Source organism: Microbacterium sp. NPDC089695 (assembly GCF_044749085.1).
In the GTDB taxonomy this organism is placed as follows: domain Bacteria; phylum Actinomycetota; class Actinomycetes; order Actinomycetales; family Microbacteriaceae; genus Microbacterium.
On sequence record NZ_JBIVHG010000001.1, the window covers coordinates 555,274 to 667,451 of the forward strand.

The following is a 112,178-nucleotide window of genomic DNA, read 5'->3' on the forward strand; positions in this document are numbered from 1 at the left end:
CCACGGTAGGAATTCAATAGGTTGAATATGTTCCTAATGAACGCACCGATTTTCGGAGATCTCATGAGCGATCCGACCGCCCGCCTGCTGGCCCTCCTGGCACAGCTGCAGACCGCGCCCGGGCGCTCGGGCAGCGAGCTGTCCGCACGGCTCGGCGTCTCCGCTCGCACGATCCGCCACGACATCGAGCGCCTGCGCGCCCTCGGCTACCCCGTCGACGCCACACGGGGCTCGACGGGCGGATACCGCCTCGGCGCCGGAGGCAAGCTCCCCCCGCTGCTGCTCGACGACGAGGAGGCCGTCGCGGTCACGGTCGGACTCCGCGCCGCCGCCGGCATCGCAGGGATCGCGGACTCCGGTGCTCGCGCCCTCGCGAAGCTCGAGCAGGTCCTGCCGTCTCATCTGCGCCCGACAGTCGACGCCCTGCGGTCGAGCGTCGACCGCGCTCCCGAGAACAACGACACCGACGCCCCCGACCCCGAGGTCGATGCGGCTGCGCTGCAGGCGATCGCGACGGCGATCCGCAACGAGGAGTGGCTGCGATTCGAGTACGACGGCGACCCGCGCCTCGTCGAGCCGTATCGGCTCCTGACCTGGCATCGGCGCTGGTACCTCGTCGGCCGCGATCCGCAGGGCGGCGACTGGTCGACGTACCGGGTGGACTGGATGACGCTGCGCATGCCGACCAGACGGCGGTTCGCTCCGCAACCGCTCCCGGGAGGCGACTACACGGCGTTCGCGATGCGCACGATCGCCGTGAGCGGATGGGTCGTGCACGCTCGACTGCGCATCGACGCCCCTGCGGAGGCGGTTCTCGACCGCATCCATGCCGCGGTCGGCGTCGTCGAGCCGGTCGACGAGACCCACTGCATCCTCGTGACAGGAGCCGACAGCCTCGACACCGTCGCCGCGTACATCGGGATGCTGATGATGGACTTCACCGTCGAATCGCCGCCCGAGCTGATCCCTCGACTGCAGACGCTGTCGGAACGCTATGCGCGGGCGGTCGCCGGCTCGGGGTGAACCCGAAGGCCGCGGGGTGACCCCGCTCAGGCCCCCTTGAGGCGCTCGGCGAGGTACGCGTGGAGCTGGTCGATGCGGACGCGCTCCTGTGCCATGGTGTCGCGGTCGCGCACGGTCACGGCGTTGTCGTCGAGCGAGTCGAAGTCGACCGTGACGCAGAAGGGCGTGCCGATCTCATCCTGCCGACGGTAGCGGCGGCCGATCGCGCCGGCGTCGTCGAAGTCGACGGCCCACGAGCTGCGCAGCGTGTCGGCCACCTCGCGTGCGAGCGGCGAGAGGCGCTCGTTGCGCGACAGCGGGAGCACGGCGGCCTTGACCGGCGCGAGGCGCGGATCGAGCTTCAGCACGGTGCGGACGTCGGTGCCGCCCTTCGCGTTCGGCACCTCCTCCTCGCGGTAGGCGTCGACGAGGAACGCCATCATCGCGCGGGTCAGGCCGAACGAGGGCTCGATCACGTACGGCGTGTACCGCTCGCCCGAGGCCTGGTCGAAGTACGTCATGCTCTGCCCCGAGGCCTCGCTGTGGCTCGACAGATCGTAATCGGTGCGGTTGGCGACGCCCATGAGCTCGCCCCACTCCTTGCCCTGGAACCCGAAGCGGTACTCGACGTCGATCGTGCCGGCCGAGTAGTGCGCGCGATCCTCCTCGGGCACGTCGAACTGGCGCATGTTCTCCGGGTCGATGCCCAGATCGATGAACCAGCTCCAGCAGGCCTCGACCCAGTGCGCGAACCACTCCGGCGCGTCGGCCGGCGGCGTGAAGAACTCGATCTCCATCTGCTCGAACTCGCGGGTGCGGAAGATGAAGTTGCCGGGGGTGATCTCGTTGCGGAACGCCTTGCCGACCTGGCCGATGCCGAACGGCGGCTTCTTGCGGCTCGCGGTGAGCACGTTCGAGAAGTTCACGAAGATGCCCTGCGCGGTCTCCGGACGCAGGAAGTGCAGGCCGGATTCGTCGTCGACGACACCGAGGTAGGTCTTCACGAGGCCCGAGAACGACTTCGGCTCGGTGTACTGCCCCTTCGTGCCGCAGTTCGGGCACGGGACGTCGGCCAGACCGTTCTCGGCCTTGCGGCCCTTGCGCGCCTCGAAGTCCTCGATGAGGTTGTCGGCGCGGAAGCGCTTGTGGCAGCTCAGGCACTCGACGAGCGGGTCGGTGAACGTCGCGACGTGACCCGAGGCCTCCCACACGCGCTTGGGCAGGATGATGCTCGAGTCGAGGCCGACCATGTCGCCGCGACCGCGCACGAACGTCTGCCACCACTGGCGGCGGATGTTCTCCTTGAGCTCGGTGCCGAGGGGTCCGTAGTCCCAGGCCGACCGGGAGCCGCCGTAGATCTCACCCGCCTGGAAGACGAACCCGCGGTGGCGGGCAAGGGCGATGACCTTGTCGAGACGAGACTGTTCGGCCACGGTGGCTCCAATGGTCGGGATGCGGCGGGATGCAGAGAGGCCCGAGAAAACGGGCACGACAATTCTATCCGCGCGCGATTATGCGCGCGTGAACAGGTAGCCGCGCCCGACGTCGAAACCGGCGATCCGCAGTCCGCTGCCGAGCAGACCCTCCATCTGCGCACGGAGGCGCGTGCGCCACTCGTGCGCCGCCGCCGGGTCCGTCTCGCGCAGCGCCTCGATGTCGGAGGGGATCTCGAGCGTCTCGACCACGAGATCGGATGCCGGGGGCTTCGCGATGTCGGCGAGCGCCCACTCGACGTCGAGCCGGTCGCTCTCGTCACCGGCATCCCCTCCGCCGAAGATGCCGTAGCGGTTGACGGAGTACCCGGTCACCCGGGCGCCGAGCACCGACAGGAAGAAATGCGCGTTGCGCGCGACGAGCGGGTCGTACGTCCAGGTGATGCGGCCGACGTCGCGCGAGAACGCCCACTGGCGCTGGTGCTCCTTGAGCTCGCGTCCCCAGCCGCGCCCCCGGTACTCCGGAAGCAGTGCGGTGATGTGGGAGTGCATCGCCCGCTGGGCCGGAGCGCCGAAGAACGCGATCGAGGCTCCGACCATGCGCTCTTCCCCGCCTTCGCCGTCGAACAGGCCGACGACGTAGTTGCCGGACTGCTGCAGCGCGCGCAGAGTGCCGGCGTCGATCACGCGTTCGGGGCCGCGGATCGAGTCCAGCACGCCCTGCGCGTCGATGATGAGTTCAACGGTGTCGAGATCACGGATGGTTCGCACGCCCCCCAGTCTGCCCCTTCTCGAGCCCGAAGGCGGAATCCGATCGTCGGGAGATCAGGACGAACGGCGCGCCGAGCAGGCGTACCGTGGAGGGATGGCAACCAGCGATACCGCCGAAAAAACCGCGGACACCCGTTTCTTCGGCCAGCCGTGGGCCCTCGTCCACGTGTTCGGCGTCGAGATGTGGGAGCGCTTCAGCTTCTACGGCATGCAGGGCATCCTGCTGATCTACCTCTACTTCTCCGTCACGGAAGGCGGGTTGGGTCTGCCTCAGGCCGTCGCCGGCGGCATCGTCGGAGCCTACGGCGGCTCCGTGTACCTCTCGACCATCCTCGGCGCATGGATCGCCGACCGGATGCTGGGGTCGGAGCGCGTGCTGTTCCTCAGCGCGATCGTGATCGTCGCCGGCCACGTCGCGCTCGCCCTGCTGCCGGGGTTCCTCGGCGTCGGCGTGGGCCTCGTGCTCGTGGCCCTGGGCTCGGGAGGCCTCAAGGCCAACGCGACCTCGGTGGTCGGCACCCTGTACAGCGCCGACGACACCCGCCGCGACGCCGGGTTCTCGCTGTTCTACCTCGGCATCAACCTCGGCGCCTTCCTCGGCCCCATCCTCACCGGCATCCTGCAGTCGACCCTCGGCTTCCACTTCGGATTCGGACTCGCCGCGATCGGCATGACGCTCGGTCTCGTGCAGTACGCGTTCGGCCGCCGAGGGCTGCCCGACGAGGCGCGGCGCGTGCCCAACCCGCTCCCCGCGAAGCGCTACCCGCTCGTCGCGGTCGTCACGGTGGCCGCGATCATCGTGATCGTCGCCCTGGTGCTGCTCGGCGTGATCAAGCCCGACAACCTCTCGACCATCGTGATCATCGGCACGGTCGTCGCCGCGATCGCCTACTTCGCGGTCATCCTCTCCAGCCGCCGGATCGACGCGACCGAGCGCTCGCGCGTGTGGGGCTTCCTGCCTCTGTTCGTCACGAGCGTCGCGTTCTGGTCGCTGTACCAGCAGCAGTTCACGGTGCTCACCGTGTACTCGGACGAGCGGCTCGACCGCAACATCTTCGGTTTCGAGATGCCGGTGTCGTGGGTGCAGTCGATCAACCCGGTGTTCATCATCATCCTGTCGGGCGTCTTCGCGGCGGTCTGGACTCGCCTCGGCGCCCGCCAGCCGTCGACGCCCGTGAAGTTCGCCCTCGGCGCGATGATCATGGGATCCGCGTTCCTGCTGTTCCTGATCTTCGCGAACGGCGCCGCGAACTCGACGCCGCTGCTCGCGATCGTCGGCATCCTGCTCGTGTTCACGATCGCCGAGCTGCTCATCTCCCCGGTGGGGCTCTCGGTCACGACCAAGCTCGCGCCGACGGTGTTCCACACGCAGATGGTCGCGCTGTTCTTCCTCTCGATCGCGCTCGGCACGGCGATCTCCGGATGGCTCGTGCGGTTCTACGACCCCAAGAACGAGGTGCCGTACTTCTCGATCCTCGGCGGCATCGCGATCCTCGTCGGCGCGGGGCTGCTGCTGTCGGTCAAGCCCGTGCTGCGGCTCATGAAGGGCGTGAGCTGACTCACACCGCCCGCAGCACCTCGCGGTCGAGGTCGGCGACGGCGGTGAGACCCGCGAGGCCCAGCGTGATGTCGAGTTCGGCGAGGACGTTGCGCACGACCTCGCGGACTCCGACCTCGCCCGCGACCCCGAGGCCGTAGGCGCAAGGGCGCCCCAGCGCCACGGCCGTGGCACCGAGAGCGAGGGCGATCGCGACGTCGGCTCCCCCGCGCACCCCGGAGTCGAACACGATCGGCACGCGACCGGAGACGCGCTGCGCGATGTCGGGCAGCACGTCGAGCGTAGGCACCGAGCGGTCGATCTGACGCCCGCCGTGATTCGAGACCCAGATGCCGTCGGCACCGGCGTCCAGCGCACGCTGCGCGTCATCAGGGTGCACGATGCCCTTCAGGATGATCGGCAGGCTCGTCCACTCCCGGGCCTTCGCGAGGTCGTCCCAGGTGAGGGCGGGCGTCGAGAACACGTCGAGGAACGTCTCGACCGCCGCGCGCGGCAGCGGGGAGCGGATGCTGTCGCCCAACCCCGCGCCGGTGAGAGCGGCGCCCTTGCGGGCGATCGTCACGGCGGCGGCCACGGCCTTCGGGGTCACCTTCACGCGGGGCGCAGCGCCGCTCGCCGGACGCGCCGCCCGCTCGCGCACGAGGCGCCGGAACACCGGATCGCTCGTGTACTGCGCGATCCCCATGCCGCGCGTGAACGGGAGGTACGCGAGGTCGAGGTCGCGCGTGCGCCAGCCGAGCAGGTGCGTGTCGAGCGTGACGACGATCGCCTCGCAACCCGACGCCTCCGCGCGGGCGAGCAGCGACGCGTTGAGCTCGTCGGACGACGACCAGTACAGCTGGAACAAGCGCGAGCAGTCGGGGGCGGCGTCGCGCACCCGCTCCATCGGGAACGAGGCCTGGTTCGACAGCGTGTACGGCACGCCGAGGGACGCCGCCGCCCTGGCCACGGCGAGATCCGCATCGTGGTGGGCCATCTCCATCACCCCGAGCGGGGCGAGCAGCAGCGGCGTGGGGCGACGACGCCCGAGGAGATCGATCGAGAGGTCGCGCTCGGAGACGTCGCGCAGGGGCCGGGGCCACACCTGCCATCGGTCGAAGGCCGCGCGGTTCGCGTGCATCGTGGTCTCGGCGCCGGCGCCGCCCGCGATGTACGCGAAGGCCTCGGCGCTCAACGTCCGGCGAGCCGCGGCTTCGAGGGCGGCCCGGTCGACCGGCACCGCGGGCGTGGTGCCGCTGATGCCCGCACGGTAGATGTCGGACTGGGTGCGCCGGGAGATGCCACGACCCGATGCGGGATCGTCCGGAGCGACGCTGCTCGTGACCATGACGCCATGCTAGCCACCGCGGTCGGCGACCGCTGCGGCCGCGACCCTCGCGTTCCCTCGCGCCGATATCTTGGAACGATGGGAGAGAACGACGATCGCGCACGCAGACGGCTCTCCCGACGAATCCCCCGCTGGGCGACCGTGGCCGTGCTCGCCTTCGCCGGGCTCTGCGCCTCCTTCATGTTCACGCTCGTGGTGCCGCTGCAGGCGGAGCTGCCGCGACTGCTGAACTCCTCTCGCGAGGACACGACCTGGGTCGTCACGATCACGCTCCTGGTCGCCGCGGTCGCGACTCCCATCTCCGGACGCCTCGGCGACATGTACGGCAAGCGCCGCGTCGTGATCGCGCTGCTCGCGCTGCTCGTGCTCGGATCGCTCATCGCCGCCGTGTCGGGCTCGATCGTCGGCGTCATCATCGGCCGGGCTCTGCAGGGCGCCGTCACCGGCGTCGTCCCGCTCGGCATCGCGATCATGCGCGACGTGCTGCCGCCGGAGCGCCTCGGTACCGCCGTCGCCCTGATGAGCGCGACCATGGGCGTCGGCGGAGCCGTGGGGATGCCGGTCGCGGCGCTGCTCGCCGAGAACGCCGACTGGCACTGGCTGTTCTGGCTCGCGGCCGCGCTGGGTGTGATCGGGCTCGCGCTCGTGATCGTCGCCGTGCCGGAGGACGTGCTGCGCACGCCCGGACGCCTCGACGTGCTCGGCGCGATCGGACTGGCGATCGGCCTCACCGGCATCCTGCTGTTCGTCTCCCGTGGCGCGCAATGGGGCTGGACGTCGCCGCTCACGCTCGCCTGCATCGGCGGCGGTATCGCGGTGCTGCTGCTCTGGGGCTGGTACCAGTTGCGGGCGTCCGACCCCCTGCTCGATCTGCGCGTCGCCGCTCGGCCCGCTGTGCTGTTCACGAACATCGCCGCGATCGGCATGGGTTTCGCGCTGTTCGCGTCGAACGTGACCTTCCCCCAGCTGCTGGAGATGCCGGTGGCGACCGGCTCGGGGTTCGGACTCGACATGGTCTCGGCCGCGCTCGTCGTGATGCCCGCCGGCCTGGTCATGATGGTGATCTCGCCGCTGTCCGGCTGGCTCGAACGCACGGTCGGACCGCGCCCGCTGTTCACCGTCGGCGCTTCGGCGATCGTGGTCGCCTACCTGTTCGTGCTGCTGTGGTCGAGCGAGGTATGGCACATCCTCGTCGGCAACATCCTCATCGGCGTCGGCATCGGGTTCTCGTTCGCCGCGATGCCGATGATCATCATGCGCTCGGTGCCCGCGAACGAGACCGGCGCCTCGAACGGCCTCAACGCCCTGTTCCGGTCGGTCGGCACCTCGAGCGCCTCGGCCGTCATGGGCGGGGTGCTGGCCGCCATGAGCGTCGAGGTCGACGGCGTCGCGATCCCGACCCGCACGGCGTTCGACGTGTGCTTCTGGCTCGCGATCATCGCAGGTGCCGTCGCCGTCGTGCTGTCGCTGTTCATACCGCGCCAGCGCGGGAGCGAGCGGCGGCCGTCGCTGCCGAGCTGAGCGGGGCGCTCGCCGTCCGCGAGCTCAGAGCACGCGGGGGTCGGGGTCACCGGAACGCGGCGGACGCAGACGCGACGGCACCGGCCACGGCAGCACGAAGCGGTCGGTCGGCGGACGGTTCACATCGCCGAAGTCGTCGATCTTGACGACGATACGACCGGGCGAGCCGTCGACGTCGGGCGTGACCTCGAGGATCCGCACACGCAGCGGGCTGTCTGCCTCGCCCTCGAGCATCCACGGCTCGGCGAGCCACCCGATGCCGTGATCCTCCAGCGCAGTCTCGGCGTCCAGCCAGTCGATCGGCGCCGACACGGGGCGTCCGAGCACGTCGACGGGAACCCAGTCGTCTCCGACGGGATGGATCCAGCCGAGGAGCTCACCGTCGTCGCGGCGGTGGGGCGTCCAGTCGTTTCGGGGCATGACTAGTGCGTGTATTCCATGAGCTCGACGCCCAGGACCCTGAACGCGTCGTGGGCGCGCAGGCGGTGGGTGATCGAGAGGTCGTCGAAGCACACGATCAGGGAGTAGCCGACGCCTGCGCGAGGGCCGGCGAGCACTCCGGCCTCGGCACGCACGCCCCGGTCGCGACCTGTCTTGTTGATGAAGAGCAGCCCGTGCGCATCGTGGTCGTGTGCGAAAGGATCGAGGCCGGTCGACGCCGCGACGAGGCTCAGATCCTGATTGAGGCTCAGCCACTCCGAGACCTGGGCGCTGACGGGAGCGTCGACCACCTGTGAATTCACGAGGGCCGAGAACAGGCCGGCAAACTCGCGCGCCGACCCGACGGCGACCTGCGGGGCGTCGTCAGGACCGCGTTCGTCACGGAACCGGTCGAGCACGGCTGTGCGGCGCAGACCCAGGTCCTCGATGCGCCGCCGCACGCGATCGTGCCCGACCCGCTTCAGCAGGGCGTTCACCGCGATCGGGTCGCCCGCGGTCGCCGCGAGCACCGCGAGATCCTCGAGCGGAAGCGCCGGTGCGTGGAGATGCCGCCAGACCCCCGAGGTCGAGACCGCGTCGACCGTGCTGCGCTCGACGATCTCGAGCGGGTCGAGCGCGCCGGACTCGAACGCCGCCGCGACCTCGATCAGCAGCGGGACGACGCCGAGACCCGCGACCGGCATCGTGACGTGATCGTCGCCCGACAGCACGTGCACATGGCTGTCGAGATCGACGACGTGCACCGAGACCTGTGCGCCGGCATCCGCGAGCTGCTCGAGCGCCCGCAACGTCGAGGTGAACGATCGTCGCCCGGCGGCGGCTCGGCGCGGCAAGCGGCGACTGGCTCGCTGAGAACGGCGCAGCGAGGCCAGAGAAGGTCCATCGACAGGCTCGGGAGCGCCCACGCGTGATCCTTAAGGGGGTGTGGATTGGCGGGTAGTCACGGGGTTCGACCCCCGCGGCACGGATATCGTAACCCCCGGTGATGGGGATGCCGCACAGACTCCGATGATTGGTCATCAGAACGTCACGCGGGGGAAACGGGAGCGCCCGCCACGTGGTGAGGAGCGCTCCCGCGGTCAGCGGGTCGGAGCGCTCACCAGATGGTGACCCGCGCGTCGCGGGGCAGCCACAGCGCGTCGGACTCGGTCACGCCGAAGGCCTCGTAGAACGCATCGATGTTGCGCACGATCTGGTTGCAACGGAACTCGGTCGGCGAGTGCGGATCGATCGTGAGGAGTCGCAGCGTCTCGGCCTCGCGGCTCTTCTGCTGCCACACCTGGGCCCACGAGAGCAGCAGACGCTGCACGCCGGTGTACCCGTCGATCACAGGATCGTCGGCGCCGTCGAGCGAGAGCTCATAGGCCTTGAGCGCGATGCCCAGTCCGCCGAGGTCTCCGATGTTCTCGCCGATCGTGAGCGCGCCGTTGACGTGATGCTCGGCGTCCAGGCCCTCGGGCACCAACGCGTCGTACTGCGCGATGAGAGCAGCGGTGCGCTCCTCGAACGCCGAGCGGTCGGCATCCGTCCACCAGTCGTCGAGCTTGCCGTCGCCGCCGTACCGGCTGCCCTGGTCGTCGAAGCCGTGGCCGATCTCATGGCCGATCACAGCACCGATGCCGCCGTAGTTCGCGGCCGCGTCGCGTGCCGCGTCGAAGAACGGGTACTGCAGGATCGCCGCAGGGAACACGATCTCGTTCATGAGCGGGTTGTAGTACGCGTTGACCATCTGCGGCGGCATGTACCACTCCGTGCGGTCGATCGGCTTGCCGACCTTGTCGACGTTGCGGTCGTGCTCGAAGACTGCCGCCCGGCGCACGTTGCCGAACAGGTCGGAGCGATCGATCTCGAGCGTCGAGTAGTCGCGCCACACCTCCGGATGCCCGATCTTCGGCGTGAACGCGTCGAGCTTCGCGAGGGCGCGCTCGCGCGTCTCCGCCGTCATCCATTCGAGCGTCGTGATGCTCCGGCGATAGGCCTCGATGAGGTTCGCGACGAGCTCGTCCATAGCCGCCTCGGCCGTGGGCGGGTAATGCCGCTCGACGTAGACCTTGCCGATCGCCTCACCCAGCGCCCCTTCGGTCACCGAGACGCCGCGCTTCCAGCGCTCGCGGATCGTGGGCACGCCGGTGAGCTCGGTGCCGTAGAAAGAGAAGTTCTCCTGCACGATGTCGTCGGTGAGGTACGGCGCGGCGGCGTGCACGACCTGCGCACGCAGCCAGGCCTTCCAGTCGTCGAGGCGATCGGCCGTCAGAAGCGTGCCGAGACCTTCGAGGAAGCTCGGCTGGTACACCACGGCCTCCGCGAACGCCTCCGCGTTGCTCGGCGCCACCGCCTCGCGCCACGGCGTCAGGTCGACGCCGCCCAGCGCCTGGATCTCGTCCCAGCTCTTCAGGTTGTACGTCGCGACGGCGTCGCGGCTGCGCACGTTGTCCCAGTGATGCGCCGCAAGCTCGGTCTCGAGGGCGATCGAGCGCGCCGCCTGGTCGGCGGCATCCGGGATGCCTGCGAGCGTGAGCAGACGCTCCAGATGACCGCGGTACGCCGACCGCGTGCCCTCGAACGTGTCGAGGCGGTAGTAGCTCTCGTCGGGCAGCGACAACCCGGCCTGCACCAGGAACGGCACATAGCGCTCGGGATTGCCGGGGTCGGGCTCGATGTACAGCCCGATCAGGTGCGCGCGTCCGTCACGGTCGTACGCCCCGACCGTGCGGAGGAAGGCGGGGATGCCGTCGATCGCGTCGATCTCGGCCAGGGTCGCGGCGAGCGGAGTCGCTCCGGCCGCCGCGATGCGCTCGGTGTCCATGAAGCTCGCGAACAGGTCGCCGATCTTGCGGGCGAGGGTGCCGGGCTCGGCCTCCTGCGACTCCTCGATGATCGTGCGCACGTCGCTCTCGGCCTGCTCGGCGAGCATGTGGAACGACCCCCAGCGCGCCTTGTCGCCCGGGATCTCGGTGCGGTCGAGCCACGCGCCGTTGACGTGGCGGTACAGGTCGTCCTGCGGACGAATGTCGGAGCTGAACTCGGTGGTCGCGAGGCCGGAGGGAAGCAGGTCGGTCATGCGACCAGCCTATGCGGCGGTCCGACATTCGGGTCGGGAGTTCCGCGCGCGGCGATCACGGGCGGCGGACGGGGCGGTCGTCGACCGGGCGGATCCGGCGGCGAAGGATGCGAACGAGCTCAGGCTCGCCGGCCGAGCCCGAAGCGCCGACGACGCGGGGGCGACGCGTCCTCCGCCGGTGCGGCGGCACGGCGGGACTCGCGGCGCTCCCGCCAGGCGACGACCTCCGCCTCCACGTCGCGCGTGGCGGTCACCACCGGCGGGCCGCCCTGTAACTGGCGCCGCGCCTCGATCACCCTCCGGTTGAAGTCCTCGAGCGCCTCGCGCACGTCCCCCTCGCGGCCGAGGGCGTCGAGCCGGGCGCCGAGCCCCGCATCCTCCGCACGCAGCATGATCGCGGGCGGTCCGAGCCCGGTGATGTTCTCCGTCTCGATCTTGCGCCGGATCCACCAGTCGGGATCATGATGCGTGCCCAAGCCCTCCAGGGGCTTTCCCGCGCCCGGAAGGTCGTCGAACTCCCCGCGCCGGATCGCGACCTGGATCGCGGTCTCGATGTAGGCGGCCCGATCCACGGCCGCGGCGGCGCCGGGCGCCGCGCCGGCGTCCTCCGTCTCCTGCGCCTCGGCTCCGTCCGCATCGCGCGTGCGCTGCCGCGAGCGATACCGCGCGGCGACCTCCCGGGGATCTGTCATGACGCACCTCCGTGGCATCCTCGACCCTGCCCGTGCTCCCACCCTACGCCGCGGCCGCGAGGCGGGTGTCGGCACCAGCCCATAGGCTCGGAGGATGACCGAGCGCCCCCTCAACCGTGAGATCCTCCGTCTCGCGGTGCCCGCTCTCGGTGCGTTGATCGCGGAGCCGGCGTTCCTCATCGTCGATGCGGCCCTCATCGGCCACCTCGGCACGACCCCGCTCGCCGGGCTCGGCATCGCGGGCGCGGTGCTGCAGACCGTGGTCGGCCTCATGGTGTTCCTCGCCTACTCGACGACCCCGGCGGTGGCGCGTCATTTCGGTGCCGGACGCCCGGGCGACGCGGTGTCGGTCGGCGTCAACGGGATGTGGTTGGCGCTTGCGCTCGGCGCTGTGCTCGCGGCCGCCGGCGCGGCGTCCTCGCCCTGGCTGGTGTCGCTCTTCGGGGCGAGCGAGGCCGTGGCCGTCGAGGCGAACGCGTACCTCGTCGTCTCGATGTGGGGCCTGCCTGCGATGCTCATCGTGTTCGCGGCGACCGGTCTGCTCCGCGGGATGCAGGACACGGTGACGCCGTTGTGGATCGCCGGGCTCGGGTTCGGCGCGAACGCGCTGCTCAACGTGCTCTTCATCTACGGCTTCGGCTGGGGCATCGCGGGGTCGGCGGCGGGAACGGTCGTCGCGCAGTGGGGGATGGTCGGCGCGTACGTGCTCGTGGTGCGTCGGCTGGCCGCCCGCCATCGCGCCTCGCTCCGCGTGCAGCGGGAGGGCCTCGGCCGCACGGCGCGCTCGGGTGGCTGGCTGTTCCTGCGCACGGTCAGCCTGCGTGTCGCACTGCTCGCGACCGTGGCGGTGGCGACCGGCATCGGCACCTCGGAGCTCGCCGGCTGGCAGATCGTGTTCACGATCTTCTCCGCAGCCGCGTTCGCCCTCGACGCGCTCGCGATCGCGGCGCAGGCCCTGATCGGCAAGGAGCTGGGGGCGGGAGACGAACGGCAGGTGCATCGCGTGCTGCGGCGCACCGTGGCGTGGGGCGTGTGGTTCGGTGTGATCGTGGGCGCGATCATCGCCGCGCTGTCGGGCGTGCTCGGCATCGTCTTCACGGGCGACCCCGCGATCGCGGCGCTCGTACAACCCGCGCTGCTGATCCTCGCCGTCGCCCAGCCGATCGCCGGCGTCGTGTTCGTGCTCGACGGCGTGCTCATGGGAGCCGACGACGCCCGGTACCTCGCGATCGCGGGAGGGCTGAATCTCGTGCCGTTCCTGCCCGCGCTATGGATCATCGCGGCGAGCGGGGTCGACGCGGCGCCGGGGCTCGTGTGGCTCGCGGTGGCGTTCTTCGGCGTCTACCTGCTCGCGCGGCTCGCGACGCTCGGCTGGCGCGTCCGCTCAGGGCGCTGGGTCACCGCGGGCGCCTGACGCCGCGGCGGCTCGCGCGGCGGCTCCTCTCCACAACCGTCGTGCGCGACGACGTTCTCCCCGATCCCGGATGTTTCCCGGAATACAGCACCACAGACCCCTGGCGCACTCCGTCATGCTCGTCGGACACTGAAGGGATGCTGGGGATGAACGAACCACAGGTATGGACGCTGGTCGGCGTGTTCGCCGCGGGGATATGCGGAATGATCACGATCGTCCTGACGTCGTTCATGCACGTCATGAAGACCGAGTTCGCGAGCGTGCGCATGGAGATGCGGAGCGAGTTCGCGAGCGTGCGGACCGAGATCCGCGCCGTGCACGGACGCATCGATCACCTGGATCGTGACGTCAACGCGATCTACCGGCACCTGTTCGGCATCGACCGCGGCTGACGGCGCGGCGCCGGCGACGTCGACCTGCGTGAGTCCTCAGCGTGCGGTCATCCTCAGCCGGCATACCTCCGGCACCATTCGTACATGATCACGGCCGCCGCAGCGCTCGCGTTGATCGACCGCGTCGAGCCGTACTGGGTGATCTCGATGTGCCCCGACGCCGCGGCGAGCGCCTCCTCCGACAGCCCCGGCCCCTCCTGACCGAACAGCAGCACGCAGCGCTCCGGCAGGTCGGCACGGTCGACCGGCACGGCCCCGTCGACGTTGTCGACGGCGATCACGGCGATCCCCTCGCCCGCCGCCCACTGCGCGAAACCGGCGACGTCCTCGTGATGCACGACGTGCTGGTACCGATCCGTGACCATGGCGCCCCGCCTGTTCCACCGTCGACGACCGATGATGTGCACGGTGTCGGCGAGGAAGGCGTTGGCGCTGCGCACGATCGAGCCGATGTTCATGTCGTGCTGCCAGTTCTCGATCGCGACATGGAACGGATGCCGACGCTTGTCGAGGTCGGCGATGATCGCGTCCATGCGCCAGTAGCGGTAGCGATCGACCACGTTGCGAGTGTCGCCCCCGGCGAGGAGTGCGCGGTCGTAGTGGGCATCCGTCGGCCACGCAGCCTCGCCGCCGGGCCACGGGCCCACCCCGTGAGTCGGCTGCGCGGGTGTGCCGTCGTCCGGCTCGCCGGCGGTCTGCGGATCCATCCCGTCAGGCTATCCACCGAGCGCGGACGAGGGATTTAGGTACGCCGAAATATCCGCTACGATTTCGGCATGCCTAAAAATTCCGTGATCGAGGCGCCGGCGCCTCGGACGACCCCGCCCCGCAGCCTGTGGCTGCTCGGCCCTGCTCTCGTCGCGGGCGTCGCCTACCTCGATCCGGGCAACGTGGCCAGCAACATGACGGCGGGCGCGCAGTACGGCTACCTGCTGGTGTGGGTCGTCGTGGCCGGCAACGTCATGGCCTGGCTCATCCAGTACCTGTCCGCCAAGCTCGGCGTCGTCACCGGGCAGAGCCTCCCCGAGGTCCTCGGCCAGCGCCTGCGCCGCCCCTGGGCGCGCCGCGCGTACTGGCTGCAGGCCGAGCTCGTCGCGATGGCCACCGACATCGCCGAGGTCATCGGCGGGGCCGTGGCCCTGTACCTGCTGTTCGACATCCCGCTGCTGCTCGGCGGCCTCATCACCGGCGCCGTGTCGATCGGCATCCTCCTGGTGCAGAGCCGCCGCGGTCCACGACCGTTCGAGTTCGTGATCATCGGGCTCATGGCGATCATCACGATCGGCTTCGTCGCCGGGCTGTTCATCGCCCCACCCGACCCGGCCGGCATCGTCGGCGGCCTGGTGCCCCGCTTCCAGGACACCGGTTCGGTGCTCCTCGCCGCCTCGGTCCTCGGCGCCACGATCATGCCGCACGCGATCTACGCGCACTCCTCGCTCGCCCGCGACCGTTTCGGCGCCACCGCGCCCGACACGGACGACGAGACCGCCCGCACCGAGACCTCCCGCATCCGCAGACTGCTCTCCGCGACGCGTTGGGACGTCTCGATCGCGATGATCATCGCCGGGTCCGTGAACCTCGCGATCCTGCTGCTCGCCGCCGCCAACCTCGCCGGCGTCGACGGCACCGACTCGCTCGAGGGAGCACATGCCGCCCTCGCCGCAGGGCTCGGTCCGGTCGTCGCGACGTTCTTCGCGGTCGGCCTGCTCGCCTCGGGGCTCGCGTCGACCTCGGTCGGCGCCTACGCCGGAGCCGAGATCATGCACGGCCTGCTGCGCATCCGCATCCCCGTGCTCGCCCGCCGCCTGGTGACCCTGATCCCGGCGCTGCTCATCCTCGGTCTCGGCGTCGACCCCACACTGGCGCTCGTGCTCAGCCAGGTCGTGCTGTCGTTCGGCATCCCGTTCGCGCTCATCCCGCTCGTGGCGCTCACCGCGCAGCGCCGCACGCTCGGCGTGTGGGCGAACCGCACCTGGACCACCGCTGCCGGCGTCGTCGCCTCCGTGCTGCTGATCGCACTCAACGCCGCATTGCTGTGGCTCGTGTTCACGGGGGCCTGACGACGCGACGGGGAGCGCGCGCCGATTAGGCTCGGAGTCATGTCTGCCGATCCCGCGCGCCGCACCGTCCGCATCCTCACCTTGATCGGGGTCGCGGCCGGAGTGATCGGCGGACTGCTCGTCGCGTTCCCGACGGTCCTGCCGGTCGGCGGTCCGTGGGTACAGCTCGGACTCGGCCTCGCGACACTCGTGCTCGCGTTCCGCGCTCGCAAGATCGGCATCGCCGAGGTCGAGGGTTTCGACGGTCGCCTGTCGCTCTTCGCCGCACTGCTCGGCTTCCTCGTCGTGTTCTTCGCGGGGCAGGTCGCATTCGGCATCCTCGTCGACGTCGCGAACTGAGAAATCGGGAACAGAGACAACGGGAACGACGCCGGAGTCAGGCTCGCCTAAGCTGGAACCGTGGCATCCCCGGCAGCAGACGACTACCTCAAGACCGTCTACGCGCACACCGAGTGGCAGGATGCGCCGATCACCCCGTCGGTCCTGGCGGGCAAACTCGGCATCGCGCCGTCGTCGGTCACCGAGATGGTGAAGAAGCTCGCGGCCGCCGGACTCGTCTCGCACGTGCCCTACGGCGCCGTGCGCCTCACGGACGCCGGCACCGCACGCGCCCTCGCGATGGTGCGGCGTCATCGCCTCGTCGAGACCTGGCTCGTGCGCGAGTTCGGGTACGGGTGGGACGAGGTGCACGACGAAGCCGAGGTGCTCGAGCACACCATCAGCGATCGACTGCTCGAGGGCATCGACGAGCGCCTGGGCCGTCCGCGCTTCGACCCGCACGGCGATGCGATCCCCGATGCCGACGGCCGTGTGGAGCGCGAACCGTTCGTGCTCCTGGCCGACGCCCCCGCCGGGCACAGCGGCCGGGTCCTGCGGGTCGACGACCGCGACCCCGACCTGCTCCGCGCCCTCGACGCGCTGGGACTCGTGGTCGCCGTCGTGGTCACGGTCTCCGCCGAGGGCATGATCCTCGACGGCGAGCCCGCCGACCTCCCGGAGGGCGCCGCCGACGTGGTCTGGTTGTCGGCCTAGGGCCACGCGACCCCGTCACCTCCCGGCAACACGCGACCAGTACGCTGAGCACATGGGACACCGCGACGACATCGAGTGCTGGCTGACCGACATGGACGGCGTTCTCGTGCATGAGAACACCGCCATCCCCGGCGCGTCCGAGATGCTCGCGGGCTGGGAGCAGAACGAGATCCCCTACCTCGTGCTCACGAACAACTCGATCTTCACGGCACGCGACCTGTCGGCCCGACTGCGCGCGAGCGGCCTGATCGTGCCGGAGGAGCGGATCTGGACCTCCGCTCTCGCGACCGCCGACTTCCTCAAGCAGCAGCTGCCGGGCGGCTCCGCGTTCGTGATCGGCGAGGCCGGCATCCTCACGGCCCTGCACGAGGCGGGGTTCATCATGACCGAGACGAATCCCGACTTCGTCGTGGTCGGCGAGACGCGCAACTACTCCTTCGAGGCGATCACGAAGGCGATCCGGCACATCATCAACGGCTCGCGCTTCATCGTCACGAACCCCGATGCCACCGGCCCCTCTTCCGACGGCGTGCTGCCGGCCACCGGCGCGATCGCCGCCCTGATCACGAAGGCCACGGGCAAGGAGCCCTACGTGGTCGGCAAGCCGAACCCGATGATGTTCCGCTCGGCGCTGAACAAGATCGGCGCGCACTCCAAGAAGACCGGGATGATCGGCGACCGGATGGACACCGACATCGTCGCGGGCATCGAGGCCGGCCTGCACACCGTGCTCGTGATGACCGGCATCAGCGACCAGACCGAGATCGAGAAGTACCCGTTCCGCCCCGACGAGATCGTCGATTCGGTGGCAGACCTCCTCCCCACCGTGACGGAGTCGATCCCCACGCTCGACGAGGACTGACGGAGACACGGACGATGGGCGCCCTCGACGACGGCGAGAGGATCTCGGCAGCGGATGCCGTGGTCTGGCGTGCCTGGCTCGAGCAGAACCACGAGCGCTCGGCCGGTGTCTGGCTGCTCAGCGTGCGGGGTGGCGGCGCGACCGGCGTGGGCTATGACGACGCGGTGCGACAGGCGCTGTGCTTCGGCTGGATCGACGGCCCGGTGCGGACCTTCGACGACACCACGGTCGGGCAGTGGTTCTCGCCGCGTCGCCCTGGCAGCGGCTGGGCCGCGACCAACAAGGTGCGGATCGCCGAGCTCGAGGCCGCCGGGCTCCTGGCCCCGGCCGGCATCCGCGTGCTCGAGACCGCGAAGGCGAACGGGTCGTGGACCGTTCTCGACGGGCCGGAGGCCGGTATCGAGCCTCCCGAGCTCACCGCGGCGCTGGATGCCGTGCCGGCGGCACGCGAGCACTGGGACGCCTTCCCGAAGTCGGTGAAGAAGTTCGGCCTCACCCATATCGCCATGGCCAAGCGCCCCGAGACGACGACGGCTCGCATCGCGAAGATCGTGGCGGATGCCGCGGAGGGGAAGCGCCCGTGAACCAGTCAGACCTGCTGTTCCTCGTTCTCATCCTCATCGGCCTGAGCTCGCTGACGATCATCGTCGTGCAGTTCGTGCGCGGTCGGCGCCGCGGTCCCGGCGATGACGACGGTCGCGCCGGCTGGTGGGAAGGGCCCTGGGACGACGACGACCGCAAGCGCTGAGCGGCGTCCCGGTCACTCCGAGATCTCAGCTCAGCGTCAGGCTCCGCACGGACGCGACGGGCTCCGGCATCCGCAGCGGTCCCGCGCCCGGCGTGATCGTCCCGAGGATGCGCGGCTCCCGCGCCCCGGTCCCGCCCGCCGTGACGGCGGCGACGCCGTGCATCGTGCACCAGCCGATCAGCGCGAAGAGGATCGCCTCCTTGCTGTCGACCGGGGCGCCGAGTTCGTCGGCGAGCGCGATCTCGACGTCGGGGAGCGCGTCGCGCAGACCCTGCAGGATCAGCGGGTTGTGGCAGCCGCCGCCCGACACGGCGAGGAATCGGATGCCGGCCGCGGCGACGTCGCGCGCGACCGTGCGCACCGTGAGCTCGGTGAGCGTGCGGACGAGGTCGGGCGCGGAGATCTCGCGGCCGTCACGCCGCGCCGCATCGACGTGGGCGCGCACGTAGTCGAGGTGGAAGTGCTCCTTGCCCGTGCTCTTCGGCGCCGGGAGCGCGTAGTACGGGTCGGCCAGGAACGCGGCGAGGAGGGCGTCGTCGACCACGCCGGTGCGCGCGATCGCGGCATCCGCGTCGTAGCCCCGGTCGTTCAGTCCCTCCGCGACGACGACCGCGTCGACGAGGGCGTTCGCGGGCCCGATGTCGTAGGCGACCAGGCCCTCGGGGCCGACGACCGTCATGTTCGCGATGCCGCCGAGGTTCACCGCGGCGGAGACCCCGGCACGGCCGCGGAGCAGGAGCTCGTCGAGGTACGACACGAGCGGGGCGCCATGACCGCCGGCCGTGATGTCGCGGATGCGCACGTCGGAGACGACCGGCGTTCCGACGCGTTCGGCGATCCACGCGGGCTGTCCGATCTGCAGCGTGCCCCGCGCGTGACCGCCGTCGACCCAGTGGAAGACGGTCTGCCCGTGCGTGCAGACGGCGTCCACTCCCCCGACGGCGTCGGCCGCGGCGTGGGCGACCTCGGCGAACGCCTGGCCGATCAGGGTGTCGAGCTCGCACATCTCGGCGAACGTGGTCTGTGCGGGCGGGAGCGCGGCGATCAGTCTCGCGCGGAGCGCCGGCTCGTAAGGCACGCTGTCCTCGTGCAGGGCCGTGCCGTGCAGCGCACCATCCGTCTCACGGAAGTCGACGACCGCGACGTCGATCCCGTCGTGCGAGGTTCCCGAGAGCAGTCCGAGTACGCGCATGTGGAGTCCTTCCCGCGGTGGTGGGTGTCGACTCCGAGCCTACGTGTGATTTGTTAGGGATGCAGACGGAACCGTGAGATCTCTCCTTCACAACCTCCTGGTTGGGTCCGGTTCTCCACAGCAACCGCCCGTCCCCGACGCCTGGCACGCGATCGCGTCGATCCCGCGACTAGCATTCTGCGCAACCCACCCCGCCGCGTCAGAATGGGAGCATGTTCGTGTCCGCAGAGATCGTCGCCGTCGTGCTCAGCGCGGTCGGCATCGTGCTGACTCTGGGCACGAGCATGTTCCTCGGCTTCGCCTGGTGCGTGCGACGGACGGATGCCGTGGATCTGAGACTGGATGCGGTCGAGCAGAGAGTCGGCGCGCGGATCGACGATCTCGACCACAGGCTCAGTGCCCGGATCGACGCGCTCGACCTCAAGATCGACACACGCACCAACGACCTCGACCGCAGCCTCGGCGCCCGGATCGACGCGCTCGACCTCAAGATCGACACACGCACCAACGACCTCGACCGCAGCCTCGGCGCCCGGATCGACGCCCTCGACATCAAGATCGGCACCCGCACCGACGACCTCGACATCAAGATCGGCACCCGCACCGACGACCTCGACCGCGGCCTCGGCGCCCGGATCGAGAATCTCGCTCACGAGGTCACCGAGCTCAAGATCGCGGTCGCACGCCTCGAAGGGCCCCTGCCGCATCTGCTCACGCGCTCGCGCTGACCCCGACCCCGACGCGGGAGCAAGGGAGCGGGTCAGCGCAGCACGAGCGCGGCGGCGCCGATCAGCGGGCCCTCGTCGCCCAGCCCTGAGCGCACGACGCGCGTGCGACGCGAGTACTCGTGCGCGGCGCTCGTGGTGAGCGCGGCCTGCACGAGATCGATGTAATCGTCGGAGACGCGCGAGAAGCCCCCGCCGATCGCGACCATGTCGAGGTCGACCAGGGTGGCGGCATCCGCGAGCGCCTCGCCCACGGCCGTCGCCGAGCGCACGATCGCGGCGCGCGCGATCTCGTCGCCGGATGCCGCGCCTCGCGCGAGATCCTCGCCCGTCGCGCCCGCCCATCCCTGCTGCTGTGCCCAGGCGGCGCTGGCGGGGCCCGAGGCGACCTCCTCGAGCGTCAGACCGCCCTCGCGACGCACCTGCCCCAGATGCCCGGCGTTGCCGGTCGCACCGGGGATGTACGCACCGTTCACGACGAAGCCGCCGCCGACGCCGGTCGACACCACGATCGACAGCGAGGCGCCGGCGCCCTGCGTCGCGCCGAGCCACGACTCCGCGAGCGCGAGGGCGCCGCCGTCATGGCCGAGCACGGTCGGCACTTCGCGGCCGAGAACGGCCGAGGCGCTCGCCCGCACCGACTCCGCGAGCCCGAAACCACGGGCGAGGGGCATGTTGACGGGCACGATCGCTCCGGCCGACCGCTCGATAGGACCGGCGCTGCCCGCACCGGCACCGACGAGCTCGGCATCCTCGGGGAGCGCGGCGAGCGCGTGCGCGACCACGGCGGCGACGCCGCGGTCGAGCGACTCGAACGTCGCCTCGCGGCCGGTGGGCTGCCGCGAACGGCTGCCGTCGACGAGCACGCCGTGCTCGCTCACGAGCGCGGCCTCCATCTTGGTGCCGCCGACGTCGACGGCCAGGGCGTACCGGGTCACTGCGGGTCGAGTCCGAGGTCGTCGAGATCGAAGGCGGCGCGCCATTCCAGGCCCTCCGCCTCGATCGCGGCCTGCGCGCCGGTCTTGCGGTCGACGATCACGGCGACCGCGACGATCTCGGCGCCCTCCTTGCGAAGGGCTTCGACGGCCTTGAGCGCCGACTGGCCGGTGGTCGAGGTGTCCTCGAGCACGACGACGCGCTTGCCCTTGACGTCGGCGCCCTCGATCTGACGTCCGCGGCCGTGGTCCTTCGGCTCCTTGCGCACGACGAACGCGTCGAGAGGACGCTCGGTCGCGACGGAGGCGTGCAGCACCGAGTTGGCGATCGGATCGGCGCCGAGCGTGAGCCCGCCGACCGCCACCGCGTCGAGGTCGGCGATGAGGTCGAGCATGATGCGGCCGATCGCAGGAGCCGCGCGATGGTCGAGCGTGAGTTTGCGCATGTCGACGTAGTACGTCGCCTGCTTGCCGCTGGAGAGGGTGAAGTCCCCGTGGAACACGGCCTCATCCTTGATGAGGTCGAGGAGTGTCTGGCGGTCTGCGTCGAGTGCGGTCACGGCTTCCAGTGTAGGAGGCGCCGACCGCATCCCCCGCAGATGTCGCGCGGAATCCGGTGTCGGTACCCGCAACTAGGCTGGACGCATGCGCTTGGCCACCTGGAACGTCAACTCCATCCGCACCCGTGTCACCCGCACCGTCGAGTTCGCCGTGCGCGAAGACGTCGACGTGCTGGCGATGCAGGAGATCAAGTGCAAGCCCGAGCAGTTCCCGTACGGGCCGTTCGAAGAGGCCGGGTATCACGTCGAGGTGCACGGCCTGAACCAGTGGAACGGCGTCGCGATCGCGAGCCGCCTGCCCGTCACCGACGTGCGCACCTCCTTCGACGGGATGCCGGGCTTCGCCAAGGGTCACGAGGGTCCCGACGCTCCGCTCGAGGCGCGGGCACTGGGCGCCATGGTGGGCGGCGTGCGCGTGTGGAGCCTCTACGTGCCGAACGGCCGTGCGCTGGGCGATCCGCACCTGGCCTACAAGCTGCACTGGCTCGAGGCGCTCAAGACGGCGACCGCCGCCGAGCTCGCCGCGAACCCCGAGCTGCCTCTCGCCCTGGTCGGCGACTTCAACATCATCCCCTTCGACAAGGACAACGGCGACCCCGACATCGTCGAAGGCGTCTCGACGCACGTCTCTCCCGAAGAGCGCCAGGCGTTCTTCTCTCTCGCCGACGCCGGACTCAGCGACGTCGTGCGCCCGCTGATCCCCGAGGGGTTCACCTACTGGGACTACCAGCGCCTCAAGTTCCCGCGCAACGAGGGTGTGCGCATCGACTTCGTGCTCGGTTCGTCGACGTTGGCGGATGCCGTGACCGCCGCCTCCATCCACCGCGACGAGCGCAAGGGCGAGCAGCCCAGCGATCACGTGCCGGTGCTCGTCGAGATCGACGACAGCCGCCTCGGCACGGGCGCGGCCGAGGACGACGACGACCTCCCGATGATCTTCTCCTGAGAGTCTCGTGACGCTCCGCCTGATCGCGACCGACCTCGACGGCACTCTCCTCACCTCCGCGGTCGACGTCAGTCCGCGCACGCGCGCGGCGCTGGACGCGGCGCGCGCCCGCGGCATCCACGTCGTGCCCGTGACGGCGCGGCAGCCGATCGGTCTGCGCGCGATCGCCGGCGGCGCGGGGTTCGACGGCTGGGCGCTGTGCAGCAACGGCGCCTTCGCCACGCACCTCGCCGACGGACGGATGCTGTTCGCCGAGGAGCTGCCCGCCGACACGATCCGCACCCTGGCTGCGGCGCTGCGCGAGAGCATTCCCGATCTGCTGTTCGCGAGCGTGCGCGAGGGCGGCGAGACCTTCGTGGCCCAGCACGGATACGCCGAGATCGCCGATATGACCGACCATAAGCGCGACCCGCGCACGATGGGCGGCGTCGCGCTGGATCGCGTACTCGACGCCCCCAGTCTGAAGCTCGTGATCCGGCATCCCGAGCTCGCACCTCCCGCCGTCTTCGAGGCGCTGCGTGCGCTGGGTCTCGCCGGCTTCGAGGCGACGCTCTCGGGGGCGCCGTTCGTGGAGGTCATGGCCGAGGGCGTCACGAAGGCCACGGGCCTCGCGCGCCTGTGCGAGCATCTCGACATCGACCGGGCCGACGTCGTGGCGTTCGGCGACGCGCTCAACGACGTCGAGATGCTGCACTGGGCCGGTCACGGCGTCGCGATGGCGAACGCCGAGGATGCCGTGAAGGCCGCCGCCGACGAGACCACCGCCTCGAACGACGACGACGGGGTCGCGCGGGTCATCGAGCGGATGCTGAACTGAGTCCGAGAAGACGAAGAACCCGGCCGCCCCAGGGGGACGACCGGGTTCGAACCGCATGGTCTGGTCAGCCGTGCGCGCGACGGCGGCGCATGAGCGCCGCGCCGAGGACCGCGAGGACGAGACCGGTGAAGAGCGGCACCGCCGGGATCTCAGCGCCCGTGGCCGCCAGCCGGTCCGGACCCGTCGCTGCGCCTGCCGCGCCGCCGGTCGCCGCGGCGGTCACCTGAAGTGCGACGCTGGCCTGGATCGACGCTCCCGCGCCGAGTGCGACGAGCGTGTGCGCGCCGACCGGGGCCGACGCGGGAATCCGCAGCGTGCCGCTGATCCGGCCGCTCTGATCCGCCGTCAGCGAGCCGAGCGCGAGCGGGTCGGAATGCAGTTCGAAGGCGACGGTCTCGCCCGCGGAGAACCCGGCGCCCGTGACCGTGATCGCGCCGCCGGCGCGGACGCTCCCGACCGACAGCGTGAGCGACGGAGCCGGCGCGTCGCACGACGGAGTCAGGACGACGTTGATGTTCCGGAACGTGGCGCCGACCGCGGCCTGGATGCTCGTCGCCGATTCGAGCGAGGTGGCGCCGCCGGAGTACCGCGTGCAGAAGCCCGGCGCTTCGACACGGATGCGGTACTCGCCGGCGGGAAGCGGGCCGCTCTCCTGTGCGATGAACGGATCGTCGCTGCCGAAGCGATACGCACCCGACGCCTGGACCGTCGCGACCTCGCGCCACTCGCCACTGCTCCAGAGCAGTGCGGTGACCGTGGCGCCTCCGGCGGGCAGCGATGCCCCCGATGCCGTGACCGTGCCCTGGATGTCGGCGCCGGGTTCGAGCGTGAAGTCGATGTCCGGGGTGTCGACGGTCGACCCCAGCGTCACTGTCGTGGATTCGGACAGCGTCCTCGCATCGGGGTAGAACATGATGCCCCAGTCGATGCCGAACTGGGTCTCCCCCGCACGGAGGGTGTAGTCGCCCGCAGGAAGCGCGATCCGATAGGTGCCGTCGCTCTGGGTGTACGCCATCCCGGCGATCTCGCCGTCCGACCACGCCTCGACGATCACGCTGTCGGTCAGAGGCACGCCCCCGACGAACACGGTGCCGGTGATCGCAGCCCTGGACGACAGTTCGGCGTCGAGGCCGCCACGCGACTCACCGGGTGCGACCGTGATCGGCGTGGCGTCGTCGTAGGAGGCTGCATCTTCCCAGTACTCGGATGCTGCGGTGTCGTCGGCGCTCGAGAAGTGCACGAGGTGGGCGCCCGGGGCGACCGCGACACTGTACGAGCCGTCCGGCTCGATCGAAGCGCTCCAGTAGCCGGCATCCGAGAGGACTTCGACGGAACCCGCGACCGGCGACCCGTCCGATTCCCTGGTGACGGTGCCGGACACGGTCGCCACCTCGAGCAGGGAGGCGTCGATGCCCGTGCGCGCGACGCCTTCGTCGACGGCGATGGTCGTGGCGTCCTGGAGGGCGTACGCGCCGTCCCAGTACTCGGTCGCGAGGCTGAGGTCAGCCGGGGCGAATCGGACGAGGTACTCGTCGGCGGCGAGACCCTCCAGCACGTAGTCGCCGTTCTCGTCGGTGAAGGTCGTGGTCGTCGACGGCGTCGAGCTGCCGGTCGCGATCACCGATACGCCGCCGAGGGGCTGCCCATCGGACTCCGCGGTGACGGTGCCGGCGATCGTGCCGCCGTCGGCTGCGGCGATCACCGCCGTGTCCGATCCGGCGCCGCCGTCTTCAGCGGCGGCACTCGTCGCACCCGCCGCCGTCAGTACGGCTGCCGCCACTCCCGCGAGCACTACGCGAAGCAGCCGCCCCCTCTTCTCCCGTCGCGACACCGTCGCCCCCTCCATTCGAGGAGGTCGCACGGGTAGCGGGAACGCTGCCACGCACGGCCTCCAGAATCTGCGCGCCGAATGGCGCGGCAGCGTTCTCTGAATCTAGGGGACGTGAGCCGATTAAGTCCAGACTCTCGATGAATCCGCGTCTGTTCGTGGTCGACTCGAGATCTCTCCCTTTCGGTCCTCAGTCCTCGAAGGTGTCGACCTGCGGCGCGCGGTCGGTGCGGCCGTAGCGCAGGAGCGTCACGCCCTCGGCATCCGTCACCGGCTTCTCGATGAGCTCGAGCACCGAGGGCATCGCGTCGTCACGGAAGACCTTCTTGCCGGCGCCGAGCAGGATCGGGTACACCCACAGGTTGAGCTGGTCGAAGAGACCCTCGGCGAGCAGGGTGTGCACGAAATCGATGCTGCCGATCACGTGCACCTCGCGATGCCGGTCGCGCAGGTCGGCGATCTCGGCGGCGAGGTCGGCGCCGACGCGTGAGCTGCCCTGCCAGGCGAGCGGGAAGTCGGCGTCGCGGGTCGCGACGTACTTCGGCACCCGGTCGAACAGCTGCCCGATGTCACCCGACGGGCCGTCGGTGTGCTGCGGCCAGTACGACGCGAAGATGTCGTAGGTGCGGCGGCCGAGCAGCAGCGCATCGAGTCCTTCCATGCCCTTCGCGATCTCGGGGCCGACACCCGACGACGGGTAGCCGGCCTGCCAGCCGCTGAAGGTGAAGCCACCCGAGGTGTCCTCCCCCACGCCGCCCGGCCCCTGGGCGACGCCGTCGAGGGTGGTGAACAGATCGATGAGGATGCGTCCGGTCATGATGGTGCTCCTTTGCACGAGAAACGGGGTCTTATACAGCGAGGGATGCGCCGAGCGGCGCGATGTGGAACGTGCGGGCGAACGAGTCGAGGTGCGCGACGTCGCCGCGGACGACCGCGAGCACGTCGTGCGCGATCGCCTCCGCAGGCGTGATTTCGCCGCCGATGAGACGACGGATGCCGGGGCCGGCGACGATCACGGCATCCGGCTCCACCCTCTCGGGCTCCCGCCCACCGACGGGTGGCGGGGGCGGCGAGACCTGCGTGACCGTGAGCCGACCTCCCCGCACGGAGGCGTGCAGCGCGACCTCCCCGACGTGCAGTTCGTACTCCGCGTCGTCGGCGGCATCCGCCCGGAAGGCCGTGCGCAGCGCCATCGTGAGCGAGTCGGCGGTGACGACGTCGCCCTCCTCCGGGTCGCCCATGGTCTGGAAGCCCCAGCGACCGAGCGCCAGGATGACGGGTTCGAGCGCTCGTCCGTACGGAGTGAGCTCGTAGGCGAGACCGCGGAGCAGCGGGATACGACGCACGACTCCGCCGTCCTGCAGCTCCTTCAGGCGGGTCGACAGGATGTTGGTGGGGATGCGCGGCAGGCCCTGCTTGAGGTCGGTGTAGCGGCGCGGTCCGACGAGCAGATCGCGGACGATGAGCAGCGCCCACCGCTCGCCGATCAGCTCGACGGCCGTCGTGACCCCGCAGTACTGGCCGTAGCTGCGCGCCGCCATCAGGAACCGGCGCTCTGCTCCGCGACGTGCTCCGGACCGTTCTCGATCGCCTCCGGCGTCATGTACAGGAAGCCGAGCGAGTTGCCGTCGGGGTCGTCGATGTCGCGCGAGTACATGAACCCGTAGTCCTGCGCGGGCTTCGGCTCGGTGCCGCCGGCGGCAAGGGCCTTCTCGGCGACCGCATCCACGTCCTCGCGCGACTCGCGACTGAACGTGACCGAGACCTGTGCGACCTGCGTGGGGTCGGCGATGGGCTTGTCGGTGAAGGTCTGGAAGAACTCGCGCTTCAGGACCATGAAATAGATGGTGTCCGACCAGACGACGCACGCGGCGTTCTCGTCGGTGAAGTTCGGGTTGATCTCGCAGCCGAGGGCCGTGTAGAACGCCTTGGCGCGCTCGAGATCGGTGGTGGGCAGGTTGACGAAGACACTGGTCACGATGACTCCCTTGTCGGAGGTGATGCTGACGATGAGCGGGGCGGTTCCGACCCGATGCGTCGATACTTGCAAAAAACAACTTAAATTGTCAAGAGCAAGTTCACTCCGTCGCGCGGGGGATGCCACGGCATCCGCTCCCCCGTACGGTGGTGACATGCCCGCCGCGCCGTTCACCCGCACGCCGACACTTCGCGAGCGACGCAGCGACCTGGCGCTCGCCGCGATCATGTTCGTCGGAGCGATCCTCAGCGCCGCGCTCTCGACCATCTCCGAGATCTACGGAGACTCGACGGCCGAGCCGTGGACCGCCCTCGTGTACGCGGCGGTCGTCACGGCTCCCCTCGCCCTGCGCCGACGCTTCCCGGCCCCGGTCGCGATCGTCGTCTGCCTCGCCTACTTCACCGCCGTGTCGCTCCAGGTGCCCGAGATCTACGTCGGCAACATCGCCATGTTCGTCTCGCTCTACACCGTCGGCGCCTGGATGAACCACCGCAGGGCAGCCACCATCGTGCGCGTCGCGATCATCGTCGGCATGTTCGTGTGGCTGCTCATCTCGATGTACCGCACCGCGCTCGAGGAAGCCGACCGGGCCGACGTCGCCGCCGGCCTGCTCTCGCCGTACGTCGCCTTCATGCTGCTGCAGGTGCTCCTGAACGCGCTCTACTTCGGCGGCGCCTACTACTTCGGCGACCGCTCGTGGAACGCCGCGCAGGCACGCGAGATCCTCGAGCAGCGCACGGCCGAGCTCGAGCGCGAGCGCGAGGTCACGGCCGCGCAGGCCGTCGCCCTCGACCGGGTGCGCATCGCGCGCGAGCTGCACGACGTCGTCGCCCACCACGTCTCGGTCATGGGCGTGCAGGCCGGCGCCGCCCGACTCGTGATCGATCAGGATCCCGAGAAGGCGCGCGGCATCCTCACCGGCATCGAAGGGTCGGCGCGCGATGCGATCCACGAGCTCCGGCAGCTGCTCGAGACCCTGCGGTCGCCTGGAGAGGACACCACGGATGCGTCGTCGACGGTCGGGCTCGACGACATCGCCGACCTCGTCGATGCGTCGACCGAGGCGGGACTGCCGACCGACTACGCCGTGATCGGCGACCCCGTGCCGGTGCCCTCGGTCGTCGCCGTGAACCTCTACCGCATCGCACAGGAGTCGCTCACGAACGCGCGACGGCACGCCGGCGTCGGCGCGACGGCCGACGTGCGGGTGCGCTACGACGGGGATGCCGTCGAGGTCGAGGTCGTCAACACCGGCCGCTCCGTCGCGGCGCTGCGCCCCGGGCTCGGCCAGCTGGGCATGCGCGAGAGGGCGGCAGCATCCGGGGGCACGCTCGACGTCGCCCCCAGGGCGACGGGCGGTCTGCGGGTGCGGGCGCGGGTGCCCCTGCCGGTGACAGCGATCACGCAGGGAGACGCCTCATGACCACGACCCCGATCCGCGTGCTGCTCGTCGACGATCACGCGATGCTGCGCGCCGGGTTCCGCACGATCCTCGACACACAACCCGACATCGAGGTCGTCGGCGAGGCCGCGACCGGCGCGGAGGCCGTGGCCGCGGCATCCGCCCTGCGTCCCGACGTCATCACGATGGACGTGCAGATGCCCGACATGGACGGCATCGAGGCGACACGTCTGCTCGTCGCCGACCCCGCGATCACGGCGCAGATCGCGATCATCACGACCTTCGACCGCGACGACTACCTCTACCGGGCGCTGGATGCCGGCGCGAGCGGATTCCTGTTGAAGAACGCCGGTGCCGACGACCTCATCGCCGCCGTCCGTGCGCTCGCGGCCGGCGACGGGATGCTGGCGCCCGAGGTCACACGGCGCGTGCTGTCGCGGTTCTCGGCGAGCCCCGCGCCGGCACCCGCACGCCCCACCGCCGCCGCGCCCGCACTGCTCGAACCGCTCACCGACCGCGAGACCGAGGTGCTGGCCCTGCTCGCAGACGCCCGCAGCAACGGCGAGATCGCGGCCGCGCTGTTCATCGGCGAGGCGACCGTGAAGACCCATGTCTCGCGCATCCTGCAGAAGCTGGGCGCGAGGGATCGCGTACAGGCCGTCGTCCTCGCGCACCGGATGGGCCTGGCCTGACCGCGTCCCGGCCAGGCATCCCGATACTCTCGGAGGGTGTCCGCTCCCCCGCGCCCTCCCGTGACCCGCCCGGTGCTCGCCGGGGTCGTCACGGCGCTCGTCGGGTTCACGAGCTCCTTCGCGGTCGTGCTCACCGGGCTGCACGCGGTCGGCGCATCCTCGGCCCAGGCCGCGAGCGGACTTCTCGCCCTCAGCATCACGATGGGGCTCGCGTGCATCGTGCTCGCCTGGCGGTACCGGATGCCGATCACCGCGGCCTGGTCGACCCCCGGCGCCGCGCTGCTCGCCGCGACCGGCACGGTCGAGGGCGGGTGGCCCGCCGCGGTCGGGGCGTTCCTCGTCGCGGCCGCGCTCATCCTCCCCACGGCGCTGTGGCCCGCGCTCGGCGGGCTGATCGCCCGCATCCCTCCGTCGATCGCACGGGCGATGCTCGCGGGAGTGCTCCTGCCCCTGTGCCTGGCCCCGATCACCGGGCTCGTCGCGAACCCGTGGGGCGTGGTGCCGGTCGTGCTGACGTGGCTCGTGTGCGCGCGTCTCGCGCCGCGCTGGGCCGTGCCGCTCGCGTTCGTCGCGGCAGCCGTGGTCGTCGCGGCGTCGCTCGCGCAGACGGGGGCGACGGTCGACGCGGGACTCCTCGTGCCGCGCCTCGAGTTCACCGCGCCGGTGTTCACGGTCGGCGCCCTGGTCGGCATCGCCCTGCCGCTCTTCATCGTCACTATGGCGTCGCAGAACGTGCCGGGCGTCGCGATCATGCGCAGCTTCGGCTACGAGGTGCCGTGGCGTCCGGCCATGCTCGTCACCGGACTAGGCACGGCCATCGGCGCCCCCGCGGGCGGCCACGCGATCAACCTCGCCGCGATCAGCGCGGCCCTCGCCGCCGCGCCCGACGCCGACCCCGACCCGAAGCGCCGCTGGATCGCCGGCGTCTCGACGGGAGGGTCGTACCTCGTGCTCGGCGGGTTCTCGGCAGCGTTCGCCGCGCTCGTGCTGCTCGCACCCGAGGCCGTGATCCCCGCGGTCGCCGGCCTCGCGCTGTTCGGCGCCTTCGGGGCCGCCGTGCAGCAGGCCATCGACGATCCGGGCGAGCGCATCCCCGCGGTCGTGACGTTCCTGGTCGCTGCCTCCGGCATCGCGGTGCTCGGGGTGAGCGCGGCGTTCTGGGCGCTCGTGGCGGGACTCGTCGTGCGCACGGTTCTGCACCTGGGCCGACGGGAGACGGGATCATGACCGCCGGACACTTCGACGCCCGCGCCCTGCTCGAACCGGTGAACCCCGCCGAGGTCGACGCCTTCACCCGGGCGCACCGCGCCGCACACCCCACGCCGGCATCGCACATCGCGGCCTGGGTCGTGGCGATCGTCGCGCTGGCGCTGTTCGTGCCGATCATCGGGGTGTTCATCCTCGGCCTCGGCTATGCGATCGGCCGCGGCACGGGCGTCGCGGTGACCGGTGGTCTCGGCCTGATGCTGCTCGCCGGCATCACGGTCGGCGTCGTCGCGCTCGTGCGCCGGAGCATGCGAGCGCGCGCCCTCGCCCGGTATCGTCTCTCCCGCTTCGCGACGGCGAACTCGATGACCTATCTCGACCGCATCGACGCCCCTCCGCTGCCGGGCATGATCTTCCAGGCGGGTTCGGGGCGGATGTCGTCGAACGTGCTGCGCGGCACCGAACCCCGCTTCGTGGAGTTCGGCAACTACCAGTACACGACGAGCAACGGCAAGAACTCGCAGACGCATCGCTGGGGCTACGTCGCCGTCAAGCTCGACGTGCCGCTGCCGAACATCGTGCTCGACGCCCTCGGCAACAACGGCCTCGGCGGCAGCATCGCGACGGGCTTCCGCCGCGACCAGCGCCTGTCGCTCGAGGGCGACTTCGACCGGTACTTCTCGCTGTTCTGCCCCGAGGGCTACGAGGTCGACGCGCTCTACCTGTTCACCCCCGACGTGATGGCGCGGTTCATCGACCACGCGGCCGAGCTCGACGTCGAGATCGTCGACGACTGGCTGTTCCTGTACACGCGACGGGAGGCGTCGACCCTCGACCCCGCGACCTGGGCGTGGCTGTTCGGCGCGGTCGGCGCACTGCTCGTCAAGCTCGACCAGTGGGCGCGGTGGCGCGACGAGCGGCTCCGTCTCGCGGCGAGTCCGCCGCCCGCGGCGATGCCCCCGCAGCATCCGTCGACCCTGCCCGCGACCGGCGCTCCCGCCCTCCCCTTCGCCGCCCCCGCGGGCCTGCTCACCCCGCCGCCGATCGGCGTCGCCCCACCCGGACAGCGCCTCCGCCGGCGCAGCCCCTGGGTCATCCTCGGCATCGTGTTCGGCGGCCTGCTGCTCGTCGGACTCGCCCCCTTCGCGCTCGGGATCTTCGGCTTCCTGTTCCTGCGCTGACCCCGGTCACCCCCGCCCTTCTCCACAACTCCGGAGAACGGGCGAGTTCTGTCTCCGGAACCGCCCTATCGCGCCGATCCGCCCGCAGATCTCCGGAGTTGTGGAACGCGCATCCGCCGCACGACGGACGCCGACGCGGACGCCCGCCACCAATCCGCCGCACGGGGGATGCCGCAGCCTCCGCCCCGGTCATAGCGTGAGGGGCATGACAGGACAGCTCGTACTCACCGGCATCACCAAGAGCTACGGCTCACGGCGCGTGCTCGACGACGTCTCGTTCGAGGTCGCCCCCGGGCGTCTCACGGGCTTCGTGGGCGGCAACGGCGCCGGCAAGACCACCACCATGCGCATCGTGCTCGGGCTCCTGAGCGCCGACTCGGGTGCGGTCGCGCTCGACGGCCGACCGCTCACCAGCGCCGACCGCAGCCACTTCGGCTACATGCCCGAAGAGCGCGGCCTCTACCCCAAGATGAAGGTGCTCGAGCAGATCGTGTACCTCGCCCGTCTGCACGGCTTCTCCAAGACGGATGCCGCGACCAGGGCGACCGCGCTGCTCACCGAGCTCGGACTCGAAGAGCGCCTGAACGACACGATCGAGTCGCTGTCGCTCGGCAACCAGCAGCGCGCGCAGATCGCCGCGGCCCTCGTGCACGACCCCGAGGTGCTGATCCTCGACGAGCCGTTCTCGGGCCTCGACCCTCTCGCGGTCGACGTCGTGGCCGGGGTTCTGCAGTCGTCCGCGGCGAAGGGCGCGTCGATCCTGTTCTCCTCCCACCAGCTCGACGTCGTCGAGCGCCTGTGCGACGACCTCGTGATCCTCGCCGGCGGGCAGATCCGCGCCGCAGGGTCGCGTGATGCACTGCGCGCCGAGCACGCCGGCGATCGGTACGAGCTCGTCTCCGCGGGCGACGCCGGCTGGCTGCGCACGGAGCCCGGCGTCACGGTCGTCGACTTCGAGGGCGGCTACGCCCTGTTCGACGCCGACAGCCCCGAGACCGCGCAGCGCGTGCTGCGCGCCGCCGTCGAGCGCGGCGATGTCGCGAGCTTCGCGCCCCAGCATCCGTCCCTCGCCCAGATCTTCAAGGAGGTCATCCAGTGAGCACTCCTACCCGCTCCGGTTCCGGCACCGCCACCCGCGCCGGTTCCGGCACCCAGGCCTCGATGATCTGGCTCGTCGCCGAGCGCGAGATCGGCTCGAAGCTGCGCAGCAAGGCGTTCCTGATCTCCACCGGCATCCTGCTGCTGATCGCTCTCGCCGGCATCCTCATCGGCGGATTCGCGAGCTCTAACACCGCGTCCGACAAGACGCCCGTCGCGGTGACGTCTGCGACGGTGTCGGCGGTGTCGGCGCTGCCCGACGTCGAGGTGACCGAGGTCGCCGACACCGCCGCCGCCGAGGAGCTGCTGCGCGACGAGAAGGTCGACGCGGCGGTCGTCCCGGGTGAGGGCGCGACCGGCCTGACGGTGATCGCTCTGAAGGATGCCCCGAGCGGACTCGTGTCGGCGCTGTCGCAGACGCCGACCATCGAGATTCTGGAACCCGCGACCACCAACCCCCTGCTGCGCTACTTCATCGCGATCGGCTTCGGCATCGTGTTCATGATGGCGGCGGCGACGTTCGGCGGCACGATCGCGCAGAGCGTCGTGGAGGAGAAGCAGACCCGCGTGGTCGAGATCCTGCTGTCGACGATCTCGGCGCGCACGCTGCTCGCCGGAAAGGTGATCGGCAACACGGTGCTCGCGATGGGGCAGATCCTCGCGCTCGCGGCCATCGCGACGATAGGTCTCACGGCGACGGGCCAGAGCGAGGTGCTCGCGACGCTCGGCGCCCCGATCATCTGGTTCGCGGTGTTCTTCCTGTTCGGGTTCATCCTGCTCGCGTCGATGTTCGCGGCCGCAGCCTCGATGGTGTCGCGGCAGGAGGACATCGGCTCGACCACGACCCCGATCACGATGCTCATCATGGCGCCGTACATCCTCGTGATCGTGTTCAACGACAATCCGCTGGTGCTGACGATCATGTCGTACGTGCCGTTCTCGGCTCCGGTGGGCATGCCGATGCGCCTGTTCGTGGGCGAGGCGCAGTGGTGGGAGCCGCTGCTGAGCCTCGTGATCCTGCTGGCCGGCTGTGTCGCGGCGATCGTGGTCGGCGCGAAGATCTACGAGAACTCGCTGCTGCGCATGGGCAGCAGGGTCAAGCTCACGGAGGCGCTGCGCGGCTGAGCCGATGTCTCACGCACGAGACCCCCTGCCGTACGGCAGGGGGTCTCGTCGTCATCGGGGCTCTCGCCTCAGATCACGCCCTCCGAAAGGGTCGTCGGGTTGCCGAAGCGGTGGTTCGTGATCGACACGGCCTGCTCGTGCAGGAACGGCAGCATCTCGACGCGCCCCGCACCGGTCACGGCGTGCGACCATACCGCGACGTCGGGCGTTCCGCCCAGAGCCTCGAACAGTGCAGCCGGGTCGCCGCCGACGAGCCGCACGCGGCGCCAGGTGTGCGTGGCCTTGGCGGCCGCTTTCGCGAAGCCCTTGACCCAGGCCGCGTCCTTCTCGTGCGAGACCGCCACGCCCGCCGCGCGCAGCGCCTTCTCGACGCGCGACGGCAGCGCCGGGGCCGAGACCGTGAACGGCGAGCCGCTGCGCAGAGCGGCGGCGATCACGCGGATGCCGTCGGCGAGCGCCGCATCCTCCGCGATGCGCACGTCGACCTCGACCGGACGGTACCGGAAGACGTTGCGCTCGACGCCCAGCCCCGACTCGTCGGAGGTCACGCCGAACTCCGTGGTCCAGGCGCGCTCGTCGGCAGCGGCGGCGCGGTGCAGCCACTCGATCTCCACGGCGTCCAGGTCGCCGGCCGCGGCGTTCAGCAGCGACTCGACGACCGGCGCCGTCGCGGCACCCGGCGCGGCGGCCGGCAGCTCGGCGCGCGTCCAGTCGCCGAGGCCGAACAGGTAGTTCGGGCCGCCGGCCTTGGCTCCGGCGCCGACCGCCGAGCGCTTCCAGCCGCCGAAGGGCTGACGCCGCACGATCGCTCCGGTGATGCCGCGGTTGACGTAGAGGTTGCCGGCCTCGACCTCGTCGAGCCAGGTCGCCACCTCGTCGGAATCGAGCGAGTGGATGCCGGCGGTCAGGCCGTAGTCGACGGCGTTCTGCAGACGGATGGCCTCGTCGAGATCGTTCGCGCGCATGATGCCGAGCACGGGGCCGAAGAACTCGGTGAGGTGCGTGGTCGATCCGGGGCGGACGCCGATCTTCACGCCGGGCGTCCACTGGCGGCCCTCGTCGTCGAGCTTCCGCGGCTCGACGAGCCACTTCTCACCCTTGTCGAGGGTCGTGAGCGCGGTGAGCAGCTTGCCGTTCGCGGGCTCGATGATCGGCCCCATCTGGGTCGCGGGGTCATCGGGCAGTCCCACGCGCATGGAGGTGACGGCATCCACCAGCTGGCGCTCGAAGCGCTCGGAGTCGGCGACCGACCCGACGAGGATCGCGAGCGACGCCGCCGAGCACTTCTGCCCCGCGTGGCCGAAGGCGCTGCGGGCGACATCGGCAGCCGCGAGGTCGAGGTCGGCCGAGGGCGTGACGATGATGGCGTTCTTGCCGCTGGTCTCGGCGAGCAGCGGCAGGTCGGAGCGGAACGAGCGGAACAGCTGCGCCGTCTCGTAGGCACCCGTGAGGATGACGCGGTCGACGGCCTCGCTCGCGACGAGCTGCGTGCCGAGGTCGCGGTTCGCGAGGTCGACCAGGGCGAGCAGGTCGCGGGGCACTCCGGCCGCCCACAGCGCCTCGACCATGACGGCGCCGCAGCGCTGGGTGAGCTTCGCGGGCTTGATGATCACGCCCGAACCCGCGGCGAGGCCGGCGAGCACGCCGCCCGCGGGGATCGCGACCGGGAAGTTCCACGGCGGGGTCACGACGGTGACCTTCGACGGCACGAACTCCGCGCCCGTGATGGTATCGAGGTCGAGCGCGCGCTCGGCGTAGTAGTGCGCGAAGTCGATCGCCTCGCTCACCTCGGGGTCGGCCTCGGCGATGGTCTTGCCGGCTTCGTGCGCCATGATCTCGATGAGCTGAGCACGGCGGGCCGCGAGCTCGTCGCCGGCACGGTGCAGGATCTCGGCCCGCTCGGATGCCGGTCGCGCCGCCCATTCCGCGGCGGCGGCGGTCACATCGGCGAAGACCCCGTCGAGCTCGTGGGCGCTCTCGACCTTGGCGCGCGCGATCGCGTCGACCCCCAGCGTGGAGGCGACGGACCGCTGCACGATCTCGCGACCCCAGGCGCGGTTCGCACCGATCGCGGGGTCGGAGTCGGGCTGGTTGTGGAAGCCGGTCGTCCCCTCGAAGACCTCGGTCGTGCGGTCCTGCACGCGGTGCGACGACGGCACAGTGGGGTCGGCCACGAGGGCGGCGAGCGACCGCTCGAACCGCTCCCGCTCGCGGGTCAGCAGCGTCGGGTTCGAGGCGAGCTCGAAGACGGCCGACATGAAGTTCTCCGAGCTCGCGTTCTCCTCGAGGCGACGCACCAGGTACGCGATCGCCACGTCGAACTCCGCGGGGTTCACGACGGGCGTGTAGAGGAGCAGGCGCCCGACGTCCTTGCGCACGGCCTCGGCCTGGCCGGTCGCCATGCCGAGCAGCATCTCGTACTCGACGGCGTCTGTGACGCCGCGGTCCTTCGCGAGCAGCCACGTGTACGCGATGTCGAAGAGGTTGTGGCCCGCGACACCGATGCGCACGGCATCCAGGCGCTCGGGCGTCATGGCCCAGTCGAGCACGCGCTTGTAGTTCGTGTCGGAGTCCTGCTTGGTGCCGTAGGTCGCGAGCGGCCACCCGTGCACCTTCGCGTCGACCTCCTCCATCGCGAGGTTCGCGCCCTTGACGACGCGCACCTTGATGGGGGCGCCGCCCTTCGCGCGACGGGCGACGGCCCACTCCTGCAGACGCTGCATCGCGGCGAGCGCGTCGGGCAGGTAGGCCTGCAGCACGATGCCGGCCTCGAGGTCCTCGAGTCCGGGCTGGTCGAGGATGCTCGTGAACGCCGCGATCGTCAGGTCGAGGTCGCGGTACTCCTCCATGTCGAGGTTGATGAACTTCGCCTTGCCCTTCGACTCCGCGTCGGCGGCGAGGCGGTAGAGCGGGGTGAGCTTCTCGACGACGTCGGCCACGGCCTCGTCGAACGACCACATCGACAGCTGGCTGACCACGCTCGACACCTTGATCGAGACGTAGTCGACGTCGTCGCGGGCGAGGAAGTCGCGGGTGCCCTGCAGACGGCGTCCGGCCTCGCGCTCGCCCAGCACGGCCTCGCCGAGCAGGTTGAGGTTCAGGCGGTTGCCGGTCTTACGGAGCTTCGCGATCGCGGGGCCGAGCTTCGAGGGGGTCGCGTCGAGCACGAGGTGCCCGACCATGGCGCGCAGCACACGGCGCGAGATCGGCACGACGATCCCGGGCAGCTTGGGCGCCCAGAAGCCGCCGGCCTTGATCGCGAGGCGCAGGTAGCCGGGCAGCAGCGAGGGGGTGATGTCGGCGAGACCGGCGAGGGTGCGGCCGGCGACGCCGAGGTCTTCGGGGCGCATGACGCCGTCGACGAAGCCGACCGTGAAGGCCAGGCCGTTCGGGTCCTTCAGCACCTCGGACAGGCGCTGCGCGGCGGGCTCGACGGGGTGGGTCTCGCTCTCGACGAGCCAGCGCTCGACGAGGGCGGCGACGTCTTCGGTGCGGGGGGACGTGACGGGGGTGGTGGCGTCGGCGGCGACAGTCATCAGCGGGGAACCTTCCAGAGAGCGCACACCGGGTACGCGTGCGGCTCGATCATTCTCAGACGCCGCAGTAGGCTACGTCTATCAACCGATTCGGAGCATTTCCGTTCGGTTTTCCTGAACGATCGCGAAGGGGCCGGACGAGCGGATGCTGGACGTCAACCGCCTGAGGATGCTGGTCGAGTTCTCCCGTCTCGGCACGCTCTCCGCGGTGGCCGACGCACTCTCCTACAGCAAGGCCTCGGTGTCGCAGCAGCTGAGCGCCCTGGAGCGCGAGGTCGGCGTCCCGCTGCTGCGGCGCGTGGGCCGCGGTGTACAGCTCACCCCGCAGGGCGTCGTGCTCGTGGGCGAGGCAGTCGGCATCCTCGACCGTCTCGAGCAGGCCGAGGTCGCCGTCGCGGAGTCGCTCACCGAGGTCACCGGCACCGTGCACATCGCGGTCTTCCAGTCCACCGCCCACTCGCTGCTGCCCGGCGCCCTGGCGGCGCTCCGCGCCGAGCATCCGTCGCTCCGCGTCGAGGTCACCGAGAGTGATCCCGAGACGGGACTCGTCGGGGTGTCGAGCCGCGACTTCGACCTGATCCTCGCGGAGCAGTATCCGGGACGCACCCGCCCGATCCACGCCGACCTCGACCGGGTGGCGCTCGCGCACGATGCGATCGCGCTGGCCCGGCATCCCGGCGCCCCCGCTGCGACGGATGCCGTCGCCGCCCTGTGGGCCACGCGGGAGGAGCCCTGGGTGCTGGAGCCCGCGGGCACGGCGTCGCGGGCGTGGGCCGAGCAGCTGTGCCGCACTGCCGGCTTCGAGCCCGACGTGCGCTTCGAGGTCGCCGACCTCACCGCCCACGTGCGGCTGATCCGCGCCGGTCTCGCGGTGGGGCTGCTGCCCGAGCTCGTGTGGGCGGGCGAGCCGCCGACCGTCGATCTGACCCCTCTCCCCGACGAGCCGCGCCGCGAGATCTTCTCGTCCGCGCGCCGGGTGTCGGCGGCGGCCCCGTCGATCCGCGCGGTGCGGCGAGCGCTCGCCTCGACGGCATCCCGCAATCTGCTCGACTGACCCGCGCACCCGCCCGCGCCCGCGCCCGCCCGGGATGACGTCACAGAACGTCATGGGAATATGCGTGCACATGGATCCGTTGAGACCCTCGTACGCGGACGAAGGAGTCCGATCAGACTCCTTCCTGAAAGGCATCACCGTGAGCACTCCCGTCATCGATCGCACCGCCCCCGTCGAGCACCCCGTCCTCGACGTCCTCGCCGGACGCTGGAGCCCCCGCGCCTACGACGCGGAGAACACGATCGACGACGCCAAGCTGAACGCCGCCCTCGAGGCCGCGCGCTGGTCGCCGTCCGCCTACAACCTGCAGCCGTGGCGCTTCATCGTCGCGCGCCGCGGCACCGCCCTCTTCGACCAGGTCGCGAGCGCTCTCGTCGAGTTCAACCAGCTCTGGGCCACCAAGGCCTCGGCCCTCGTCGTGGCGATCGCCGAGACCGAGTCGGAAGACGGCAAGGCCATCAGCCACGCCGTCTACGACCTCGGCCAGGCCGTCGCGCACTTCTCGGTGCAGGCCCACCACGAGGGTCTCCTCGTGCACCAGATGAGCGGCTTCGACCCCGAGGTCGTGCGCGAGTTCGCCGACCTGCCCGCACGCTTCAGCGCCGTCACGGTCATCGCGGTCGGCCAGCTCGGCGACGCCTCCGGCCTCCCCGAGGGGCTGCAGCAGGGTGAGACCGCCCCGCGCGTGCGCCGTCCGATCGACGAGACGGTGATCCTCAGCGCCTGAGACCCGCCCTCGACAGATTCCCGACGCCCCGCCTGCACGACGCAGGCGGGGCGTCGTCGTCGCAGCGACCGATCAGCGAGCGAGGGCGCGTCGGCGGGCGGCGGCGAGGAGATCGAGATCGATCTCGACGTGATGCTGGGCGATGCGACCCGCATCCTCGACTCTCCCCTGGGCGATCGCGTCCACCAGTTCCGCGTGCTCGCGCGCGGCACGCTCCTCCATCGCCGGACGACTCTCGGAATCGCCCCACAGGTGCGCGGGCGCCACGATCGACAGGCTCCGCTCGTGTTCGCGCACGAGCGACGCGAGTGTCTCGTTGTGCGCCGCGTCGATGATCGAGAGGTGGAGGAGGCTGTCGGCCCGCTGCCGCTCGGCGCCGGACGCCGCCGCCAGGAAGTCGTCGAGGCGGGAACGCATCAGATCGATGTCGGCCGTCGTTCGCGAGAGCGCGGCGAGCCTCGCGATCGCCCCGTGCAGGTGGGTGCCGGCGATCGTCGCGTCGACGAGCCGAGGCCACTGGTCCTCGAGCCAACGCGTCACAGCCGCGGACTCCGACGCCGGCCATTCCTCGCGCACGAACGATCCCCCGGTGCGGCCGCGCTGCTTCTGGAGGATGCCGCGGTCGACCAACCGCTCGAGCGCCGCTCGCGTCGTGGTGCGGCCCACCCCGAGCGATCGGGCGAGGTCGCGCTCCGCCGGCAGCCGGGTTCCCGGCAGGAACTCGCCGATCGCGACAGCCGTGACGAGGCGGTCGGTGATCCGGTCGATGAGCGTGTCTTCGGTCTCCGTCATATCCCCTCCAGTGTTACATCGATGTGAAATCGCGAAATCAATGGTTTACTCTCAGACCATTTAGGGCCACGATGTGCTCATGCGCATCCATGAGTCCTCGTCCCCGTTCCGCGACGGCTTCACGTGGTTCCGGATCACCGAGCCCGACACGCCCCGCGACCTCGACCCCGTCTTCATCCTGCACGGCGGCCCCGGCATGGCTCACGACTACGTGCGCAATCTCGATCGGCTGGCCGATCTCACGGGCCGCACCGTGGTCCACTACGACCAGATCGGGTGCGGACGCAGCTCGCACCACCCGGACGCACCCGCCGACCACTGGACTCCCCAGCTCTTCGTCGACGAGTTCCATGCCCTCCGCGAGCACCTCGGCATCGACACCTACCACGTGCTCGGCCAGTCATGGGGCGGGATGCTGGGTGCGGAGATCGCCGTGCGCCGACCACAGGGCCTGCGCGGGCTGATGATCTGCAATTCCCCCGCATCCATGCCGCTGTGGACGAGCGAGGCAGCTCGGCTCCGCGTCGACCTGCCCGTGGCCACGCGCTACGCGCTCGACATCCACGAAGCCGACGGCACGACCGACCACCCCGATTACGTCGCCGCGACGCAGGTCTTCTACGAGCGCCACGTCTGCCGCGTCGTGCCGACCCCTCAGGACTTCGTCGACAGCGAGCAGCAGATGCTCGCCGACCCGACGGTCTATCACACGATGAACGGTCCGAACGAGTTCCACGTGATCGGGACGCTGCGGGAGTGGTCCGTGATCGACCGCCTGCCGTCGATCGACGTACCGACACTCGTCGTCGCCGGCGAGTTCGACGAGGCGACCCCCGCCACCTGGCGTCCGTTCGTCGAGAGCATCCCGGACGCACGGTCGCACGTCTTCCGCGACGCCAGCCACTGCGTTCACCTCGAGCAGCCTGACGAGTTCCTCGGAGTGATCGCCGAGCATCTCGCCGGTCGACCCTGACCCGCCGGCCTCCGCCACGCCCCTCCACCCCCTCACTGTCCAGGAGTCCCGATGACCTCGACCACCTCGTCCGGAGACCAGCCGCGGCTGGAGTCCTTCGGCTACAAGCAGGAGCTCAAGCGCTCCGTCTCCACCGTCGACCTCGTGGTCTACGGCCTCGTGTTCATGGTGCCGATCGCTCCGTGGGCGATCTTCGGCGTCGTGTTCAACGAGTCGAAGGGCATGGTGCCCCTCGTCTACCTCGTCGGACTCGTCGCGATGATCTTCACCGCACTGGGCTACGCGCAGATGGCCAAGTCCTTCCCCCTCGCGGGGTCGGTGTTCTCCTACGTCGGCCGCGGCACGCATCCTGTCGCCGGGTTCTTCGCCGGATGGGCGATCCTCCTCGACTATCTGCTGGTGCCGACGCTGCTGTACGTGTTCGCCGCGTCGTCGATGCGCGGGATCTTCCCCGAGTCGCCCGAGTGGTTGTGGGCCATCGCGTGCGTCGCGGTGAACACCGTGATCAACGTGCTCGGCATCGGGTCGATCACGGTCGCGAACCGCGTCTTCCTGGCCATCGAACTGGTGTTCGTGGCGATCTTCGTGGTCATCGCGGTCTCCGCCCTGACCGGCGAGACCATCGCCGGATCGTCGTTCTCGCTCGCGCAGTTGTGGGACCCGGCAAAGGTCGACCCGCCGCTGATCGCCGCCGCGCTGTCGATCGCCGTGCTCAGCTTCCTCAGGTTCGACGGAATCTCGACGCTCTCCGAGGAGACCACCGGCCGCAAGAACCCGGCCGGCCGCGCCATGATCATCGCGCTCTTCATCGTCGCGACCCTCTTCATCCTGCAGACATGGCTCGCAAGCGCTCTCGCCGCCGGCACGATCGCCTTCGACGACGACGAGGTCAACAACGCGTTCTTCTCGATCGTGGCGCAGGCGGCCGGCAGCGGATGGGCAACGGCATTCCTCGCCGTGAACGTGATCGCGGTCGGTATCGCGAACGCGGTGGCCGCGCAGGCCGCGACCTCACGCCTGCTGTACTCGATGAGCCGCGATCGTCGCCTCCCGGCGTTCTTCTCGAAGATCAACGCGCGGCAGGTGCCGGTATACGCGATCCTGTTCGTCAGTGCGCTGAGCATCATCCTCGTGCTGTTCTTCGTGGGGCAGATCGAGCTCATCTCCTCGCTCGTGAACTTCGGCGCTCTGTTCGGATTCCTCCTCCTGCACGTCGCGGTGTTCTGGCACTACGTGATCCGGCGCCGCTCGCGCAACTGGCTGCTGCACGTCGTGGTGCCGTTGTGCGGGTTCCTCATCATCGGCTACGTGCTCGTCAACGCCTCCGACCTCGCCAAGATCGGCGGGCTCGTATGGCTCGTCATCGGCGTCGTCGTCTTCCTGATCTTCCGCGCACGCAACGGCGCGAACCCCGAACTGCTGTCGGAGCACGCGGCCGATCCCGTCGACGCGGGCCCCGCCGCCGGGAGCACGCGATGACCGGCATCGATCACCTCCTCGGGAAGGAGCTCGGCCGGCCGGGGTTCCGCGCCGACGTGGAGCCGGTACTGCGCATCCGCCCGGGCACGGGTGAGCGGATCGGCTTCGAGACGGATGACGCGGTCTACCGGGAACTCCACGACCATCACGACCTCGCGGCACTCTCGGCGCCCATCAACCCCGTCACGGGTCCCGTGTGGGTGGAGGGTGCTCACCCCGGCGACACGCTCTCCGTCACGGTGCACGAGATCCGCCTCAAGGACTGCGGGTGGTCGGTGAGCCTCCCCGGCACAGGAGCGCTGCGACACCGGATGGGAGACACCGTGCTCACCCGGCGCATCCCCCTCGACGAGGCGGGAGTGCATCTCACGAACCGACACGTCGTCGCCCCGCAGCCCATGATCGGATGCATCGGCACGGCGCCCGCGTCGGGCGTGAACTCCACGGTGATGCCGACCACGGCGCTCGGCGGCAACATGGACGTGACCGACGTCGCTCCCGGAGCCATCGTCTACCTGCCGGTCGAAGTCGAGGGAGCGCTGCTCTCGATCGGCGACATCCACGCGATCATGAGCCAGGGCGAGTCGTCGTTCGTCGCGATCGAAGCCGAGGGCGTCGCAGTCGTGAGCATCGACGTGATCCCCGGTCTGGCGCTGCGCGCTCCCCGCATCGAGACACCGGACGCCTGGGTGTTCGTCGGGCTCGGCGACCCCGTGCAGGAGAGCATCACGCGGGGGTACGAAGACGCCTACGACTTCCTGGTGTCGACGCACGGGTGGGATCGGATGGACGCGTACGCCGTCATGAGCGCGCTGGTCGACTCGACGCTGGGCGGCCCCACGGGGTCGAGTGACCCCGACCCCCTGCATCCGTTCGCCGCGATCGGCGCCGTCACCCTGCACCGCGTGCCGAAGAGGATCCTCTAGAGCCGGCGGCCGCCGATCCGCCGTCGACGCCTCAGTCGTCGAGGAGCTCGGCCTCGACGACCTCGTCGCCTCCGTCGTCGGGGCGCTCGGGCTCGGGGCTCGTCGCGGTGAGGACGAGCGCCGTGCCGTCGGCCGCGACGTCGACGCGCACGGTGTCGCCGTCGTGCACGCCGCCCGAGAGCAGCGCGGTCGCGAGCTTGTTCTGCACCTCGGTCTGGATGAGACGCCGCAGAGGCCGCGCGCCGAACACCGGATCGTAGCCGCGCTCGGCGAGCCACGACCGGGCGTCCGGCGTGACCGCGAGCGAGAGCCGGCGGTCGCGCAGCCGCTCGTGCAGTTGGTCGACCGACAGTTCGACGATCTGCGCGAGGTCGTCCTCGCTGAGCGCCTGGAACATCACGATGTCGTCGAGCCGGTTGAGGAACTCGGGACGGAACGCCTGCCGCACGAGCGCCATGACCTGCTCGCGCCTCTCGTCGGGCGCGAGCGTCGGATCGATGAGGATCGGCGACCCCAGGTTCGAGGTGAGGATCAGGATGACGTTCGAGAAGTCGACCGTGCGCCCCTGTCCGTCGGTCAGGCGGCCGTCGTCGAGCACCTGCAGCAGCACGTCGAACACCTCGGGGTGCGCCTTCTCGACCTCGTCGAGCAGCACGACGCTGTACGGGCGGCGCCGCACGGCCTCCGTGAGCTGGCCGCCCTGCTCGTAGCCGACGTAGCCCGGAGGGGCGCCGACGAGTCGCGAGACGGAATGCTTCTCGCCGTACTCCGACATGTCGATGCGCACCATGGCGCGCTCGTCGTCGAACAGGAAGTCGGCGAGCGCCTTCGCGAGCTCGGTCTTGCCGACACCGGTCGGCCCGAGGAACAGGAACGAACCGGTCGGGCGACCGGGGTCGCTGATGCCCGCGCGCGAGCGGCGCACGGCATCCGACACGGCCTTCACGGCATCCTTCTGCCCGATCAGCCGGCGACCGAGCTCGGACTCCAGGTGCAGCAGGCGCTCGCTCTCGCCCTGCAGCAGGCGCCCGACGGGGATGCCGGTCCACGCCGCGATCACGGCGGCGATGTCCTCGTCGGTGACCTGTTCGTTGACCATGCGCTCCTCGCCGACCGACGCGGCCTCGGCCTGCTCGGCCTCGGCGATGTCGCGCTCGAGGCGCTTGATTGTCTCGTACTCGAGCTTGGAGGCACGCGTGTAGTCGGCCTCGCGCATCGCGAGGTCGCGCTGGGTGACGGCGTCGTCGAGCTGCTTCTTGAGCTCGCCCACGCGGTTGAGCCCCTGGCGCTCGCGCGCCCACCGGGATTCGAGCTCGGCGAGCTGCGCCTCCATGCCGACGAGCTGCTCGCGCAGCGTGGCGAGGCGCTCCTTCGAGGCGGCGTCCTTCTCGCGCTTGAGGGCGAGCTCCTCGAGCTTCATACGGTCGACCTGGCGCTTGAGTTGATCGATCTCGACGGGCGAGGAGTCGATCTCCATCTTCAGGCGCGACATCGACTCGTCGATCAGGTCGATGGCCTTGTCGGGCAGCTGCCGCGCGGGCAGATACCGGTTCGAGAGCGCCGCGGCGGCGACCAGCGCACTGTCCGAGATCGTGACCCCGTGGTGCGCCTCGTACCGGCCCTTGAGCCCGCGGAGGATCGCGATCGTGTCCTCGACGGTCGGCTCGCCCACGTACACCTGCTGGAAGCGGCGCTCGAGCGCGGCATCCTTCTCGATGAACTCGCGGTACTCGTTGAGGGTGGTGGCGCCGATCAGGCGCAGCTCGCCGCGGGCGAGCATGGGCTTGAGCATGTTGGATGCCGCGACCGACCCCTCGCCGCCGCCAGCGCCCATGAGCACGTGCAGCTCGTCGATGAACGTGATGACGCGGCCGTCAGACTCGGTGATCTCCTTGAGGACGCTCTTCAGGCGCTCCTCGAACTGCCCGCGGTACATCGCCCCTGCGACCAGGGCGGAGATGTCGAGCGACACCAGCTCCTTGTCCTTCAGCGACTCCGCCACGTCGCCCGCGACGATGCGCTGGGCGAGACCCTCGACGACCGCGGTCTTGCCGACGCCTGGCTGGCCGATCAGCACCGGGTTGTTCTTAGTGCGGCGGGTCAGCACCTGGCTGACGCGGCGGATCTCGCTGTCGCGGCCGATCACGGGGTCGAGCTTGCCCTGGCGGGCGCGGTCGGTGAGGTTGATCCCGAACTGCTCGAGGGCGGACTGCTGGTCGTCGTTCTGCGCGCTGGTCTGTGGGCCTGGCATCTGTTCCTCCTGAGGAGACTCCTTGCGTTGATTCACGCCCACCAAAGTTGAGTGGACTTGACTCAAGTTTAGCGCACGGCGACGACGGCGTCCAGGATCGCGCGGGCGACCTCGCGCTTCGTCCCCGCGGCAGACGCGACGACCGCGCCACCCTCCCCGACGACCTCGACCGCGTTGTCGGCCGACTCGAAGCCGCGCACGGCGTCGACGAGGTTGACCGCGAGCAGGTCGACGCCCTTGCGCTCGCGCTTGCGACGCGCGCGCTCACGACGCTCGTCAGCGCTGTCGGCGGTCTCGGCGGCGAACGCCACGATCGTCTGCCCCGCCGGCGCCCCGCCGCCGGTGCGCGAGACGGCGAGGCCCGCCACCACGTCCTCGTTCTCGACGAGCTCGATGCTCGTGAGCGCGCCCGACTCCTTCGTGAGCTTCTGATCCGACACGACCGCCGGCCGGTAGTCCGCGACGGCGGCGGCCATGACGATCACGTCGGCCTCGGCCGACAGCCGTTTCATGACATCGGCCAGCTCGGCCGCGGTGCCGGCGCGCTCGACCACGACCGACGGATGCCGGCACTCGGCGGTCACGTCGGCCGAGACGTGCGCGGCGACGAGCGTGACCGCGGCTCCGCGCGAGGCGGCCTCCGCCGCGAGCGCCGCCCCCTGACGACCGCTCGAGCGATTGCCGAGGAAGCGCACCGGATCGATCGGCTCGCGCGTGCCACCCGCCGACACCACCACCCGGAGGCCCGCGAGATCCTGCGGGGCGAGCAGCGCACGTGCGGCCTCGGCGATCTGCTCGGGCTCGACCATGCGGCCGGGGCCGCTGTCGCCGCCCGCGAGCTCTCCGTCGGCCGGTCCCACCAGGTGCACGCCGCGGGCGCGGAGCGTCGCGATGTTCGCCTGCGTGGCGGCGTTGCGCCACATCTCGGCATGCATGGCCGGGGCGAGCAGCACGGGCGCCTCGGTCGCGAGCAGCGTGGTGCCGAGCAGGTCGTCGGCGATGCCCGCGGTGATCTTCGCGATCGTGTTCGCCGTCGCGGGCGCCACGATCACGAGGTCGGCGTTCTGCCCGAGGGCGACGTGCCGCACGCGCGCGACGTCGTCGTGCACGCTCGTCGTGACCGGATGCCGGCTCAGCGCCTCCCACGTCGGCGTGCCGACGAAGCGCAGCGCGTCCTCGGTCGGCACGACGGTCACCTCGTGTCCGCTCTTCGTGAGCAGTCGCACCAGGTGCACTGTCTTGTATGCGGCTATTCCACCCGTGACTCCGACGACGATGTTCACGGTTCGATTCTGCCCCAGCATCCGGAGCCCCGGGGCGGCATCGCTCCGACCCGCCCCGCTCGAGCCGGTGCGACCACGCCGACCTAGACTGGAGACGTGTGCACGGTGGTGATCGATGTGGCGGATGCCGGGAACGCCCGACTGCTCGCAGTGCGCGACGAAGACCCGCTGCGCGCGTGGGACGCCCCCGGCGACTGGTGGGCTGACCGGTATCCCGGGGTCTCGGGCATCCGCGACCGACGAGCGGGCGGCGCCTGGCTCGCCTTGAACGCGTCGGAGCGCCGGCTGGCCGTGCTGCTGAACCGCGCCGACCTCGCCGAGATCCCCGGCGGCCACGCGCAGTCGCGCGGATCGCTCGTGCTCGAGTCGGTGTCGGGCCGCTCGCCCCAGGCGCCGCCGCCCATGCACGGCTTCAACCTGCTCGAGGTGTCGCCGGACGGCGCGCGGGTGCTCAGCTGGGACGGCGTCGAGCTGCGCGAGACGCCGATCGGCCCCGGCATCCACATGATCGCCCACGACGACCTCGACGACGCGGCCACGCCCCGCATCGAGACCTGGCTGCCGGAGTTCCGCGGCCTCGGGCCTGCCGCCGACCTCGACGACTGGGCTGCCGCGTGGACCCGGCTGCTCGAGCGCACGGCAGCACTCGACCCCGAGGACGACCGCGCGATCATCCGCGACAACCGCCCGCACGGCTACCCGACGCAGTCGCTGCTGTACTGCACCGCCGCGGTCACGCCCGCGGGCGTCGCGCTCGACTACCGCGCCCTCGCGCACCCCGGGCACTGGGACTGACGGGCGAGGGATGCCGCGGGCTCGCGGCTCACGCGGCGGTGAGTGCGCGGCTCACGCGGCGGTGATAGCGCGGCTCACGCGGCGGTGGGCTCCGGCTCGGGCAGCGCGACGACGTCGGTCGCGCACGAGAACCGCGCACGGTAGGCGGTCGGGGTCGTGCCGAGCACCCGCGCGAAGTTCTGGCGCAACACGGCCGCCGACCCGAAGCCGCACTCCTCGGCGATGAGGTCGAGCCCGAGGTCGCTGCGCTCCAGCATCCGCTGCGCATGCAGCACCCGCTGCCGGGCGAGCCAGGCGGCGGGCGTCGCCCCGTACTCGGCCTTGAAGCGCCGCGCGAACGTACGCGGCGACATGAGCGCGCGGGCGGCGAGCTGATCGACCCCCAGGTCGTCGCGGAGGTGGCCGACGGCCCAGTCGGCGACCTGCGCGAGCGAGTCGTTCGGGACCACCGGGATGGGCCGGTCGATGAACTGCGCCTGGCCGCCGTCGCGCTGCGGGGGCACGACCATGCGTCGGGCGATGCGGTTGGTGAGTTCGGCGCCCAGCTCCTGTCGGAGCAGGTGCAGGCACGCATCGATGCCCGCGGCGGTGCCGGCGCTCGTGATGATGCGGTCGTCCTGCACGAACAGCACGTCGGGGTCGATGTCGATCTCCGGGTACATGTCGGCCATGATCTCGGAGTACATCCAGTGCGTCGTGGCCCGGCGTCCGTCGAGAACCCCGGCCGCCGCGAGGATGAACGCCCCGCTGCAGATCGTGAGCACCCAGGCCCCGCGAGCGACGGCGTCTCGGGCGGCGTGGATGAGGAGCGGGTCGATGCGCGTCCAGTGCTCGCGGGGAACAGGGCAGAAGATCACGAGGTCGGCCTCGTAGGCGAACGACAGATCGTGCTCGACGTTGATCGAGAACCCCATCTTCGAGTGCACGACACCGGGATGCGGCGCGATCACCCGGAAGTCGAAGTTCGGCACGCCGTCGTTCGACCGGTCGAGGCCGAACGCCTCGCAGGCCAGTCCGAACTCGAACGGCGCGAAGCCGTCCTGCACGATGCACGCGACGGTCTTCACGGCGACTCCGATCTCATGACGACTGCGAGGTTGGCAGTATTACGACGTTCGCAGTCTAATCTGCCACTCGTGGCCGATCAACACCGGTCGTAGCGTTTCTGCCATGATCTTCGTCATCGTACTTCTCGCCCTCGCCGTCTGGGCCGTCATCGCGACCGTCGTCGAACTGCGTCGCGACGGCTATCGGCAGCGGCCGACCGACTGGCGCCGTGTCGCCGAGCACGAGTCGCTCGACGACGCCGGCGTCGGACACGGCTACCGCTGACCGCCCGTCGGCACCGTTCCGGCTCCCGCCCTTCACCGAGCGTTCTCCCCGCATGTCGGGGCACCGGACTACGCTCGACAGCATGAGCGACCAGCACCCCCAGGGACAGCCCCAGGGCACGCCACCCGCGCCTCCCCGGCATCCCGGTCAGTATCAGGGCCAGGCAGGGCAGCAGGGGCAGCCGCACGGGCAGCTCCACGGCCAGCGATTCACATCGCAGCCGTCGGCCTACGGCGTTCCGACGTACTCGTCTGCGGCGACCGGACAGCAGGGTGTCGCGGCACCGGGGTACCCGGGCGCGACGGGCGCTCGATCCGGTGCGCCGGGACGCATCGCGTTCATCCTCGCCCTGGTCTCGGTCGCGATGAGCGTGCTGCTCGCCCTGTCGTTCCCGCTGGTCGTCCGGGCCTTCGCGTACAGCGCCACCTCGATCGGCTCGGTGACCGCGGTCGGCAACATCCTCGTGCTCGCCGTCGCGATCGTCGCGCTCGTGTTCGCCCTGATGGCCGTGCGCCGCCCCGGGCAGCAGATCCTCGCGGGCATCGCCCTGGGCATCGCGGCCTCCGAGATCGTCGGCATCGTCGTCGCGGGGTTGTCGAACCTCGTCTTCTCGCTCGCGAACCTCTGAGCACCTGATCGCGAACCCCTGAACCGGAGCCGATATGACCGACCCGCAGCAGTACCCCGCACAGCCGCAGAACCCCGGCTACCCGCAGGGCCAGCCGTACCCGCAGTACGCCGCTCAACCCTCCACACGACCCTCGGGCGGATCTCTCGGGCGCATCGCCTTCGTGCTCGCTCTCGTCGCGCTCGGCGTCGGGTTGGTCGTCAACCTGTTCGCCCCGCTGTTCTACGCGAGCATCGGCTACGACGTGGCCGACGCCATCAGCACCGTGATCGGGGGCTTCGTGCTCCTCGCCAACGCGGCGGCGCTCGTGCTCGGTCTCATCGCGATCCGGCGCACTCCGCCGCATCTTCTCGCGGCGATCGCGATCGGCATCGCCGGCGCGTCGATCGCCGTGCGCCTCGCGAGCTGGGTGTCGAACCTCTTCTTCTACATCGGGTTCTGATCCCGACGGACCCCGCCAGCGCTCAGCCGCGTCGGCGGGCGAGGACGCGCTCGTAGATCTCGATCATCGCCGCGGTGCGGGACGACTGCCGGAACGCCTCCGACACCTCGCGCACCGGCTCGGGCGCCTCCCCCGCTGCGATGTCGGATGCCGCGCGCTGCAGCGTCTCGACGAGTCCGGCCCTGCGCTGTTCCTCGGTGACCGCCGCGCCGGGCACGGCCCACAGTCCGCCGCCGAGCTCCGCCCCGATGTCGGGATCGCAGATCACCGACGGGGTGCCGAGGGTGGCCGCCTCGAAGGGCGTCATCCCCTGCGTCTCGAAACCGATCGAGGTCTGGACGAGCGCATCGGCGGCGGCGATCCTGGCGAGGGTCTCGGCGTAGGCGAACCGCCCCGCGAAGCGCACGTGCGCGACCCCCGCGACGATCTTCTCGGCCGCCGCGCGCTGGGCGCCGCCGCCGATGATCTCGAGCTCGGCGTCGACACCCGCCTCTACCCACGCCTGCAGGAACGGGAGCAGTCGCTTCTCGGGGCTCATCCGCCCCAACCACACGAACCGCGGCCGTCCGGGAACTCGTTCGTCGGGCGCGGCCTCCAGCGTCTGCGCGCGGATGTCGTCGTCGATGCCGTTCCACACGACGTCGACCGGCGAGAACACGCCGTTCTCCTCGAGCCGTCGGGCGAAATGCGTCGACGGGGCGGTGACGGCAGACGCCCCCTGGGCGATGCCGCGCAGGAAGGCCCAGCCGCCCGTGCCGCCGACCGGTGCGACCGCACCGCGCAGGGCGCTTCGACGCCACACGTTGAGCGCCGCGAGCACCGGTCGGTGCAGCGGTGTGACTGCTGCGATACCCACGTCGACACGATTGTGCATGGTGTGCACGACCGGGATGCCGTGTCGAGCGGCATACCGGTGGCCGATGAAGGCCCCCCAGAAATCGGCCTGCACGTGCACGAGATCGACCGGGGGCCGGTGCGTCATCGCCCGGTCGAGGTGGCGGTCGGTGGCGCGCCCCGGCCAGCTCATCGCGTACTCGCGGTCGAGGGTGATCGGCATCGACGGCAGGTCGACGTTCGCGGGGTCGACGGCGCCCGACGCGCGCGAACCGTGCATGCGCGGTGCCACGACCGTGACGGTGTGACCGGCACGTTCGAGGAACTCGCGCTGCAGGCGCATCGACACCTGCGCCCCGCCGAGCGAGTCGAGGTGCTGATCGCCGAAGAAGACGATGTGCATGGCGGCCCGCTACTGCGGGAGCGGCTCGTCGCGGTACAGGGCCTCGAACGTGTCGAGCGTGCGCGTGATGTCGTGGATCGCGACGCCGTCGAGCGACGCCTGCTGCATGCGCTCGTACTCGGCGGCGTCGGCCGTGAACACGCGCGTGAGCCGCTCGGCGAGAGCATCCACGTTTCCGGGCTCGAAGAGGTAGCCGTTCTCGCCGTCGTGCACGAGGTGCGGCAGCGCGACGGCATCCGCGGCGACGATCGGCAGGGCCGACGCCATGGCCTCCATGGTCGCGATCGACTGCAGCTCGGCGATCGACGCGATCGTGAAGAGCGAGGCGCGAGACAGCAGCGCGCGCAGCTCCTCGTCGGTCGTTCGTCCGTGGAAGGTGACGCGGTCGCGGAGTCCCAGCTGCCCGGTGAGGTGCTCGAGCTGCTTGCGCTGGTCGCCGCCGCCGACGATGTCGAACGTGACGTCGAGAGCCGGGTCGAGCTTCGTCATCGCCTGCAGGATGACCTCGACCTGCTTCTCGGCCGTGAGACGGCCGACGAACACCATGCGGTTCTTCTCGCGGGGACCGATGACGGGGGTGTACTGGGAGCGGTCGATGCCGCAGCTCACCGGGATCACGCCCTGCAGGTCGATCGTGCGCTCGAGGAAGTCGGCGGCCCGTCGGGTCGGCGTCGTGACGGCCCTCGTGAGCCCGAAGGTGCGCTTGGCGTCGGCCCAGGCGAAGCGGAGCACCAGGTCGTCGACCCACTTCGGCATGGTCGTGTGGTCGAGGATGTTCTCGGCCATCACGTGGTTGGTCGCGATGACGGGGATGCCGCGCTCGTGCGCGATGCGGGAGAGACCTCGGCCGATCACGATGTGCGACTGGATGTGCACGACGTCGGGCTGCACCTCGTCGAGGATCCTGCGGGCGTAGTGCTTCACGCGCCACGGCCACACGAACCGGAGCCAGTCGTGCGGCGCCCAGCGCACCGACGGCAGGCGGTGCATCGTCATCGGCTCGCCCTCGATGACCTCGGTGCGGGCCGGCGTGCGGCGGTACGCGGTGTTCGGCGCGACCACGTGCACGTCGTCGCCGCGCTGCACGAGGCCGGCGGCGAGCCGCTCGGCGAAGCGGGCGGCTCCGTTGATGTCAGGGGCGAACGTGTCGCATCCGATCAGGATGCGCAGCGGTCGCTCCCCGGTCGCGGGAGCACTCGGATCGGAGGACGGAGAGGTCATGCTGCCTTCGGGGTGAGCGGCCAAGGTGAGCCCTGGTCGGGCGCAGGCCACTCTACCCGAGGGCCCTGCGCGGCAGCGGGGAGGAACGCCGGGACATCGCGTTCCCGGGGGGCTCCTCCCCCCTGCGGGCGCGTCTCAGGCGAGCGTGCGGACGGCCTCCCGCACCACGGCGGCGGCCTCGGCGTCGGGAGCGTCGATCGCCATGCGCACGCCGCCCGCCGGGACGCCGAGCTCGGCGTACGCGAGCTTCATGCGCGCCATGTCGCCCTGGATGGCGTCGACCGCGGCATCCACATCCGACTGGGCCGCGGCCACGGCGTCCGCGTCGCCCGAGGCCGCGGCATCCCGCAGCGTGCGGAAGGGACGGGGCAGCACGGAGGAGATGCCAGACACCACGCCCTGCGCGCCGTCGGCGGCGGCGACGGCCAGGTCGCGGTCGCTGCCCGTGTAGAGGATGAAGTCGTCGGGCACCACGGCACGGTAGGCGGCGACCTGCGCGAGCGGCTCGCCCGAGATCTTCGCGCCGACGATGTTCGGCAGCGCGGCGAGGCGGGCCATGAGCGGCTCGGAGACGAAGTTGCCCGTGCGGTCGCGGAACACGTACACGTACACGTCGAGACCGTCACTGGCCGCGGACACAGCCCGGAAGAAGTCGAACAGGCCCTCGTCGCTGGCGGAGAGGTAGTAGGGGGTGATGACCGCGATCTCGGTCGCTCCTGCCGTGCGCGCGGCATCGATCAGGCGCCGCACCTCGAACAGGCTGGGGGCGCCGACGTGCACGATCACGCGCATGCGTCCGCCGAGCTCCTCGACGCTCGCCTTCGTGATCTCGACTCGTTCCTCGAACGACAGCGCGGGGAACTCCCCCGTGGTGCCGAGCACGAACGCGCCCTCGTTGCCCGACGCGGCGACGAAGCGCAGGATGGCCCTCGAGCCCTCGAGGTCGAGCGAGCCGTCGTCGGCGAAGGCGACGGGGACGGCGGTGATGATGTCGCGGCGGGTCATGGGTTCTCCTCTGGATGGATGCGGTTCGGGTCGGGACGCAGCGGGCCGAGGCTCACGCGTACGAGGTGTTGGTGGTGGGGGTGAAGACGATCTCGTTCACGCAGATGCGCGCCGGCAGGTCGGCGATCCACCGGATCGCGCCGCCCACGTCGTCGGCCGTGAGCATGAGCTCGCGCTCCGCGGTGCTCGGCGGGTTCGGGCGGGTGTCGAGGATCTCGGTCGCGACCTCGCCCGGGCAGAAGTGCGTCGCCCGGATGCCGCGCAGGCGCTCCTGGGCGTTGACGGTCTCGGCGAGCGCGCCCATCGCGGTCTTGCTCGTCGAGTACCCGGCGCCGACGCCCGGGGCGAAGCGCCACCCGGCCCACGACGACACGAGCACGACGAGTCCGTCTGCGGCGTCGCGCATGCCCGGCAGCACGGCGTGGATCGCGCGCATCGCGCCCGTGAGGTTGATGTCGACCACGCGGGCGAAGTCCGCCGGCGTCGTGTCGTCCCAGAAGCGGTTGCGCACGTTGGTGCCGGCGCTGTAGACGAGCGAGCGCACCGGGCCGTGCTCGTCGCGGATGCGGGCGGCGGCCGCCTCGACGGCGTCGGCGTCGGCGACGTCGAGGGGAAGCGCGACCGCGGCTCCTCCCGCGGCGACCACCGCGTCGACCGTCATCTGCAACTCGTCGGCGCGGCGGCCCGAGACCACCACCGTCGACTCGGATCCGGCCATCGCCACGGCGGCGCCGCGTCCGATACCCGATCCTCCGCCGACCACCCAGACCACTCCGCCGCTCATGCCTGCTCCTCCTCGTGCTCCTGCTTCTCCTGCGCCTCGACGCCGGGCTGTTCCTGCGCCTCGGCGACCGCGTCGAGCAGTCGCGCATACGCGGTCGCCCCGGGGTCGGCTCGTCCGGCGCTGCGTTCGCCGACCCAGGCGGCGCGTCCGCGTTGCGACACGAGCTGCGTGGTCGTGCGCACGCCGTCCCACGCGGCGACGCGCATCGCGGCCAGCGCGTCGGCGTCGTCGGCGGCGTTCTCGAGCGCCTCGATCGACGGCAGCAGCGCATCGAGTACCGTCTTGTCGCCTCGGGCGGCGCCGCCGCGGTCGGCGATGCGGTCGGCGGCGGCCCCGAGCGCCGCGGCCACCACCCGGCGGTCGAGGTCGGCGACTCCTCGCAGCGACGCCGCCGCCGCGAGCATCCCGCCGCCCACGAGCGCCGCGAAGGTCGACGGGTTCGCTGTCGCGAAGGCCTCCCCGGCGGCGAGCATCTGCTGCGACGGATCGCCGAGGTCGCGGTCGCCGATCGCGTCGAGGATCGCCCGAGCACCTGAGGCGACCGTGATGCCGAGATCGCCGTCTCCCAGGGCCGCGTCGAGGTCGCGCAGCTCGTCGGCGTGCGCGGCCCAGCGGGGCAGAACCTCGGGCAGGAGGGCGGACAGTCGGGCAGCGGCCCTCGCGGTCGCGTCGTCGGCGCCGGGGCCGGTCGACGTCGCTCCGGGCGCCTCGGGCGCATCCGGTGCGCTCTCGACGGCATCCTTCTCCGTCGCAGTCTTCTCTGTCGCTGTGGAACGGGCGTCCGGTCGAGCCTCGCGCAGCGCGGCGGCGGGGGCAGGGCCGCGCTGCGCGAAGAACGGAGAGTCCGCCGGGGCGTCGAGCAGTGCGGCGAGCTCGTCGTCGAGGACGATGATGCTGATCGACGCGCCCACCATCTCGAGACTCGTCGCGAACTCGCCCACGTAGGTGCGGTGCACGACGGCGCCGAGCGCGTCGAGCCGCTGCCGGGTGCGGCGCGACAACACGTACAGCTCCTCGAGCGGGGTGGCTCCCATGCCGTTCACGAGCACGGCCACCCTGGCGCCTGTGCCGATGCCGCGGTCGGCGACGATCGCGTCGACCAACTCATCGGCCACCGCGTCGGCGGCGGCGACCGCGCCGGTGCGACGACCGGGCTCGCCGTGGATCCCGATGCCGACCTCCATCTGCCCGTCGGCGAGCTCGAACGAGGCCTTGCCGGTCGTCGGGAGCACCGTGGGCGACAGGCCGACGCCCATCGTTCCGGTGCGGTCGACGGCCCGCTGGGCCAGCTCAGCGACCGCGTCGAGGTCGTCGCCGCGCTCGGCGGCGGCTCCCGCGATCTTGTAGGCGAAGAAGATGCCCGCGACGCCGCGACGCGACCGGGCCGCATCCGCGGGCGCGCTGGCGACGTCGTCCGATCCGAGAACGGTGCGCGTGCGGATGCCGTCGGGCTCGACGAGGTCGGCAGCGAGGTCGAAGTTGTACACGTCGCCGCCGTAGTTGCCGTACAGGTACAGCACGCCGGCGCCGGAGTCGGACGCGCGGGTCGCCGCGGCGATCTGCGCCGACGACGGCGAGGAGAACACGTTCCCGATCGCGACGCCGGTGCACAGCCCCTCACCCACGTACCCGAGGAAGAGCGGCAGGTGCCCCGACCCTCCGCCGGTGACGATGCCGACGGCGCCCGCCGTCGGATGCGCACGCACCAGCGCACGCGCGTCGTCCGACGCGGATCGCAGCCGGTCGCCGTGAGCGAGCAGGATGCCGTCGACGACCTCGTCGACGAAGTCCTCGGGAGCGTTGATCAGCTTCTTCGTCATGCGTCAGCCCTTCGTCGCGCCGGCCGTGAGACCGCTCACCACATACCGCTGGGCGAGGAGCGCGATGATCATGACCGGCACCGTGATGACGACGGCCGCGGCCATGAGCCCGCCCCAGTCGACGGCCGCATAGCTGGTGAAGTTCACGATCGCGACCGGAAGGGTGCGCGTGTACTGGTTCGACAGCACGAGCGCGAACAGGAAGTTGTTCCAGCTGAAGATGAACGACAGGATCGTCGCGGTCGCGATGCCCGGAACCGACAGCGGCAGGACGACCCGCACGAACGCGCCGATCTTGCTCGATCCGTCGATCTGCGCCGCCTCCTCCAGCTCCTCGGGGATGCCGTCGAAGAAGCTCGACATGATCGCCACGACGAGCGGCATCGTGACGAAGATGTGCGTGAGGATCAGCACCGTGTACGTGCCGACGAGCTGGATCTGCGAGAACAGGAAGTACCACGGGATCAGAAGGCTCACACCGGGGATGATGCGCGCCATCAACAGGAACGCGGTGGTGTTGCGCGTCTTGTACCGTGCGATGCCGTAGGCCGCGGGGACGCCGATCAGGAGAGCGAACGCGGTCGCGCCCGCTCCCACGATCACGCTGTTGAGGATGATCGGACCGAACGCCTGGGCGCCGAACACGGTCTCGAAGTTCCTCAGCGTCGGCGTGAACGAGAAGGTGCGGCTCGGGTCGATGATCTCGAGGTTGGTCTTGAGGCTCGCGAGGAGCATCCACAGCAGCGGCGCGAGGAACGCGAACACCACGAGCGCGATGCCGACGAAGCGCGCCCAGCCGCCCACGATCTGCGAGGGCCGCCGACGACGACGGGTGACGATGGAGGTGTTCACAGCTTCTCCGCTCTCTTGCGCAGGATCGCGAGGACGAGGAGGACGAGGATTATGAGGATGAAGAACAGCATCAGCAGCGCGGAGGCACGGCCGTAGCGGGAGTACTCGAACGCGTCGCTGTAGGCGAGGATGTTCAGCGTCTCGGCTTCGTTGCTCGACCCGCCGCCGCGACCCTTGGTCGCGTAGATGATGTCGAAGGTCTTGAGGGCGTCGATCGCCCGGAGGATCGCGGCGGCCCCGATGACCGGCGACAGCAGCGGCAGCGTGATGTGCCGGAAGCGCTGCCAGGCGTTCGCGCCGTCGACCCGCGCCGCCTCGTCGGGCTCCTCGGGGAGCGTGGAGAGCCCCGCGAGGAGGATCAGGATGACCATCGGGGTCCACTGCCACACGTCGATGAAGACCAGGGTGTTCAGCGCGGTGTCCTTGTCGGACAGCCAGCCCTGAGCCGGCAGGCCGATGCTCTTCATGAGCACGTTCGCGAAGCCGATCGACGGCTCGAAGATCACGAGCCACATCATGCCGACCGCGACCGGCGTGGCGACGAGCGGCAGCAGGATGAAGACCCGCACGAGCCCCTGGCCGCGGAACGTCTTTCGCAGCAGCAGCGCGATGGCGAGTCCGAGCACGAGCTCGATCACGAGGGCCATGATCGTGAAGTACGCCGTGCGGCCGACGGCCGGCCAGAACCGGGTCATGTCCCCGAGCCAGTGCGCGTAGTTCGCGAGCCCGACGAAGTCGAACGGACGGGTGACGGCGCCCTGCGCGTTCGTCAGCGACAGGAAGATCGTGTAGCCGACCGGGAACGCGATCAGCAGGGCGATGAAGATCACCGCCGGGGCGATCAGGATCCACTTCAGGTGCGCGTCGATCCAGTCGATCGGCTTCCGACGGAACGCCGTCGGACGCGCGGGGGTCGTGAGCGTGCTGCTCGACATCTTGGTCCTCCTCGACCGGTGCGGGGATGCCGCGGCTCGGGTGCCGCGGCATCCCCAGGGGTCTTACTTCTCCGAGTCCACGAGGTCCTGGAACGCGGTGTTCGCGGACTTCGCGTCGGCCTCGACGTCGCCGCCCTCGATCGCGGTGATCACGGGACCGCCGATGATCTCGCGGGCCGCGGCGACCTGCTCGAGCTGCGGACGGTCGTGCCCGACGCCGTCGTCGCCGACGTTGCGGATGATGTCGACGAGACCCGCGGGGAAGCTCGACGCGGCATCCTCGTCATCCCACGCCGACTGCCGCGCCACCGGCACGGTCGCGTCGGAGAGCAGCCAGGTGGTGTTCTCGGCGTTCGAGGCCCACTTGATGAACTCCCATGCGGCGTCCTTCTTAGTCGAGAACTCGTTGATCCCGACCGTCTGCGGCACGATGTTGTAGAACTTCGAGCCCGCGGGCCCCTCGGGGAACCGGGCGAAGGCCACCGAGTCGACGACGGCCGAGTTCGACTCGTCGAGGAACGTGTAGGCCTGGCTGTCGGCGTCGAGGTAGAACGCCGCGTTGCCCTGCGCGAAGATCGCAGAGGCCTCGACCCAGCCCATGTTGGTCGCTCCGGGAGGGCCGTAGTCCTTCAGCAGGTCGCCGTAGAACTCGATCGCCTCGACGGCCTCGGGGCTGTCGATCGTGGAGTTGCCGTCTTCGTCCTGGAAGTCGCCGCCGAAGCTGTAGATGAACGACGAGAGCTGGGTGACGAGCGGCACGCGGGCGCCGCGCATCGCGATGCCGTAGAAGCCGTTCTCGGGGTCGTTCAGCGCGGCGGCCGCGTCCTTCAGGTCGTCGAGCGTCTTCGGCGGCTCGATGCCGGCGGCCTCGAGCAGGTCGGAGCGGTAGTAGACGACGTGGCGCTCGGTCATGACCGGCACGCCGTAGACGACGCCGTCGAGCTCGACCGCGTCACGGGCGGCGGGCTGGAAGTCCTCCCAGTCCCACTCGGCGTCGGACTCGACGTAGTCGGTCATGTCGGCGAGCCAGCCGTTGCGCGAGAACTCGCGCATGACGTCCTGCACCTGGTAGGCGAAGATGTCGACGTCGGTCGACTGGGCGTTGAGCTTGACCTTGAGCGTGTCGTTGAGCTGCTCGTTGCCGTACGCCTCGATGTTGACCTTGATGCCGGTCTCGTCCTCGTACTTCGTGGCGAGCGTCTTGAGGCCCTCGGTCCACGGGCTGTTGGCCGCGATGACCGTGAGCTCGGTGACCTCGGCGTCGCCGCCGCCGGCCGGGGCTCCGCCACAGGCGGCGAGACCGACCACGAGGGCGCCGACCGCGGGGATCGCGAGAGCCGCTCGCTGTGCTTTCCTGCTGAACATCTTCGTTCCTTTCCAGTGCTTCGGGTATGTCGGGGGACTGCTGGTCAGTTGGCGACGTTCGCCGGCGTACGGCCGGCGAAGACGTCGACGATCGCCTGCGCCGTGGCCCAGCCGATGCGATCGTAGGCTTCGATCGTGTCGGCGCCCGCGTGCGGGGCTGTCACGACGGCGTCGTGCGAGAAGAGGGGGTTGTCGGGCGAGACGGGCTCGTGCTCGAAGACGTCGAGGCCCGCCCCGCCGATGCGACCCGACTCGAGACCGCGCACGAGCGCGGCCTCGTCGACGAGGCCGCCGCGGCTCGTGTTGATGAGGAGCGTGCCCTGGCGCATGTGCGAGATGAGCGCGTCGTCGACGAGATGGTGGGTCTCGGGCAGGTGCGGCACGTGCACGCTCACGATGTCGGCGTCGGACACGGCCTCCTCCAGCGAGACGATCTCGACGCCCAGTCGCGCGGCGGCGTCGAGGTCGGCGTAGGGGTCGTAGGCCTTGATCGTGAGGTCGAAGCCCGAGAGGCGCGCGGCCAGCAGCCGGGCGATCGCGCCGAACCCGAGCAGACCCACGGTCTTGCCCGCGAGCTCGGTGCCCACGTAGCGATCCCAGCGACCGGCACGCGCGGCGTCGTGCATCTGCGGCAGGCGACGCATGAGCGAGAGGATGAACCCGAGGGCGAGCTCGGCCACGGCCTCCGCGTTGCCGCCGGGGACGTTGACGACGTCGACCCCGCGGTCACGGGCGACGGGGAGCTCGACGTTGTCGAGGCCGACGCCGAGTCGCGAGATGATCCGCAGCGACGGCGCCCGGTCGAGAGCGGCGGCGTCGAAGACCTCGACGCCGGCGACGGCGGCATCCGCGGTCGCGATGTGCTCGTGCAGCTGCTCGGCGGTCCACGGCACGGTGGTCTGGTTCTCGACGAGCGCGAAGCCGTTGTCGATCAGGAGCTGCCGGCCGCGCCCGCAGAGCTCGGCGTAGCGCACCGCCCCGACGATGACGGTGCGTCCGGCACCGACCGCTGTGCTGTCGTTCATCCTGCTGCTGCCCTTCTGGAGGTGCGCAGGAACGGGTACCGGCGTCACCATCGACGAGAAAACGAAACTGTCAAACTGTTAACAATCAACATATGCCAGACTCGGGTGCAGGTCAAGACACGATGCAGTGAACGGAGAAACATGAAGGCCATACGGCTCACCGGACCGCAGACACTGGAGATGATCGAGCGCGAGATCCCCGCCGTCGCCGCGGGGCACGCGCTCGTGCGGGTCGACCTCGTGGGGCTGTGCGGCTCCGACCTCAGCTACTTCTCGAAGGGCGCGAACGGCGACTTCGTCGTGCGCGAGCCGCTCGTGCTCGGCCACGAGATCGTCGGCACGGTCATCGCGACGGCATCCGATGACGCGTCCGTGCAGGTCGGCGACCGCGTCGCCGTGCACCCGGTGTGGCCGTCGCCCCGAGCCGGAGACCGCGAGGTCGCGGCGGATCTCGCGGCAGAGCCGGCATCGTTCCTCGGCTCCGCATCGACGTCGCCCCACACCGACGGCGGCCTGCAGGAGCATCTCGCGCTGCGCACCGAGCGTCTACGCGTGATCCCGTCCGAGCTGCCGCCCAGGGCCGCGGTGCTCGCCGAGCCGACCGCCGTCGTGCTGCACGCGCTCTCGCGGGCGGGCGACCTCCGCGGCGTCGACGCGTTCGTGTGCGGCGCCGGACCCATCGGCCTGATCGCCGTACTGGCGCTGCGTCACGCCGGCGCCCGGCGCGTGACCGTCTCGGACGTGCGCCGTGCGCCGCTCGACCTCGCCCTGCGCATCGGCGCGGATGCCGTCGTCGACCTCACCGGAGACAGCGGCGCCCCTTCCTCCGCCGACCTCGTGATCGAGGCGAGCGGAGTGCCCGCCGCCCTCGAGGCGGCGGTGTCGATCGCGCGCCCCTCCTCGACGATCGTCCAGCTGGGGATGCTGCCGCGCGACCCGCGCCCCATCGCCCTGTCCGGACTCGTGACCAAGGAGCTGCGCATAGTCGGCACGCACCGCTTCGGCGGCGAGCTCGACGACGCGCTGCGCCTGCTGGACGCCTCCCCCGAAGCGGCCGAGATCGTCACGACGGTGCGCGCGTTCGACGATGCGACCGGGGCCTTCGCCGCGCTCGCGGACCCCGCCGTGACGGGCAAGGTCGTGGTCGACGTGAGCGGCGCCCTCGGACGCCGCGGCTGACCGGAGTCCGGGCCCAGCCCCTCTGGTGCGACCTGCTCAGACCTCGGCGCCGGCGTGCGGCGATGCCGGGAGGGCGTCGCGCACGTGCCCCTTGGCCAGGGTCAGGTGCAGCTGCAGACGCTTGACGGCCGCCTCGGCGTCACCCGTGCGGACGATGTCGAGGAATCCCTGATGATCCGCGGTCGCGGCGGGGATGTCGGGGGTGTCGCTCAGCTCGAACAGGATGGCGAACGTGCGCTGGTACGGACGCCAGGCCTCCATGAGCCGTCGGTTGCGCGAGAGCGTGTAGAACGAGGTGTGGAAGTCCATGTCGGCCTCGGCGAACATCTCGACGTCGCCGACCTCACCGGCCGCCCGCATGCGGTCGACGACGACCTGCAGGGCGTCCCACTCCTTGGCGCTCGCCCTGGCCACGGCCAGGCGGATCGCCAGCGACTCCAGCGCCTCGCGCAGCTCGTAGAGCTCTTCGACGCCCTCGAGCCCCAGCCCGCGGGTGTACAGCCGCTTGCGCCTGCTCTCCAGCAGACCCTCGGATTCGAGCTGGCGCAGTGCGTCACGGATGGGGCCGCGGCTCACGTCGAAGCGCGTCGCCAGGGCATCCTCGGCGAGGTGCTCGCCGTGCGCGATCACGCCGGTGATGATCTCGACGCGCAGGCGGTGAGCGATCTGCTCCCCCATGCCCAGTGGCCGTGAATTCACCGTCGCCCCCACTTCCTCTGACAGTTAACAGTTATCCGAGTGTCACGCACGCGGGGGTTCAGCGTCAAGTCGCACGGGCCGCGGCATATCGCGGATCCCTCCTCGACCGCGCCGGGGAGACCCTCAGCCGCAGCCGCTACCGTGGGGTCATGCGACTGACTGCCGACGCCGACCCCCAGCTGTGGATCCCCGTGACGGACTCGCTCGGCTGGAAGGGTCGCCGCCACCGCAAGGCCGCGATCCGGATGCTGCTCGGGCAGGCGAATGCGGCGCTCGGAGCGACGGAACGGCCGGGCTCGCGCTTCGGCGCGTGGGCGATGAGCCAGGCGGCGCCGCTGCTCATGAAGCGCGCCGACGGACGCGTGCTGGTCTGGACGTGGAAGGCCGATCCCGAGCTCGTCGTCGCGATGGCGACCGTGCAGGCCCTGACGCCCGAGGTGCGCATCGCGCGGGCGTCGATGCCCATGGACTACGACGACACGGAGTCGTTCCGGAGCAGGTGGCTCGGGGCCGGCGAGAAGCTGGTCGTCGCGATGCCGCCGTCGCCCTCGTCGCCGCCGTTCGCGACCTACACGTGGGATGCGGGCACGCACCTCATCACCCTGACCGCGGTGTGCGCCGACCGGGAGCGCTTCGGCACGCTCGCGACCGCGCTCGACGATCTTGCCCGCAGCATCCGCATCAGCGACGAGCTCACGGGAGGAGAGTCGCCCGAGGTCCTTCGTCTCGATCCCGCCTGAATTTCATGAAGTAAGGTAATCATGTAGTAGGGTAACGATCATGGATCCTCTCCTGATCGACCGCCTGCTGCAGATCGCCGACCTGTTCCAGAAGGACATGGGACGGGCGTTCGCCGGCACCGGGTTGACCACCGCGCGCGTGCACCTGCTGTGGATCCTCCAGCACTCCGGACCGTCGACGCAGCAGTCGCTGGCCCAGGCATGCGACGTGTCCCCCCGCAACATCACGGGACTCGTCGATGCCCTGGAGAAGACCGGGCACGTGCGACGCACCCCACACCCCGCAGACCGTCGGGCCGTGCTCGTGGAGCTCACACCCTCGGCGATCGAGACCATGACGCGGATGCAGCGCGAGCACGTCGAACTCGACGCCTCCCTCATGGGAGCCGTCGCACCAGGAGACCGTGACGCGGTTCTGCGTGGGCTCACGGCGATCTCCTCGCATCTCGAGCGACTCGTCGCGGATGCCGGACCACGCGACGACGGTCCGAGCTCATGACCGGGGACGCGCTCGCGCTCGCTCCCCCGTCGCGTGCCGTGCGTCTCGGCAGCATCGCACGCCGGGCGCTGGTGAGCGAGATCCGGGTCTACACGAGCATCGCGCGGGCGATCGCCCGGCGCCCCGCCGTCCCACCCGGCGGCACAGGAATCGCGTACCACCGCCCGCTGCTGACCATCCTGATCGTCTTCATCGCGCTCTCCGCGGTCGAGATCCCCATCGTCGACCTGATCGTGCATCGCTGGCCGGCCGTGCGCATCATCATGCTCATCGTGGGGATCTGGGGCGTGACCTGGATGCTCGGGCTGCTGTGCGGCATGCTCATGCGTCCACACACCGTCGGGCCGGAGGGCGTGCAGGTGCGCAGCGGTCTCGAATCCGAGGTGTCGATCGGGTGGGGCGACATCGCCTCGATCGCGATCTCCCGCCGCGTGGACGAGCCGAAGCAGCGTCGGGTCTCCGACGGCGAATACGCCGAACGGGTGCAGGACGAGACGAACATCGAGATCGAGCTCGAGCATCCGATCGCCATCCGCCTCCCCGGCGTGCATCCGAAGGGCGGGGTTCACACCGTCGACCGCGTGCGTCTGTGGGCCGACGATCCGAAGCTCTTCCTCGACGCCGCCCGGCCGTTCCTGCTCGCCGGTTGACACCGCCTCGCTACGTGAGCCCCCGCTCGTCGAGCCACCGCTTCGCGACGAGCACCGGAGCGCGTTCCAACCACGCGTCGGCGATGATCTCGGCCAATCGGTCGCGGCCGATCAGATCGAGCTGCACGAGGAGTCCGGGGTACCCGTCGAAATGCGGGATCGTGAACAGCACCCCGGGCTCGGCGGCGAGCAGCGCCTCCTTCTCCTCCAGGCTCCCGACGCGCACGCCCAGCACCGGCCCCTCCGGCCAGGTGACGCCGAGCGCCGCGAGCTGACGCAGATCGGTCGCGCTCGGGCCCCGGATCCACGCGATCTGCCCGTTCGCCAGCCGCCACCCGGGCTCTCCGGTGTGGCCGCCGATGCGCTCGGTCACGCCGGGCAGCGCGAGCGCGATCGCCCGCACGTCCTCGATGGTCGCCATCCCGCTATCGTCCTCCAGCGCGCCTGCTGTCACAATGGCCCCATGAGCACCCGGATCGCGCACGGGACCCCGGTCGCATGACCACCTCGTGGACCGCCCCGCACAGTGCGGCGACCCTGCTGGCCGCAGGCGTCGGATCCCGCAAGAGCACGCCTCGACGCGCACTCGCCGCGCTCGCGAACGCACCGCGGGATCCGCTCGGCATCCTCGACGCCCAGAATCGCTCGCGCATCCCCGACCTCGTCCCGCTGCGGATGACGAGGATGGCCGCGAGTCCGTTCGCGTTCTACCGGGGCACCGCCGCGCTCATGGCGGCGGATCTCGCGGCGGCGCCGCACAGCGGCATCCTGGTCGCCTCGTGCGGTGACGCGCACGTCTCGAACTTCGGGTTCTACGCCTCGGCGCAGCGCAGCCTGATGTTCGACCTGAACGACTTCGACGAGGCCGCCTGGGCGCCGTGGGAATGGGACGTCAAGCGCCTCGTGGCCAGCATCGTGATCGGCGGACAGGCCACCGGACGCCCCGATTCGGTGATCGATGAGGCGGCCCTCGCCGCGGTGAGCGCCTATGTGCGCGGCATCCGCCGGGCGAGCACGCTGAGTCCGACGTCCCGGTACTTCACCCACTTCGACGTGGAGTCCACCAAGGGGATGCTCGACAAGGAGTCGCGCCGCGCGATCCGCAGCGCCGTCGCTCAGGCCGAGCGCCGCACCGGCGAGCGCGCGGTGCGGCGGCTGACCGAAGAGGATGCCGCGGGGCGCCGCCGCTTCCGGCACGAGGCGCCGACGACCACACCGATCGACGAGCACCAGCGCGCCCAGGTGCACGACCTCGTAGCGCAGTACCGCCGCACCGTGAACCCCGACGTCGCGCTGCTGTTCCAGCACTACGGCGTGAGCGACGTCGCGCGGCGGGTCGTCGGGGTGGGCAGCGTCGGCACCCGGTGCTTCCTCGTGCTGTTCCAGGACGGCGACGGCAACACCCTGCTCATGCAGCCCAAGCAGGCCGTGCAGAGCGTGCTGGTCGAGTACGGTCGCATCCCGCAGCCGCAGCAGCTGAGCGACATGATCGCCGCCCACGGCGAGGGCGCCCGGGTCGTCGCGATGCAGCGCATCCTGCAGGCGCTGTCGGATCCGTTCCTCGGACACCTGCGCAGCGACGTGGCCGACTTCTACGCCCGGCAGTTCCACGACATGAAGGGCAGCGTCGACGTCGAGGAGCTCGACGACGGACCCTTCGTGTCGTACGCGCAGGCGTGCGCGGCCACGATCGCCCGCGCGCACAGTCAGTCGATCACGGCGACCAGGGTCGCCGGATACGTGGGCGGGGGCCGGGCGGTCGCGACCGCGATCCTCGACTGGGCACGCGGCTACGCCGAGGTCTCGCTGGCCGACTACCAGGCGTTCCGCGCCGCGCGCTGACGGGGTCGAAAACGCATCCGTGCGCCGATGCGGGGTCAGAAAAGCACTCCACCGGGCTCATTCCGGTGCGTTTTCGACCCCGGAGCTCGGCGACGCTGACGAGGCGGGCGGGAGCCCGCGGGGATCGTCAGCGCATGATGCGGAGCGTGCGCACCTCGAAGGGGCGCAGCGCCAGCTCGCCGCCGAGACGCGCGCCGTCGATCGCATCCTCGATCAGCGACACCTCGCGGATCTCGGAGTGCTCGAAACCGACCGCGAGCATGCCCGTCGTCCGTCGCCCGAGGGCCTCGTAGAGTCGCACGATCACGTCGCCCGAGCCGTCGTCCGCGAGCTTCACGCCCGAGACGACGATCCCCTCGCCCTCGACGCCGACCAGCGGCTCGACCTCGCGCGCACCCTGCAGCACGGTCGCCGGCGCGTTGAGCGCGATGCCCTCCGCCGTCGCGATCGCGGCGTCGGCGCCGATCACGAAGCCGACCTCGATCTCGTGGTGCCCGTGGTCGGTGTCGGGGTCGGGGAAGCGCGGCGCCCGCAGCATCGACAGCCGCACCGTGGTCGTCACCGCGTCGTCCGACACGTCGCGCGACGTGTCGTAGCCGTAGATCGAGTCGTTCACGAGGGCGACGCCGAAGTCCGCCTCGCGCACGAGCACGAAGCGGTGCATCGAGGTCTCGAACTTCGCCGCTTCCCAGCTCGTGTTGGTGTGGGTCGGACGCGCCTGGTACCCGAACTGCGTCTCGGCCTCCGTGTGGGCGGCCTGCACGTCGAGCGGGAAGGCGAGCTTGAGCAGCTTCTCGGTCTCGTGCCAGTCGATGTCGTTGCGGAGCACGACGGTGCGCGATCCCGGGGCGAGCACGATCGTCTGCGTGATGGTCGACTCCGAGAACTCCCGCACGACGGTCACGGTCGCGACGCCGTCGACGAGGGATGCCGTGATCGAGGCCACCCCGGTCAGGTCGGTGACGCTGTTGCGGTAGTAGCGGTCGATGTCCCACGCATCCCACATGTTCGGGAAGTCCTGGTGCAGCTGGAACAGGTTCGCGGGCGTGCCCGCGGCCACGGCCTCGCGGCCGGTGCCCCTGTCGACGGCCGAGACGATCAGCCCCTCGCCCGACACGAGCACAGAGACGAGGTCGTTCTCGAGGCGCCAGCCGCCCGATTCCGCGCCGAGTGACACCGGCGCCTCGCCGGCATCCGCGACCCAGGCGGCGCCGAGCGGGCGCCCGGTGCCGACCGACGTCGGCTCGAACCGCAGCGCGCGGTCGCCCTCGCCCGCGAGAGACCGCCGTGCGGCATCCGCGAGGTCTCGGGCATCCGACAGCACGCCGCCGAGCACCTCGACGGCCTCGCGGTGCACCCAGGCGATCGAGGTGCCGGGCAGGATGTCGTGGAACTCGTGCAGCAGCACCGCCTCCCACAGCCGGTCGAGCTCGGCCTTCGGGTATGCGGCGCCGGTGCGCACGGCATCCGTCGCCGCCCACAGCTCGGCCTCGACGAGCGCGTGCTCGGCCCAGCGGTGCAGCGCCTTGGTGGCGTGCTGGCTCGTGAGAGTGCCGCGGTGCAGCTCGAGGTAGAGCTCGCCGACCCACACGGCCGGATGCGCGATCTCGGCGCGGGCCTTGTCGAAGAACGCATCGGGATGCTCCCACTCGACGCGCGGACTCCCCTCGAGGTTCTGCAGGCGCTGCGCCTTGCCGGTCATCTCGCGGGTCGTGCCGCCGCCGCCGTCGCCCCAGCCGACCGGGGCGATCGATCGGGAGCTGACCCGGTTCTCCTTGAACTGGCGGGCGGCCTTGGCGACCTCCATGCCGCTCAGCTGCGAGTTGTACGTGTCCATCGACGGGAAGTGCGTGAACACCTGAGATCCGTCGATGCCCTCCCACAGGAACGAGTGGTGGGGGAAGACGTTCTGCTGGTTCCAGGAGATCTTCTGCGTGAAGAACCACTCGAATCCCGCCCGTCGCATGAGCTGCGGCAGGGCGGGCGAGTACCCGAAGCTGTCGGGCAGCCAGACGCCCTTCGAGCGGATGCCGAACTCGCGCTCGAAGAAGCGCTGACCGTATGAGAACTGCCGCACGAGCGACTCACCGGTCGGCATCACGGTGTCGGACTCGACCCACATGCCGCCCAGCGGCAGGAAGCGTCCGTCGGCGACCGCGGCCTTCACGCGCTCCCACACCTCGGGGCGGTGCTGCTTGATCCATGCGTACTGCTGCGCGCTCGACATGCCGTAGAGGAAGTCGGGCTGCTCGTCGATGAGGCTCGTCATCGACGAGGTCGTGCGCGCCACCTTGCGGATGGTCTCGCGCACCGGCCACAACCAGGCCGAGTCGATGTGCGCGTGGCCGACGGCGGAGATCCGGTGGGCGCTCGCCTCGGCGGGGGCCGCGAGCACCTCCGCGAGCTGCGCGCGGGCGTGCGGCGCCGTCTCGACGATGCGCTGCAGGTCGAGCACGTCGAGCGCGTCGTCCATCGCCTGCAGGATGCGCATGCGACGCGGAGAGGTCGGCGGCAGCTCGGCTTGCAGCTCGATCAGCACCTCGAGGTCGAGCGCGAGATCGAACACCTCCTGCTCGAACACCGCGAGGTCGATGCGACGGGTGCGGTACAGCGGTTCGGACGACGACGTGCGGATGTCGCCCTGCGGCGTCGGCGTGAAATCGACGAGGATCAACGGGTTCGCGGCGGCCTCCAGGTGGATCTCGACCGTCTCGCCGCCGACGGCGGCATCCGCGATCGCGATCCACCGGTTGCGCGGGTTGATGCTCTTGATCGGCGTGCCGTCGGGGCGGTACGCGAGCGCCTCCGCCTGGAATCCGGGCATGCGCTCATCGAACCCGAGGTCGATCACGGCCTCGACGCGCCGGCCCGCCCAGCCCTCGGGCACGGTACCCGTGAGACGGAACCACGTGGTCGACCACGCCGGCCCCCAGGGGCCCGGCACGCTCGCGGGCTCGTGCGGGAGAGCGAGGCCCTCGACCGGCGAGACCGGCTCGCCCGGCAGCTCGTGCGCCTCGACGGTCAGCGCGACGGCGTCGGAATGGATCGCCGGACGGATGCGCTGGTCGAGCACCCGGGTGACGCGGCCGACGGTGAGCGAGGTGTCGTCATGCATACGGCTGTTCTCCGATGAAGAGCGGGGGGCACGGGTTCATCAGCCTAATTGACTAAATGGCGCCACGACAGGGAAGGACCCCGCGGTGTCGGAGCACACCACGGGGTCCGGAACGTCGAACGGTCAGATCTTCACGTCGCCCACGAGGTTGACCTTGATGCCCATGCCGTCGAACATCGCGGCCTTGGCGACGAGCGCCTTGTCGGCGGTCTCTGCGTCGGGCGCGTAGACGAGCTGCGCGTGGTTGGCCTTGTGGCGGGCCATGAACTGGTCGCGCGAGATGCCGTGCAGCACGACGTGCGCGATCGGCCACTCCGGGTTCGTGGCATCCTTACGGCGCTGCGTCTCGGCAGCGGGGAGCTCGACGACCGACGCCCGGAAGATGTCGGCCTGCAGGATGCCGTCGGCGATGAAGACCCGCGACAGCACGACCTCACCCGGCTTCGAGACGCCGTTGATCGTCGCGCCTCCGGCCGGGAAGAACACGTGGCCCTGACGCCAGCCCTCGGCGTTCTGCCATCCGCCCAGGTGCGAGGCCGGCACGGAGCCGGAGATCTCGTACACCCACACGAACTCGCCGTCGTGGTCCTCGCCCCAGCGCACGTCGTGCAGCGTGTTGTCGGGCACCAGGCCCATCGCACGCCACACCCGATCGGTGACGAGCGCGTCGACCGCGACACCCTCGTCGGCCTCGTTGAAGTGCGGGAACGCGCGGCCCTCGTGCAGCACGCGCGAGCCGTCGCGCGAGGTCACCGGGGGGCGCTCGGTCGAGTTCAGGATGCCCTCGGCGAGGTCCGACGCTGGAACGAGATCCTTGAGGCCCTGCTGGTACTGGATGCCGACCGCGTCGAGCCCGAAGTCGTCGGCGATGCGCAGCGCCGCGATGTACATCTTCAGCTGCCACTGCACCTGGTCGCGGGTGAGCTCGATGGTGGCGTCATCGCCGTAGTTGAAGGTCATGCCGGCGTCGACGAGCCAGTCGTAGGCGGCGTCGGCCTCGGCATCCGTGACGTTCAGCATCTCGGCGTACAGGGCCGACTGCGACAGACGCTCCTTGTAGATGCCGGTCTTGTTCAGCAGCTCGTCGTCGAAGATCGCGTTGTACATGCCCATGCAGCCCTCGTCGAACACGCCGATGATGGCCTTCTCGGCGCGGAGCTCGGCGGCGAGCGCCTCACCGAGCTGCTTCTCGGGGCTGTCGGGCAGCGCGGGCAGGGCGCGGACGTGCGAGGCGTCGTGCGTGATGGCGCCGGTCTCGGTCCATTCGCGGATGCCGTCACGGAACCACTCGTCGGAGAAGTCGACCGACCAGATCGTGGCGTAGGGCTTGTCCATCTTGGTGAGACCGGCGTTCAGGCCGAGCAGGCCGACGAGTCCGGGCCAGTCGCCCGCGAAGTTCGCCACAGTGAGGATCGGTCCCTCGTGCGTGCGGAGCCCGGCCAGCACATGGTGCGAGTACTGCCACACGGCCTCGGCGACGATGAGCGGAGCATCCGTCGGGATGTTCTTGAAGACCTCGAGGCCCATGCGCTGGCTCGAGATGAAGCCGTGCCCGGTCGCGGGGTCGACGTCGTTGGCGCGCACGACCGTCCAGCCGAGGTCGTTCAGCACGCCGGTCACCCCGGCCTCGAGCTCGACCTGGGTCGGCCAGCCGGCCGTGTTGGCCGACTCGCGCAGGTCTCCCGACGCGATCAGGTAGGCCGTCTTCGGCGCGGATGCCGGGCGGGATGCCGGGGCGGGGAGCGTGTACGTCATGATTCCTCCGACGAGATGGGGTTCAGATGGTGGGTCGTGTGGTGGATGCGGGGGCGTCGCGCTGGGCGGCGGCGAGTTCGTGGACCACGCCCTTCGTGCCCTCGTACAGGCGCACGTAGCGGTCGAACAGCGCGTCGTAGTCGGCACGCAGGTCGGCGTTCGGGGTGATCGTGTCGGTGATCGGGTTCCAGTCGGCGATGAGCGGGGGCTCGTCGCCGGCGATCGCCGCTGCGGCGAGGAACGCCGCGCCGTAGCTCGCGCCGATCGTCGTGGCCGGCACCTCCTGCACGAGGCCCGTGACGTCGGAGACGACCTGCAGCCACAACCGGCCCTGCGTGCCGCCGCCCACTGCGACGATGCGGCGGATGTCGGCGCCGGCCGCGCGCATGGTCTCGACGTTGTGCCGCACGCCGAGCGCCGTGGCCTCGAGCGCCGCGCGGTAGAGGTCGCCGCGGGTGTGCTCGAGCGTGAGTCCGGCGATCACCCCGCGGGCATCCGGGTCCTGGATCGGGGTGCGCTCGCCCGCGAAGTAGGGCAGCATCACGAGTCCGCGCGCACCGGGTCCCGACTCCTCGGCCTCGGCGAGGAGCTGCGGGTAGTCGGCGTCGGTCAGGTCCTTCAACCAGGCCGTGAGGGCGCCGGAGGTCGAGAGCCCTCCCGCGAGGTTGCGCGTGCCGGGGAATGCGCCGGCGGTGGTCCACATCGACGGCGTGCGGAGCGTGTGCTCGCCGGTGGCCACGAGGAACATGGTGGTGCCGTACATCAGCATGAGGTCGCCGACCTCGTGCGCGCCGACGCTGACGGCCTCGGTCCACGCGTCGATCGTGCCGGCGATCACGGGGGTGCCGACCGGGATGCCGGTGCGCGCGGCGGCATCATCCGTGACGCTCCCTGCGATCTCGCCGGCCCACAGCAGCGCGGGCTGTTCGATCGTGGCGGCGTAGCGCTCCCAGTGCGGGTCGTGCCAGCGCTCGGCCTCGATGTCGTAGAGCGGCGACATCTGGCTCGCCGACTGGTGGTCGAGCACGTAGGCGCCGGTGAGAGCGCGGGCGAGCCACGATGCGGGCATGAACAGGCGTCGGGCGCGCGTCCAGGCCGCCGGCTCCTCGTCGGCGACCCACGCGATCTTCGGCCCGCCGGCCTGCGAGGTGAGGGTCGAGCCGCCCACCCGGGTGATCTCCGCGACGCCGAGCTCGTCGGTCATGCGCTCGATCTGCGCGGCGGCGCGAGTATCGACGCCGTAGAGGATCGCGGGGCGCACGGGCTCGTCGCGCTCGTCGGCCAGGAGCACGCAGGGCCCCATGCCGCTCACGCCCACGGCCGTGATCTCGGCGTCCGGCTCGGCGGCGCGCAGCTCATGGGCGATCTCGACGAACTCGTCCCACCAGATGCGGGCATCCATCTCGACCCATCCGGTGCGCGGCCGGCTGACGCCGTGCGCGCGCGTCGCGGTGGCGATGATCGTGCCGTCCGCCGCCACGAGCACGCCCTTGCTGCTCGACGTTCCGACATCCACCCCGAGGGTGCATCGCATGGCGTCCTCCTCGATCGCATGTCTCTCCGGAAGACTACGCGAAATCGATTTCATGGCGCAAGGCGAGAGCCGGACGTCGGCGCGACGGACGCCCGGGGAGAGAGCGCGGGATCAGCGACGCGCGGCGCTGGCCGACTGCACGTCGCCACTCAGCACGACGGTGCGAGCCGGCCGGTCGTCGCCCCCGATGCGCTCGAGCAGCATCCGCGCCGCCGTGACGCCCATATCGCGGGCGGGCAGTCGCACGACCGTCACGGCCGTGGGCGACAGCGTCGTGAACGGCAGCGAGCCGACCACGGCGACACCGACCTCGGGCGGGGTCAGCCCATGCTCGGTGAGCACCTGGATCGCGCCGACGCCGATGAGGTTGTTGCCCGCGACCACCGCGTCGGGGGGTTCGGGGAGCGCCAGCAGCTCCTCCATCGCCGCACGTCCGCCGTCGACGCGGAACGTCGCGAACCGCGCGAGCTCGTCGGGGTCGGCATCCGGCACCGCCGCGAGCAGCGCCGCCCGCCAGCCCGCCGCGCGCTCGGCCGCCGTGTCGATGTGCTCGGGACCGCCGATGTACGCCACGCGCCGGTAGCCGGCCCCCAGCAGATCCTCGGCGGCGGAGGCCCCGGCCGCCCGATTGGCCATGACGACGCCGTCGATGTCGTAGCGGGTGCTGCGGTCGACCGCGACGACGGGCCGGCCGGCCACGCGCAACGCGTCGAGACTCGTGCGCTCGTCCGCGGTCGCGATGATGACCCCCGACATGTGCTCGGCGACGGCGATCCGCAGGTACGCCGCCTCCTTCTCGGTCTGCGAGTCGGAGTTGCACAGCACGACGGAGTACCCGGCATCCGCCGCGACGTCCTCGACACCGCGGGCCATCTCGGTGAAGTACGGGTTCTCGATGTCGGGGATCACGAGCGCGATCACCTCGGCGCTCTGCCGCCGCAGCGCCCGCGCCGCGCGATTGGGAGTGAAGTCGAGCTCCGCGGCGGCCCGCCGCACGGCCTCGACCTTCTCGGGCGAGACCTTGGTGCCGTTGAAGACGCGGGAGACCGTTGCGGGTGAGACCCCGGCGCGCTCGGCGACGTCGTAGATCGTGCTCATTCCCCGCCCTCTGCTCCGGATGCTCCACCCTATCGCCGGAACCGATTTCACGAGCGCGCGGTGCGCACCGCGCGCTCGCGGGTCAGGTCAGGCGAGCCACGCCGGAGCGCGTCCGCGGAGCACGCCGCGGTCGACCGAGAAGCGCCCGGCTCCGGTGAATGCGAGCGCGAGGGCGACCGCGCCGAGCACGGCGACGAACTCGTAGCCGCCGTCGCCCACCCAGAGGCCCGCCGAGAGGTGCACGAGCACGAGGGCGACGAGCATGTCGACAGCGAGCAGCACGCCCGCGAGACGCGTGAAGAGGCCCAGCACGAGCATGGCGCCGCCGATGAGCTCGACGAAGGCCACCACCGGCGCGGCGATCTCGGGGAGCGGCACGCCCATCCCTGCGAAGCTGCCGATCGTGCCGGCGAGCGTGAACTCGAAGATCTTCTGCGCGCCGTGGGCGAAGAAGACGGCGCCGACGACGATGCGGAGCACGAGAAGGCCCCACGAGGTCGTGGCTGCGGGGGCGGTGGTGTTCGTCATGAGGAGGCCTTCCTTCGTGGCAGGACACCGCGCGCCAGGCGCGGAGCGGGCGAGCGCCCACCGTCGACGCTAGGAAAGTCACCTTTCGATCCCCTGTGCCCTGCCCCCGGCGACTACGCTGAGGCCATGCCAGAGTGGTCCCAGGCTGTGCCAGCGGCGGTACGGCGAGAGCAGATCGTCTCGATCATCGAGCGCCAGGGATTCGCCCGCGTGCAGGAGCTCAGCCGGGCGCTCAGCGTCTCGGAGGTCACGGTGCGCACCGACCTCGACCTGCTCGCCGAGGAGAACGTCATCCAGCGTGTGCACGGCGGCGCGATCTCGGGCATCAAGTCCACGGCCCACTCCCCCGACTACGAGCGCGCGCTCACCCGTGCGGTCACCGAGAAGCGCCGCATCGGGCATGCCGCCGCCGCCCTGGTCGAGAGCGAGATGGCGATCATGCTCGACGCCGGCACGACGACCCTCGCGGTCGCGCGGGCGCTCCGCACACGCGAGGAGCTGCGCGGCGTGGTCGTGTTCACCAACTCGCTCACGATCGCTCTCGAACTCGGCGTCGCCGAGCCCCACCAGATCACCGTGGTCGTGACGGGCGGCACCGTGAGCTACAAGCAGCGCTCGCTGATCGACCCCCTGGGCGACATGTTCCTCGGGTCGGTGCACAGCGACCTGTGCATCATCGGCTGCAACGGGGTGTCGACCACGGGCTTCACGAACTCGAGCCTCCCCGAGGTCACCATGAAGCGCCGCTATCTCGAGGCCGGGGCGCGGCGCATCGTCGTCGCCGACAGCTCGAAGATCGGCAAGAGCCAGATGATCCAGGTCGCCCCGCTCGCGCAGGTCGACCTCCTCGTCACGGGGTCGGAGGCGCCGGAGGTCGAGGTGGAGACGCTCCGCGAGGCCGGCCTCACGATCGACATCGCCTGACCCGCGCGGATGCCGACGGCCCCACTCCGCGAGCGAGCGTGGCCGTCGAGACGGTCAGGCGCGGCCGGCCGAGCCGAACTCCCGCATCCGCCGGGCGACGATCTCGCGGAACCCGTCGATGCCCGCACGCAGCTGCTCGCTGGGCTCGACGACGGCCGGGCGCTCGCTCAGGAACTCCCGCAGCGCAGCGGTCCACGCGAGGTGCGAGTCCGTTCCCTGGTTGATCTTGCGGATGCCGGCGGCGATCCCCTCGCGCTTCTGCGCCGGCGAGATGCCGTACGACGGACGCACGGATCCGCCGTGCGCGTTGATCGTCGTGACGGCCTCCGCGGGCACCGACGACGAACCGTGCAGCACGAGGAACGTGTCGGGCAGACGCCGTTTGATCTCGGCGATCAGCTCCAGTCGGAGCCGCTGGCCGCCCTCGGCATCCGTGAACTTGACCGAGCCGTGGCTGGTGCCCACGGCCACGGCGAGCGCATCGACGTCGGTGGCCGCGACGAACGACGCCGCCTGGTCGGGGTCGGCGAACACGATCTCCTCGACCGTGCCCGAGATGCCGGCCTCGGCCCCGCCGATCGTGCCGAGCTCCCCTTCCACGCTCACGCCCGCAGGGTGCCCCAGCTCCACGACCCGTCGGGTGAGCGCGACGTTCTCGTCGAACGACGAGGGCTCATCGTCGTCGATGTCGCGACTCGCGTCGATCATGACGCTCGTGAAACCGTGATCGATCGCCCGGGCGCAGTCGTCGTACGTGCGGCCGTGGTCGAGGTGCAGCACCACGGGGACGCGGTCGGCGTGCTCGTCGACCAACCGCCGCAGCCGGTGCCACCAGGCCGATTCGTCGTCGTAGGCCGACATGCCCGCGATCGCCTGCACGATCACGGGCGAGTTCTCGGCCTCGGCTGCGGCCAGCACGGCGAGCGCCTGGTCGAGGCTCGAGACGTTGAACGCGCCCACGGCGTACTCCCCCGCCTCGGCGTGGGCGAGCGCCTCTCGGAGTGTCTGCAGCGCCATGTCGTCAGAGCGCTTCGGTGATGCCGAGCTTGTCGTAGTCGAGCACGATCGGCGTATCCGTCAGCGCCCGGGCGTAGGCCTGCACCTTGGCGGCCGACTCGACCGCCACGCTGGTCTTGAACGCGTCGCGCAGGTTCGACCCCACCGTGAGCAGACCGTGGTTGGCCCACACGACCGCGTTGAGGTCGCCCATCGCGTCGCACATGTGCTCGCCGAACTCGGTGTTGTTGCTGAGCTCGAACGGCATGATCGGCACGTCGCCCTTGGTGTAGATCACCATGTTCACGAGGGTCCCGAGGATCGGCGATCCGACGACGCCCCACACGTTCGAGAAGACGGGCTCGGAGTGCACGATCGCGTTCACATCGGGCCGCCGCCTGTAGACCGCCATGTGCACCGTGACCTCGCTGGAGGGTCCGAGGCGACCGTCGATCACCTCACTGTCGCCGTTGACCAGCACGATGTCCTCGGGCACCATGCGGTCGTACTCCAGGTCGGTCGGGGTGATGAGGAAGCGGTCCTCGACGCCCGGGACGCGGATGCTGATGTTGCCCTGCGTGTTGAAGTTCAGGCCGTACTCCATCGACCGCAGGCAGTAGTCGAGGATCTCCTTCCGAGCGGCGTCGATGTCGAATCCCGTGCGGGACAGCGTGTCGGTCATGGCGTGTTCTCCTTCTGGTGGCCGGATTCGTTGCGGTGGTCCGATGCGTCCGCGGGCGCGGCGAGATGCGCCGCGATGTCGCGCGTGACGAGATAGAGGTCGCGGTAGGCGCGGCGCTGGCGCGCGTACCAATCGGCATGCTCGGCGATCGGGACGGCGGCGGATGCCGTGATCGGCGCGAGCAGCCCCGCGGGATCCGCGCCGAGCGCGGTGGCGGCGAGCACGGCGGCGCCCCGCGCCGAGGCATCCGGCGTCACGGGCGTGAGGGGCAGACCGGTGGCATCCGCTCGGGCCTGCAGGGCCTCGGTGTTCTCCGCACCGGAACCCGTCACGACCAGGTCGCCGGTGTCCACGCCGTGCGCGGTGAAGGCGTCGACGATGGTGCGGAACTCGAACCCAGCGGACTCGGCGACGGCCCGCGCGATCTCGGGCACCGTGGTCTCGAGGGTGAGTCCGTGCAGCACGCCGCGCGCCTGCGGGTCGTTGTCGAGCGTGCCGCTGCCCGCGAGGTACGGCAGCAGCAGCAGGGCCGGCGGATGCGGGCTGAGAGCGCCGAACACCTCGCCGACCGTCGAGCCGACGATGCCCGCGAACCACTGCAGCGCCCATCCGCCGGCAGCGGTGCCGGCCAGGGTGATCCAGCGGTCGTCGTCGATGCGGTACGAGGCGAAACCCGTCGATCCGAGGCCGACCGGCCGCGACGCCGTTGCGACCGTAAGGCAGTCGCTCGACCCGAAGGCGATCACGGACCGGATGCCGGCGACACCGCCCGCCCCCAGGAACGCGGCGGCCTGGTCGTGAGCTCCGGCCACCACGAGCACATCCCGCGCGAGGCCCAGCTGCTCCGCGGCAGCCTCGGTGAGCGTGCCGATCGCCTGCCCGCCCGGCACGGGCACGGGGAGTCGGGACTCCGCGATCCACGGCGCCGTGTCGGCGAAGGCGTCGAGCAGCTCCGTGCTCCACCGCCCCGTCGCGACGTCGAGCAGCCCGGTGCGCGCGGCCTGCGACAGGTCGATCCCGGCCGTGCCGGTCCACCGCTCGGCCAGCAGGTCGCCCATGCAGCGGTAGCCCGCGGCATCCCGCCAGCGCTCGTCGCCCGCAGCGATCTTGAACACCGAGAACATGCCGTGCAGCGGCTGGCCGGTGATCGCGGCGAAGCGCTCGCCCCCGATCCGCTCCCCCAGGGCCGCAGCCGCGCCGTGCCCCCGGGCATCCATGCTCACGGCGACGGGAGCGAGAGGCGCGCCCGTGCCGTCGATCGGCACGACCGCCTCGCCGAGCACGCTGAGAGCGAGGGCCTCGACGGGGTCGTCCGCGTCCGCGGCGGATGCCGCCGCGGTGCGCACGACCGACTCGGCCGCGACGATGAGCGCGGCCGCATCCAGCTCGACACGGTCGCGGGCGGGTCTGTGAAGCTCGAGCGACGCGGATGCGCTGCCGAGCACGCGGCCGTCGAGAGCGAACGCCACGGCGCGCACCCCGCTCGTGCCGAGGTCGAGCCCGAGGACGCTCACTTGATCGCCCCCGAGAGCCCGTTCACCAGGTACTTCTGGATGAAGACGAACAGCAGCACGACTGGCACCGAGATGAGCACGAGGATCGCGAACAGCGCGCCCGGCTGCGACAGGTACATGCCCCGATAGGCGAGGGGTACGAGCGTGAGCGGCTTGAGCTCGTTGTCGCCCAGGGTCACGAGCGGCAGCAGGAAGTCGTTCCAGCTCATCATGGTCTGCCAGACGGCCACGACCGCGAGCGCGGGCTTGCCGAGCGGCAGGTAGATGCGCCAGAAGATCTGCCACGCGTTCGCACCGTCGAGTCGCGCGGCCTCGTAGGTCTCGAGCGGGATCGCGAGGTACGAGGTGCGGATGATGATGACCGCGAACGGCAGCCCCAGCGCGGTGTACACGAGCACGAGACCCGCGATGTTGTTGTACAGCTGCATGGACTGCAGGATGCGGAACGTCGCGACGACGATGCTCGACATCGGCAGGATCAGGGCGAGGATCAGGATGCCGAAGATCAGCGCCTTGAGCGGCACGCGCAGCCGGGCCAGCGCGAACGCCGCCATCGAGCCGAGCAGGCACACGAGCACCACCGAGGGCACCGTGATGAGCAGGCTGTTGAGCAGGTGGAGCAGGATCGGGTTCTGCTCCCAGATCGTCAGGTAGTTGCGGATGCTGAACTCCTGCGGGAACATCCCGAACCACTGCGTCGTGGGGTTGTTCGGCGGCATGAGCGACAGCCCGACGACCATGATGATCGGGATGAGCCAGAGCACCGCGAGCGGGATGAGCACGAGGTGCAGCCAGCCCACGCGACGCCCGGGGGCGCCGTGGCTGCGGGCCGCGCGGCGGCGACGGGCGTCGGGGACGATCAGCGTCCTGGTCTCGGTCACTTCTCGTCTCCCGTGATGAATCCGGCGCCGAACACGCGCACCATCGACAGCGAGCTGACGACGGCGATCACGAGCAGCACGACGCTGATGGTCGAGGCGTAGCCGACGTTCTGCAGCTGGAACGCCTCGAGGAACGCGAAGGTCGGCAGCATCTCCGACGCGTGGTTGGGGCCGCCCTGCGTCAGCACGTACACGAGCTCGAAGGTCTTGAGCGACCCGATGATCCCGAGCAGCACGAGCGACAGCGTCGTCGTCTTCAGCAGGGGGAAGGTGATGCGCACCATGGTCTGGAATCCGTTCGCGCCGTCGATGCGCGCGGCCTCCACGAGGCTCGGGTCGATCAGCTGCAGACCGGCGAGGTAGAACAGCATCGAGAACCCGGTCCACATCCACACGTTCACGAAGATCACCGCGAAGATCGCCGTCTTCGGATCGGTGAGGTAGTCGCCGCCGAGGAACTCGAGGCCCGTGGCCTTGCCGAGGCTCGTGAGCACTCCGTTGAACGGATCGAGGATCCGCTGCCAGACGATGCCGACCACGACCGGCGACAGGATCGCGGGGATGAAGAAGATGGCCCGGTAGAGCGTGCTGCCGCGGAGGCCCTGATTGAGCGCCACCGCGAGCAGGAACCCGATGAGCGCCTGCGGGATGATGGTCAGCACGATCCAGAACGCCGAGTTGCGCAGCGTGATGAGGAACGTCGGGTCCTGGAACAGCTCACCGTAGTTGCCGGCGCCGACGAACGTGCCGGCGTTCACGCCGTCCCAGTCCAGCGTGCTGGCCTGGACGTTGTAGACGATCGGATAGACGACGAAGACGGCGAACAGGATCAGGGTCGGAGCCAGGAAGGCCAGGCCGACCAGACGCTCGCGGGTCAGTATCTTCACGCGCGCTCCCCTCGAGGCGGGTGGGCGCCGTCACGGATCCGGGGCGAGGGCGCTCCGGATCCGCGACGGCGGGGTCGGTCAGTTCAGCGTGTCCTGCACGGCCTGCACGGAGGCTGCCGCCTCCTCGGGCGTCGCGTCGCCGGTCGCGATCGCGGCGAGTGCGTCGGCGACGGCCTGGTCGAGCTTGGGCGACTCGAAGTAGCGCGAGTACTGCACCTTCGGCAGCCAGTCGTCGACGAAGAGGTTCCAGATGTCCTCCTGCTTCTGGCTCGTGAACTCCTCGGGCGACAGACCGGTCACGGCGGGCACGTCGTTCATGGTGTTGACGAGCTTCTGCGCGCCGGAGCCGGCGATGAAGTCGGTGAGCACCTTGCAGGCGAGGTCCGGGTTGGCGGTGTTCTTCGAGATGCCGAGGCTCACGTCGATGCCGCCGACGAACTGCGACTCCGCAGCCCCGCCGGGGATCGTCGGGAACAGGAACGGCTCGTAGCCGGACATGCCCTCGGACAGCGGCGGGATGTCGGACTTCGTCGGGTCGGACTGCTGGATCCACCAGGCGCCGAGCGGGATCATCGCGGCGTTGCCCGCCTCGAACTGGTTCACGGCCGACGGGTAGGCGTCGAGGCCGATCGCGCCGTCCTGGGCGATGCCGTCGCTGAAGAGCTTGCTCCAGTAGGTGAAGGCCTCGACGATCGCGGGGTCGGTCCAGGGGATGGTGCCGTCCTCGGCCTCGTAGACGGTGCCGGGCGAGACGTTGTTGGCGATCTGCAGGAACACGACGTTGCGGAGCCAGGAGTCCTTGGCGGGGAGCAGGAACGGCGCGGCGTCTCCGCCGGACAGCTCCTCCGTGACGCTCTTGAGGTCGTCCCAGGTCTTCGGGACCTCGAGGCCGGCCTCGTCGAAGATGTTCGAGTTCGCCCACAGGTTCACGGTCTGGGTGAGGATCGGCAGCGAGTAGAAGTTCTCGTCGCCCTCGGGGTTGCCCATGCGGGACTGCTCGATGCCGATCGGGTAGAAGCGGTCCTGCCAGTCGTCGCCCCAGGTCTCCGCGGCGCAGTCCTGCAGCGGCATGAGGTTGTCGCGGTACTGCTGGGTGAGGGCTCCGGGCTGGAGGCCCACGATGTCGGGCATCGTGTTCGAGCTCGCGCGGCTCTGCAGGTCGACGAGGTACTCCGGGTAGTTGAAGATCGTCGCATCGATCGACGACCCTTCGTTCTCGGCCTCGAAGGCCTCGATCATCTGGCGCGTGGTCTGCTCGATCGGGCTCCACGAGCGGAACGTCACGGTGTCGGCGTCGCCCCCGCCGCCGGTCTGGGTGGGTGCGGCACCGCCGGCACAGGCGGTGAGTCCCACGGCTGCCGCGCCGGCGACGGCGACGGCCAGGCTCTTTCTGAGCTTCATTCGCAAACCCCTTACATCGTCGTAGAAGTCTTCGGCGTGCGCCGAACGAGGTCAGTTTAGGTTTATTTGCGTATTCGAGACCAGGAAATCAGGCCAGATTGGTGATTCTCTTTCTGTTCTTGTGTTTTCCGTTCTCGGCACTTTCGAATTCGCAAGCGCGTGAGACGTCGATCCGCGATTCCTTGGGATCGCGTTCCTTGCGATCTCCGCGGTCGTCCCGGCGATGCGGTCCTCCCGGCGATGCGGCCCGCACCCTCAGCCCGTTTCCGTAGACTCGCCGGATGGCGCGACCCGAGCGCCGATACGACGCGACCCGAGCGTCGGGGGAGGATCTGGCGACGACGGTGAGGGCGCGAGCGGTCTTCGGCGCATTGCGCCTGGCCGCGGCGACCGTGTGCACCGTGGCCCTCGTGCACCGCCTGTTCTGGGGCATCAGCTCGCGCACGATCGCGGGAGAGAACTTCTTCGCCTACCTCACCGTGCAGTCCAACTGCGCACTGGTCGCGGTGCTCGTGGTCGGGGCCGTGCTCGCGTTCTCGCGCCCCGCCGACCCGCGGTGGTTCACGGTCGCTCTGGCGCTCGTGCTCACCTGGACGATCACGGCCGGGCTCGCGTTCGCGCTGATCGTCTGGCAGGCCGGGCTCCGCGGCATCCGCGTCGACGTCCCGTGGTCCGACCAGGTGCTGCACTTCTACCTGCCTGCGTGCACCGCGATCGCGTGGGTGCTGACGCCCGGCCACCGCGGCGTGCCGTGGTGGGTGGTGCCGACAGCGCTGGCCTTCCCGCTCGCGTGGGGCGGGGTGACGCTGTGGCGCGGCCCCTCGGTCGGCTGGTACCCGTACTACTTCCTCGACCCGCGGCAGGTGTCCGGACCGCCGGAGTTCCTGCTGACGAGCGGCATCGCCCTCGCGATCTTCGCCGGCGTCGCCGCGATCATCGTGCTCGTGAGCAGGATGCGGCGGCGCGGCCACGCCCGCCCGCCCGTCTGACGCAGGACCCGCGCCGCCGGGCGCTCAGGGCGTCGCGAGGAACGGCGCCAGCGAGGCGACGGCGGCTTCGAGCACCCCGTCGTCGTCGAGGTCGGCGAACGTCGCCGCGTCCTCACCGCCCACGATGCCCACCACGATGCTCTCGCCCGTCGCCGGAGCGAGATCGAACCAGGTGCGGATCAGCGCGTCTCCGCCGACCACGTGCCACACGCTCGGCGCGGTGGACGGATCGACGGCGTCGCCCGCGGCCCCGTCGCCCTCGGCGGCTTCGCCCGCTGCGGCCGCGAACGGCGACTCCTCGAATCGCATCCACACGGTCTCGATGCGCCCCATGCCCAGCTCGGCGATCGCGCCGCGGTGCGAGAACGGCAGCGCGGGGCTGAACTCCAGTCCCTTCCCCTGCAGCACTCCGAGCGGCACGGTGACGATCACACGGTCGAACGACAGCGACTCTCCCGACGCGACGCCCAGGCTCACTCCCGCCTCGTCGTAGGCTACACGGGAGACGGCCGACGACAGACTGACCTTCGCGCCGTCGAGCAGGTCGTCGAACAGGGGCCCGAGGTCGCCGAGCGGCGCCGTGCGCTCGGTCGGGGGCAACGCCGGCGGGAACCAGGTCGACGCCTCGTCGGGGTCGGAGCCGGATGCCGCCGACACCGCCGCGAGCAGCGCAGCCATGCCGGGCTCCTCCGGATCGACACCAGCGGCCTCGAGCGCCTCGGCCAGCGCGACGTCGGCGGGCTGCTGCTGCCCCGCCGCGATCGCCGCCTGCACGGGCTCGTCGGAGACGGGGTCGACGTCGTCGTCGGCTGAGCGCCACAGCGGCGTCGTCAGCGTCGCCGAGCGGATGTCGAGTCGCGTGATCTGCGCGAGCATCTCGGTGTCGGCGGCAGTGAGGAGCCACCCGCCGAGCTGGGCGGGCACCGGCCACGCCTCGTCGTCGACGACCGTCTGCACGCGCCCGCCGAGGCGCTCGCGCGCCTCGAACACCGTGACCTCGGCTCCGGCGGCGACCAGGCGCGAGGCTGCTGCGGCCCCGGCGAGACCCGCGCCGATCACCGCGACGCGTTCTCCGCCCCCACCGACGCGGAGCACGTCTTCGGCAGCGCGCTCACCCGACCGCAGCGCGGCGTCGATCGTTCCCGGCGCTTCGGAGTCGGTCGCCTCACCGGCCAGGAACACGCGATCATCGACCGGTTCGGCCAGGGCGTCGCGGGAGTTCTGTTGCGTGCCGGCGGGCGTGAAGCTCGCGGCGCCGAGGGAGAACGGGTCGGTCGTCCATGCGCTCCGCGCGAACGCCGCCGGACTGATCGCACCGCCGGTCGGCCGCGCGGTGGGAGTCGGGGTGCGCGTGGGCGTGGGCACCGGCTCGGGCGTGCAGGAGGCCAACAGGACTCCCAGGACGCCGGCTCCGGCGCCGATCAGCAGAGTGCGACGCGTCATCCTCATCGTGTCGCAACGATACCGCCCCAGGATGGATGGTGTGGTCGCGGCGGGCCGCCGTCAGCCGCGACCGCTGCCCGGATGCCAGAGCACGACCTCCGTCGACCGCCGGATCCGGCGACCGGACGGCATCGGCACGACACCGGCGGAGCCGGCCGCGAACACGCGGACCCCCGGTCGGTTCTCGCGCTCGGCGCGGAGGGCGGCATCGAGCTCGGCGACGCGGCGACGCAGCATCCGGTTCTCGTCTTCGAGGTCGAGCAGGCGCGCGATCGCGGGAAGGCTGACGCCCTCGGACGAGAGCTGCGCGACCTCGCGGAGCTGCTCGATGTTGCGGGTCGAGTAGCGCCGCGAACCGCCCGACGTACGACCGGGGACGACGAGTCCGATCCGGTCGTACTGCCGCAGCGTCTGCGGGTGCATGCCCGCGAGTTCGGCCGCGACGGCGATCGCGAACACCGGGGTATCGGCATCCATCTGCTGATCAGCCATGGAGGGTCACCTCTCTCCGGTGTTCGCGGTCGTCATCGGCGCGCCTTCGCCATCAGGTCGGCGCGCGGGTTCTCGGCGGGCTCGAGGGACTGGAACTTCTCCAGCGCCTCCTTCGCCGCATCGTCGAGGTGCGAGGGCACCGCGATCTGCAGCTCGGCGAGCAGGTCGCCGGTGCCCTTGCTCGTCGACACCCCGCGCCCCTTGACGCGCAGCACACGCCCCGAGGGGGTGCCGGGTGCGACGCGCAGCTTGACGGTGTCGCCGCCGAGCGTCGGCACCTCGATCGTCGCGCCCAGCGCGGCCTCGGTGAACGTCACCGGCACCACGACGCGCAGATTGAGCCCTTCGCGCGTGAAGACCGGATGCGGTCGCACCGTGATCTGCACCACGATGTCGCCGCTCTCCCCGCCGTCGGGCGAGGGGCGGCCTCGGCCGCGCAGACGGATCTTCTGCCCGTCGGAGACGCCCGCGGGGATCTTCACCTTGAACGGCTTGCCGTCCTCACCCTGCAGGCTGATCGTGTCGCCCTGCACGGCCGTGGCGAAGTCGAGCGTGGTGCGCGCCGTGACGTCGGCGCCCCGCTGGGGGCCGCCGAAGCCACGGAACCCGCCCGACGGCTGCCCGAACCGGCCGGAGCCGAACGAGCCGCCCTGCCCCTGGTTGAACATCGCGAAGATGTCCTCGAAGTCGGCGGACTGCCCTCGACCCTGCTGGCCGAACCGGCTGAAGACGTCTTCGAAGCCGCCACCGCCCTGGCCGCCCGCCGTGAAGCGGGCACCCGAGCCCATCGCGCGGATCTCGTCGTACTCCTTGCGCTGCTCGGCGTCGGAGAGCACCGAGTACGCCTCGCTGATCTCCTTGAACTTCGCCTCCGCCTTCTCGTCCCCCTGGTTGGAGTCCGGGTGGTATTTGCGGGCGAGCTTGCGGTACGTCTTCTTGAGATCGGCGTCGCTGACGTCCTTCGAGACCCCGAGGGTCTTGTAGAAGTCCTTGTCGAACCAGTCCTGGCTAGCCATCGATCACCTACTCCGCCGGGACGGCGACCACGACCTTCGCGGGCCGCAGCTCGACGTCGCCGAGGCGGTAGCCCACCTCCACGACCTCGAGGATCGTCGTCGTGGTGGCGCCGGGCGTGGGCTGCTGGAAGATCGCCTCGTGGCGCTGCGGGTCGAACTCCTCGCCCGCCGCGCCGTACGAGACGACGCCGAGGCGGTCGACCACCGAGCGCACCTTCTCGGCGATCGCGGCGAAGGGCGTGCCCTCGACCAGATCGCCGTGCTGGTCGGCGCGGGCGAGATCGTCGAGCACCGGGATGAGGCCCTTGGCGGCCTCGCCCTTCGCGCGCTCGATCTCGACCTGACGCTGCTCCTCGGTGCGGCGGCGGTAGTTCGCGTACTCGGCCTGCAGACGCTTGAGATCGTGCAGCAGTGCGTCCTCCGCGTCCGCGAGCGCGGCATCCGAATCGCCGGCGGCGGCCTCCGCCGTCTGGTCGGCGTTCAGGATGTCGTCGACCGTGAAGTCCGCATCGTCCGAGCCCTCGGCCGCACGCGCCTCGTCGGAGTCCGGGTTCTGCGGCGCGGGGCCGGATGCGTGCGCATCCGACCCCTCGCCCGGAACCTCGGCGTTGTCGTCGAAGTTCTTGTCGGTCATGATTACTTCTTCTCGTCCTCGTCGTCGACGACCTCGGCGTCGATCACGTCCTCGTCGGAGGAGGTGTCGTCACCGGCCGGGGCGTCGCCCTCGGCCGAGGCGCCGGCCGCGGCATCCGCCTGCGAGGACGCGTACAGCGCCTCGCCGATGCGACCCTGCGACTGGTTGAGCTTGTCGAAGGCGGTCTTGACCGCATCCTCGTCCTCGCCGGCGAGCGCCGTCTTGAGCGCGTCGACGTCGGCCTTGACCTCGGTCTTCACGTCCTCGGGCAGCTTGTCGTCGTTCTCGGTCAGCAGCTTGTCGATCGAGTACGCGAGCGTCTCGGCCTGGTTGCGGACCTCGGCGGCCTCACGGCGCTGCTTGTCTTCCGCGGCGTGCTCCTCGGCCTCGCGCACCATGCGCTCGATGTCCTCCTTCGACAGCGACGAGCCGCCGGAGATGACGATCGACTTCTCGGTGCCGGTGCCCTTGTCCTTGGCGGACACGTGCACGATGCCGTTCGCGTCGATGTCGAACGTGACCTCGATCTGCGGGATGCCACGGGGAGCCGGGGCGATGCCGGTCAGCTCGAACGTGCCGAGCGGCTTGTTGTCGCGCGTGAAGTCGCGCTCGCCCTGGAACACCTGGATCGCGACGGACGGCTGGTTGTCGTCGGCCGTCGTGAACGTCTCGCTGCGCTTGGTCGGGATGGCCGTGTTGCGCTCGATGAGCTTGGTCATCATGCCGCCCTTGGTCTCGATGCCGAGGCTCAGGGGGGTCACGTCGATCAGCAGGACGTCCTTGCGCTCGCCCTTGAGGACACCGGCCTGCAGGGCTGCGCCCACGGCCACGACCTCGTCGGGGTTGACGCCCTTGTTGGCCTCCTTGCCGGTCTCGCGCTTGACGAGCTCGGCGACGGCGGGCATACGGGTCGATCCACCCACGAGCACGATGTGGTCGATGTCGGCGACCTTGATGTTCGCCTCGCGGATGACGTCTTCGAACGGCTTCTTCGTGCGGTCGAGGAGGTCCTTCGTGAGGTCCTCGAACTTCGCGCGGGTGATGGTCTCGCTCAGCGACACCGGGCCCGACTCCGTCAGCGACAGGTACGGGAGGTTGATGCTGGTCGAGGTCGAGGAGGAGAGCTCCTTCTTCGCCTGCTCAGCGGCCTCCTTGAGGCGCTGCAGGGCGATCTTGTCGCCCGAGACGTCGACGCCAGAGGTCTCCTTGAACTGCTTGATGAGGAAGTCGACGAGACGCTGGTCCCAGTCGTCGCCGCCGAGGCGGTTGTCACCGGCGGTGGCGCGCACCTGGATGGTCGAGAAGTCGTCGTCCTTGCCCACCTCGAGGAGGGAGACGTCGAAGGTTCCGCCGCCGAGGTCGAAGACGAGGATGAGCTCGTCCTCCTTGCCCTTGTCGAGGCCGTAGGCCAGGGCGGCCGCGGTCGGCTCGTTGATGATGCGCAGGACGTTGAGGCCCGAGATCTCGCCCGCCTCCTTGGTGGCCTGACGCTCGGCGTCGTTGAAGTACGCGGGGACGGTGATGACGGCATCCGTCACGGTGTCGCCCAGGTACGACTCTGCGTCGCGCTTGAGCTTCTGGAGGATGCGCGCGGAGATCTCCTGCGGCGTCCACTTCTTGCCGTCGACGTCGAACGACCAGTCGGTGCCGACGTGGCGCTTGACGGAGGCGATGGTGCGGTCGACGTTCGTGACGGCCTGGCGCTTGGCGGTCTCGCCGACGAGCACCTCGCCGTCCTTCGTGAACGCGACCACCGAGGGGGTGGTGCGGAAGCCCTCGGCGTTGGCGATGACCTTCGGCTCGCCGCCCTCGAGGACGCTGACGACGGAGTTCGTCGTACCGAGGTCGATTCCCACAGCACGTGCCATGTTGTTCTCCTTTGTATTGCGGGGTCTGATGGTCGGAAAATCCGGGGCGACCAGGGAAACCTGAGTCGCGATGACTCAACTGTACTCCGACCCCCCGGATGCTGTCAAACAAACTTGATATGAGTTCGCTCAACTTTTGATTCGGGGCTTCTGGGTAAGGCCACCCTTACCGATCGCTGGCAGGATGGAGATGACGGAGGTGCGCTTTGGACGATACGACCCCCTACGACGCCCTGATCGTGGGCGGCGGACCCGCGGGGCTCTCGGCCGCGCTCAACCTCGGCCGATCGCTCATGCGGGTGCTGCTCGTCGACGCCGACCGCCCGCGCAACGCCGCGACCATGAACTCCCACGGGTTCCTCACGCGTGACGGCGTGCCCCCGTATGAGCTGCGTCGTCTCGCCCGCGCCGAGCTCGACGCCTATCCCGACGTCGAGGTGCGCTCGCGGGTTCGCGTGCTCTCGCTGCGTCGGGAGGGCGACGGGTTCGTCGCCGCGCTCGGACGACGCGAACCCACCGAGACGGTGACCGCACGTCGCGTGATGCTCGCGACCGGGCTGCGCGAGACACTGCCCGACGTGCCGAACCTGCGCGGCTTCTACGGCATGAGCCTGTTCAGCTGCACCGCGTGCGACGCCTGGGAGCTGCAGGGTCGGCGGCTGGCCCTGATCGGCGAGACCCCCGACCTCGCCGACCGCGCGCGACTGATCGCCCACTGGACGCGGAGCCTCACGGTGTTCACGAACGGCTCGGATGCGGTCACGACCGCCCAGGAGACCGAGCTGCTCGCGACCGGGGTGGCGGTGCGGCGCGCGCGGATCGCGGAGCTTGTCGGCGACCGCGGCCGGATCGAGGCCGTGCGGCTCGACGACGGGACGACCATCCCGGTCGAGGGCGGATTCGTGCGTCCGGAGTGGTCGAGCGACCTCTCGTTCCTTCACGAGACCGCGCCGGCGATCGACGGCCACGGACTCATCGTCGTCGACCGCGGAGGGCGCACAGACGTCGCGGGCCTCTACGCCGCGGGGGACGCGACCGTCCCGGGACCGCAGCAGCTCATCGTGGCCGCGGGGGCAGGAGCGCAGGCCGCCAGGACCATCGTGCGGGATGCCGTGGGAGTGGTCTTCGCGCACTGAGCGCCGGCCACCGGCATCCGATCACTTGCCGCCGGGAGGGCCGACCAGCAGCAGGATCACGTACAGCGCGACGATGCCGACCGCGAGCAGGACCGCGAGCACCCACGGGCGACGCAGGAACCACCGCATGAGCCGGTCGTACCAGCGCGCGTCGCGCGGGTCGGCGGTCTGCTCCAGGCGCCAGTCGCCGGCGAGCCGCCCGGTGCGCTGCAGCCAGATCTCGGTGGGGATCGTGGCGTACGGGATCACCGCGCTCGCGACCGCGACCACCGCCACGCCGACGTGCCAGCGCTGGTTGAGGGCCACGAGAACCGCGGTCGCCGCGTAGGCGAGGAACACGAAGCCGTGGATGCCGCCGCCGATCGTGACGACGACGCCCGGCGCTCCGAGGGCACGGGCGATGATCGCCGCGATCAGGATGGTCCAGGTGATCGCCTCCGCGATCGCCAGGACACGGTACAGACGGCCGGGTGCACGGAACACGGGACTCCTCGGGTGGGGTCCTGCCAGCGTAGCCGGGGTCCCTATGAGTCCCCGGGCCGGAATACCGGAGCCCGCGGGGGCGTTGCCGAAGGCATGGTGATCGCCGACCCCTCCGCGCTGACGCGCGTGCTCGACTCCGTCGATCTCACGCTCGGCGTCGCCCGTCGCGCGGCCATCGAGCCCGGCGGACTGTTGCCGCTGCCCGCAGGATCCGCGTCGCTCGTGTACGTCGCCGCGGGTGCGGTGCACGGACACCCGCCGCTGTCGGTCGGATGCCGGCTCGACATCGACCGCGCCTCGACCTCGATCGCCGTCGACGAGACCCCGCACACCGCCTCGTTGTCGGTCGGCGATGCCTTCCTCACGCTGGGCCGCACCGCGGTCGCGCTCGAAGCCGACGTCGCAGCGGACCTCGTGGTGTTCGATCTCGCGTTCTCGCCGAGCGCCCGTGCGCTCACCGATGCGCTGCCCGATCCCGTCACGGTCACCGCGTTCGACGCGCTCGAGCCCGCCGCGGCGGCGCTCGCGGGCAGCATGGGCCCGACCGACCCGCCCGGGTCCCCCGCACGCCAGGGCGACCCGCTCATCTGCCGCATGATGGCGCAGACCGTGCTGCTGTCGGTCATCCGCGCGTGGGCAGCGAACGGCTGCGCCCCGGCCGGCTGGCCCGCGGCATCCGATCCCTTCCTCGACCGCGTGGTCGACGCGATCCACGAGCAGCCGGGCCGCGAGTGGACGGTCGAGAGCCTCGCGAGCGTGGGGGCGATGTCGCGCTCGGTGTTCGCCGAGCGGTTCCGCACCGCGATCGGCCGCTCCCCCGCCGACTACGTCACCGAGGTGCGCATCGACGAGGCCAAGCGGATGCTGGAGTCCGGCCTCTCGGTGTCGCAGACCTCGCGCGCGCTGGGCTACGCCTCGGACGAGGGGTTCAGCCGCGCCTTCCGTCGCCGCACGGGGATGACCCCGTCATCGTGGCGCGCCGCGCACGCGGCCGTCCCGGCCTAGCCGCGAGCCCGGGCCACCCGGTTCGACGCCCCGAACAGCAGCGCGCCGAGCAGCAGCACGACGGCGCCGATCACGTACACGAGCTGGATGCTGAGAGTGTCGACCAGCAGTCCGCCGACTCCCGCCGCGAGCGCGATCGCGCCCTGGAATCCCACGACGACCAGGCTGCCGCCGGCCTCCAGGCGGTCGGGCATGCGGTGTCCGACCCAGGTGTTCGCGACGAGCAGCCACGACGAGAAGAAGAAGCCCCACACGAGCACGATCACACCGACGCCGAGCACCGTGCCGGAGAGCAGGACCATCGACAGCACGGACGCCGCGATCACGAGCGGCGCGAAGACCGAGAAGAACGCGAAGCGCCGGTCGATGATCAGTCCGATCGACAGGTTGCCCGCGAGTCCGCCGACGCCGAACACGGCGAGCAGGATCACGATGGTCGAGGCGTCGACGCCCGGGATGCTCTCGAGCGCCAGACGCACGTACGTGTAGGCGAGGAAGTGCCCGAGCACCACGAGCACGTGTCCCAGCATCCCGAGTCCGATCCCCGGACGACGCAGAGTGTCGACCAGGAGGCGGATGCTGGACGCCTGCTCCGCCGGCACCGACGGGAGCACGAACCGGAGCGCGACCGCGAGCAGCACCATGAGCACGCCGGCGATCGCGAACACCGTCTGCCAGTTCACGATCTCGCTGAGCATGACGCCGAGAGGCACACCCGCGACGGTCGCGAGCGAGACGCCCGCCGACGTGAACATCACCCCGCGGCCGAGGTGCTCAGGGCCGGCGAGGCGCACCGCGACCGTGATCGACATGGCCCAGAAGGCGCTGATCGCGGCACCCAGCAGGAACCGCGCGAGCAGCACGATCAGGAGGTTCGGGGCGATCGCGACGACGAGGTTAGACACGGCCGCGGCGAGCGCCATCCACACGAGCAGCGAACGGCGGTCGAGCCGCGGGAAGATCAGGCCCACCGTGGGCGCGACCACGAGTCCGACGAGCGCCGTGACCGTGACGGTCTGGCCCGCCTGCCCCGGCGTCACGCCGAGGGCGTCGGCCATCTCGGTGAGCACGCCGTTGGGGAGGAACTCGGCCGTGACGAGCAGGAAGCCCATCAGCATCAGCACGATGAGTCCGCCGTAGCGGATGCGATCGGCGCGGGTGGTCGTCACGGGAACGGGGGCGGTCGTGGTCATGCTTCCAGCTTTCCCGCGTGCGGGCCCGCGCGCCCGACGCGGCGTCCGCGGCATCCGACCGTTCGTCCGGCGTCGATGGTCGTGACAGACCGGCGGCATGCGGGGTAGAGTCGACGGCGCACCGGGATCACCCCGGGAAGACCGAGCGAGAGGAGCAGAAGACATGACGAACGTCTTTGTCGCTCCCTCCGCCGACATCCTTCCCTGAGGCCGCCGCCCGCGTGGTCTCCGATCCTCTGGAGCCACGTACCGTGACCGATCCCCTCGCGTCCTTCGACGCACTCGAGACCTCTCTCTCCTTCGCCGACGTCGACCCCGGCGACGGCCAGCGCTGGACCACCTGGCCGACCACCATCCCCACCCAGCGGGGTCCGCTGCCCTGGCCGGAATGGGTGGTGACGGATGCCGGCGCGCACGACACCGAGCTCGGCATCCTCAAGACCGGCAAGGAGGCCGACGTGTTCCTGCTGGAGCGCGCCGTCCCCGGCGACCCGTCGCAGCGCACCCTGCTGGCCGCCAAGCGCTACCGCGGCGAGGAGAACCGCAGCTTCCACCGCTCGGCGATGTACACCGAGGGCCGCGGCGTGCAGAACACCCGCGACGCCCGCGCGCTCGCCAAGAAGTCCGCGCACGGGCGCGAGGTCGCGGCATCCGCCTGGTCCATCGCCGAGTTCGACGCCCTGTGCCGCATGCACGAGCTGGGGGCGCCCGTGCCGTACCCCGTGCAGGTGAACGGCACGGAGATCCTGATGGAGTTCCTCGGCGACGCGGCCGGCACGGCGGCTCCGCGGCTCGCGCAGGTGCGTGCGAGCCGCGAGGAGCTCGCCGGGTACCACGTCCAGATCGCGGAGATCATGCGGATCTTCGCGGCCGCGGGCTTCGCGCACGGCGACCTGTCGGCGTACAACCTGCTCATCCACGAAGGCCGGGTGCGCGTGATCGATTTGCCGCAGATCGTCGACATCATCGCGAATCCGCAGGGTCTCGACTTGCTGCACCGCGACTGCGTCAACGTGTGCGAGTGGTTCGCCCGCCGCCGCGTGGAGTGCGACGCCGAGGACCTCTTCGCCGAGCTGCTCGCGGCATCCTTCGTGTGACACCCCGGATCGAGAAGCCGCGGCACCCGCTCGGATGCCGCGGCACCCTCCCCGCTGCCCGTGCACCCTCGCGTCGGAACTCCGGAGAATCGCACCGCCCGCACCGTAACGGGGCGAGAACGGCGCTGGAGCACCCGGATCTCCGGAGTTCTGACGCGGGACGCGAGGGTCGGGGTCAGCGGGCGAGCTGCGCGGCGAGCAGCGTCACGAGCTCGTACACGACATGGCTCGCGGCGATGCCGGTCATCTGCGCGTGGTCGTAGGCGGGCGAGACCTCGACGACGTCGGCGCCCACGATGTTCTGCGACCGCAGCGAGCGGAGGATGCGCAGCAGCTCGCGGCTCGTGAGCCCGCCGGCCTCGGGGGTGCCTGTGCCGGGCGCGTGCGCGGGGTCGAGCACGTCGATGTCGATCGACACGTAGAGCGGCCGGTCGCCGATGCGGTCGAGGATGCGTCGGATGCCGGCCTCGACGCCGTGCTCCTCGATGTACTCGCTCGACACGATCGAGAAGCCGAGGCGCGCGTCGTCCTCCAGATCCTGCTTCGAGTAGAGGGGCCCGCGGGTGCCGACGTGGCAGCTCGCGGTGAGGTCGATCAGGCCCTCCTCGCTCGCCCGGCGGAACGGCGTGCCGTGCGTGATGGGCGCGCCGAAGTACGTGTCCCACGTGTCGAGGTGCGCGTCGAAGTGCAGCACCGCGACGGGCCCGTGCTTCGCGGCGACCGCGCGCAGCAGGGGCAGCGCGACCGTGTGGTCGCCGCCGATCGTGACGATGCGCTGCACCTGCTCGCCGAGTGCGCGGGCCGCCGTCTCGACCTCGGTCACGGCCGCGGTGAGGTCGAACGGGTTGACGGGGATGTCTCCGGCATCCACGACCTGCGCGACGGCGAAGGGCGACACGTCCTGCGCGGGGTTGTAGGGACGCAGCAGACGCGAGGACTCCCGCACGTGCGACGGACCGAACCGGGTGCCGGGGCGGTAGCTCACGCCCGAGTCGAACGGGATGCCGACCACGGCGATGTCGGCGCGCTCGACGTCTTCGAGACGCGGAAGGCGCGCGAAGGTGGCGATCCCGGAGTAGCGGGGGTTCACGGAGGCGTCGATCGGCCCGATGTTCTCGGTCATGCGGTGGTCCTGTTCTCTCGGAGTTCTCCGGCGACCGCATCCTGCGGGATGTGCACGAGCTGCACCCCGCCGGTCGCGATCGCCTCGCGGATGCTCGGCACGATGTCGGCACGCGAGTCGACCCGGCGACCGTGCGCACCGAAGGCCGTCGCGAGCGCCGTCCAGTCGGGCTGCACGAGGTCGACGCCGACCGGCGTCATGCCGCGGTCGACCTCGTTCTGACGGATCTCGGCGTAGCCGCCGTTGTCGACGCACACGATCGTGACGTCGAGCCGCTGCTCGACCGCCGTCACGATCTCATTGACGCAGAACATGAGCGCGCCGTCGCCGATCACGGTGACGACGGGATGCTCGGTCTGCGCGACCCGGGCGCCGATCGCGGCGGGCAGGCCGTAGCCGAGCGTGGCATACGTGGGCGTGTACAGCAGGGTGTGCGGATGCCGGGAGGCCAGCACGCTGCCGAGAGCCAGGTAGACGATCTGCGAGGAGTCCCCGGCCACGATCGCGTCGTCGGGCAGCGCCTCGGCGATGACCTCGGCGAGCGCGACGGTCTCGGGCAGCACGTCGCGCATCTCCTGCGCGATCGCGGCGCGCTCGGCGCTCAGGTCGCGCCCGGGTCGCGCGTCGGCGGTGAGCCGCGCGAGTATCTCGCCCGTCACAGCCGACGCGTCTCCGGTGAGGCCGACGGTCGCTGCGAGGTTCTTGTCGAGCTGCGCGGGCGAGATGTCGACGCGCACGACCGCACCGCGTGCGTCCAGACGAGGGGCCCACAGCTCGGCCTCACCCAGCTTCGACCCGACGACGAGCAGCACGTCGGCGTCTTCGGCGACGGCGCGCGCAGCCGCGAGGCGCAGGTTCGAGCCGAGCGAGAGCGGATGCCGTTCGTCGACGACGCCCTTGCCGTTCAGCGTCGTCAGCACCGGCGCGCCGAGGCGTTCGGCGATCGCGGTGAGCTCGTGCCCGGCATCCGTCGACCCGCCGCCCGCCACGATCACGGGACGCTCGGCCGACGACAGCAGCCGGGCCGCGTCCGTGAGCGCCGCCGGGTCGCCGGAGACGCGCGGCGGGAGCGGGCGCGGTCGCCGCGCCTCGGCGGAGACGTCGGCGGGAGCCTCGAGCACGTCGAGCGGGATCTCGATGTGCACGGGGCGCGGTCGGCCGGTGCGGAACAGCGCGAACGCATCGTGCACGGCATCCACGGCCTCGGCGGCGGAGGTCACGCGGCGCGACCACTCGGCGATCGCACCGACCATGGCCGTCGCGTCCTTGGTCTCGTGCAGCGTGCCGACGTCGGCGAACTCGGCGCCGAGCGCGACGCCCGGAGACAGCACGAGCAGCGGCCTCGACTCGCAGAACGCGGTGCCGATCGCGCTCATGGCGTTCTGGAGACCGGGGCCCGAGGTCGTGATGACGACGCCGGGCAGACCGGTCTGCTGCACCCAGCCGTCGGCGCCGTAGCCGGATCCCTGCTCGTGGCGGTTCGTCACGGCGCGGATGCCGAGATCGGCGAGTGGACGGTACAACTCGAGGTTGTGCGTGCCGGGGATGCCGAACACGGCGTCGACCCCGTACCCGCGGATCGTCTCGAGCACCGCGCGACCGGCGGTGTCGGCGTAGGGCGCGGCGAGGTCGTGCTGCGGGTGCGTCATGCTCCGATCCTCGCTCACCGATGCGCTCACCGACTCGCTCACCGACTCGCTCACCGACTCGCTCACCGACTCGCTCACCGATGCGCTCACGCCGAGACCTCGGCGCGCACGGCCGCGTGCCGGCGCTCGCCGTCGACCCAGGTCTCGCGCACGGCGATCGACGCGATGTCCTCGGCCGCGACCGCGAGCGGGTCGTCCGACAGCACGGCGAAGTCGGCGTACTTGCCGACCTCGAGCGAGCCCAGGTCGTCTTCACGCCCGATCGACACGGCGCCCTCGTAGGTGTGGGCGCGGAGCGCCGCGGCGGCGCTGATGCGCAGGTCGGCGGGGCCCAGCGAGTGGCCGCGGCGCGTCACCCGCGTCACGGCGGTCTGGATCGCCTCGAGCGGGATGGGGTCGGCGACCGGAGCATCCGAGGAGATCGTCATGGGCACACCGGCGCGCTCGAACTCGCCCAGGGGGTTGAAGCGCTCGCCCGGGGTGCCGATCGCCTCCTCGACGCCCTCGCCCCAGTTGAAGTAGTGCTGCGTCTGGTTCACGGGACGGATGCCGGCCGCGGCCATGCGGGTGATCTGCTCGGGCGTCGGCAGGCCGCAGTGCTCGATGCGGTGGCGGGCGTCGCCGTCGGGGTTCTCGGCCAGGGCCGCCTCGATCGCCGAGACGACCATCTCGATCGCGGTGGGCGACTGCGCGTGCGTCGCGGTCTGCAGCCCCGCGGCGTGCGCCTTGGCGATGAGCGCTGCGTAGTCGGCGGGCTCGTGGTACAGCTGACCGGTGCGGCACGGGTCGCCCACGTAGCCGTCGGGGAAGTACGCCGTCCACCCGCCGAGCGTGCCGTCGGCGTAGAACTTGATGCCCGCGAAACTCAGGTGCGCGTTGCCGAACTGGCCGACCATGCCCATCTCGAGCGCCTCGTCGAGAAGGTGCGACAGCAGGTACATCGACACCCGCACGGGCAGTCCGCCGGCCTCGGCGAGGCGCAGGTACATGTCGAACTCGCGGCGGGTGACCTGGCAGTCGCCGATCGACGTGACGCCCCCGGCGAGGAAGCGCTGCGTCGCGGCATCCAGCTGTCGCAGGTGCTCCTCGGGCTCGTCGGCCAGGTGGAAGTTCGGGCCGTGGTGGCCGATCTTCACGCCGTGCACGCCCGTGAGGATGTTGCACGCGGCATCCGAGATCTCACCGGTCAGCTCGCCGTCGGCGTCGCGGAAGAACTCGCCGCCGTCGGGGTTCGGGGTGTCGCGGTCGACGCCGTTCACGGCGAACGTGCGCGAGTTCACGACGCCGCCGTGCCCCGAGGCGTTCATGAGGTACACCTCCCGTTCGGTCGACACCTGGTCGAGCTCGAAGCGGGTGGGATGCCTCTTCTCGGCGAGGTTGCGCTGCTCGTAGCCGTATCCACGCACGGGCCGCCCTTCGGGCGCCTCGGCCGCGGCGGCCTGCAGCAGCGCGACGATCTCGGGGATGCTGCCCGCTTTCGCGGGCCCGCAGTCGACCCACGTCATCATCTGCCCGAACATGAGCGGATGCGCGTGCGCGTCGACGAATCCCGGCACGACGACCGCATCGCCCAGGTCGACGACCTCGGGGGCGAGACCCGCCCGATCCGCCGCCTGCTCGCACTCCGCGGGAGTGCCGAGAGCGACGATCCGTCCACGATCGGTGAGCATCGCCGTGACGGTCGCGCCGGCGGCATCCACGGTGTGGATCGCGCGAGCGATGAACAGCCGCGGCGTCGTCTGCGCGGAACGGTCGAAGGGGGTGAGCTTTCGCATGGGAGGGCCTGTTCGCTGTCGATGCGGGTGGGACGGGGCGGGCGGTCGGATCGGCGGGTGGCCGGGTCAGGGCAGCCGGTTCGCCGTGGTGTCGGTGCGGGCCGCGAACGAGGCCGTGACCGGCGCCTCGTCGGAGTGCTGCGGCGCGAGGCGCGTGCAGATGCCGGCGATGACGGCCATGCCGATGAACATCGCGATGACCGACCAGACGCTGCCTGTCCAGGCGATGAGCTGCGTCGCGAACCAGGGCGAGAACCCGGCCCACACCGCGGCGCCGACGCCGTACGACAGCGCGATCGAGGTGTAGCGGGCCTGCGGACGGAACATCTGCGCGAGGATCGCGGCGATCGGGGCGTAGGTCGCGCTCATCGCGATGCGCACGAGCGAGGCGAGCAGGAAGATGAGCGGCTCGACGCGTCCGGGCATGATCAGCAGGAACGGCGCGAACGTGAGCACCGAGGTGATGAGACCGATGTACATGACGTTCTTGCGGCCCCACTTGTCGCCCAGCCAGGCGACGGGCAGCGTGACGACGAACTCGACGAATGAGGCGATCGTCATGGCGTCGAGGATGACCTGCTCGCTGATCGCGATCGGCTCACCCGTGGCGTAGGCGGTCGCGAAGGTCGTGGCGAGGTAGTAGCCGCCGGTCGAGATCGGGAGGATGCCGATGCCGAGGAGGATCGGCTTCCAGTTGGCGCGCAGCGCGAAGGCGAGCGGCATGGACTGCTTGCGGCCCTCGATCTTCTTCTCGAACACCGGCGACTCCTCGACGCGGTAGCGCACCCAGAGGCCGACGCCGACGAGCACGATCGAGAGGAGGAACGGGATGCGCCATCCGCCGTCCATGATGAAGGTGTCGCCGCCGCGCGACATGATCGCGAAGATGCCCGAGGCGAGCAGCGCGCCGGCCGGGTTGCCGAGCTGCGTGAACCCGCCGTAGAAGGTCTTGGACTTCTCGGGGGCGTGCTCGACGCTCATGAGCACCGCGCCGCCCCACTCGCCGCCGACCGCGAGACCCTGGATCGCGCGGAGCAGGATCAGGAGGATCGGGGCCAGGATGCCGATGTTCTCGTACGTGGGGAGGCAGCCGACGAGCACGGTCGCGACGCCCATCAGCAGCAGCGTGATCACGAGCGAGACGCGCCGGCCGAGCTTGTCGCCGATGTGACCGAAGATGATGCCGCCGAGCGGGCGCACGAGGAACGCGACGGCGAAGGTCGCGAACGCTGCGGCCGTCTCGGCGAGACGGTCGCCGCTCGGGAAGAACAGCGGGCCGAACACGAGCGCCGCGGCGGTCGCGTAGACGTAGAAGTCGTACCACTCGATCGTGGTGCCGACGAAGGCGGCGATGCCTGCGCGACGCGCCTTGCTGTGGGTGGAAGCCATGGGGCCCGCTCCTTTGCGGAAGATGTTCGGATAGCGAAGGATGCTACGGACACCGCGAGGCTCCGACAAGGCCAGAACTCCAGCGTGACGCCTCGTTCACTGGAGTTCTGTTCACTGGAATGCGCATCATCGGTCTTCTCAGCCGTCGCGAAGGCGCCTACACTGCTCTTGTGTTCGCGCGTCGGCGCGTTCGCGGGAAACTGACGAATGTGAGCGGGACGATGGATTTCGACGCAGAGCTGATCCGGGCGCTCCAGGAGGACGGTCGCGCCAGCATCCGCTCTCTCGCCCTCCGACTCGACCAGTCGCGCGCCGCGGTCGCGGCACGGCTGAGGGCCATGCTCGACGATCGCACCGTGCGGGTCGTCGCCGCCGTCGACCCGGTCTTCCTCGGTCAGCACGTGCTCGCGCACGTCTCGATCCGCACCGACGGCGCGGTGGAGGTCGTGGCCGAGCATCTGCGCGACATGAACGAGACCGTGCTCGTGTCGGCCGTCGGCGGAGCGCACGATCTCGTGACCGAGGTGCGCCTGGGCACCATGGCGGAGCTGCACGACCTGCTCGCGCAGATCCGTGCGGTCGACGGCGTGCTCGACATCAACACGATCATCTACTCGACCGTCGTGAAGGGGTTCTTCGTCTCGGACTACCACGGCGACGTGACGCTCGACACGATCGACGAGGACCTCATCGAGCACCTGCAGTCGGACGGGCGGATGAGCTTCCGCGCCCTGGGCGACGCCGTGCGCCTGTCGCCGTCGGCCGTCGCGACGCGGGTGCAGCGCCTGATCGACGGCGGCGTGATCAAGATCAGCGCGGTCGAGGCGCGCGGTCTCGCCCACCGGCAGCTGTCGATGGGCGTGGGGCTCAATCTCAACCACGACGACGAGGCCGTGATCGAGGAGCTCCGCACCGGGCGGGGCATCGACTTCGCCGCCCGCACGCTCGGCCGCTTCGACGCGGTCGCGACTCTGGTCGAACCCTCGGCGGGGGCGCTGTACGCGAGCCTCGAGAGGCTGCGATCGCTCGCAGGGGTCACCCGCATCGAGGCGTGGCTGCATCTCGCCGTGCTCAAGGAGGACTACGCCCGCACCCTGCACGCCCCCGACCTCACGGCGCGCGTCGGCGGGCGCTGACCGGCGCGCCGTCACCGCGCGTTCACCGTGCGCCGCCAGACTGCGAGCATGAGCGAAACCCCCCAGAACGGCGAGGTGCCCGAGCCTGCCGCGACGGCCAACAGCGGCGCGGTCGGCGTCATCGGCCTCGACCTGCGCGGCGACGAGCCGGCGCCGAAGAAGCAGGTCTTCTCGTGGGCGCTGTGGGACTGGGCGACGCAGCCCTTCAACACCGTCATCCTCACCTTCATCTTCACGGCGCTGTATCTGACGACCGAGGCGTTCCTGCCGGCCGACATCGCCGCGCTCGGCGAGAACGACCCGATCCGCAGGGCCGCCGAGGCCGACCTCGCGTCGGGCCTCGGGCTCGGATCGACCATCGCGGGCATCGCGATCCTCCTCATCGCCCCGGTGCTGGGTCAGCGGGCGGATGCCGCGGGGCGTCAGAAGCTCTGGCTCGGGATCGGCACGGGCGCCCTGATCGCGTGCATGCTGGGGCTGTGGTTCGTCGAGCCGACGCCGACGCTGTTCTGGCTCGGCGTCGCGCTCATCTCCGCCGGATCGGTGTTCGGCGAGATCGCGGCCGTGAACTCGAACGCCATGCTGATCGGCATCGCGAACCCCAAGACCGTCGGGCGCATCTCGGGCCTCGGCTGGGGCTTCGGCTACATCGGCGGCATCCTCGCTCTCGTGCTCGTGGTCGTGTTCTACATGCTCGACTGGTTCGGGCTGCCGGAGGACGGCGGTCTGCCGTTCCGGATCATCGCGGTGGGCTGCGCGATCTGGGCGATCGTCTTCTCGATCCCGATCTTCCTCAACGTGCCGGAGCCGTCGCTGGGCCGCCCCGACCGCAAGGTCGGATTCTTCGCGTCATACGCACTGCTGGTGAAGGACGTCGTCGGGCTGTACCGCAACCCCGAGACGCGGAACACGTTCTGGTTCCTGCTGTCGAGCGCGGTGTTCCGCGACGGTCTCGGCGGCGTCTTCGCGTTCGGCGCGATCATCGCCGGGCAGGTGTTCGGGTTCGAGTTCCTCGAGCTCGTGATCTTCGGCATCGCCGCGAACCTCATCGCGGGCGTCTCGACGATCATCGCGGGACGCTTCGACGACACGTACGGCCCGAAACGCATCATCCTCGTCTCGCTCGCCTCCATGATCGTCGCGGGTCTCGCCGTGTTCTTCCTCGTGGATGCCGGCACCGTGGTGTTCTGGATCGGCGGCCTCATCCTGTGCGCGTTCGTCGGCCCGGCGCAGGCGGCGGCGCGGTCGTTCCTCGCCCGGGTCACCCCGGCGGGGCGCGAGGGCGAGATCTTCGGCCTGTACGCCACAACGGGGCGCGCGGCGAGCTGGATGTCGTCGGGCGCCTGGACCCTGCTGATCGTGCTGACGGGGGCGACGGCGTTCGGGATCGTCGGCATCGTGCTCGTGCTCGTCGCGGGATTCCTCCTGCTCCTGCCCGTGAAGGCGACCGCGCGCTGAGTCTCGACTGCCCGCGCCGAGACGGGAGTAACCTGACCGCGTGACGGTCATCATCGCGTTCCTCGCCAACGTGCTCGTGGCGCTCGCGAAGACCGTCGCCGCGATTCTCACGTCGTCGGCGTCGATGGTCGCGGAGGCCGCGCACTCGTGGGCGGATGCCGGCAACGAGATCTTCCTGCTGGTCGCCGATCGCCGCGGCGCGAAGGCCAAGGACGAGCGGCATCCGCTGGGCTACGGGCGCGCCGCGTTCGTGTGGTCGCTGATCGCCGCCTTCGGGATCTTCACGGCGGGATCGATCGTGTCGATCATGCACGGCGTGCAGGAGCTGGCCGAGACCGGACCGGTGGAGAGTCCCGGCATCGCGTACGCCGTACTCGGCATCGCCTTCGTGCTCGAGGGCACGTCGTTCACGCAGGCGCTCGTGCGGTCGCGGCGCGAGGCGCGCGAGCGCGGGTCGTCGACCTGGGACTACGTGCTCGAGACGAGCGACACGACGCTCCGCGCGGTGTTCTTCGAGGACATGGCGGCCCTGATCGGCCTCGTGCTCGCCGGCGGTGCGATCGCGCTGCACCAGATCACGGGCGTCGCCGCGTGGGATGCCGTCGGATCGATCCTCGTCGGGGTGCTGCTCGGGATCGTCGCGGTCATCCTCATCGGGCGGAACATCGCCTTCCTCGTGGGGACGAACGCCTCGCCCGAGTTGCGGGGCCGGGTCGGACGCGCTCTGCTGTCGTCGCCGCAGATCCAGCGCGTGACGTATCTGCACATCGAGTACGTGGGCCCCAACCGCCTGTTCCTCGTCGCCGAGGTCGACCTCACCGGCGACGCCCGCGAGCACGATGTGGCCGCACGTCTGCGCGAGATCGAACGTCAGATCGAGCAGCATCCGATCGTCGAGACGGTCGTGCTGTCGCTGTCGGTCGACGACGAGTCGTCGCTCGACTTCGGTGACGGTGCAGGCGACGGCGCGGGAGACAGCACGGCCGATGCTCCGAGCACGTAACCCCGGTGTCCGCACGCGAGAGCATGACGGCACCAGCGCCGTGATCACATCACTCCGGCGGCGGCGGCAGGCACGGGCGCTCTCGTCGACCCGCGGCGGCGCACACGGGTACGCGGTCGGCTGGTCGAGCGCTCCCCCGCCGCCGGGGTCACGCTGAGCCGCGGCGTGCGCCAGCACTGATCGGGGTCCCACCATGCGGGTCCCCGCACCTGGGGCAGCCCGCCGTTCATGCGGATCTCCCACCCCGACCCGCCGAGCGATCGGTGATGCCACCAGCACAGCGGCACCCCGTTGTCGGTGTGCGTCGGCCCGCCACGGGAATGCTCGGTCACGTGATGGATCTCGCACCATCCGGCCGGCACATGACACCCGGGGATGAGACACTATCTGTCGCGCGCCACGATCGCCCGTCTCTGATGCATGGTGAAGACGCGGTCGGTGCTGCTGACGCCGATGATGCGCCCTCCGTCGAGCACCACCCGTTGGATCGTTCCTGTGCATCCGACCTGCGCCGCGACCCGAGTCGGCACGTGACCCTGCGCAGCACCGTGCGCACCCGGGAGTGATGCGGCTCCTGTGCCGTGAGCGAGGTCCCGCGCGTCGACGGTGACCACGAGGGTCGGCGCCGCCCCTCCGAGAGACGGCATGTCGTTGTGCCGTGCCGCGATGCCGAGCACCGCCGCGAAGGCGTCGTGACGCTTCTGCGTCGCCGTCCGACCGTCGATCACGTGTCGCGGGTCGACGTTGAAGGGATCGTCGTCGGGACGGCCACCGGTGCCAACATCGCCGACGCTGGGCCGAGCACCGCCAGCGCCATCCGCACCGCCCGCACCCGGGCCCGCATCCGCATCCGCATCCGCATCCGCATCCGCATCCGCATCCGCATCCGAGAATCTCACCCTCGCGGAAGTTCCCCCTCCCGCGGGATTGTTCATCGCGTCGAGTATCGTCTCCAACTGCGCCGCGACCTCCGGCGACAGCCAGCCGCGGATGGGCCGGAGTCCGTCGCGCAGGCGCCCGACCGTGAGGCCACGGCGATGTTGAGCGTGGCGGTCATCGGGCTCCGCGCCGTCGGGATCCAGCAGCGCGACGAGCGTGTGCGCGAGGAATCCGAGATCGTCGGGCGTCGGGACGGGGCCCTGCGGCTCGCCACCCGCCCCGGCATCCGAGGCATCCTCGGCAGCCTCGGCAGCCTCGGCATCCGATGATGCGTATCCGCCGCGCGCCGCATCGGCCAGGCACTGGTCGGCGCTCGCCCGTTCATCGGCCGACAGCCGATCTCGGCACCTCTCGAGTGGAGCTGTCGCCGCGAGCATTCCGCCGATCGTGAGCGCGCCATCGAGCAGCGCCTCGCGCAGGGCCGGCCACCTCGCGGGCAACCTCTCACCGGAGAGGAGGTTGACGTCTCGGCGCACGAGGTCGACGGCCTTGCCGATGCGCGTCGCGCCCGCCCCGTCGGCCGACAGCGTGCGCTGCAGCAGCTCGTTCTGCGATCGGCAGCCCGCGCTGTGCGGAAGATCGACCGGGTCGCCCGTGGCGACGGTCTCGACGATCACGGCCTCGACACGGCGCAGCGCCGCGCCCGCTGCCGCGAGGATGTCGAGCCGTTCGGCCGGCATGAGCCCCGCGAGCGCGTCGTCGGCCAGCACCGCGTCGAGGTCGGAGACGACACGATCGAGGCGGATGCGGGAACCGGTGGGCATACCCCCATACAAGTGGGGACCACCGACATTCAGAGACCGTCAGACCGACTTTTTCCCGAGCTCAAAGCAGTATTCCGGAACACGGCACGCCCTCGGCCGTCGCGATCGCGAACCGCGTCAGACGTCCCAGTTCTCGGCGAGCTTGCCGAGCAGGCGCGCCAGCTCGGCGCGCTCCTCGTCGGTGAATGCGGCGAGCGCCTTGCCGAGCACCTCGCGCCGCTCACCGCGCACACCGCGCACGAGCGAACGCCCCTCGTCGGTCAGCGCGATGCGCGTGCGTCGCGCGTCGTCGGGGTCGGCCTCGCGGCGCAGCCATCCGTGGGCGACGCCCTGCTGCACGAGTCGGGAGGCGCGTGGCTGGTCGACGCCGATGGCGGCCCCGAGTTCGCTCACGCTGAGCGGAGCGGATGCGGCCGCGAGCGCCTCGAGCACCCGCATCCGCGCGGGACCCCCGAAACGCCCTGAGGGGTCGCCCATCCACGGCGGCATGCCGGGGTGCCCCGATCGGCCGGGATGCCCGTGCTCGAAGTGATCGGGATGCGGGCCGCCGTGCCATCCATGCGGGCCGCCGCGTCCACCGGGACCGCGACCGCGCTCGCCCGAACCCGGCCTGCGCCCGCGCAGCCGCGAGAGCGCTCGGGCGATGGCCTCGGTCGGGTCGTCGTCTGCGTCACTCACGCATCCGATATTACATGCGACTTGACATGCATTCACATCGCATGTCACACTACATATACATGCATTGTGACAAGCACATGCTCACTGACAACTAAGGAACTCACTCATGAACACCACGGATACTCAGAACCCCGAGAACACGGACCCCGAGAACACCCCGAACTCCGACCGCCCCTTCGGCTACTGGCTGAAGGCCGTCGACCGCCTCATGGCCGCCGAGTTCGCCACGGCTTTCGACGGCGAGCACGCGAGCCGCCGCGACTGGCGCCTGCTGAACGTCGTCGACGGCACCGCGGCTCCGCGCCGGCCACTGTCGGCGCACAAGCTGCACGGACTCGTCGAGCGCGGATGGATCGTCGCCGACGGCGACGGCTGGACCCTGACCGACGACGGACGTGCCGCGAAAGACCGCCTCGGCGGCATCGTCGACGGCATCCGCGCGAAGGTCGCCGACGCGGTCTCGCCCGACGACCTCGCGACCACGATCGCCTCGCTCGAGCAGATCGCCCGCGCCTTCGGCTGGGACGAGGAGACCCCTCTCCCCCGCGGTCGCAAGCACGGACGCGGCTTCGGCCGGCGTCACGGCTTCGGCCCGCGGCACGGATTCGGCCGGCGTGGCTTCGGTCGGCCCGGCGCACCCTTCGGCCGCCCGTTCGGCCCGGACTTCGGCCCGGACGCCGAACACGGCGAGCACGACTGCGGACACCTCGGCCACCCCGGCCACGACCGCTTCCGTCGCGGGCACGGCGAGCACCCGTTCGCCGGGCGCGAGTTCGCGGGCCGCGAGTTCGCCGGACACGAGCACGACGCGGATCACGCGCACGGCGACGTCCACGGCGACGTCCACGGCGAGCACCGCCACGGCGGACGCGGCTTCGGCGGGCACGGCCACCCGGGACACCCCGGAGCCCGCGCCGCCCGCATGGCCCAGCACGCCTTCGAGCGCGGCTTCGACGCCGGCTACTCCCGCGGACGCGACGCCTGACGGCATCCGCTCCCCAGAACGCCCCCTCCGGCCCGCCGGCGGGGGCGTTCTGCATCCCCGCGCGATGCGGAGCTACCGCAGCGCCGGGAGGATGACCTGGTCGACGAGTTCGGTGACGGCCTCGGGTTCCAGTGCGCGACGGCGCAGACTCACGCTGCCGAAGGCCGCGGTGGGCACGATCCCCGCGATGACCGCGACCGGAGCATCCGCGCGGACTTCTCCGCGCTCGATCCACCGCTCGATCACACTCGTGAGCACAGCCACGGGAGGACCGCCGATCACGCGGTACGCGACCTCGCGCAGTTCCTCGTCGCGGCCGATCTCACTGAGGATGCTGGCCAGCACCCCGGCGGTGCGCTCATCCGCCTCGGCGAAGTGCAGCGCGGCCGCGAGCAGATCGCCCCGCAGCGTTCCGGTGTCGGGTGCGTCCGCGGTCACCTGCAGCGCCCGCACGGCGGCCACCACGAGTTCGGCCTTGGTCTCCCAGCGGCGATAGATCGCGGACCGTCCGCAGTGCGCCCGCTGCGCGACCGCGGCGATCGTCGTGCCGGCATAGCCGTTCTCGATCAGCAGCTCCTGCACGGCGGAGAGGATGCCCGCCTCGACGCCGGGGTCGCGCGGACGACCGGCCGTCCTGCTCGCCTCATCCGCTCCCATGAGTCCCCATTGTATATTCCGGGACTCAGTAGTACCGTTACGTATCGGTACCAACCGGTACCGATATTAGATTCACGGATGAAGGAGCTGTCATGGTCACCACCGCCGCCTCCGAGCGGACCGCCACCCGGTCGCGCACGCGCACCGCCGTCGCCCTCGCCGCAGCCGTCGTCATCGCGATCGCCGCGAACGCCGTCGTCGCGACCGTCGCGGTCGCCAGCGGCGCGCCCGCGACGTACGGCCCGCTCACTCTCCCCGCCTACGGACTGTTCACCGCCCTCGGCGTGATCGCCGGCTGGATCGGCTGGACCCTCGTGCAGCGCAGGGCCCGAGATCCGCGTCGCACGCTGTCGATCCTCGTCCCCGTCGTCACGGTCGCATCGTTCGTGCCCGACGTGCTGCTGCTCGCGCTCGGGTTCATCCCCGGCACGACCACAGGCGCCGTGATCGCCCTGATGGTGATGCACCTCGTGGTCGTCGCGGTCGCCGTTCCGGCCTACGCGTACGCCTCCCGCGAGCGCTGAGCCTCGGCATCCCGCGGCGGGATCTCCTACCTCGGCGCGAGTAGCGCGGATGCCGCTGCGACCACCGATTCCTCACCACCGCTCGACCAGGGGAACGAGGTGGTGGTCGCAAGGAAGACGCCGAGCGCGACGGCGCCGACCAGCAGCGCGATCAACACGGTGAAGATCACGCCGGTGAGCACGCGGTAGCCGCCCGAGGTGGGGGCCTCGGGGGCGACGGACGGCTGGGCCCAGTCGTCCGCCACCGCCGCGGGGCGATCACCTGACGCGGCGTCCGCCACGGGGGCCGGGCGCCGCGTCGACCGCAGCTGCGCCTCGGGCGGGGGCGGAGGGATCACGGCATCCGCGGGAGGGATGTACGGAGGCGGGGATGTCTGGGGCTCCACCGCATCGGGGATCGAGGGGGCCGGCGGGATGAGCCCGTCGGGGATCGGCGTCTCGGGCGGAGGCGGCACGACCGCATCCGTCGTCGGATCCTGCGGGTTCGTGCCGTCGCTCATGTCAGCCTCCCAAGGCTCCCACGTCGGTGACTCCCACGTCGGTGCGGTGGAAGTTCTGGAACGAGCGCGATGCCGTCGGCCCGCGCTGCCCCTGGTAGCGGTTGCCGTAGGGACCGGATCCGTAGGGGTTCTCGGCCGGCGACGTCAGCCGGAAGAAGCACAGCTGGCCGATCTTCATGCCGGGCCACAGCTTGATCGGCAGGGTCGCGACGTTCGCGAGCTCGAGCGTCACATGGCCCGTGAAGCCGGGGTCGATGAATCCGGCGGTCGAGTGCGTGATGAGGCCGAGGCGTCCGAGCGACGACTTGCCCTCGAGCCGCGCGGCGACGTCGTCGGGCAGGGCGACCTGCTCGAACGTCGCCCCGAGCGCGAACTCCCCCGGATGCAGGATGAACGGCTCGTCGGGATCGACCTCGATCAGCCGGGTGAGCTCCGGCTGATCCTCCGAGGGATCGATGAACGGATACTTGTGGTTGTCGAACAGGCGGAAGTAGCGGTCGAGCCGCACGTCGATGCTCGACGGCTGGATCATGTCCGGCTCGTGCGGCGCCAGACCGATGCGGCCCGTGGCGAGTTCGGCCCTGATATCGCGATCACTGAGAAGCACGGCCCCAGCCTAGTTGCCGCACCGCCGCGGCGCTTTGGCCGTGACGCGTCGGCCGGGTAGGCTTGCGATCACCCGCTCCTCGGACGCGGGTGCGGGGCTGTAGTTCAATGGTAGAACTTCTGCTTCCCAAGCAGACAGCGCGGGTTCGATTCCCGTCAGCCCCTCCGTATGTGATTTCCAAAGCTATTCCAGACATTCTTGAGTCACTCCAGACTGAAGATTCCGGGGCTTCACCGACCGTGATTCCACCTCGCGGCCGGAAGCGTGCCGCGAGGTCACGGTCATAACAGGAAGGTCTCGAGACCTCGCACACCCCGAGAATGGCGCGACCGCGAGATGTTTAAAGACGGGCCTCTCTAGGGCACACAGCGAGTCTCAGACGTGCCTCCTTGCATTCACACTGATGAGAGGGTTGCAGGATCTACTCATCGGCAGTGCCGAGCCCGGCTCTTCGGGGTCGAGCGACCAAGAAAGCTGCCGGGAAGGAGACATCAATCATGACTGACAATGCGGATACCGAGCGGGACGACTCCGCGGCGGAACCGATCCGAGTGGACGTGTGGTCCGACATCGCCTGCCCGTGGTGCTATATCGGCAAGCGGAAGTTCGAGGCAGCCCTCACCAGGACCGGCATCCCCGTCGAGATCGAATACCACGCGTACGAGCTGGCCCCCGATCTGCCCCGAGAGTTCGAAGGGAGCGAACAGGACTATCTGGAGATCCGCGGATACACCGCTGACCAGGTGGAGCCGCTACTGAACCGGATCGTCGGCGCCGCGAAGCAGGTGGGCCTGGACTTCGACTACGACATCCTCCGCCACACGAACATGCTCAAAGGGCACCAGCTGATCCGCTGGGCCAAGGAGCAGGGGCATCAGCTGGAGATGGTCGAACGAATCCTCGCCGCGCACTTCGAGGAAGGGCGCCACGTCGGACGCGACGAGGATCTCGCAGACCTCGCAGCCGAGATCGGTCTCGACCGAGAGGAGGCACTGAAGGCACTGCGCGACGAGCGTTACGTCGACGATGTGCACGCCGATGAGGAGAAGGCGCGCGAGCTGGGCATCCAGGGTGTGCCTTACTACGTATTCGAGGGGCAATACGGCGTCTCGGGCGCACAGGACCCGTCGACGTTCGCCGACGTGCTGCGCCAGCTCGTCGAGCGCAAGAAGGAGACCGTCGCATGACCGCGCCGAGGACAGGATCGGAGCACATCGTCGAGCTCGATGTGCCGCTCGCCGCGGGCTGCGTCGACGGTGTCTGCGAGATGCCGAACGTCAGCGCTCAGAGCGACGACGACAAGTAACTCCGTACCGAACAGCTTCGGCCGTCTCGACCATAGGGTCGGGGCGGCCGAAGCCTTTGTCGCATGTACCAGTAGTTCGTACACGTACGACGACGGCGATCAGTCCTCAGGACTGATCGCCGTCGTCTGTTCGCGAAGCAGCGTGCCGTTCAGGTCAGCCGCGCGTCCCGTACGGAGGGAACGCGTGGGTGCGGGCGAAGATGACCACGACCACCGTGAAGGCGACCAGCACCGCGACCGCGAGCAGCAGGGATCCCGTGCCGAGGCCGGCGAGCAGGATGCCGCCGATCAGGCCGCCGAGGCCGATGCCGCCATTCCACATCGTCACCATGAGAGGCTGGGCGGCATCGGCGTGCTCACCGGATGCCGACATCAGAGCGCCCTGGAAGAGGGTGGCCGCGCCGCCGAATGCCAGACCCCATGCGGCGACCGCGATGTAGTCGATGACGGGACTGCCCGACCAAAGCGTGAGGGCGATGGCGGCCGCACCGAAGAACACCGTGCTCGACACGACCAGGCGACGGTGGTGCCGGTCGACGAACAGACCGGTGAGCCAGATGCTGACGATGGAGGCGATGCCGAAGTCGAGCAGGATCCACTGCACCTGGTCGGCGAGGCCGACGCCGGCCAGAACGGGTGCGATGTAGGTGTAGAGGATGGTGTGCGCGAGAACGTACACGCCGGTCACGATGAGGATGGTGCGCAGGCCCTTGATGCGCAGCAGGTGGCGCAGCGGAAGACGGTCGCCGAGCTTCTGGCCGGGGACGTTCGGGAGCTTCCACAGCGTCCACACGATGAGAAGAGCCGTGATGATCGTCATGATGCCGAATGTGGACTGCCAGCCGACGATCTGGCCGAGGAACGCGCCGACCGGCACACCGAGGGAGAGGGCGACCGGGGTGCCGGCGAAGGCGAAGGCCATCGCGCGTCCCTTGAGAGCGTCGGGGGTGATGCGCTGCGCGTAACCGCCGAGGAGGCTCCACGCGACGCCGGAGGCGGCGCCGGCGAGGAAGCGGGCGATCATCGTGATGGTGTAGTCCAACGACAGGGCGGTGATGAGGTTGGCCGCGAGGAAGCCCCCCAGAGCGGCGATCAGCAGGTGGCGTCGCGGCCAGTTGCTCGTTGCGACGGAGAAGGGGATGGCGGTGAGCATGGTCGCCGCGGCGTAGATCGTCACGGTCTGACCGGCGACGGACTCGGAGACTCCGAGGGCCGCGCTCATCTGCGGGAGCACGCCCGCGGGGAGCGCCTCCGTGAGGGTGGTGATGAATCCGGCGGTGAAGAGGGCGATGAGAGCCGCGATGGGCAGTCGCTCGACCTTCCTCGTGCCAAGAGGGACGCTCTGCGCCTGAGTCATGAGATGTTCCATTCCTGCATGGCTGCGCCGGGTGGGACAGTCATGCGATTTCGAGTTCAGGGTCCGCGAAAACCGGGCCGAAGAAGATCCTGCAACGTTGACACCAGTGAGAATGCAAGCGCGGTCGGAGATCGATGTGCCATCGAGGTCGCGCCAAGGCATGAATGCTGATGCGACCCCCTCCCCGAGCACGCTCTGGCTGGCTCGAGATCGCGGAGTGCGGGCCCGTATCGATTGGGGAAAACTCAGCGAGCGAAGAAGGCATGCCCCGCCCGAACGTCCAGGCATGAGGTCCTCGACTCGAAGCTCTGCGAGCCCTCACGCGCAGCCTGCGGCCATTGACAGGCGCGACTGCGGGTCGGGGTGAAGCCTCAAAGAGTCGCGTTGCAATTTTACCGAACGTCCGGTAATTTACGTTGAGTTCGATAACCACTTGGAATTGGAGTACTCCACATGAGCAAGAAGACTGCAGTCGTCGTCCTGTCCGACCCGTCCACCGGCACCGACGAGGCCCTGGGTCGCGTGTTCGACGCCCTCGCGACCGCCTGGGAGTTCAATCAGGGCGACAGCGAGGCACTGGTTCTGTTCCAGGGCACCGGGACCCGCTGGCCCGCCGTCCTCGCAGACCCCGCCAACCCGGCGCACGAGCTCTACCTCGCCGTGAAGGAGCAGGTCGCAACCGTCGCCTCCTCCGGCTGCACGACGGTGTTCGGCGCTGGCGAAGGCATCGAGTCGGAGGGCATCACGCAGATCGGCCAGAACATGGCCCCCGGCACCCCGGGAGTGGCGAGCATCCGCCAGCTCGTCGAAGACGGCTACCAGGTCATCACGTTCTGACGATGCCGCCGTCACCCGCGCAGCGCGACACGACCGCGCTGCGTGGGTGACCGAACGCCGCTTCGAGCAGGTCCGGCGAGATCGCGGCACAACCGTCATTCGGGCCAGCACTCAGCAAGGAAGTACATGTCAGTCTCAGATCTCTTCGAGCCGCTCACGCTCTCGCACGGGCGCCCGATGCGGAACCGCTTCATGATGGCGCCGCTCACCAACCAGCAGAGCGAGAGCGACGGCCGCGCGTCCGTCTACGACCAGGAATGGATCGGTCAGCTCGCTCGAGGCGGTTACGGTCTGGTCCAGACCTGCGCCGCCACCGTCGAACCCGGCGGCATCGCCTTCACGCGACAGCTGGGGATCCACGACGACGACCAGCTACCCGGCCTCACCCAGATGGCCGACGCCGTTCGCGACGGCGGCGGGCTCTCCGCCGTGCAGCTGCACCACGCGGGACACCGCGCACGCCCCGAGCTCGGCGGCATCCCCGCACCGGCATCGAGCACCTCAGTGCCGGGCGTGACGGCGCTGACCACGGAAGAGGTCGAGCGCATCCGCGACAGCTTCATCGCGGCCGCGGTGCGTGCCGAGCGCGCCGGCATCGACGGCGTCGCGGTGCACGGAGCCTTCGGATGGATCCTGTCGGAGTTCATGTCGCCGATGCTCAACGACCGCACCGACAAGTACGGAGGAAGCACCGAGAACCGGGCGCGCATGACGTTCGAGGTCATGGAGGGAATCCGGAATGCGACAGGC

At 70.4% G+C, this 112,178-nt stretch carries 108 protein-coding genes and 1 tRNA gene (1 of these 109 running past the window's edge); 49 read left to right on the top strand and 60 right to left on the bottom strand.

Features of this window, described 5'->3' with window-relative positions; translation table 11 throughout:
* The first annotated feature begins 63 nt into the window (after positions 1-63).
* Entirely contained in the window at positions 64-1,023 is a 960-nt protein-coding gene (locus ACIPYT_RS02780; RefSeq protein ID WP_401070427.1) for a helix-turn-helix transcriptional regulator, read from the top strand.
* A 26-nt stretch (positions 1,024-1,049) separates the two neighbouring features.
* Here ACIPYT_RS02780 and ACIPYT_RS02785 read toward each other — a convergent pair whose 3' ends face one another.
* Together ACIPYT_RS02785 and ACIPYT_RS02790 are read right to left on the bottom strand one after the other, a co-directional pair.
* Positions 1,050-2,435, bottom strand: a complete 1,386-nt coding sequence (locus tag ACIPYT_RS02785) for a glycine--tRNA ligase (protein WP_401070429.1) — start codon at positions 2,433-2,435, stop codon at positions 1,050-1,052.
* Positions 2,436-2,513: 78 nt separating this feature from the next.
* Positions 2,514-3,206 (bottom strand): GNAT family N-acetyltransferase, encoded by a 693-nt coding sequence (locus ACIPYT_RS02790; RefSeq protein ID WP_401070431.1) that lies wholly within the window; start codon positions 3,204-3,206, stop codon positions 2,514-2,516.
* A gap of 94 nt (positions 3,207-3,300) precedes the next feature.
* Here ACIPYT_RS02790 and ACIPYT_RS02795 point away from each other — a divergent pair, with 94 nt between their 5' ends.
* Positions 3,301-4,764: a peptide MFS transporter gene (locus ACIPYT_RS02795; protein WP_401070433.1), complete on the top strand. Its 1,464-nt coding sequence runs from the start codon at positions 3,301-3,303 to the stop codon at positions 4,762-4,764.
* 1 nt (position 4,765) lies between these two features.
* Here the strand turns inward: ACIPYT_RS02795 and ACIPYT_RS02800 are convergent, their stop codons facing one another.
* Positions 4,766-6,091 carry an alpha-hydroxy-acid oxidizing protein gene (locus ACIPYT_RS02800; protein ID WP_401070435.1) on the bottom strand — a complete coding sequence of 442 codons (1,326 nt, stop codon included), beginning with the start codon at positions 6,089-6,091 and terminating at the stop codon, positions 4,766-4,768.
* A gap of 78 nt (positions 6,092-6,169) precedes the next feature.
* On the opposite strand from ACIPYT_RS02800, the gene ACIPYT_RS02805 reads away from it, so the two are divergent.
* Positions 6,170-7,612, top strand: a complete 1,443-nt coding sequence (locus tag ACIPYT_RS02805; protein ID WP_401070437.1) for an MFS transporter — start codon at positions 6,170-6,172, stop codon at positions 7,610-7,612.
* Positions 7,613-7,636: 24 nt separating this feature from the next.
* Here ACIPYT_RS02805 and ACIPYT_RS02810 read toward each other — a convergent pair whose 3' ends face one another.
* The 4 genes from ACIPYT_RS02810 to ACIPYT_RS02825 form a co-directional block, all read right to left on the bottom strand.
* Positions 7,637-8,032 carry a hypothetical protein gene (locus tag ACIPYT_RS02810; RefSeq protein ID WP_401070439.1) on the bottom strand — a complete coding sequence of 132 codons (396 nt, stop codon included), beginning with the start codon at positions 8,030-8,032 and terminating at the stop codon, positions 7,637-7,639.
* A gap of 2 nt (positions 8,033-8,034) precedes the next feature.
* On the bottom strand, positions 8,035-8,925 hold the full coding sequence (locus ACIPYT_RS02815) for a serine hydrolase (protein WP_401074725.1): 891 nt from the start codon (positions 8,923-8,925) through the stop codon (positions 8,035-8,037).
* 224 nt (positions 8,926-9,149) lie between these two features.
* On the bottom strand, positions 9,150-11,114 hold the full coding sequence (locus ACIPYT_RS02820; protein WP_401070441.1) for a M13 family metallopeptidase: 1,965 nt from the start codon (positions 11,112-11,114) through the stop codon (positions 9,150-9,152).
* Positions 11,115-11,233: 119 nt separating this feature from the next.
* On the bottom strand, positions 11,234-11,806 hold the full coding sequence (locus ACIPYT_RS02825) for a DUF1992 domain-containing protein (protein WP_401070443.1): 573 nt from the start codon (positions 11,804-11,806) through the stop codon (positions 11,234-11,236).
* Positions 11,807-11,900: 94 nt separating this feature from the next.
* Between ACIPYT_RS02825 and ACIPYT_RS02830 the strand changes: the two genes are divergently transcribed.
* Both ACIPYT_RS02830 and ACIPYT_RS02835 read left to right on the top strand, forming a co-directional pair.
* Positions 11,901-13,220, top strand: a complete 1,320-nt coding sequence (locus tag ACIPYT_RS02830) for an MATE family efflux transporter (protein ID WP_401070445.1) — start codon at positions 11,901-11,903, stop codon at positions 13,218-13,220.
* 146 nt (positions 13,221-13,366) lie between these two features.
* Positions 13,367-13,612 (top strand): hypothetical protein, encoded by a 246-nt coding sequence (locus tag ACIPYT_RS02835; RefSeq protein ID WP_401070447.1) that lies wholly within the window; start codon positions 13,367-13,369, stop codon positions 13,610-13,612.
* 53 nt (positions 13,613-13,665) lie between these two features.
* On the opposite strand, the gene ACIPYT_RS02840 is transcribed toward ACIPYT_RS02835, so the two are convergent.
* Entirely contained in the window at positions 13,666-14,319 is a 654-nt protein-coding gene (locus tag ACIPYT_RS02840; protein ID WP_401070448.1) for a TrmH family RNA methyltransferase, read from the bottom strand.
* 69 nt (positions 14,320-14,388) lie between these two features.
* Between ACIPYT_RS02840 and ACIPYT_RS02845 the strand changes: the two genes are divergently transcribed.
* From ACIPYT_RS02845 to ACIPYT_RS02870, 6 genes are read left to right on the top strand one after another with little or no spacing between them, the layout of a single operon-like run.
* Complete coding sequence (locus tag ACIPYT_RS02845; protein ID WP_401070451.1) at positions 14,389-15,672, top strand: Nramp family divalent metal transporter; 1,284 nt, start codon at positions 14,389-14,391, stop codon at positions 15,670-15,672.
* 39 nt (positions 15,673-15,711) lie between these two features.
* The gene (locus ACIPYT_RS02850) at positions 15,712-16,011 is read left to right on the top strand and encodes a hypothetical protein (protein WP_401070453.1); all 300 of its coding nucleotides are present in this window, start codon (positions 15,712-15,714) and stop codon (positions 16,009-16,011) included.
* Between the two features lie 60 nt (positions 16,012-16,071).
* Positions 16,072-16,704 carry a metal-dependent transcriptional regulator gene (locus tag ACIPYT_RS02855; protein ID WP_401070454.1) on the top strand — a complete coding sequence of 211 codons (633 nt, stop codon included), beginning with the start codon at positions 16,072-16,074 and terminating at the stop codon, positions 16,702-16,704.
* A 52-nt stretch (positions 16,705-16,756) separates the two neighbouring features.
* Positions 16,757-17,566 carry an HAD-IIA family hydrolase gene (locus ACIPYT_RS02860; RefSeq protein ID WP_401070456.1) on the top strand — a complete coding sequence of 270 codons (810 nt, stop codon included), beginning with the start codon at positions 16,757-16,759 and terminating at the stop codon, positions 17,564-17,566.
* Positions 17,567-17,580: 14 nt separating this feature from the next.
* Positions 17,581-18,150 (top strand): YdeI family protein, encoded by a 570-nt coding sequence (locus ACIPYT_RS02865; RefSeq protein ID WP_401070457.1) that lies wholly within the window; start codon positions 17,581-17,583, stop codon positions 18,148-18,150.
* Complete coding sequence (locus tag ACIPYT_RS02870; RefSeq protein WP_401070459.1) at positions 18,147-18,314, top strand: hypothetical protein; 168 nt, start codon at positions 18,147-18,149, stop codon at positions 18,312-18,314. The genes ACIPYT_RS02865 and ACIPYT_RS02870 overlap by 4 nt, the downstream gene beginning before the upstream one ends.
* Positions 18,315-18,339: 25 nt before the next feature.
* On the opposite strand, the gene ACIPYT_RS02875 is transcribed toward ACIPYT_RS02870, so the two are convergent.
* The gene (locus ACIPYT_RS02875; protein ID WP_401070461.1) at positions 18,340-19,506 is read right to left on the bottom strand and encodes an anhydro-N-acetylmuramic acid kinase; all 1,167 of its coding nucleotides are present in this window, start codon (positions 19,504-19,506) and stop codon (positions 18,340-18,342) included.
* Between the two features lie 212 nt (positions 19,507-19,718).
* On the opposite strand from ACIPYT_RS02875, the gene ACIPYT_RS02880 reads away from it, so the two are divergent.
* Positions 19,719-20,234 (top strand): hypothetical protein, encoded by a 516-nt coding sequence (locus ACIPYT_RS02880; RefSeq protein WP_401070462.1) that lies wholly within the window; start codon positions 19,719-19,721, stop codon positions 20,232-20,234.
* Positions 20,235-20,266: 32 nt separating this feature from the next.
* Here the strand turns inward: ACIPYT_RS02880 and ACIPYT_RS02885 are convergent, their stop codons facing one another.
* Positions 20,267-21,169, bottom strand: a complete 903-nt coding sequence (locus tag ACIPYT_RS02885; protein WP_401070464.1) for an ROK family protein — start codon at positions 21,167-21,169, stop codon at positions 20,267-20,269.
* Positions 21,166-21,726, bottom strand: coding sequence for an orotate phosphoribosyltransferase (gene pyrE, locus ACIPYT_RS02890; RefSeq protein ID WP_401070466.1), 561 nt, complete (start codon positions 21,724-21,726; stop codon positions 21,166-21,168). Before pyrE ends, ACIPYT_RS02885 begins: the two co-directional genes overlap by 4 nt.
* An 85-nt stretch (positions 21,727-21,811) precedes the next feature.
* Between pyrE and ACIPYT_RS02895 the strand changes: the two genes are divergently transcribed.
* Entirely contained in the window at positions 21,812-22,672 is an 861-nt protein-coding gene (locus ACIPYT_RS02895; RefSeq protein ID WP_401070468.1) for an exodeoxyribonuclease III, read from the top strand.
* A 7-nt stretch (positions 22,673-22,679) separates the two neighbouring features.
* Complete coding sequence (locus ACIPYT_RS02900; RefSeq protein ID WP_401070470.1) at positions 22,680-23,489, top strand: Cof-type HAD-IIB family hydrolase; 810 nt, start codon at positions 22,680-22,682, stop codon at positions 23,487-23,489.
* Positions 23,490-23,553: 64 nt separating this feature from the next.
* Here the strand turns inward: ACIPYT_RS02900 and ACIPYT_RS02905 are convergent, their stop codons facing one another.
* From ACIPYT_RS02905 to ACIPYT_RS02920, 4 genes are all read right to left on the bottom strand, one after another.
* The gene (locus tag ACIPYT_RS02905) at positions 23,554-25,269 is read right to left on the bottom strand and encodes a carboxypeptidase regulatory-like domain-containing protein (protein ID WP_401070471.1); all 1,716 of its coding nucleotides are present in this window, start codon (positions 25,267-25,269) and stop codon (positions 23,554-23,556) included.
* A gap of 238 nt (positions 25,270-25,507) precedes the next feature.
* The gene (locus tag ACIPYT_RS02910) at positions 25,508-26,134 is read right to left on the bottom strand and encodes a dihydrofolate reductase family protein (protein ID WP_401070473.1); all 627 of its coding nucleotides are present in this window, start codon (positions 26,132-26,134) and stop codon (positions 25,508-25,510) included.
* A 31-nt stretch (positions 26,135-26,165) separates the two neighbouring features.
* Positions 26,166-26,858, bottom strand: a complete 693-nt coding sequence (locus ACIPYT_RS02915) for a winged helix-turn-helix transcriptional regulator (protein WP_401070475.1) — start codon at positions 26,856-26,858, stop codon at positions 26,166-26,168.
* The gene (locus ACIPYT_RS02920) at positions 26,858-27,295 is read right to left on the bottom strand and encodes a VOC family protein (protein WP_401070477.1); all 438 of its coding nucleotides are present in this window, start codon (positions 27,293-27,295) and stop codon (positions 26,858-26,860) included. The genes ACIPYT_RS02915 and ACIPYT_RS02920 overlap by 1 nt, the downstream gene beginning before the upstream one ends.
* A 154-nt stretch (positions 27,296-27,449) precedes the next feature.
* On the opposite strand from ACIPYT_RS02920, the gene ACIPYT_RS02925 reads away from it, so the two are divergent.
* The 6 genes from ACIPYT_RS02925 (at position 27,450) to ACIPYT_RS02950 (ending at position 33,999) form a co-directional block, all read left to right on the top strand.
* The gene (locus ACIPYT_RS02925) at positions 27,450-28,718 is read left to right on the top strand and encodes a sensor histidine kinase (RefSeq protein WP_401070479.1); all 1,269 of its coding nucleotides are present in this window, start codon (positions 27,450-27,452) and stop codon (positions 28,716-28,718) included.
* On the top strand, positions 28,715-29,389 hold the full coding sequence (locus ACIPYT_RS02930) for a response regulator (protein WP_401070480.1): 675 nt from the start codon (positions 28,715-28,717) through the stop codon (positions 29,387-29,389). The genes ACIPYT_RS02925 and ACIPYT_RS02930 overlap by 4 nt, the downstream gene beginning before the upstream one ends.
* A 36-nt stretch (positions 29,390-29,425) precedes the next feature.
* Positions 29,426-30,616 carry a benzoate/H(+) symporter BenE family transporter gene (locus tag ACIPYT_RS02935; RefSeq protein ID WP_401070482.1) on the top strand — a complete coding sequence of 397 codons (1,191 nt, stop codon included), beginning with the start codon at positions 29,426-29,428 and terminating at the stop codon, positions 30,614-30,616.
* Complete coding sequence (locus ACIPYT_RS02940; RefSeq protein WP_401070484.1) at positions 30,613-31,776, top strand: hypothetical protein; 1,164 nt, start codon at positions 30,613-30,615, stop codon at positions 31,774-31,776. The genes ACIPYT_RS02935 and ACIPYT_RS02940 overlap by 4 nt, the downstream gene beginning before the upstream one ends.
* A 205-nt stretch (positions 31,777-31,981) precedes the next feature.
* Entirely contained in the window at positions 31,982-32,875 is an 894-nt protein-coding gene (locus ACIPYT_RS02945; RefSeq protein WP_401070486.1) for an ABC transporter ATP-binding protein, read from the top strand.
* Positions 32,876-32,937: 62 nt separating this feature from the next.
* Positions 32,938-33,999, top strand: a complete 1,062-nt coding sequence (locus ACIPYT_RS02950) for an ABC transporter permease (protein ID WP_401074727.1) — start codon at positions 32,938-32,940, stop codon at positions 33,997-33,999.
* Positions 34,000-34,067: 68 nt separating this feature from the next.
* Here ACIPYT_RS02950 and ACIPYT_RS02955 read toward each other — a convergent pair whose 3' ends face one another.
* Positions 34,068-37,535, bottom strand: coding sequence for a proline dehydrogenase family protein (locus ACIPYT_RS02955; protein WP_401070488.1), 3,468 nt, complete (start codon positions 37,533-37,535; stop codon positions 34,068-34,070).
* Between the two features lie 145 nt (positions 37,536-37,680).
* Here ACIPYT_RS02955 and ACIPYT_RS02960 point away from each other — a divergent pair, with 145 nt between their 5' ends.
* Together ACIPYT_RS02960 and ACIPYT_RS02965 are read left to right on the top strand one after the other, a co-directional pair.
* Positions 37,681-38,589 (top strand): LysR family transcriptional regulator, encoded by a 909-nt coding sequence (locus ACIPYT_RS02960; RefSeq protein WP_401070490.1) that lies wholly within the window; start codon positions 37,681-37,683, stop codon positions 38,587-38,589.
* 139 nt (positions 38,590-38,728) lie between these two features.
* Positions 38,729-39,316, top strand: coding sequence for a nitroreductase family protein (locus ACIPYT_RS02965; RefSeq protein ID WP_401070492.1), 588 nt, complete (start codon positions 38,729-38,731; stop codon positions 39,314-39,316).
* 72 nt (positions 39,317-39,388) lie between these two features.
* Here the strand turns inward: ACIPYT_RS02965 and ACIPYT_RS02970 are convergent, their stop codons facing one another.
* Entirely contained in the window at positions 39,389-40,108 is a 720-nt protein-coding gene (locus ACIPYT_RS02970; protein WP_401070494.1) for a FadR/GntR family transcriptional regulator, read from the bottom strand.
* Positions 40,109-40,187: 79 nt separating this feature from the next.
* Between ACIPYT_RS02970 and ACIPYT_RS02975 the strand changes: the two genes are divergently transcribed.
* From ACIPYT_RS02975 to ACIPYT_RS02985, 3 genes are read left to right on the top strand one after another with little or no spacing between them, the layout of a single operon-like run.
* Positions 40,188-41,081, top strand: coding sequence for a proline iminopeptidase-family hydrolase (locus ACIPYT_RS02975; protein WP_401070495.1), 894 nt, complete (start codon positions 40,188-40,190; stop codon positions 41,079-41,081).
* Positions 41,082-41,132: 51 nt separating this feature from the next.
* A complete protein-coding gene (locus ACIPYT_RS02980; RefSeq protein ID WP_401070497.1) occupies positions 41,133-42,560 on the top strand; it encodes an APC family permease in 1,428 nt (475 codons plus the stop codon).
* Entirely contained in the window at positions 42,557-43,486 is a 930-nt protein-coding gene (locus ACIPYT_RS02985; RefSeq protein ID WP_401070499.1) for an acetamidase/formamidase family protein, read from the top strand. The genes ACIPYT_RS02980 and ACIPYT_RS02985 overlap by 4 nt, the downstream gene beginning before the upstream one ends.
* Positions 43,487-43,517: 31 nt before the next feature.
* Here ACIPYT_RS02985 and ACIPYT_RS02990 read toward each other — a convergent pair whose 3' ends face one another.
* Positions 43,518-45,737, bottom strand: coding sequence for an ATP-dependent Clp protease ATP-binding subunit (locus ACIPYT_RS02990; protein WP_401070501.1), 2,220 nt, complete (start codon positions 45,735-45,737; stop codon positions 43,518-43,520).
* 68 nt (positions 45,738-45,805) lie between these two features.
* Entirely contained in the window at positions 45,806-47,020 is a 1,215-nt protein-coding gene (gene coaBC / locus ACIPYT_RS02995) for a bifunctional phosphopantothenoylcysteine decarboxylase/phosphopantothenate--cysteine ligase CoaBC (RefSeq protein ID WP_401070504.1), read from the bottom strand.
* Between the two features lie 96 nt (positions 47,021-47,116).
* Here coaBC and ACIPYT_RS03000 point away from each other — a divergent pair, with 96 nt between their 5' ends.
* Positions 47,117-47,815, top strand: a complete 699-nt coding sequence (locus tag ACIPYT_RS03000) for an NRDE family protein (RefSeq protein WP_401070506.1) — start codon at positions 47,117-47,119, stop codon at positions 47,813-47,815.
* 74 nt (positions 47,816-47,889) lie between these two features.
* Here the strand turns inward: ACIPYT_RS03000 and ACIPYT_RS03005 are convergent, their stop codons facing one another.
* A complete protein-coding gene (locus ACIPYT_RS03005) occupies positions 47,890-48,882 on the bottom strand; it encodes a GlxA family transcriptional regulator (RefSeq protein ID WP_401070508.1) in 993 nt (330 codons plus the stop codon).
* A 103-nt stretch (positions 48,883-48,985) separates the two neighbouring features.
* Between ACIPYT_RS03005 and ACIPYT_RS03010 the strand changes: the two genes are divergently transcribed.
* From ACIPYT_RS03010 to ACIPYT_RS03020, 3 genes are all read left to right on the top strand, one after another.
* Positions 48,986-49,147 carry a hypothetical protein gene (locus ACIPYT_RS03010; protein ID WP_401070510.1) on the top strand — a complete coding sequence of 54 codons (162 nt, stop codon included), beginning with the start codon at positions 48,986-48,988 and terminating at the stop codon, positions 49,145-49,147.
* 82 nt (positions 49,148-49,229) lie between these two features.
* Positions 49,230-49,775, top strand: a complete 546-nt coding sequence (locus tag ACIPYT_RS03015) for a hypothetical protein (protein WP_401070512.1) — start codon at positions 49,230-49,232, stop codon at positions 49,773-49,775.
* A 34-nt stretch (positions 49,776-49,809) separates the two neighbouring features.
* A complete protein-coding gene (locus ACIPYT_RS03020; protein ID WP_401070514.1) occupies positions 49,810-50,217 on the top strand; it encodes a hypothetical protein in 408 nt (135 codons plus the stop codon).
* A gap of 22 nt (positions 50,218-50,239) precedes the next feature.
* Here ACIPYT_RS03020 and ACIPYT_RS03025 read toward each other — a convergent pair whose 3' ends face one another.
* The 9 genes from ACIPYT_RS03025 to ACIPYT_RS03065 form a co-directional block, all read right to left on the bottom strand.
* A complete protein-coding gene (locus ACIPYT_RS03025; protein ID WP_401070516.1) occupies positions 50,240-51,454 on the bottom strand; it encodes a glycosyltransferase in 1,215 nt (404 codons plus the stop codon).
* Positions 51,455-51,463: 9 nt separating this feature from the next.
* On the bottom strand, positions 51,464-52,675 hold the full coding sequence (locus ACIPYT_RS03030; RefSeq protein ID WP_401070518.1) for a glycosyltransferase: 1,212 nt from the start codon (positions 52,673-52,675) through the stop codon (positions 51,464-51,466).
* A gap of 135 nt (positions 52,676-52,810) precedes the next feature.
* Complete coding sequence (locus ACIPYT_RS03035; protein ID WP_401070520.1) at positions 52,811-53,680, bottom strand: dihydrodipicolinate synthase family protein; 870 nt, start codon at positions 53,678-53,680, stop codon at positions 52,811-52,813.
* A 52-nt stretch (positions 53,681-53,732) separates the two neighbouring features.
* Entirely contained in the window at positions 53,733-54,464 is a 732-nt protein-coding gene (locus ACIPYT_RS03040) for an SDR family oxidoreductase (protein WP_401070522.1), read from the bottom strand.
* Entirely contained in the window at positions 54,461-56,284 is a 1,824-nt protein-coding gene (locus tag ACIPYT_RS03045) for a dihydroxyacetone kinase family protein (protein WP_401070524.1), read from the bottom strand. Before ACIPYT_RS03045 ends, ACIPYT_RS03040 begins: the two co-directional genes overlap by 4 nt.
* A 3-nt stretch (positions 56,285-56,287) precedes the next feature.
* Positions 56,288-57,136, bottom strand: coding sequence for a carbohydrate ABC transporter permease (locus tag ACIPYT_RS03050; RefSeq protein WP_401070526.1), 849 nt, complete (start codon positions 57,134-57,136; stop codon positions 56,288-56,290).
* Complete coding sequence (locus tag ACIPYT_RS03055) at positions 57,133-58,071, bottom strand: carbohydrate ABC transporter permease (RefSeq protein WP_401070528.1); 939 nt, start codon at positions 58,069-58,071, stop codon at positions 57,133-57,135. The genes ACIPYT_RS03050 and ACIPYT_RS03055 overlap by 4 nt, the downstream gene beginning before the upstream one ends.
* A 63-nt stretch (positions 58,072-58,134) precedes the next feature.
* The gene (locus tag ACIPYT_RS03060) at positions 58,135-59,436 is read right to left on the bottom strand and encodes an ABC transporter substrate-binding protein (RefSeq protein ID WP_401070530.1); all 1,302 of its coding nucleotides are present in this window, start codon (positions 59,434-59,436) and stop codon (positions 58,135-58,137) included.
* A gap of 44 nt (positions 59,437-59,480) precedes the next feature.
* Positions 59,481-60,461, bottom strand: coding sequence for a phosphoglycerate dehydrogenase (locus ACIPYT_RS03065; RefSeq protein ID WP_401070532.1), 981 nt, complete (start codon positions 60,459-60,461; stop codon positions 59,481-59,483).
* 141 nt (positions 60,462-60,602) lie between these two features.
* Here ACIPYT_RS03065 and ACIPYT_RS03070 point away from each other — a divergent pair, with 141 nt between their 5' ends.
* The gene (locus ACIPYT_RS03070) at positions 60,603-61,640 is read left to right on the top strand and encodes a zinc-binding dehydrogenase (RefSeq protein WP_401070534.1); all 1,038 of its coding nucleotides are present in this window, start codon (positions 60,603-60,605) and stop codon (positions 61,638-61,640) included.
* Positions 61,641-61,676: 36 nt separating this feature from the next.
* On the opposite strand, the gene ACIPYT_RS03075 is transcribed toward ACIPYT_RS03070, so the two are convergent.
* On the bottom strand, positions 61,677-62,318 hold the full coding sequence (locus tag ACIPYT_RS03075) for a GntR family transcriptional regulator (RefSeq protein WP_401070536.1): 642 nt from the start codon (positions 62,316-62,318) through the stop codon (positions 61,677-61,679).
* A 170-nt stretch (positions 62,319-62,488) separates the two neighbouring features.
* Between ACIPYT_RS03075 and ACIPYT_RS03080 the strand changes: the two genes are divergently transcribed.
* The 3 genes from ACIPYT_RS03080 to ACIPYT_RS03090 are packed head-to-tail and all read left to right on the top strand — an operon-like array spanning position 62,489 to position 64,228.
* A complete protein-coding gene (locus tag ACIPYT_RS03080) occupies positions 62,489-63,079 on the top strand; it encodes a hypothetical protein (RefSeq protein ID WP_401070538.1) in 591 nt (196 codons plus the stop codon).
* A 40-nt stretch (positions 63,080-63,119) separates the two neighbouring features.
* Entirely contained in the window at positions 63,120-63,578 is a 459-nt protein-coding gene (locus ACIPYT_RS03085) for a MarR family winged helix-turn-helix transcriptional regulator (protein WP_401070540.1), read from the top strand.
* On the top strand, positions 63,575-64,228 hold the full coding sequence (locus ACIPYT_RS03090; RefSeq protein ID WP_401070542.1) for a hypothetical protein: 654 nt from the start codon (positions 63,575-63,577) through the stop codon (positions 64,226-64,228). Before ACIPYT_RS03085 ends, ACIPYT_RS03090 begins: the two co-directional genes overlap by 4 nt.
* A 10-nt stretch (positions 64,229-64,238) precedes the next feature.
* On the opposite strand, the gene ACIPYT_RS03095 is transcribed toward ACIPYT_RS03090, so the two are convergent.
* Positions 64,239-64,649, bottom strand: a complete 411-nt coding sequence (locus ACIPYT_RS03095; protein ID WP_401070544.1) for an MmcQ/YjbR family DNA-binding protein — start codon at positions 64,647-64,649, stop codon at positions 64,239-64,241.
* Between the two features lie 77 nt (positions 64,650-64,726).
* On the opposite strand from ACIPYT_RS03095, the gene ACIPYT_RS03100 reads away from it, so the two are divergent.
* A complete protein-coding gene (locus tag ACIPYT_RS03100; RefSeq protein WP_401070546.1) occupies positions 64,727-66,070 on the top strand; it encodes a DUF2252 domain-containing protein in 1,344 nt (447 codons plus the stop codon).
* A gap of 127 nt (positions 66,071-66,197) precedes the next feature.
* Here ACIPYT_RS03100 and ACIPYT_RS03105 read toward each other — a convergent pair whose 3' ends face one another.
* The 5 genes from ACIPYT_RS03105 to ACIPYT_RS03125 form a co-directional block, all read right to left on the bottom strand.
* A complete protein-coding gene (locus ACIPYT_RS03105) occupies positions 66,198-69,185 on the bottom strand; it encodes an alpha-mannosidase (RefSeq protein WP_401070548.1) in 2,988 nt (995 codons plus the stop codon).
* A 123-nt stretch (positions 69,186-69,308) separates the two neighbouring features.
* On the bottom strand, positions 69,309-70,940 hold the full coding sequence (locus ACIPYT_RS03110; protein ID WP_401070550.1) for a fucose isomerase: 1,632 nt from the start codon (positions 70,938-70,940) through the stop codon (positions 69,309-69,311).
* A gap of 22 nt (positions 70,941-70,962) precedes the next feature.
* Entirely contained in the window at positions 70,963-72,474 is a 1,512-nt protein-coding gene (locus ACIPYT_RS03115; RefSeq protein WP_401070551.1) for an FGGY-family carbohydrate kinase, read from the bottom strand.
* A 111-nt stretch (positions 72,475-72,585) separates the two neighbouring features.
* Entirely contained in the window at positions 72,586-73,572 is a 987-nt protein-coding gene (locus tag ACIPYT_RS03120) for a LacI family DNA-binding transcriptional regulator (RefSeq protein ID WP_401070553.1), read from the bottom strand.
* An 87-nt stretch (positions 73,573-73,659) separates the two neighbouring features.
* Complete coding sequence (locus tag ACIPYT_RS03125) at positions 73,660-74,100, bottom strand: DoxX family protein (protein ID WP_401070555.1); 441 nt, start codon at positions 74,098-74,100, stop codon at positions 73,660-73,662.
* A 126-nt stretch (positions 74,101-74,226) separates the two neighbouring features.
* Here ACIPYT_RS03125 and ACIPYT_RS03130 point away from each other — a divergent pair, with 126 nt between their 5' ends.
* A complete protein-coding gene (locus tag ACIPYT_RS03130; protein ID WP_401070557.1) occupies positions 74,227-75,024 on the top strand; it encodes a DeoR/GlpR family DNA-binding transcription regulator in 798 nt (265 codons plus the stop codon).
* Positions 75,025-75,078: 54 nt separating this feature from the next.
* On the opposite strand, the gene ACIPYT_RS03135 is transcribed toward ACIPYT_RS03130, so the two are convergent.
* The 6 genes from ACIPYT_RS03135 to ACIPYT_RS03160 form a co-directional block, all read right to left on the bottom strand.
* Positions 75,079-76,041, bottom strand: coding sequence for a ketose-bisphosphate aldolase (locus ACIPYT_RS03135; RefSeq protein WP_401070559.1), 963 nt, complete (start codon positions 76,039-76,041; stop codon positions 75,079-75,081).
* 4 nt (positions 76,042-76,045) lie between these two features.
* On the bottom strand, positions 76,046-76,702 hold the full coding sequence (locus tag ACIPYT_RS03140; RefSeq protein ID WP_401070561.1) for a class II aldolase/adducin family protein: 657 nt from the start codon (positions 76,700-76,702) through the stop codon (positions 76,046-76,048).
* Positions 76,699-78,216 (bottom strand): L-fuculokinase, encoded by a 1,518-nt coding sequence (locus tag ACIPYT_RS03145; protein WP_401070563.1) that lies wholly within the window; start codon positions 78,214-78,216, stop codon positions 76,699-76,701. The genes ACIPYT_RS03140 and ACIPYT_RS03145 overlap by 4 nt, the downstream gene beginning before the upstream one ends.
* Entirely contained in the window at positions 78,213-79,097 is an 885-nt protein-coding gene (locus ACIPYT_RS03150) for a carbohydrate ABC transporter permease (RefSeq protein WP_401070565.1), read from the bottom strand. The genes ACIPYT_RS03145 and ACIPYT_RS03150 overlap by 4 nt, the downstream gene beginning before the upstream one ends.
* Positions 79,094-79,984: a carbohydrate ABC transporter permease gene (locus tag ACIPYT_RS03155; RefSeq protein ID WP_401070567.1), complete on the bottom strand. Its 891-nt coding sequence runs from the start codon at positions 79,982-79,984 to the stop codon at positions 79,094-79,096. The genes ACIPYT_RS03150 and ACIPYT_RS03155 overlap by 4 nt, the downstream gene beginning before the upstream one ends.
* A gap of 78 nt (positions 79,985-80,062) precedes the next feature.
* Positions 80,063-81,385: an ABC transporter substrate-binding protein gene (locus ACIPYT_RS03160; RefSeq protein ID WP_401070569.1), complete on the bottom strand. Its 1,323-nt coding sequence runs from the start codon at positions 81,383-81,385 to the stop codon at positions 80,063-80,065.
* 281 nt (positions 81,386-81,666) lie between these two features.
* Between ACIPYT_RS03160 and ACIPYT_RS03165 the strand changes: the two genes are divergently transcribed.
* Entirely contained in the window at positions 81,667-82,374 is a 708-nt protein-coding gene (locus tag ACIPYT_RS03165; RefSeq protein ID WP_401070571.1) for a Pr6Pr family membrane protein, read from the top strand.
* A gap of 24 nt (positions 82,375-82,398) precedes the next feature.
* On the opposite strand, the gene ACIPYT_RS03170 is transcribed toward ACIPYT_RS03165, so the two are convergent.
* From ACIPYT_RS03170 to dnaK, 5 genes are read right to left on the bottom strand one after another with little or no spacing between them, the layout of a single operon-like run.
* Entirely contained in the window at positions 82,399-83,817 is a 1,419-nt protein-coding gene (locus ACIPYT_RS03170; protein WP_401070573.1) for an FAD-dependent oxidoreductase, read from the bottom strand.
* A 60-nt stretch (positions 83,818-83,877) separates the two neighbouring features.
* Complete coding sequence (locus tag ACIPYT_RS03175; protein WP_401070575.1) at positions 83,878-84,309, bottom strand: heat shock protein transcriptional repressor HspR; 432 nt, start codon at positions 84,307-84,309, stop codon at positions 83,878-83,880.
* 32 nt (positions 84,310-84,341) lie between these two features.
* On the bottom strand, positions 84,342-85,325 hold the full coding sequence (locus ACIPYT_RS03180) for a DnaJ C-terminal domain-containing protein (protein ID WP_401070577.1): 984 nt from the start codon (positions 85,323-85,325) through the stop codon (positions 84,342-84,344).
* A 7-nt stretch (positions 85,326-85,332) separates the two neighbouring features.
* Positions 85,333-85,959, bottom strand: coding sequence for a nucleotide exchange factor GrpE (locus tag ACIPYT_RS03185; protein ID WP_401070579.1), 627 nt, complete (start codon positions 85,957-85,959; stop codon positions 85,333-85,335).
* Positions 85,960-85,961: 2 nt separating this feature from the next.
* Positions 85,962-87,827 carry a molecular chaperone DnaK gene (gene dnaK / locus ACIPYT_RS03190; RefSeq protein WP_401070581.1) on the bottom strand — a complete coding sequence of 622 codons (1,866 nt, stop codon included), beginning with the start codon at positions 87,825-87,827 and terminating at the stop codon, positions 85,962-85,964.
* A 206-nt stretch (positions 87,828-88,033) separates the two neighbouring features.
* Here dnaK and ACIPYT_RS03195 point away from each other — a divergent pair, with 206 nt between their 5' ends.
* Positions 88,034-88,963 carry an NAD(P)/FAD-dependent oxidoreductase gene (locus ACIPYT_RS03195; protein ID WP_401070583.1) on the top strand — a complete coding sequence of 310 codons (930 nt, stop codon included), beginning with the start codon at positions 88,034-88,036 and terminating at the stop codon, positions 88,961-88,963.
* A gap of 21 nt (positions 88,964-88,984) precedes the next feature.
* On the opposite strand, the gene ACIPYT_RS03200 is transcribed toward ACIPYT_RS03195, so the two are convergent.
* Complete coding sequence (locus ACIPYT_RS03200; protein ID WP_401070585.1) at positions 88,985-89,446, bottom strand: DUF3817 domain-containing protein; 462 nt, start codon at positions 89,444-89,446, stop codon at positions 88,985-88,987.
* A 93-nt stretch (positions 89,447-89,539) separates the two neighbouring features.
* Here ACIPYT_RS03200 and ACIPYT_RS03205 point away from each other — a divergent pair, with 93 nt between their 5' ends.
* On the top strand, positions 89,540-90,451 hold the full coding sequence (locus ACIPYT_RS03205; protein WP_401070587.1) for a helix-turn-helix domain-containing protein: 912 nt from the start codon (positions 89,540-89,542) through the stop codon (positions 90,449-90,451).
* Here the strand turns inward: ACIPYT_RS03205 and ACIPYT_RS03210 are convergent.
* A complete protein-coding gene (locus ACIPYT_RS03210; protein WP_401070588.1) occupies positions 90,448-91,644 on the bottom strand; it encodes an MFS transporter in 1,197 nt (398 codons plus the stop codon). The two genes, ACIPYT_RS03205 and ACIPYT_RS03210, sit on opposite strands and share 4 nt — an antisense overlap.
* A gap of 251 nt (positions 91,645-91,895) precedes the next feature.
* Here ACIPYT_RS03210 and ACIPYT_RS03215 point away from each other — a divergent pair, with 251 nt between their 5' ends.
* Positions 91,896-92,741 carry a serine protein kinase RIO gene (locus tag ACIPYT_RS03215; RefSeq protein ID WP_401070590.1) on the top strand — a complete coding sequence of 282 codons (846 nt, stop codon included), beginning with the start codon at positions 91,896-91,898 and terminating at the stop codon, positions 92,739-92,741.
* Between the two features lie 175 nt (positions 92,742-92,916).
* On the opposite strand, the gene speB is transcribed toward ACIPYT_RS03215, so the two are convergent.
* The 4 genes from speB to ACIPYT_RS03235 form a co-directional block, all read right to left on the bottom strand.
* Entirely contained in the window at positions 92,917-93,864 is a 948-nt protein-coding gene (gene speB / locus ACIPYT_RS03220) for an agmatinase (protein WP_401070592.1), read from the bottom strand.
* Positions 93,861-95,513, bottom strand: a complete 1,653-nt coding sequence (locus tag ACIPYT_RS03225) for a thiamine pyrophosphate-binding protein (protein WP_401074730.1) — start codon at positions 95,511-95,513, stop codon at positions 93,861-93,863. Before ACIPYT_RS03225 ends, speB begins: the two co-directional genes overlap by 4 nt.
* 86 nt (positions 95,514-95,599) lie before the next feature.
* Positions 95,600-97,288: an amidohydrolase gene (locus ACIPYT_RS03230; RefSeq protein ID WP_401070594.1), complete on the bottom strand. Its 1,689-nt coding sequence runs from the start codon at positions 97,286-97,288 to the stop codon at positions 95,600-95,602.
* 66 nt (positions 97,289-97,354) lie between these two features.
* A complete protein-coding gene (locus ACIPYT_RS03235; protein WP_401070596.1) occupies positions 97,355-98,677 on the bottom strand; it encodes an MFS transporter in 1,323 nt (440 codons plus the stop codon).
* Between the two features lie 221 nt (positions 98,678-98,898).
* Between ACIPYT_RS03235 and ACIPYT_RS03240 the strand changes: the two genes are divergently transcribed.
* Genes ACIPYT_RS03240 through ACIPYT_RS03250 form a run of 3 tightly spaced genes read left to right on the top strand, consistent with a single transcriptional unit; the run spans position 98,899 to position 102,274 of the window.
* Complete coding sequence (locus ACIPYT_RS03240; protein ID WP_401070598.1) at positions 98,899-99,813, top strand: Lrp/AsnC family transcriptional regulator; 915 nt, start codon at positions 98,899-98,901, stop codon at positions 99,811-99,813.
* 48 nt (positions 99,814-99,861) lie between these two features.
* Positions 99,862-101,271, top strand: coding sequence for an MFS transporter (locus ACIPYT_RS03245; RefSeq protein ID WP_401070600.1), 1,410 nt, complete (start codon positions 99,862-99,864; stop codon positions 101,269-101,271).
* A 40-nt stretch (positions 101,272-101,311) separates the two neighbouring features.
* Positions 101,312-102,274 (top strand): cation diffusion facilitator family transporter, encoded by a 963-nt coding sequence (locus tag ACIPYT_RS03250; protein WP_401070602.1) that lies wholly within the window; start codon positions 101,312-101,314, stop codon positions 102,272-102,274.
* Positions 102,275-102,318: 44 nt separating this feature from the next.
* Here ACIPYT_RS03250 and ACIPYT_RS03255 read toward each other — a convergent pair whose 3' ends face one another.
* The 3 genes from ACIPYT_RS03255 to ACIPYT_RS03265 form a co-directional block, all read right to left on the bottom strand.
* A complete protein-coding gene (locus tag ACIPYT_RS03255) occupies positions 102,319-102,606 on the bottom strand; it encodes a hypothetical protein (protein WP_401070603.1) in 288 nt (95 codons plus the stop codon).
* Positions 102,607-102,657: 51 nt separating this feature from the next.
* Complete coding sequence (locus ACIPYT_RS03260) at positions 102,658-103,977, bottom strand: DUF222 domain-containing protein (protein ID WP_401070605.1); 1,320 nt, start codon at positions 103,975-103,977, stop codon at positions 102,658-102,660.
* 117 nt (positions 103,978-104,094) lie between these two features.
* Positions 104,095-104,655, bottom strand: a complete 561-nt coding sequence (locus ACIPYT_RS03265) for a MarR family winged helix-turn-helix transcriptional regulator (protein ID WP_401070606.1) — start codon at positions 104,653-104,655, stop codon at positions 104,095-104,097.
* A gap of 106 nt (positions 104,656-104,761) precedes the next feature.
* On the opposite strand from ACIPYT_RS03265, the gene ACIPYT_RS03270 reads away from it, so the two are divergent.
* The gene (locus ACIPYT_RS03270; protein WP_401070608.1) at positions 104,762-105,640 is read left to right on the top strand and encodes a hypothetical protein; all 879 of its coding nucleotides are present in this window, start codon (positions 104,762-104,764) and stop codon (positions 105,638-105,640) included.
* Between the two features lie 72 nt (positions 105,641-105,712).
* Here ACIPYT_RS03270 and ACIPYT_RS03275 read toward each other — a convergent pair whose 3' ends face one another.
* The gene (locus ACIPYT_RS03275; protein ID WP_401070610.1) at positions 105,713-106,297 is read right to left on the bottom strand and encodes a TetR/AcrR family transcriptional regulator; all 585 of its coding nucleotides are present in this window, start codon (positions 106,295-106,297) and stop codon (positions 105,713-105,715) included.
* Between the two features lie 92 nt (positions 106,298-106,389).
* Here ACIPYT_RS03275 and ACIPYT_RS03280 point away from each other — a divergent pair, with 92 nt between their 5' ends.
* Positions 106,390-106,821, top strand: coding sequence for a DUF6069 family protein (locus tag ACIPYT_RS03280; protein WP_401070612.1), 432 nt, complete (start codon positions 106,390-106,392; stop codon positions 106,819-106,821).
* A gap of 26 nt (positions 106,822-106,847) precedes the next feature.
* Here the strand turns inward: ACIPYT_RS03280 and ACIPYT_RS03285 are convergent, their stop codons facing one another.
* The gene (locus ACIPYT_RS03285) at positions 106,848-107,321 is read right to left on the bottom strand and encodes a hypothetical protein (RefSeq protein WP_401070614.1); all 474 of its coding nucleotides are present in this window, start codon (positions 107,319-107,321) and stop codon (positions 106,848-106,850) included.
* 1 nt (position 107,322) lies between these two features.
* Positions 107,323-107,928, bottom strand: a complete 606-nt coding sequence (gene dcd, locus ACIPYT_RS03290; protein ID WP_401070616.1) for a dCTP deaminase — start codon at positions 107,926-107,928, stop codon at positions 107,323-107,325.
* Positions 107,929-108,021: 93 nt separating this feature from the next.
* On the opposite strand from dcd, the gene ACIPYT_RS03295 reads away from it, so the two are divergent.
* From ACIPYT_RS03295 to ACIPYT_RS03305, 3 genes are all read left to right on the top strand, one after another.
* A tRNA-Gly gene (locus ACIPYT_RS03295) sits at positions 108,022-108,092 on the top strand.
* A 270-nt stretch (positions 108,093-108,362) separates the two neighbouring features.
* Positions 108,363-109,115, top strand: coding sequence for a DsbA family protein (locus ACIPYT_RS03300; RefSeq protein ID WP_401070618.1), 753 nt, complete (start codon positions 108,363-108,365; stop codon positions 109,113-109,115).
* Positions 109,112-109,234: a hypothetical protein gene (locus tag ACIPYT_RS03305; protein ID WP_401070620.1), complete on the top strand. Its 123-nt coding sequence runs from the start codon at positions 109,112-109,114 to the stop codon at positions 109,232-109,234. Before ACIPYT_RS03300 ends, ACIPYT_RS03305 begins: the two co-directional genes overlap by 4 nt.
* Positions 109,235-109,388: 154 nt before the next feature.
* On the opposite strand, the gene ACIPYT_RS03310 is transcribed toward ACIPYT_RS03305, so the two are convergent.
* Complete coding sequence (locus ACIPYT_RS03310) at positions 109,389-110,591, bottom strand: MFS transporter (RefSeq protein ID WP_401070622.1); 1,203 nt, start codon at positions 110,589-110,591, stop codon at positions 109,389-109,391.
* A gap of 453 nt (positions 110,592-111,044) precedes the next feature.
* On the opposite strand from ACIPYT_RS03310, the gene ACIPYT_RS03315 reads away from it, so the two are divergent.
* Both ACIPYT_RS03315 and ACIPYT_RS03320 read left to right on the top strand, forming a co-directional pair.
* Positions 111,045-111,428 (top strand): hypothetical protein, encoded by a 384-nt coding sequence (locus tag ACIPYT_RS03315; RefSeq protein WP_401070624.1) that lies wholly within the window; start codon positions 111,045-111,047, stop codon positions 111,426-111,428.
* 126 nt (positions 111,429-111,554) lie between these two features.
* On the top strand, positions 111,555-112,178 hold the 5' portion of the coding sequence (locus tag ACIPYT_RS03320) for an NADH:flavin oxidoreductase (RefSeq protein WP_401070626.1). The gene runs 453 nt beyond the window's last position; the window shows 624 of its 1,077 coding nt (coding positions 1-624); the start codon lies at positions 111,555-111,557; the stop codon falls past the right edge of the window.

Bases quoted from the DNA above. Each gene is read 5' to 3' on its own strand.
- ACIPYT_RS03205 (WP_401070587.1), top strand. From the start codon at position 89,540: ATGGTGATCGCCGACCCCTCCGCGCTGACGCGCGTGCTCGACTCCGTC.
- speB (WP_401070592.1), bottom strand. From the start codon at position 93,864: ATGACCGAGAACATCGGGCCGATCGACGCCTCCGTGAACCCCCGCTAC.
- ACIPYT_RS02850 (WP_401070453.1), top strand. From the start codon at position 15,712: ATGTCTGCCGATCCCGCGCGCCGCACCGTCCGCATCCTCACCTTGATC.
- ACIPYT_RS02805 (WP_401070437.1), top strand. From the start codon at position 6,170: ATGGGAGAGAACGACGATCGCGCACGCAGACGGCTCTCCCGACGAATC.
- ACIPYT_RS02915 (WP_401070475.1), bottom strand. From the start codon at position 26,858: ATGGCGGCGCGCAGCTACGGCCAGTACTGCGGGGTCACGACGGCCGTC.
- ACIPYT_RS02860 (WP_401070456.1), top strand. From the start codon at position 16,757: ATGGGACACCGCGACGACATCGAGTGCTGGCTGACCGACATGGACGGC.
- ACIPYT_RS02985 (WP_401070499.1), top strand. From the start codon at position 42,557: ATGACCGGCATCGATCACCTCCTCGGGAAGGAGCTCGGCCGGCCGGGG.
- ACIPYT_RS02955 (WP_401070488.1), bottom strand. From the start codon at position 37,535: ATGACTGTCGCCGCCGACGCCACCACCCCCGTCACGTCCCCCCGCACC.
- ACIPYT_RS03305 (WP_401070620.1), top strand. From the start codon at position 109,112: ATGACCGCGCCGAGGACAGGATCGGAGCACATCGTCGAGCTCGATGTG.
- ACIPYT_RS03260 (WP_401070605.1), bottom strand. From the start codon at position 103,977: ATGCCCACCGGTTCCCGCATCCGCCTCGATCGTGTCGTCTCCGACCTC.
- ACIPYT_RS03285 (WP_401070614.1), bottom strand. From the start codon at position 107,321: ATGAGCGACGGCACGAACCCGCAGGATCCGACGACGGATGCGGTCGTG.
- ACIPYT_RS03095 (WP_401070544.1), bottom strand. From the start codon at position 64,649: ATGGCGACCATCGAGGACGTGCGGGCGATCGCGCTCGCGCTGCCCGGC.
- ACIPYT_RS03045 (WP_401070524.1), bottom strand. From the start codon at position 56,284: ATGACGAAGAAGCTGATCAACGCTCCCGAGGACTTCGTCGACGAGGTC.
- ACIPYT_RS03115 (WP_401070551.1), bottom strand. From the start codon at position 72,474: ATGCGATGCACCCTCGGGGTGGATGTCGGAACGTCGAGCAGCAAGGGC.
- ACIPYT_RS03140 (WP_401070561.1), bottom strand. From the start codon at position 76,702: ATGACCGACACGCTGTCCCGCACGGGATTCGACATCGACGCCGCTCGG.
- ACIPYT_RS03075 (WP_401070536.1), bottom strand. From the start codon at position 62,318: ATGGGGGAGCAGATCGCTCACCGCCTGCGCGTCGAGATCATCACCGGC.
- ACIPYT_RS02930 (WP_401070480.1), top strand. From the start codon at position 28,715: ATGACCACGACCCCGATCCGCGTGCTGCTCGTCGACGATCACGCGATG.
- ACIPYT_RS03165 (WP_401070571.1), top strand. From the start codon at position 81,667: ATGGCGCGACCCGAGCGCCGATACGACGCGACCCGAGCGTCGGGGGAG.
- ACIPYT_RS03180 (WP_401070577.1), bottom strand. From the start codon at position 85,325: ATGGCTAGCCAGGACTGGTTCGACAAGGACTTCTACAAGACCCTCGGG.
- ACIPYT_RS02795 (WP_401070433.1), top strand. From the start codon at position 3,301: ATGGCAACCAGCGATACCGCCGAAAAAACCGCGGACACCCGTTTCTTC.
- ACIPYT_RS03130 (WP_401070557.1), top strand. From the start codon at position 74,227: ATGCCAGAGTGGTCCCAGGCTGTGCCAGCGGCGGTACGGCGAGAGCAG.
- ACIPYT_RS03235 (WP_401070596.1), bottom strand. From the start codon at position 98,677: ATGGCTTCCACCCACAGCAAGGCGCGTCGCGCAGGCATCGCCGCCTTC.
- ACIPYT_RS03035 (WP_401070520.1), bottom strand. From the start codon at position 53,680: ATGACCCGCCGCGACATCATCACCGCCGTCCCCGTCGCCTTCGCCGAC.
- ACIPYT_RS03030 (WP_401070518.1), bottom strand. From the start codon at position 52,675: ATGACCTCTCCGTCCTCCGATCCGAGTGCTCCCGCGACCGGGGAGCGA.
- ACIPYT_RS02875 (WP_401070461.1), bottom strand. From the start codon at position 19,506: ATGCGCGTACTCGGACTGCTCTCGGGAACCTCGCACGACGGGATCGAC.
- ACIPYT_RS03185 (WP_401070579.1), bottom strand. From the start codon at position 85,959: ATGACCGACAAGAACTTCGACGACAACGCCGAGGTTCCGGGCGAGGGG.
- ACIPYT_RS02845 (WP_401070451.1), top strand. From the start codon at position 14,389: ATGCCTAAAAATTCCGTGATCGAGGCGCCGGCGCCTCGGACGACCCCG.
- ACIPYT_RS03225 (WP_401074730.1), bottom strand. From the start codon at position 95,513: ATGACGCACCCGCAGCACGACCTCGCCGCGCCCTACGCCGACACCGCC.
- ACIPYT_RS02925 (WP_401070479.1), top strand. From the start codon at position 27,450: ATGCCCGCCGCGCCGTTCACCCGCACGCCGACACTTCGCGAGCGACGC.
- ACIPYT_RS03040 (WP_401070522.1), bottom strand. From the start codon at position 54,464: ATGAGCGGCGGAGTGGTCTGGGTGGTCGGCGGAGGATCGGGTATCGGA.
- ACIPYT_RS03025 (WP_401070516.1), bottom strand. From the start codon at position 51,454: ATGCACATCGTCTTCTTCGGCGATCAGCACCTCGACTCGCTCGGCGGG.
- ACIPYT_RS03060 (WP_401070530.1), bottom strand. From the start codon at position 59,436: ATGTTCAGCAGGAAAGCACAGCGAGCGGCTCTCGCGATCCCCGCGGTC.
- ACIPYT_RS03315 (WP_401070624.1), top strand. From the start codon at position 111,045: ATGAGCAAGAAGACTGCAGTCGTCGTCCTGTCCGACCCGTCCACCGGC.
- ACIPYT_RS02950 (WP_401074727.1), top strand. From the start codon at position 32,938: ATGATCTGGCTCGTCGCCGAGCGCGAGATCGGCTCGAAGCTGCGCAGC.
- ACIPYT_RS03010 (WP_401070510.1), top strand. From the start codon at position 48,986: ATGATCTTCGTCATCGTACTTCTCGCCCTCGCCGTCTGGGCCGTCATC.
- ACIPYT_RS02975 (WP_401070495.1), top strand. From the start codon at position 40,188: ATGCGCATCCATGAGTCCTCGTCCCCGTTCCGCGACGGCTTCACGTGG.
- ACIPYT_RS02820 (WP_401070441.1), bottom strand. From the start codon at position 11,114: ATGACCGACCTGCTTCCCTCCGGCCTCGCGACCACCGAGTTCAGCTCC.
- ACIPYT_RS02840 (WP_401070448.1), bottom strand. From the start codon at position 14,319: ATGGATCCGCAGACCGCCGGCGAGCCGGACGACGGCACACCCGCGCAG.
- ACIPYT_RS03110 (WP_401070550.1), bottom strand. From the start codon at position 70,940: ATGACGTACACGCTCCCCGCCCCGGCATCCCGCCCGGCATCCGCGCCG.
- ACIPYT_RS03160 (WP_401070569.1), bottom strand. From the start codon at position 81,385: ATGAAGCTCAGAAAGAGCCTGGCCGTCGCCGTCGCCGGCGCGGCAGCC.
- ACIPYT_RS03065 (WP_401070532.1), bottom strand. From the start codon at position 60,461: ATGAACGACAGCACAGCGGTCGGTGCCGGACGCACCGTCATCGTCGGG.
- ACIPYT_RS03070 (WP_401070534.1), top strand. From the start codon at position 60,603: ATGAAGGCCATACGGCTCACCGGACCGCAGACACTGGAGATGATCGAG.
- ACIPYT_RS02880 (WP_401070462.1), top strand. From the start codon at position 19,719: ATGTTCGTGTCCGCAGAGATCGTCGCCGTCGTGCTCAGCGCGGTCGGC.
- ACIPYT_RS02980 (WP_401070497.1), top strand. From the start codon at position 41,133: ATGACCTCGACCACCTCGTCCGGAGACCAGCCGCGGCTGGAGTCCTTC.
- ACIPYT_RS02970 (WP_401070494.1), bottom strand. From the start codon at position 40,108: ATGACGGAGACCGAAGACACGCTCATCGACCGGATCACCGACCGCCTC.
- ACIPYT_RS03170 (WP_401070573.1), bottom strand. From the start codon at position 83,817: ATGACGCGTCGCACTCTGCTGATCGGCGCCGGAGCCGGCGTCCTGGGA.
- ACIPYT_RS03135 (WP_401070559.1), bottom strand. From the start codon at position 76,041: ATGGCGCTGCAGACACTCCGAGAGGCGCTCGCCCACGCCGAGGCGGGG.
- dnaK (WP_401070581.1), bottom strand. From the start codon at position 87,827: ATGGCACGTGCTGTGGGAATCGACCTCGGTACGACGAACTCCGTCGTC.
- ACIPYT_RS02910 (WP_401070473.1), bottom strand. From the start codon at position 26,134: ATGACCGGACGCATCCTCATCGATCTGTTCACCACCCTCGACGGCGTC.
- ACIPYT_RS02800 (WP_401070435.1), bottom strand. From the start codon at position 6,091: ATGGTCACGAGCAGCGTCGCTCCGGACGATCCCGCATCGGGTCGTGGC.
- ACIPYT_RS02940 (WP_401070484.1), top strand. From the start codon at position 30,613: ATGACCGCCGGACACTTCGACGCCCGCGCCCTGCTCGAACCGGTGAAC.
- ACIPYT_RS03240 (WP_401070598.1), top strand. From the start codon at position 98,899: ATGGATTTCGACGCAGAGCTGATCCGGGCGCTCCAGGAGGACGGTCGC.
- ACIPYT_RS02865 (WP_401070457.1), top strand. From the start codon at position 17,581: ATGGGCGCCCTCGACGACGGCGAGAGGATCTCGGCAGCGGATGCCGTG.
- ACIPYT_RS02830 (WP_401070445.1), top strand. From the start codon at position 11,901: ATGACCGAGCGCCCCCTCAACCGTGAGATCCTCCGTCTCGCGGTGCCC.
- ACIPYT_RS03090 (WP_401070542.1), top strand. From the start codon at position 63,575: ATGACCGGGGACGCGCTCGCGCTCGCTCCCCCGTCGCGTGCCGTGCGT.
- ACIPYT_RS03020 (WP_401070514.1), top strand. From the start codon at position 49,810: ATGACCGACCCGCAGCAGTACCCCGCACAGCCGCAGAACCCCGGCTAC.
- ACIPYT_RS02780 (WP_401070427.1), top strand. From the start codon at position 64: ATGAGCGATCCGACCGCCCGCCTGCTGGCCCTCCTGGCACAGCTGCAG.
- ACIPYT_RS03085 (WP_401070540.1), top strand. From the start codon at position 63,120: ATGGATCCTCTCCTGATCGACCGCCTGCTGCAGATCGCCGACCTGTTC.
- ACIPYT_RS03175 (WP_401070575.1), bottom strand. From the start codon at position 84,309: ATGGCTGATCAGCAGATGGATGCCGATACCCCGGTGTTCGCGATCGCC.
- ACIPYT_RS03105 (WP_401070548.1), bottom strand. From the start codon at position 69,185: ATGCATGACGACACCTCGCTCACCGTCGGCCGCGTCACCCGGGTGCTC.
- ACIPYT_RS03055 (WP_401070528.1), bottom strand. From the start codon at position 58,071: ATGTCGAGCAGCACGCTCACGACCCCCGCGCGTCCGACGGCGTTCCGT.
- ACIPYT_RS02825 (WP_401070443.1), bottom strand. From the start codon at position 11,806: ATGACAGATCCCCGGGAGGTCGCCGCGCGGTATCGCTCGCGGCAGCGC.
- ACIPYT_RS03280 (WP_401070612.1), top strand. From the start codon at position 106,390: ATGGTCACCACCGCCGCCTCCGAGCGGACCGCCACCCGGTCGCGCACG.
- ACIPYT_RS03015 (WP_401070512.1), top strand. From the start codon at position 49,230: ATGAGCGACCAGCACCCCCAGGGACAGCCCCAGGGCACGCCACCCGCG.
- ACIPYT_RS02835 (WP_401070447.1), top strand. From the start codon at position 13,367: ATGAACGAACCACAGGTATGGACGCTGGTCGGCGTGTTCGCCGCGGGG.
- ACIPYT_RS03100 (WP_401070546.1), top strand. From the start codon at position 64,727: ATGACCACCTCGTGGACCGCCCCGCACAGTGCGGCGACCCTGCTGGCC.
- ACIPYT_RS02945 (WP_401070486.1), top strand. From the start codon at position 31,982: ATGACAGGACAGCTCGTACTCACCGGCATCACCAAGAGCTACGGCTCA.
- ACIPYT_RS02810 (WP_401070439.1), bottom strand. From the start codon at position 8,032: ATGCCCCGAAACGACTGGACGCCCCACCGCCGCGACGACGGTGAGCTC.
- ACIPYT_RS03245 (WP_401070600.1), top strand. From the start codon at position 99,862: ATGAGCGAAACCCCCCAGAACGGCGAGGTGCCCGAGCCTGCCGCGACG.
- ACIPYT_RS02960 (WP_401070490.1), top strand. From the start codon at position 37,681: ATGCTGGACGTCAACCGCCTGAGGATGCTGGTCGAGTTCTCCCGTCTC.
- ACIPYT_RS03275 (WP_401070610.1), bottom strand. From the start codon at position 106,297: ATGGGAGCGGATGAGGCGAGCAGGACGGCCGGTCGTCCGCGCGACCCC.
- ACIPYT_RS02895 (WP_401070468.1), top strand. From the start codon at position 21,812: ATGCGCTTGGCCACCTGGAACGTCAACTCCATCCGCACCCGTGTCACC.
- ACIPYT_RS03230 (WP_401070594.1), bottom strand. From the start codon at position 97,288: ATGCGAAAGCTCACCCCCTTCGACCGTTCCGCGCAGACGACGCCGCGG.
- ACIPYT_RS03270 (WP_401070608.1), top strand. From the start codon at position 104,762: ATGAACACCACGGATACTCAGAACCCCGAGAACACGGACCCCGAGAAC.
- ACIPYT_RS03125 (WP_401070555.1), bottom strand. From the start codon at position 74,100: ATGACGAACACCACCGCCCCCGCAGCCACGACCTCGTGGGGCCTTCTC.
- ACIPYT_RS03120 (WP_401070553.1), bottom strand. From the start codon at position 73,572: ATGAGCACGATCTACGACGTCGCCGAGCGCGCCGGGGTCTCACCCGCA.
- ACIPYT_RS03080 (WP_401070538.1), top strand. From the start codon at position 62,489: ATGCGACTGACTGCCGACGCCGACCCCCAGCTGTGGATCCCCGTGACG.
- ACIPYT_RS03210 (WP_401070588.1), bottom strand. From the start codon at position 91,644: ATGACCACGACCGCCCCCGTTCCCGTGACGACCACCCGCGCCGATCGC.
- ACIPYT_RS02990 (WP_401070501.1), bottom strand. From the start codon at position 45,737: ATGCCAGGCCCACAGACCAGCGCGCAGAACGACGACCAGCAGTCCGCC.
- ACIPYT_RS03310 (WP_401070622.1), bottom strand. From the start codon at position 110,591: ATGACTCAGGCGCAGAGCGTCCCTCTTGGCACGAGGAAGGTCGAGCGA.